The 112345-nt window shown below is 56.2% G+C and carries 110 protein-coding genes, 5 tRNA genes, 3 rRNA genes, 1 other RNA gene and 1 pseudogene (2 of these 120 cut by a window edge); 43 read left to right on the top strand and 77 right to left on the bottom strand.

What is annotated here, in order from left to right; translation table 11 throughout:
• The 9 genes from ltrA (ACU6TU_RS01630) to ACU6TU_RS01590 all read right to left on the bottom strand — a co-directional run.
• Positions 1-158, bottom strand: partial view of a group II intron reverse transcriptase/maturase gene (gene ltrA, locus ACU6TU_RS01630; RefSeq protein ID WP_447141143.1) — the beginning only. 1231 nt of this gene lie to the left of the window's left edge; the window shows 158 of its 1389 coding nt (coding positions 1-158); the start codon lies at positions 156-158; its stop codon lies beyond the left edge, outside the window.
• Between the two features lie 536 nt (positions 159-694).
• Positions 695-2083 (bottom strand): group II intron reverse transcriptase/maturase, encoded by a 1389-nt coding sequence (ltrA, locus tag ACU6TU_RS01625; protein ID WP_447141143.1) that lies wholly within the window; start codon positions 2081-2083, stop codon positions 695-697.
• Positions 2084-2619: 536 nt separating this feature from the next.
• Positions 2620-2695, bottom strand: a tRNA-Thr gene (locus ACU6TU_RS01620).
• 32 nt (positions 2696-2727) lie between these two features.
• Positions 2728-2802: transfer RNA gene (locus ACU6TU_RS01615), tRNA-Gln, on the bottom strand.
• Positions 2803-2807: 5 nt separating this feature from the next.
• Positions 2808-2883: transfer RNA gene (locus tag ACU6TU_RS01610), tRNA-Phe, on the bottom strand.
• 164 nt (positions 2884-3047) lie between these two features.
• Positions 3048-3323, bottom strand: coding sequence for an oxidative damage protection protein (locus tag ACU6TU_RS01605; RefSeq protein WP_447142863.1), 276 nt, complete (start codon positions 3321-3323; stop codon positions 3048-3050).
• A gap of 64 nt (positions 3324-3387) precedes the next feature.
• Positions 3388-4539: an A/G-specific adenine glycosylase gene (mutY, locus tag ACU6TU_RS01600; RefSeq protein WP_447142862.1), complete on the bottom strand. Its 1152-nt coding sequence runs from the start codon at positions 4537-4539 to the stop codon at positions 3388-3390.
• Positions 4540-4571: 32 nt separating this feature from the next.
• A complete protein-coding gene (locus ACU6TU_RS01595) occupies positions 4572-6911 on the bottom strand; it encodes an AsmA family protein (RefSeq protein WP_447142861.1) in 2340 nt (779 codons plus the stop codon).
• Positions 6912-7057: 146 nt separating this feature from the next.
• The gene (locus ACU6TU_RS01590) at positions 7058-7525 is read right to left on the bottom strand and encodes a GNAT family N-acetyltransferase (protein WP_447142860.1); all 468 of its coding nucleotides are present in this window, start codon (positions 7523-7525) and stop codon (positions 7058-7060) included.
• A 259-nt stretch (positions 7526-7784) separates the two neighbouring features.
• On the opposite strand from ACU6TU_RS01590, the gene hisB reads away from it, so the two are divergent.
• From hisB to hisF, 4 genes are all read left to right on the top strand, one after another.
• A complete protein-coding gene (gene hisB / locus ACU6TU_RS01585) occupies positions 7785-8378 on the top strand; it encodes an imidazoleglycerol-phosphate dehydratase HisB (RefSeq protein WP_447142859.1) in 594 nt (197 codons plus the stop codon).
• Positions 8379-8387: 9 nt separating this feature from the next.
• The gene (gene hisH / locus ACU6TU_RS01580; protein WP_447142858.1) at positions 8388-9029 is read left to right on the top strand and encodes an imidazole glycerol phosphate synthase subunit HisH; all 642 of its coding nucleotides are present in this window, start codon (positions 8388-8390) and stop codon (positions 9027-9029) included.
• Positions 9030-9118: 89 nt separating this feature from the next.
• The gene (hisA, locus tag ACU6TU_RS01575) at positions 9119-9880 is read left to right on the top strand and encodes a 1-(5-phosphoribosyl)-5-[(5-phosphoribosylamino)methylideneamino]imidazole-4-carboxamide isomerase (protein WP_447142857.1); all 762 of its coding nucleotides are present in this window, start codon (positions 9119-9121) and stop codon (positions 9878-9880) included.
• Positions 9877-10650, top strand: a complete 774-nt coding sequence (hisF, locus tag ACU6TU_RS01570) for an imidazole glycerol phosphate synthase subunit HisF (protein WP_447142856.1) — start codon at positions 9877-9879, stop codon at positions 10648-10650. Before hisA ends, hisF begins: the two co-directional genes overlap by 4 nt.
• A 27-nt stretch (positions 10651-10677) precedes the next feature.
• Here the strand turns inward: hisF and ACU6TU_RS01565 are convergent, their stop codons facing one another.
• Positions 10678-11271 carry a YjaG family protein gene (locus ACU6TU_RS01565; protein ID WP_447142855.1) on the bottom strand — a complete coding sequence of 198 codons (594 nt, stop codon included), beginning with the start codon at positions 11269-11271 and terminating at the stop codon, positions 10678-10680.
• A 200-nt stretch (positions 11272-11471) separates the two neighbouring features.
• Between ACU6TU_RS01565 and ACU6TU_RS01560 the strand changes: the two genes are divergently transcribed.
• Positions 11472-12152, top strand: coding sequence for a type 1 glutamine amidotransferase (locus ACU6TU_RS01560; RefSeq protein WP_447142854.1), 681 nt, complete (start codon positions 11472-11474; stop codon positions 12150-12152).
• Here the strand turns inward: ACU6TU_RS01560 and mnmH are convergent.
• The 4 genes from mnmH to ACU6TU_RS01540 all read right to left on the bottom strand — a co-directional run bounded on the left by mnmH (position 12098) and on the right by ACU6TU_RS01540 (position 16340).
• Positions 12098-13285, bottom strand: coding sequence for a tRNA 2-selenouridine(34) synthase MnmH (gene mnmH, locus ACU6TU_RS01555; protein ID WP_447142853.1), 1188 nt, complete (start codon positions 13283-13285; stop codon positions 12098-12100). The two genes, ACU6TU_RS01560 and mnmH, sit on opposite strands and share 55 nt — an antisense overlap.
• Positions 13282-14319, bottom strand: coding sequence for a selenide, water dikinase SelD (gene selD / locus ACU6TU_RS01550; protein WP_447142852.1), 1038 nt, complete (start codon positions 14317-14319; stop codon positions 13282-13284). Before selD ends, mnmH begins: the two co-directional genes overlap by 4 nt.
• A gap of 59 nt (positions 14320-14378) precedes the next feature.
• Complete coding sequence (gene radA, locus ACU6TU_RS01545) at positions 14379-15761, bottom strand: DNA repair protein RadA (protein ID WP_447142851.1); 1383 nt, start codon at positions 15759-15761, stop codon at positions 14379-14381.
• Positions 15762-15890: 129 nt separating this feature from the next.
• Entirely contained in the window at positions 15891-16340 is a 450-nt protein-coding gene (locus ACU6TU_RS01540) for a copper resistance protein NlpE N-terminal domain-containing protein (RefSeq protein ID WP_447142850.1), read from the bottom strand.
• A gap of 209 nt (positions 16341-16549) precedes the next feature.
• Between ACU6TU_RS01540 and hisC the strand changes: the two genes are divergently transcribed.
• Positions 16550-17608 (top strand): histidinol-phosphate transaminase, encoded by a 1059-nt coding sequence (hisC, locus tag ACU6TU_RS01535; RefSeq protein ID WP_447142849.1) that lies wholly within the window; start codon positions 16550-16552, stop codon positions 17606-17608.
• A gap of 71 nt (positions 17609-17679) precedes the next feature.
• On the opposite strand, the gene ACU6TU_RS01530 is transcribed toward hisC, so the two are convergent.
• Positions 17680-18567, bottom strand: a complete 888-nt coding sequence (locus ACU6TU_RS01530; RefSeq protein ID WP_447142848.1) for a LysR substrate-binding domain-containing protein — start codon at positions 18565-18567, stop codon at positions 17680-17682.
• Between the two features lie 111 nt (positions 18568-18678).
• Between ACU6TU_RS01530 and ACU6TU_RS01525 the strand changes: the two genes are divergently transcribed.
• A complete protein-coding gene (locus ACU6TU_RS01525; protein ID WP_447142847.1) occupies positions 18679-19551 on the top strand; it encodes a DMT family transporter in 873 nt (290 codons plus the stop codon).
• Between the two features lie 53 nt (positions 19552-19604).
• Here the strand turns inward: ACU6TU_RS01525 and ACU6TU_RS01520 are convergent, their stop codons facing one another.
• Positions 19605-20519 (bottom strand): GNAT family N-acetyltransferase, encoded by a 915-nt coding sequence (locus ACU6TU_RS01520; RefSeq protein WP_447142846.1) that lies wholly within the window; start codon positions 20517-20519, stop codon positions 19605-19607.
• 94 nt (positions 20520-20613) lie between these two features.
• Here ACU6TU_RS01520 and ACU6TU_RS01515 point away from each other — a divergent pair, with 94 nt between their 5' ends.
• A complete protein-coding gene (locus ACU6TU_RS01515) occupies positions 20614-21564 on the top strand; it encodes a tetratricopeptide repeat protein (protein WP_447142845.1) in 951 nt (316 codons plus the stop codon).
• A 38-nt stretch (positions 21565-21602) separates the two neighbouring features.
• Here ACU6TU_RS01515 and ACU6TU_RS01510 read toward each other — a convergent pair whose 3' ends face one another.
• Positions 21603-23000, bottom strand: coding sequence for an aminotransferase-like domain-containing protein (locus tag ACU6TU_RS01510; protein WP_447142844.1), 1398 nt, complete (start codon positions 22998-23000; stop codon positions 21603-21605).
• Positions 23001-23098: 98 nt separating this feature from the next.
• On the opposite strand from ACU6TU_RS01510, the gene ACU6TU_RS01505 reads away from it, so the two are divergent.
• Positions 23099-23704, top strand: coding sequence for a LysE family translocator (locus tag ACU6TU_RS01505; protein ID WP_447142843.1), 606 nt, complete (start codon positions 23099-23101; stop codon positions 23702-23704).
• Positions 23705-23729: 25 nt separating this feature from the next.
• Here the strand turns inward: ACU6TU_RS01505 and ACU6TU_RS01500 are convergent, their stop codons facing one another.
• Entirely contained in the window at positions 23730-24893 is a 1164-nt protein-coding gene (locus ACU6TU_RS01500) for a MalY/PatB family protein (RefSeq protein WP_447142842.1), read from the bottom strand.
• Positions 24894-24945: 52 nt separating this feature from the next.
• Here ACU6TU_RS01500 and ACU6TU_RS01495 point away from each other — a divergent pair, with 52 nt between their 5' ends.
• Complete coding sequence (locus ACU6TU_RS01495) at positions 24946-25425, top strand: hypothetical protein (RefSeq protein WP_447142841.1); 480 nt, start codon at positions 24946-24948, stop codon at positions 25423-25425.
• Positions 25426-25459: 34 nt separating this feature from the next.
• Here the strand turns inward: ACU6TU_RS01495 and ACU6TU_RS01490 are convergent, their stop codons facing one another.
• Positions 25460-25801, bottom strand: a complete 342-nt coding sequence (locus ACU6TU_RS01490) for a hypothetical protein (RefSeq protein WP_447142840.1) — start codon at positions 25799-25801, stop codon at positions 25460-25462.
• A 74-nt stretch (positions 25802-25875) separates the two neighbouring features.
• Between ACU6TU_RS01490 and ACU6TU_RS01485 the strand changes: the two genes are divergently transcribed.
• The 5 genes from ACU6TU_RS01485 (at position 25876) to ACU6TU_RS01465 (ending at position 28623) form a co-directional block, all read left to right on the top strand.
• Entirely contained in the window at positions 25876-26688 is an 813-nt protein-coding gene (locus ACU6TU_RS01485) for a hypothetical protein (RefSeq protein WP_447142839.1), read from the top strand.
• 78 nt (positions 26689-26766) lie between these two features.
• Positions 26767-27168, top strand: a complete 402-nt coding sequence (locus ACU6TU_RS01480) for an acyl-CoA thioesterase (protein ID WP_447142838.1) — start codon at positions 26767-26769, stop codon at positions 27166-27168.
• Between the two features lie 37 nt (positions 27169-27205).
• Positions 27206-27505: a hypothetical protein gene (locus tag ACU6TU_RS01475; protein ID WP_447142837.1), complete on the top strand. Its 300-nt coding sequence runs from the start codon at positions 27206-27208 to the stop codon at positions 27503-27505.
• 30 nt (positions 27506-27535) lie between these two features.
• Entirely contained in the window at positions 27536-28057 is a 522-nt protein-coding gene (locus ACU6TU_RS01470) for a DUF501 domain-containing protein (RefSeq protein ID WP_447142836.1), read from the top strand.
• Positions 28058-28080: 23 nt separating this feature from the next.
• Positions 28081-28623: an LOG family protein gene (locus ACU6TU_RS01465; RefSeq protein WP_447142835.1), complete on the top strand. Its 543-nt coding sequence runs from the start codon at positions 28081-28083 to the stop codon at positions 28621-28623.
• A gap of 13 nt (positions 28624-28636) precedes the next feature.
• On the opposite strand, the gene ACU6TU_RS01460 is transcribed toward ACU6TU_RS01465, so the two are convergent.
• The 3 genes from ACU6TU_RS01460 to ACU6TU_RS01450 all read right to left on the bottom strand — a co-directional run bounded on the left by ACU6TU_RS01460 (position 28637) and on the right by ACU6TU_RS01450 (position 30006).
• The gene (locus ACU6TU_RS01460; RefSeq protein ID WP_447142834.1) at positions 28637-29149 is read right to left on the bottom strand and encodes a hypothetical protein; all 513 of its coding nucleotides are present in this window, start codon (positions 29147-29149) and stop codon (positions 28637-28639) included.
• A 95-nt stretch (positions 29150-29244) separates the two neighbouring features.
• Entirely contained in the window at positions 29245-29733 is a 489-nt protein-coding gene (locus ACU6TU_RS01455; RefSeq protein WP_447142833.1) for a tetratricopeptide repeat protein, read from the bottom strand.
• A gap of 45 nt (positions 29734-29778) precedes the next feature.
• Entirely contained in the window at positions 29779-30006 is a 228-nt protein-coding gene (locus tag ACU6TU_RS01450; protein ID WP_447142832.1) for a hypothetical protein, read from the bottom strand.
• A gap of 49 nt (positions 30007-30055) precedes the next feature.
• Here ACU6TU_RS01450 and ACU6TU_RS01445 point away from each other — a divergent pair, with 49 nt between their 5' ends.
• Both ACU6TU_RS01445 and yaaA read left to right on the top strand, forming a co-directional pair.
• A complete protein-coding gene (locus tag ACU6TU_RS01445; protein WP_447142831.1) occupies positions 30056-31087 on the top strand; it encodes an NADP(H)-dependent aldo-keto reductase in 1032 nt (343 codons plus the stop codon).
• A gap of 115 nt (positions 31088-31202) precedes the next feature.
• Complete coding sequence (gene yaaA / locus ACU6TU_RS01440) at positions 31203-31988, top strand: peroxide stress protein YaaA (RefSeq protein WP_447142830.1); 786 nt, start codon at positions 31203-31205, stop codon at positions 31986-31988.
• Positions 31989-32022: 34 nt separating this feature from the next.
• On the opposite strand, the gene ACU6TU_RS01435 is transcribed toward yaaA, so the two are convergent.
• The 8 genes from ACU6TU_RS01435 to ilvC all read right to left on the bottom strand — a co-directional run bounded on the left by ACU6TU_RS01435 (position 32023) and on the right by ilvC (position 40678).
• On the bottom strand, positions 32023-32598 hold the full coding sequence (locus ACU6TU_RS01435; protein WP_447142829.1) for an isochorismatase family protein: 576 nt from the start codon (positions 32596-32598) through the stop codon (positions 32023-32025).
• Positions 32599-32714: 116 nt separating this feature from the next.
• Positions 32715-32830, bottom strand: a 5S ribosomal RNA gene (gene rrf, locus ACU6TU_RS01430).
• Between the two features lie 165 nt (positions 32831-32995).
• A 23S ribosomal RNA gene (locus ACU6TU_RS01425) occupies positions 32996-35886 on the bottom strand.
• A 279-nt stretch (positions 35887-36165) separates the two neighbouring features.
• Positions 36166-36241: transfer RNA gene (locus ACU6TU_RS01420), tRNA-Ala, on the bottom strand.
• 126 nt (positions 36242-36367) lie between these two features.
• A tRNA-Ile gene (locus tag ACU6TU_RS01415) sits at positions 36368-36444 on the bottom strand.
• Between the two features lie 142 nt (positions 36445-36586).
• Positions 36587-38119: ribosomal RNA gene (locus ACU6TU_RS01410) — 16S ribosomal RNA — on the bottom strand.
• Together the 16S, 23S and 5S rRNA genes with 2 tRNA genes alongside form the textbook arrangement of a ribosomal RNA operon.
• Positions 38120-38578: 459 nt before the next feature.
• Positions 38579-39508, bottom strand: a complete 930-nt coding sequence (gene pssA, locus ACU6TU_RS01405; RefSeq protein ID WP_447142828.1) for a CDP-diacylglycerol--serine O-phosphatidyltransferase — start codon at positions 39506-39508, stop codon at positions 38579-38581.
• A gap of 153 nt (positions 39509-39661) precedes the next feature.
• The gene (ilvC, locus tag ACU6TU_RS01400) at positions 39662-40678 is read right to left on the bottom strand and encodes a ketol-acid reductoisomerase (RefSeq protein ID WP_447142827.1); all 1017 of its coding nucleotides are present in this window, start codon (positions 40676-40678) and stop codon (positions 39662-39664) included.
• Between the two features lie 195 nt (positions 40679-40873).
• Here ilvC and ilvY point away from each other — a divergent pair, with 195 nt between their 5' ends.
• The gene (gene ilvY / locus ACU6TU_RS01395; protein ID WP_447142826.1) at positions 40874-41767 is read left to right on the top strand and encodes an HTH-type transcriptional activator IlvY; all 894 of its coding nucleotides are present in this window, start codon (positions 40874-40876) and stop codon (positions 41765-41767) included.
• Positions 41768-41856: 89 nt separating this feature from the next.
• Here ilvY and fur read toward each other — a convergent pair whose 3' ends face one another.
• Complete coding sequence (gene fur, locus ACU6TU_RS01390; protein ID WP_447142825.1) at positions 41857-42324, bottom strand: ferric iron uptake transcriptional regulator; 468 nt, start codon at positions 42322-42324, stop codon at positions 41857-41859.
• 72 nt (positions 42325-42396) lie between these two features.
• Between fur and ACU6TU_RS01385 the strand changes: the two genes are divergently transcribed.
• Positions 42397-42816 carry an outer membrane protein assembly factor BamE gene (locus ACU6TU_RS01385; protein WP_447142824.1) on the top strand — a complete coding sequence of 140 codons (420 nt, stop codon included), beginning with the start codon at positions 42397-42399 and terminating at the stop codon, positions 42814-42816.
• A gap of 94 nt (positions 42817-42910) precedes the next feature.
• On the opposite strand, the gene ACU6TU_RS01380 is transcribed toward ACU6TU_RS01385, so the two are convergent.
• Positions 42911-43228, bottom strand: coding sequence for an RnfH family protein (locus ACU6TU_RS01380; protein WP_447144159.1), 318 nt, complete (start codon positions 43226-43228; stop codon positions 42911-42913).
• On the bottom strand, positions 43218-43652 hold the full coding sequence (locus ACU6TU_RS01375; RefSeq protein ID WP_447142823.1) for a type II toxin-antitoxin system RatA family toxin: 435 nt from the start codon (positions 43650-43652) through the stop codon (positions 43218-43220). Before ACU6TU_RS01375 ends, ACU6TU_RS01380 begins: the two co-directional genes overlap by 11 nt.
• Positions 43653-43773: 121 nt before the next feature.
• Here ACU6TU_RS01375 and smpB point away from each other — a divergent pair, with 121 nt between their 5' ends.
• The 3 genes from smpB (at position 43774) to ACU6TU_RS01360 (ending at position 46203) form a co-directional block, all read left to right on the top strand.
• Entirely contained in the window at positions 43774-44268 is a 495-nt protein-coding gene (gene smpB, locus ACU6TU_RS01370; RefSeq protein WP_447142822.1) for an SsrA-binding protein SmpB, read from the top strand.
• Between the two features lie 60 nt (positions 44269-44328).
• Positions 44329-44708, top strand: a transfer-messenger RNA (tmRNA) gene (gene ssrA, locus ACU6TU_RS01365).
• A 241-nt stretch (positions 44709-44949) separates the two neighbouring features.
• Positions 44950-46203, top strand: coding sequence for a DEAD/DEAH box helicase (locus ACU6TU_RS01360; protein ID WP_447142821.1), 1254 nt, complete (start codon positions 44950-44952; stop codon positions 46201-46203).
• A 29-nt stretch (positions 46204-46232) separates the two neighbouring features.
• Here ACU6TU_RS01360 and alkB read toward each other — a convergent pair whose 3' ends face one another.
• Both alkB and ACU6TU_RS01350 read right to left on the bottom strand, forming a co-directional pair.
• Positions 46233-46883, bottom strand: coding sequence for a DNA oxidative demethylase AlkB (alkB, locus tag ACU6TU_RS01355; protein WP_447142820.1), 651 nt, complete (start codon positions 46881-46883; stop codon positions 46233-46235).
• A gap of 13 nt (positions 46884-46896) precedes the next feature.
• A complete protein-coding gene (locus ACU6TU_RS01350; RefSeq protein WP_447142819.1) occupies positions 46897-47250 on the bottom strand; it encodes a hypothetical protein in 354 nt (117 codons plus the stop codon).
• A 189-nt stretch (positions 47251-47439) separates the two neighbouring features.
• Between ACU6TU_RS01350 and ACU6TU_RS01345 the strand changes: the two genes are divergently transcribed.
• The gene (locus ACU6TU_RS01345; protein WP_447142818.1) at positions 47440-48654 is read left to right on the top strand and encodes an MFS transporter; all 1215 of its coding nucleotides are present in this window, start codon (positions 47440-47442) and stop codon (positions 48652-48654) included.
• Here ACU6TU_RS01345 and ACU6TU_RS01340 read toward each other — a convergent pair.
• The 6 genes from ACU6TU_RS01340 to ACU6TU_RS01315 are packed head-to-tail and all read right to left on the bottom strand — an operon-like array spanning position 48651 to position 53757.
• Positions 48651-49352: an extensin-like domain-containing protein gene (locus ACU6TU_RS01340; protein ID WP_447142817.1), complete on the bottom strand. Its 702-nt coding sequence runs from the start codon at positions 49350-49352 to the stop codon at positions 48651-48653. The genes ACU6TU_RS01345 and ACU6TU_RS01340 overlap by 4 nt on opposite strands.
• Before the next feature lie 29 nt (positions 49353-49381).
• Positions 49382-50074: a polysaccharide deacetylase family protein gene (locus ACU6TU_RS01335; protein WP_447142816.1), complete on the bottom strand. Its 693-nt coding sequence runs from the start codon at positions 50072-50074 to the stop codon at positions 49382-49384.
• A complete protein-coding gene (locus ACU6TU_RS01330; RefSeq protein ID WP_447142815.1) occupies positions 50071-51204 on the bottom strand; it encodes a glycosyltransferase in 1134 nt (377 codons plus the stop codon). Before ACU6TU_RS01330 ends, ACU6TU_RS01335 begins: the two co-directional genes overlap by 4 nt.
• Positions 51201-52379 carry a sulfotransferase gene (locus ACU6TU_RS01325; protein ID WP_447142814.1) on the bottom strand — a complete coding sequence of 393 codons (1179 nt, stop codon included), beginning with the start codon at positions 52377-52379 and terminating at the stop codon, positions 51201-51203. The genes ACU6TU_RS01330 and ACU6TU_RS01325 overlap by 4 nt, the downstream gene beginning before the upstream one ends.
• On the bottom strand, positions 52376-52837 hold the full coding sequence (locus ACU6TU_RS01320; RefSeq protein ID WP_447142813.1) for a GtrA family protein: 462 nt from the start codon (positions 52835-52837) through the stop codon (positions 52376-52378). The genes ACU6TU_RS01325 and ACU6TU_RS01320 overlap by 4 nt, the downstream gene beginning before the upstream one ends.
• A complete protein-coding gene (locus ACU6TU_RS01315) occupies positions 52834-53757 on the bottom strand; it encodes a homocysteine S-methyltransferase family protein (RefSeq protein WP_447142812.1) in 924 nt (307 codons plus the stop codon). Before ACU6TU_RS01315 ends, ACU6TU_RS01320 begins: the two co-directional genes overlap by 4 nt.
• A gap of 168 nt (positions 53758-53925) precedes the next feature.
• Here ACU6TU_RS01315 and ACU6TU_RS01310 point away from each other — a divergent pair, with 168 nt between their 5' ends.
• Complete coding sequence (locus tag ACU6TU_RS01310; RefSeq protein WP_447142811.1) at positions 53926-55533, top strand: gamma-glutamyltransferase family protein; 1608 nt, start codon at positions 53926-53928, stop codon at positions 55531-55533.
• Positions 55534-55560: 27 nt separating this feature from the next.
• Here the strand turns inward: ACU6TU_RS01310 and ACU6TU_RS01305 are convergent.
• A pseudogene (locus tag ACU6TU_RS01305) lies at positions 55561-55735 on the bottom strand (IS30 family transposase); the annotation flags it as partial.
• A 114-nt stretch (positions 55736-55849) separates the two neighbouring features.
• On the opposite strand from ACU6TU_RS01305, the gene ACU6TU_RS01300 reads away from it, so the two are divergent.
• The gene (locus ACU6TU_RS01300; RefSeq protein ID WP_447142810.1) at positions 55850-56824 is read left to right on the top strand and encodes an Rpn family recombination-promoting nuclease/putative transposase; all 975 of its coding nucleotides are present in this window, start codon (positions 55850-55852) and stop codon (positions 56822-56824) included.
• Positions 56825-56989: 165 nt separating this feature from the next.
• Here ACU6TU_RS01300 and ACU6TU_RS01295 read toward each other — a convergent pair whose 3' ends face one another.
• From ACU6TU_RS01295 to ACU6TU_RS01280, 4 genes are read right to left on the bottom strand one after another with little or no spacing between them, the layout of a single operon-like run.
• Positions 56990-57523, bottom strand: a complete 534-nt coding sequence (locus ACU6TU_RS01295; RefSeq protein WP_447142809.1) for a winged helix DNA-binding protein — start codon at positions 57521-57523, stop codon at positions 56990-56992.
• A gap of 29 nt (positions 57524-57552) precedes the next feature.
• Entirely contained in the window at positions 57553-58848 is a 1296-nt protein-coding gene (locus tag ACU6TU_RS01290) for a TRAP transporter large permease (RefSeq protein WP_447142808.1), read from the bottom strand.
• Positions 58849-58864: 16 nt separating this feature from the next.
• Positions 58865-59416 (bottom strand): TRAP transporter small permease, encoded by a 552-nt coding sequence (locus ACU6TU_RS01285; protein ID WP_447142807.1) that lies wholly within the window; start codon positions 59414-59416, stop codon positions 58865-58867.
• 57 nt (positions 59417-59473) lie between these two features.
• Complete coding sequence (locus ACU6TU_RS01280) at positions 59474-60478, bottom strand: TRAP transporter substrate-binding protein (protein WP_447142806.1); 1005 nt, start codon at positions 60476-60478, stop codon at positions 59474-59476.
• Between the two features lie 298 nt (positions 60479-60776).
• Between ACU6TU_RS01280 and ACU6TU_RS01275 the strand changes: the two genes are divergently transcribed.
• The 10 genes from ACU6TU_RS01275 to ACU6TU_RS01230 all read left to right on the top strand — a co-directional run bounded on the left by ACU6TU_RS01275 (position 60777) and on the right by ACU6TU_RS01230 (position 69837).
• Entirely contained in the window at positions 60777-61691 is a 915-nt protein-coding gene (locus ACU6TU_RS01275; RefSeq protein WP_447142805.1) for a LysR family transcriptional regulator, read from the top strand.
• Between the two features lie 93 nt (positions 61692-61784).
• Positions 61785-62624, top strand: a complete 840-nt coding sequence (locus tag ACU6TU_RS01270; protein WP_447142804.1) for a putative hydro-lyase — start codon at positions 61785-61787, stop codon at positions 62622-62624.
• Between the two features lie 142 nt (positions 62625-62766).
• Positions 62767-63831: a TRAP transporter substrate-binding protein gene (locus tag ACU6TU_RS01265; protein ID WP_447142803.1), complete on the top strand. Its 1065-nt coding sequence runs from the start codon at positions 62767-62769 to the stop codon at positions 63829-63831.
• Positions 63832-63923: 92 nt separating this feature from the next.
• Positions 63924-64520 (top strand): TRAP transporter small permease subunit, encoded by a 597-nt coding sequence (locus ACU6TU_RS01260; protein ID WP_447142802.1) that lies wholly within the window; start codon positions 63924-63926, stop codon positions 64518-64520.
• Positions 64517-65800, top strand: a complete 1284-nt coding sequence (locus ACU6TU_RS01255; protein ID WP_447142801.1) for a TRAP transporter large permease — start codon at positions 64517-64519, stop codon at positions 65798-65800. Before ACU6TU_RS01260 ends, ACU6TU_RS01255 begins: the two co-directional genes overlap by 4 nt.
• Before the next feature lie 25 nt (positions 65801-65825).
• On the top strand, positions 65826-66503 hold the full coding sequence (locus ACU6TU_RS01250) for a DUF2848 domain-containing protein (RefSeq protein WP_447142800.1): 678 nt from the start codon (positions 65826-65828) through the stop codon (positions 66501-66503).
• A 67-nt stretch (positions 66504-66570) separates the two neighbouring features.
• Positions 66571-67368 (top strand): hypothetical protein, encoded by a 798-nt coding sequence (locus ACU6TU_RS01245; RefSeq protein WP_447142799.1) that lies wholly within the window; start codon positions 66571-66573, stop codon positions 67366-67368.
• Between the two features lie 23 nt (positions 67369-67391).
• Positions 67392-68135, top strand: coding sequence for a 5-oxoprolinase subunit PxpA (locus tag ACU6TU_RS01240; RefSeq protein ID WP_447142798.1), 744 nt, complete (start codon positions 67392-67394; stop codon positions 68133-68135).
• A complete protein-coding gene (gene pxpB, locus ACU6TU_RS01235) occupies positions 68132-68872 on the top strand; it encodes a 5-oxoprolinase subunit PxpB (protein WP_447142797.1) in 741 nt (246 codons plus the stop codon). Before ACU6TU_RS01240 ends, pxpB begins: the two co-directional genes overlap by 4 nt.
• A complete protein-coding gene (locus ACU6TU_RS01230) occupies positions 68872-69837 on the top strand; it encodes a 5-oxoprolinase subunit C family protein (protein WP_447142796.1) in 966 nt (321 codons plus the stop codon). Before pxpB ends, ACU6TU_RS01230 begins: the two co-directional genes overlap by 1 nt.
• An 18-nt stretch (positions 69838-69855) precedes the next feature.
• Here the strand turns inward: ACU6TU_RS01230 and ACU6TU_RS01225 are convergent, their stop codons facing one another.
• The 9 genes from ACU6TU_RS01225 to amaB all read right to left on the bottom strand — a co-directional run bounded on the left by ACU6TU_RS01225 (position 69856) and on the right by amaB (position 82518).
• Positions 69856-70491 carry a sarcosine oxidase subunit gamma gene (locus tag ACU6TU_RS01225; protein WP_447142795.1) on the bottom strand — a complete coding sequence of 212 codons (636 nt, stop codon included), beginning with the start codon at positions 70489-70491 and terminating at the stop codon, positions 69856-69858.
• Positions 70484-73531: a sarcosine oxidase subunit alpha gene (locus tag ACU6TU_RS01220; protein WP_447142794.1), complete on the bottom strand. Its 3048-nt coding sequence runs from the start codon at positions 73529-73531 to the stop codon at positions 70484-70486. The genes ACU6TU_RS01225 and ACU6TU_RS01220 overlap by 8 nt, the downstream gene beginning before the upstream one ends.
• The gene (locus ACU6TU_RS01215; RefSeq protein WP_447142793.1) at positions 73528-73845 is read right to left on the bottom strand and encodes a sarcosine oxidase subunit delta; all 318 of its coding nucleotides are present in this window, start codon (positions 73843-73845) and stop codon (positions 73528-73530) included. Before ACU6TU_RS01215 ends, ACU6TU_RS01220 begins: the two co-directional genes overlap by 4 nt.
• A gap of 25 nt (positions 73846-73870) precedes the next feature.
• Positions 73871-75121: a sarcosine oxidase subunit beta family protein gene (locus ACU6TU_RS01210; protein WP_447142792.1), complete on the bottom strand. Its 1251-nt coding sequence runs from the start codon at positions 75119-75121 to the stop codon at positions 73871-73873.
• A 219-nt stretch (positions 75122-75340) separates the two neighbouring features.
• Entirely contained in the window at positions 75341-76381 is a 1041-nt protein-coding gene (locus ACU6TU_RS01205; RefSeq protein WP_447142791.1) for a GlxA family transcriptional regulator, read from the bottom strand.
• A gap of 49 nt (positions 76382-76430) precedes the next feature.
• Positions 76431-77678: an NAD(P)/FAD-dependent oxidoreductase gene (locus ACU6TU_RS01200; RefSeq protein WP_447142790.1), complete on the bottom strand. Its 1248-nt coding sequence runs from the start codon at positions 77676-77678 to the stop codon at positions 76431-76433.
• A gap of 110 nt (positions 77679-77788) precedes the next feature.
• The gene (nhaC, locus tag ACU6TU_RS01195) at positions 77789-79324 is read right to left on the bottom strand and encodes a Na+/H+ antiporter NhaC (protein WP_447142789.1); all 1536 of its coding nucleotides are present in this window, start codon (positions 79322-79324) and stop codon (positions 77789-77791) included.
• Between the two features lie 320 nt (positions 79325-79644).
• The gene (gene amaA, locus ACU6TU_RS01190) at positions 79645-80925 is read right to left on the bottom strand and encodes an L-pipecolate oxidase (protein ID WP_447142788.1); all 1281 of its coding nucleotides are present in this window, start codon (positions 80923-80925) and stop codon (positions 79645-79647) included.
• Positions 80926-81024: 99 nt separating this feature from the next.
• On the bottom strand, positions 81025-82518 hold the full coding sequence (gene amaB / locus ACU6TU_RS01185) for an L-piperidine-6-carboxylate dehydrogenase (RefSeq protein WP_447142787.1): 1494 nt from the start codon (positions 82516-82518) through the stop codon (positions 81025-81027).
• Between the two features lie 124 nt (positions 82519-82642).
• Between amaB and ACU6TU_RS01180 the strand changes: the two genes are divergently transcribed.
• Both ACU6TU_RS01180 and ACU6TU_RS01175 read left to right on the top strand, forming a co-directional pair.
• Positions 82643-83575 carry a LysR family transcriptional regulator gene (locus ACU6TU_RS01180; RefSeq protein ID WP_447142786.1) on the top strand — a complete coding sequence of 311 codons (933 nt, stop codon included), beginning with the start codon at positions 82643-82645 and terminating at the stop codon, positions 83573-83575.
• A gap of 191 nt (positions 83576-83766) precedes the next feature.
• Complete coding sequence (locus ACU6TU_RS01175) at positions 83767-84072, top strand: hypothetical protein (RefSeq protein ID WP_447142785.1); 306 nt, start codon at positions 83767-83769, stop codon at positions 84070-84072.
• A gap of 106 nt (positions 84073-84178) precedes the next feature.
• On the opposite strand, the gene ACU6TU_RS01170 is transcribed toward ACU6TU_RS01175, so the two are convergent.
• From ACU6TU_RS01170 to ACU6TU_RS01150, 5 genes are all read right to left on the bottom strand, one after another.
• Positions 84179-84754 (bottom strand): YqhA family protein, encoded by a 576-nt coding sequence (locus ACU6TU_RS01170; protein ID WP_447142784.1) that lies wholly within the window; start codon positions 84752-84754, stop codon positions 84179-84181.
• Between the two features lie 40 nt (positions 84755-84794).
• Complete coding sequence (locus ACU6TU_RS01165) at positions 84795-85382, bottom strand: exopolysaccharide biosynthesis protein (RefSeq protein ID WP_447142783.1); 588 nt, start codon at positions 85380-85382, stop codon at positions 84795-84797.
• 30 nt (positions 85383-85412) lie between these two features.
• Positions 85413-86420, bottom strand: coding sequence for a nucleoid-associated protein (locus ACU6TU_RS01160; protein WP_447142782.1), 1008 nt, complete (start codon positions 86418-86420; stop codon positions 85413-85415).
• A gap of 88 nt (positions 86421-86508) precedes the next feature.
• Positions 86509-87270, bottom strand: a complete 762-nt coding sequence (locus ACU6TU_RS01155; RefSeq protein ID WP_447142781.1) for an ABC transporter permease — start codon at positions 87268-87270, stop codon at positions 86509-86511.
• Complete coding sequence (locus tag ACU6TU_RS01150; protein WP_447142780.1) at positions 87267-88235, bottom strand: ABC transporter ATP-binding protein; 969 nt, start codon at positions 88233-88235, stop codon at positions 87267-87269. The genes ACU6TU_RS01155 and ACU6TU_RS01150 overlap by 4 nt, the downstream gene beginning before the upstream one ends.
• 327 nt (positions 88236-88562) lie before the next feature.
• Between ACU6TU_RS01150 and ACU6TU_RS01145 the strand changes: the two genes are divergently transcribed.
• Entirely contained in the window at positions 88563-89522 is a 960-nt protein-coding gene (locus ACU6TU_RS01145; RefSeq protein WP_447142779.1) for an exopolyphosphatase, read from the top strand.
• A 17-nt stretch (positions 89523-89539) separates the two neighbouring features.
• On the opposite strand, the gene ACU6TU_RS01140 is transcribed toward ACU6TU_RS01145, so the two are convergent.
• From ACU6TU_RS01140 to ACU6TU_RS01090, 11 genes are all read right to left on the bottom strand, one after another.
• The gene (locus ACU6TU_RS01140; RefSeq protein WP_447142778.1) at positions 89540-90766 is read right to left on the bottom strand and encodes a molybdopterin molybdotransferase MoeA; all 1227 of its coding nucleotides are present in this window, start codon (positions 90764-90766) and stop codon (positions 89540-89542) included.
• A complete protein-coding gene (moaB, locus tag ACU6TU_RS01135) occupies positions 90759-91277 on the bottom strand; it encodes a molybdenum cofactor biosynthesis protein B (RefSeq protein WP_447142777.1) in 519 nt (172 codons plus the stop codon). The genes ACU6TU_RS01140 and moaB overlap by 8 nt, the downstream gene beginning before the upstream one ends.
• Positions 91278-91281: 4 nt before the next feature.
• Positions 91282-91608 carry a DUF1244 domain-containing protein gene (locus ACU6TU_RS01130; RefSeq protein ID WP_447142776.1) on the bottom strand — a complete coding sequence of 109 codons (327 nt, stop codon included), beginning with the start codon at positions 91606-91608 and terminating at the stop codon, positions 91282-91284.
• Between the two features lie 119 nt (positions 91609-91727).
• Positions 91728-92798 (bottom strand): formate dehydrogenase subunit gamma, encoded by a 1071-nt coding sequence (locus ACU6TU_RS01125; RefSeq protein WP_447142775.1) that lies wholly within the window; start codon positions 92796-92798, stop codon positions 91728-91730.
• A gap of 11 nt (positions 92799-92809) precedes the next feature.
• Positions 92810-93424 carry a formate dehydrogenase FDH3 subunit beta gene (fdh3B, locus tag ACU6TU_RS01120; RefSeq protein WP_100821976.1) on the bottom strand — a complete coding sequence of 205 codons (615 nt, stop codon included), beginning with the start codon at positions 93422-93424 and terminating at the stop codon, positions 92810-92812.
• Positions 93425-93485: 61 nt separating this feature from the next.
• Entirely contained in the window at positions 93486-96338 is a 2853-nt protein-coding gene (locus ACU6TU_RS01115; protein WP_447142774.1) for a formate dehydrogenase subunit alpha, read from the bottom strand.
• A gap of 23 nt (positions 96339-96361) precedes the next feature.
• Positions 96362-96592, bottom strand: a complete 231-nt coding sequence (locus ACU6TU_RS01110) for a twin-arginine translocation signal domain-containing protein (RefSeq protein ID WP_447142773.1) — start codon at positions 96590-96592, stop codon at positions 96362-96364.
• A gap of 170 nt (positions 96593-96762) precedes the next feature.
• Positions 96763-97407 (bottom strand): TorD/DmsD family molecular chaperone, encoded by a 645-nt coding sequence (locus tag ACU6TU_RS01105; protein ID WP_447142772.1) that lies wholly within the window; start codon positions 97405-97407, stop codon positions 96763-96765.
• A 3-nt stretch (positions 97408-97410) separates the two neighbouring features.
• The gene (locus tag ACU6TU_RS01100; RefSeq protein WP_447142771.1) at positions 97411-99162 is read right to left on the bottom strand and encodes a 4Fe-4S binding protein; all 1752 of its coding nucleotides are present in this window, start codon (positions 99160-99162) and stop codon (positions 97411-97413) included.
• Positions 99163-99316: 154 nt separating this feature from the next.
• Entirely contained in the window at positions 99317-99940 is a 624-nt protein-coding gene (locus ACU6TU_RS01095) for a DUF3306 domain-containing protein (RefSeq protein WP_447142770.1), read from the bottom strand.
• Positions 99937-100515 (bottom strand): DUF3305 domain-containing protein, encoded by a 579-nt coding sequence (locus ACU6TU_RS01090; protein ID WP_447142769.1) that lies wholly within the window; start codon positions 100513-100515, stop codon positions 99937-99939. The genes ACU6TU_RS01095 and ACU6TU_RS01090 overlap by 4 nt, the downstream gene beginning before the upstream one ends.
• A 72-nt stretch (positions 100516-100587) precedes the next feature.
• Between ACU6TU_RS01090 and ACU6TU_RS01085 the strand changes: the two genes are divergently transcribed.
• From ACU6TU_RS01085 to ACU6TU_RS01065, 5 genes are read left to right on the top strand one after another with little or no spacing between them, the layout of a single operon-like run.
• Entirely contained in the window at positions 100588-101463 is an 876-nt protein-coding gene (locus ACU6TU_RS01085; RefSeq protein ID WP_447142768.1) for a formate dehydrogenase accessory sulfurtransferase FdhD, read from the top strand.
• Positions 101460-102074, top strand: coding sequence for a molybdenum cofactor guanylyltransferase MobA (mobA, locus tag ACU6TU_RS01080; protein ID WP_447142767.1), 615 nt, complete (start codon positions 101460-101462; stop codon positions 102072-102074). The genes ACU6TU_RS01085 and mobA overlap by 4 nt, the downstream gene beginning before the upstream one ends.
• Positions 102071-103345 carry a molybdopterin molybdotransferase MoeA gene (moeA, locus tag ACU6TU_RS01075; RefSeq protein WP_447142766.1) on the top strand — a complete coding sequence of 425 codons (1275 nt, stop codon included), beginning with the start codon at positions 102071-102073 and terminating at the stop codon, positions 103343-103345. Before mobA ends, moeA begins: the two co-directional genes overlap by 4 nt.
• Positions 103342-104334: a GTP 3',8-cyclase MoaA gene (gene moaA / locus ACU6TU_RS01070; RefSeq protein ID WP_447142765.1), complete on the top strand. Its 993-nt coding sequence runs from the start codon at positions 103342-103344 to the stop codon at positions 104332-104334. Before moeA ends, moaA begins: the two co-directional genes overlap by 4 nt.
• 7 nt (positions 104335-104341) lie before the next feature.
• Complete coding sequence (locus tag ACU6TU_RS01065) at positions 104342-105358, top strand: CobW family GTP-binding protein (protein ID WP_447142764.1); 1017 nt, start codon at positions 104342-104344, stop codon at positions 105356-105358.
• A gap of 84 nt (positions 105359-105442) precedes the next feature.
• On the opposite strand, the gene ACU6TU_RS01060 is transcribed toward ACU6TU_RS01065, so the two are convergent.
• The 6 genes from ACU6TU_RS01060 to ACU6TU_RS01035 form a co-directional block, all read right to left on the bottom strand.
• Entirely contained in the window at positions 105443-106903 is a 1461-nt protein-coding gene (locus ACU6TU_RS01060; protein WP_447142763.1) for an aldehyde dehydrogenase family protein, read from the bottom strand.
• Positions 106904-108556: a 5-guanidino-2-oxopentanoate decarboxylase gene (locus ACU6TU_RS01055; RefSeq protein WP_447142762.1), complete on the bottom strand. Its 1653-nt coding sequence runs from the start codon at positions 108554-108556 to the stop codon at positions 106904-106906.
• Positions 108557-108566: 10 nt separating this feature from the next.
• On the bottom strand, positions 108567-109949 hold the full coding sequence (locus tag ACU6TU_RS01050) for a YjiH family protein (protein ID WP_447142761.1): 1383 nt from the start codon (positions 109947-109949) through the stop codon (positions 108567-108569).
• Positions 109950-110083: 134 nt separating this feature from the next.
• A complete protein-coding gene (speB, locus tag ACU6TU_RS01045) occupies positions 110084-111034 on the bottom strand; it encodes an agmatinase (protein ID WP_447142760.1) in 951 nt (316 codons plus the stop codon).
• A 327-nt stretch (positions 111035-111361) separates the two neighbouring features.
• Positions 111362-112096, bottom strand: a complete 735-nt coding sequence (locus ACU6TU_RS01040; protein WP_447142759.1) for an MBL fold metallo-hydrolase — start codon at positions 112094-112096, stop codon at positions 111362-111364.
• Positions 112093-112345, bottom strand: partial view of a purine-cytosine permease family protein gene (locus ACU6TU_RS01035; protein ID WP_447142758.1) — the 3' portion only. Its footprint extends 1058 nt past the window's final position; only the last 253 of its 1311 coding nucleotides appear in the window; its start codon lies beyond the right edge, outside the window; the stop codon is at positions 112093-112095. Before ACU6TU_RS01035 ends, ACU6TU_RS01040 begins: the two co-directional genes overlap by 4 nt.

Genomic DNA, 112345 nt, shown 5'->3' with positions numbered 1-112345 from the left:
TTGTCCGGGTCAACGACCCGTTCCATGAGCGAGGCTGACTCCGCTTTCGTCCACGATAGCGACGCCGGGTTCGTCTCGACGCTCACCGGCTGGGACTCGGGGTACTGCCCCTGCCCCTCTGGGTGAGTGACGGTATTAGCGTCGGTTTCTGTCTTCATGATCGATCCTCGAGACGTTATCGCCTACTCGCGGTTCTTCATGTTCGGCCCTTGGTGCCGCGGTGAACCGGCACTTACTATGGCCTCTGCTGACATCTAGTGGCCCATCCCGTCGCCTCTCGGCGCCGGTAGCACCGTGGCAGACCACCAGATCTCCCAGGGTAAGACGCGCGACCTTCCCGCTTATGCCTGTCGGATATACGTCATGGCGTTCCGTGCAAGTACCGGGCTTTGATGAGTATGGCCATCTCACCCCGCCATGCCGCCTCGTATCCGCTTCCTGTTCGTCAGGCCAGCGTTTTGCCTCGGGCTGCCTTCAGATCCCCCCTCGCGGGAGACACCCTTGCCATCGGCTAGCACTTCCCCTTGCCGGGCGTGCAGGGGACTTTCACCCCCAAGTCATCCTGAGGCACCACCCTCAGGAATAGCGCCAGTCAAGGCGCTGCGCGCCATGCCTGGCGCACATCGAGTAGGAAGGGGAGTTGCCTCCCCTGTCCTCTCACACCACCGGGCATACGGTTCCGTACCACGGCGGTTCATGAAGAACGGTTAAGCCATCTTACTGTATCGAGTATCGAAATCAGGCCCTGATCGTAGAACCATTTCCTCGGCAGGGCCTGATTCATGTGCGAAGCACCGGCGTTCCACCAAGGGCCTCGCCCGTTGCCCGCCGATTTCCAAGCCCGGGACGCATCCAGTCCTAGTCCTCGGAGTTTCCGCCGTCGGGTCGCCGAGCGCTTCCATTGCCGCCAGATTAGGCCGCGTAAGCGGCGGCGTATCCATTGATCCAGCGCTTCCAATGGGCGTTTCACATCAACAAGGCTGAAGTAGTTGGCCCATCCTCGCAGGACTGGCCCCAACCCTTCGATTACCCGTTGGATGTTACGCCCCCTGCCACGCTTCAGGATCTCGCGGACACGCTGCATTAGGCGCTGCAAGCTGGCTTTGACCAGCGTCAGCTTCGGCCGCTTGTGCCGGGTCAGCGTGTAGCCCAGATAGCCACATTTCCATGGTCGATCCACCGTACTTTTCATGCGATTGACCGTCAGCCGAAGTGAGCTCTCGAGATACTCACTCAAGCTGTCCATGACACGCTCGCCTGCCCGCCGACTTTTGACGTACACCTGGACGTCATCGGCGTAGCGGCAGAAGCGATGGCCTCGGCGTTCCAGCTCCTTGTCCATGTCATCCAGCAGGATGTTCGCCATGAGTGGGCTAAGTGGCCCACCTTGGGGCGTCCCCAACCGTCGTGGCATGGGCAAGCCGTCCTGGAGCATGCCCGCTTCCAGATAGCGACGAATCAGGCGCAGCACGCGTTTGTCGTCAACGCGCCGCGCGACTCGTGCCATCAGCAGGTCGTGGTTGACTCGGTCGAAGAAGGCTTCCAGATCAAGGTCGACTACCCAGCGGTGGCCGGCGGTGACATGGGCCTTCATGGCTGAGACGGCCTGCTTGGCGCTGCGCTTGGGGCGGTAGCCGTAACTCGACGCTGAGAACGCTGGGTCGAAGATCGGCATGAGCACCTGGGACAGCGCTTGCTGGATTAGGCGGTCGGTCACCGTGGGAATACCGAGCTGCCGCGTCCCACCCTTGGGCTTGGGGATCGTGGCGGCTCGGACCGGGCTAGGGTGATACTCGTCAGCCAACAACCGCTCGCGCAGCGTTGGCCAGTACTGCTTTAGATGGCCCGCTAACTGATGCACCGTCATGCCATCGACACCCGGTGCGCCTTTGTTAGCCACCACCCGACGGTAAGCTCGTTGCATGTTGTCCGGGTCAACGACCCGTTCCATGAGCGAGGCTGACTCCGCTTTCGTCCACGATAGCGACGCCGGGTTCGTCTCGACGCTCACCGGCTGGGACTCGGGGTACTGCCCCTGCCCCTCTGGGTGAGTGACGGTATTAGCGTCGGTTTCTGTCTTCATGATCGATCCTCGAGACGTTATCGCCTACTCGCGGTTCTTCATGTTCGGCCCTTGGTGCCGCGGTGAACCGGCACTTACTATGGCCTCTGCTGACATCTAGTGGCCCATCCCGTCGCCTCTCGGCGCCGGTAGCACCGTGGCAGACCACCAGATCTCCCAGGGTAAGACGCGCGACCTTCCCGCTTATGCCTGTCGGATATACGTCATGGCGTTCCGTGCAAGTACCGGGCTTTGATGAGTATGGCCATCTCACCCCGCCATGCCGCCTCGTATCCGCTTCCTGTTCGTCAGGCCAGCGTTTTGCCTCGGGCTGCCTTCAGATCCCCCCTCGCGGGAGACACCCTTGCCATCGGCTAGCACTTCCCCTTGCCGGGCGTGCAGGGGACTTTCACCCCCAAGTCATCCTGAGGCACCACCCTCAGGAATAGCGCCAGTCAAGGCGCTGCGCGCCATGCCTGGCGCACCATACAAAAAAGCCGCCCCTTGAGGACGGCTTTTTCTGAATCTGTAACGTTTTGATTTTAAACCATTTTAAATGGTGCCGACACCAGGAGTCGAACCCGGGACCTACTGATTACAAGTCAGTTGCTCTACCAACTGAGCTATGTCGGCTTCAAACGCATACTAAACAATCGTGTTGGCAATGGCTGGGGTACCAGGATTCGAACCTGGGAATGCCGCTACCAAAAAGCGGTGCCTTACCACTTGGCGATACCCCAACGTTTGGTGGCCAGAGACGGAATCGAACCGCCGACACGGGGATTTTCAATCCCCTGCTCTACCAACTGAGCTATCTGGCCGCTGCCAACGGTGCGTATTAAACTAAAACTTCCGTGTTTCGTCAACACCTTTATGAAACTTTCTGGTTTCACCTAAAAAACTACTAGGTGGCATACGCAATACGCACCTACTGATTACAAGTCAGTAGGTGCGTCAGAAGGGCCGCAAGGCAGCCCAGGAGACGCTAGGCCTTGCTGGGCGGCACATAACCTTCGGCCTGATCGGTTTCCTGATTATCCAGGAAAAGCTCCATCTGGGCCATCAGATAGGCCCGTGCGTCCGGGTCGAGCATGTTGAGGTGCTTTTCGTTGATCAGGCGCGTCTGTAGTGCTTGCCATTCCTCCCAGGCCTGTTTGGAGACGCTGGCCTGAATCTCCTGACCCTGCTTACCGGGCAGCGGTGGAAAGGGTAAGGCTTCAAGTTCTTGCTGGTATTTGCGGCAGAAAACCGTGTTGCTCATTGTGCTCTCCTGATGGAATCATTCATCGTCAGTCTGCCGACGATGCTGCAAGTGGTTGGCCAGCCTACGCGTGGCCAGGTACATTCGCCAGTTGAAAGGGGGTACTTTGCGCGTGTGCTTGCGCCAGCAGCTTTTTAACCGGTGCGGCAAGGCCAAGTGCGGGTGGGTCAGCCAGGTCGTACCAGAGGCCGCTTTCCCGCACGCCGTTGAGGGCCTCGCATGTTACCGGCTGGGGCGTTATTTCCAGCCTGAAGTGGCTGAAGGTATGGGTAAATGCCGGATAAGCCGATTGGCGTTGGATGGCTTTTGCATTGTCTTCCAGCCAGTCATTGAGGGCCTGCTGGGTATCAAACTGAGGCAGGCTCCATAAACCACCCCACAGGCCGCTGGGGGGACGCTGTTCCAGCCAGACACGGCCTTCACGGTCCTGCAGGATCAGCATCAGCGTCTGCTGGGTTGGCAGGGCTTTCTTGGGTTTGGATTGCGGGTAGCCTTGAACATTATCTTCAGCAAAGGCTAGGCATACATCCGAGAAAGGGCATTGGGAACAGGCTGGCTGGCCACGTTTGCATAGGGTGGCGCCAAAATCCATCATCGCCTGGGTGTAATCAGCCACGCGGGCTTCAGGGGTGTAATACTCGGCCAGCGACCAGAGCTTGCGCTCTACGGCTGGCTTGCCGGGCCAGCCGCTGATGGCGTGCAAACGCGTTAACGAGCGCTTGACGTTGCCATCGAGAATCACCGCCCGCTGCCCCGTGCTTTGGGCGATTATCGCCCCCGCCGTTGAACGGCCGATGCCTGGCAATGCCATCAGGGCTTCAAGACCGCTCTCAAGATCGTTTTCAAGACCCTCAACCGGCAGCTGGGCATTGTGTTGCGCAGCCACAAGCTGTGCAGTTTTGTGCAGATTGCGGGCGCGGGCGTAATACCCAAGGCCTGTCCATAAATGCAGCACGTCATCCTGCGGGGCATCTGCCAGTGCCTGCAGGGTCGGAAAACGTGCCATAAAACGCTCGAAGTAATCGATCACTGTGGTGACCTGGGTCTGTTGGAGCATGATCTCCGACACCCAGACACGATACGGGGTACGTGGCGATTGCCAGGGCAGGTCGTGGCGCCCGAATCGGTCAAACCACGTTAACAGGCGCTGCTGAAATTCATCTGGCGCCAGACGCGGCGCCAGCGTGTTCTCCCGTGCAGGCGTACTTTCCGCCATTCATTGTCTCCCGACGCGTCAGAATCAATACCTTATTCAAACAGCTTTCTGATGCCATCACGCAGTTTCTGGGTCGCCCCTTCACCCAACTGTTCGTTAATCTGCTCAAGAGAACCTTCCAGTTGTTTTTCAAGCTGCTCTTCCACGTTTTCACCTACCTGACGCTCAACTTCACTACGCAGCATATCGGCCAGATTCGACTCAAGCGCCTCACGATCAAAGCGGCACCATTCACTACGTTCATCGCTGATGTGACCTTCACAACGTAGCGGCAGCGTTAAGCTTGCAAGACGTGGATTAACCTCGCAGGCAGCATCAGCCGTGTTAACCAGACTGACACCCGCCTGGGTATAAAACTGCTGGGTGCCTAAGTCAAAGTCCCCTTCACCGCGGATTTCGATACCTGGCAGAGCAATAAGCAGATTATCAGTGGAGACAACGCCGTTGGTGATTACCAGGTTTGCATCGGCGCGTTCAAAGGGAGAATCGGCTTGCCATTCACGGATGGTTTCTTCTTCCTGCAAGGCAGCCACCAGGGTGCAGATCTCACGCGAGACGTTGACATCAAAAATCGCACCGTTGACCAGCGATGTCGCCAATTCACCATTGAGATTACGCACCAACTCATTGTAAGCATTGCCGCGAGTGGTGAGGTTGCCATCAATTTCCAGCTGACCGCGTAGCGGTGCATTTTCGTTACCCTGCGCTTCAAGCAGTGCAGCAACATTCACCTGTTCAACGCGTGGCGCCAATGACCAGGACATGACCGGTTCACGGCTATCAAGCTCACCAGTTGCGCTCAGCCTGCCATCATAAAATCCAGCTTCAAAGCCTTCCAGTTGATGTAGGCCATTCTCACCGCGAATGCGCAGCTGCGGTTCTTCAAAGGTCAGGCCCATCAGCTGAAAGCGCCCCAACTGCAGTGAACCGTCAACATCCAGTGTGCTTAACCAGGCCTGGGGCAACAGGGCGGTACCTTCTGCGAAGGCTTTGCGTAACAGACCGCCGCCACTGGACCGTGCGGCCACTTTTGCAGGCAGGTAACGATCCAGGTCAAGGATATCGCCCTGCAGATCAAACGCCAGCTGAGTGCCGTCTAACGCCGCAGAAAGCTCACCGGTAAACGTCGTGTCATCCAGTACCAGAGAGAGGCTGGTCAGAGCCAGTTGTGATAGGTCTCCTTCCACAGGGCTGGTCAAGGCGACGTCACGCATGGCGCTTTCAAAAGCGGTGTCAATCTCGGTGCCGGCACGTTCTAACCAGGCGCGTAAATTAAACGGCGATGCCGTGATCTGGCCTCGGTACTGAGGGGCGTCCAGCAGCTGTTCAACGTTGAGGTGGCCACGCATACGCAGGCCGTCCGGGCCAGTCAGCTCCCACTGTTTGAGTGACGCTGTCTGCGCTTCCCAATCACTGGCAAGTTCAAAATTTAATGCCATTGCCAACCCGGCATCCCACTTTTCAGGATTACGGAAATTGGCTTCCAGCACGCCCTGGTTGATCGTCAGGCGTTTATCTGACAACTGGGTTTCTACCAGAGGAGCAGAAAGGTTAAACGTCTGCGGCTCCCCCTCCATGGAAAACCAGTTACGCGTCGTCAGCTTGACGTTTTCCAGCGTGAACTGATGGGCAGCCAGCGCCAGCTTGATACGGGTGTCGAGGTTGAATTCGCTACGCGCATTTGGCTCGCGCTCAAGCATTTGCGCATCCAGGCTGTTGTGACGGTCCAGCGTGAACATCGCCTTCATGGGAAACGAGGTCACGGGGTTGACGTTGCTGCCGGAGATATTCAGTTTGTGTGCATGCCAGGACTGCCCCGTTAGACGATCTCGATAGCGAATATCGCCTTCTTTCACCTCTACGCTTGCGATATTGAGCACCACAGACAGACTTCCTGCATCGGCATGTGGCCCAGCGCTTGCGGGTGCCAGTACGGCTTCGGCTTTTTCGCTCCCTTCGGAAAGGCGTTCAAGCAATACCCCCCAGTTACCCTCCCCTTGTGCGTCACGCTCAAGGTTAAGGCGCAGACCGTTGATGGTCAGGCCATCCACCGCGATATCGCCGCGTAGCAAGGGGCCAAACGCCACACTTACCTCGGCGCTTGAAACAGCGGCAAAGGGATTGTTTTCTTCATTTTGCTCAGGCAACCAGGCACGCGCTTTTTCAACCCGCATACCAATACGCGGGTAAAAAGACCAGGTCAAAGGCCCTTCCAGCGACAGATTAAGACCGGTCTGCTCTTCCACCACGGCTGTCAGGCGCGGCTTGAAATCTTCCGGGTCAAGAAAGGTAGTGACGTAAACCACCGCGGCAACGGCCACCACGGCCAGGATTCCGACAGCAGAAAGTAAGATACGAAATAGCTGTTTCATTACCCTGTTTCCTTATGGGTTTGATCATCAGGGCGATCATCATGGCAATGGCACTGAAGCGCATGGGTAGAGATGACTAGTGAAATAAAGCCAGTCAAAAATAGCGAGTCAAAAAAAGCCAGTGAAAAATAGCTAATGAGAGACCGCTATAGCGATAATTCGACGTAATCACTAGTGGCAGGTGCTCCCGGTATATTGGTTGAAGTTTCTACCGGACGATACCCCAACTTGGACACCAGCATGCGGTCGGCCAACGGTAATGAGGTCGTTTCAATCCGCAGGGTGGTATGCTGCGTTCTGGCCCATTCCGCCAGCAATGCCATCAGCCGCGACCCGACACCACGGCGGCGGGTCGTTTTGCGAACACATAAGTCCGATAGCCACCAGGCGCCGTCTTCACCTTCTACCATGGCGACAGCGCCAAGCAGACGGTCGTTGAAATGCGCGCAACCAAAGCAATGTTGCGATGCCAGATGCTGCTGGATAAAGGCTTCAACCGTTTCGGCAGGTATCCGCTCTTGCGGCGCATCCTGATAGACGCGCATCAGATCCAGCTGAACCTGATCATGGGCTTCCCAATGGGCCTGATCAACAATCTGTAGTGTCACCGGCATGCTGGAGTTCCTCTTGGCCTTGGCAATGTCGTTGCGCTTGTCACGGCAAACAGTCGACATTTCTCGACATTGTCAGTGTGCGCATTCGTCATTATGAGTGTTCATCATTATGAGCATTGTAGCGGATGGGCAGGCCGATTCACTATAATAGCCACTTTGCTTATAGTTCTACCCGTTTTATCCGCGAGCCGACTCTTTTATCAAACACGATAGAACAGCAGCGGCACCGCCCAACATGCGCTCCGGCGCAGGAGAAGTTATGTCAGCGCGTACTGCCACGGTCAGCCGTGACACCAAGGAAACGCAGATTAAGGTCAGCATCAACCTGGATGGCGAAGGACAGCTGAACTGTGAAACCGGCATCCCCTTTCTTGACCACATGCTGGATCAGGTAGCTCGTCATGGCATGATTGACCTGGACATCAACGCTCAGGGTGACCTGCACATTGATGATCACCATACAATGGAAGACTTGGGCATTACCCTGGGCCAGGCGTTTCATGAAGCCATTGGTGATAAGCGGGGCATTTACCGTTATGGCCACGCTTACGTGCCGCTGGATGAATCATTATCGCGTGTTGTGGTCGATTTTTCCGGTCGTCCGGGGCTATATATGGATGTTAACTTCACCCGCGATACCATTGGCCGGTTGGACACCCAGTTATTCTCGGAGTTCTTCCAGGGGTTTGTGAATCACGCCCGCGTGACGCTGCACATCGACAATCTCAAAGGGTTAAACGCGCATCATCAGGCCGAAACCATCTTCAAAGCGTTTGGCCGAGCATTGCGTATGGCCGTATCCGAAGATCCGCGAATGGCGGGCCAGATGCCATCCACCAAAGGGTGTTTATAAGGAGCTTTTATGACTATTGCCGTCATCGATTATGGGATGGGCAACCTGCACTCCGTGGCCAAGGCATTGGAGCACGTGACCCATGAGAACGTTGTGATCACCCGTGATCCACGCCGCATTCTGGGCGCAACACGCCTGGTGCTACCCGGCCAGGGTGCCATTCGTGACTGCATTGGCGAACTTGAGCGCACCGAGCTGCGCGGGCAGGTAGAAGAGATACTCGCGCGTCAGGGTAAACCTCTGCTGGGCATCTGTGTTGGCCAGCAAATGCTGCTCGAACACAGCGAAGAAAACGATGGCATTAATTGCCTGGGCGTTTTCAAAGGCAATGTGCGACGTTTCCCCGCTGATATGCGCGATGCCCACGATCAGCGCCTGAAAGTGCCGCACATGGGCTGGAACCTGGTTGATCAACATCATGACCACCCACTGTGGAAAGGCATCGACAATCAGGAGCACTTCTATTTCGTGCATAGCTTTTATGTGGACGCAAGCGATGATGCCGAGGTGTTTGGCACCACTCAGTACGGCAAAGTCAGCGCGCATGTGGCGATTGGCCGGGAGTCGACATTCGCGGTGCAGTTCCACCCTGAAAAAAGCTCCCGTTCGGGCTTACGTTTGCTGGAAAACTTTGTCAACTGGACGCCCTGAGCGCTTCCGCGACGCTCTGTTTGCGACGTGCTATTTGCGAAGTGCTATCCGCGACGCCCTATTCTGCGACGCTCTATAAGGAAAATACCATGTTAGTCATTCCCGCGATCGATCTGAAAGACGGCCAATGTGTACGCCTCAAACAGGGCCGTATGGACGATGCCACTTCCTATGGCGATGACCCGGTGGCCATGGCTGCCCGCTGGGTGGAAGCCGGTGCACGGCGTCTTCATCTGGTCGACCTTAACGGCGCGTTTGAAGGCAAGCCGGTTAATGGTGATGCGGTCACCGCCATTGCTCGTGCCTATCCTGACCTGCCGATTCAGATTGGCGGTGGTATTCGCAGTGCTGAGACGATTGAGCATTATCTGGCGGCGGGTGTGTCATATGTGATTATTGGCACCAAGGCGGTTAAAGAACCCGCCTTTGTGGGTGAGATGTGCCGTGCGTTTCCAGGCCACGTGATTGTGGGGCTGGATGCCAAAAACGGCTATGTCGCAACTGACGGCTGGGCCGAAGTATCCACCCTGAAAGCCACGGATCTGGCCAAGCGTTTTGCCGATGATGGCGTGTCATCGATTGTTTACACCGACATTGCCCGCGACGGCATGATGCAGGGTGTCAATGTGGAAGCTACCGCCGCATTGGCCCGTGACGGCGGTTTACCGGTGATCGCCTCTGGGGGCGTTACCAATCTGGACGATATCAAGGCGCTCTGCGAGGTGTCTGATAGCGGCATTCTGGGGGCCATTACCGGTCGCGCCATCTATGAAGGCAGCCTGGACGTCGCTGAAGCTCAAACGCTAAGCGATCAACTTACCGGAGAACGCAATAAAGGAGGCCAGGCATGAGTCTCGCCAAGCGTATTATTCCCTGCCTTGACGTTGATAACGGGCGCGTGGTCAAGGGGGTTAATTTTATTGGCATCCGTGATGCTGGCGACCCCGTGGAAATTGCCCAGCGCTACAATCAGCAAGGGGCTGATGAAATCACTTTCCTGGATATTACTGCCAGCCACGAAGACCGCGACACGACGGTGGAAATGGTCGAGCGGATTGCCGGTGAAGTCTTTATTCCCTTGACTGTCGGTGGCGGCATTCGCACCTGCGACGATATTCGCACCATGCTCAATGCCGGGGCGGATAAAATCTCCATCAACACTGCCGCCGTCAACAACCCGGATTTTGTGCGCGAAGCCGCCGGGCGTTTCGGCAGTCAATGCATCGTGGTCGCCATCGACGCCAAGAAGGTATCCGAAGAAGGCCAAACGCCGCGCTGGGAAATTTTCACTCATGGTGGGCGCCGCCCCACTGGGCTTGATGCCGTTGAGTGGGCAAAAAAGATGGTTGAGTACGGTGCAGGCGAGCTGTTGCTGACCAGCATGGACCGCGACGGCACCAAAATCGGTTTCGACCTTGGCGTTACCCATGCCATTGCCGAAGCGGTCAGCGTGCCGGTAATCGCCTCAGGCGGTGTCGGGAATCTGGATCACCTGGTCGATGGCGTCATCAAGGGCGGTGCCGATGCAGTGCTGGCGGCCAGCATCTTCCATTTCGGTGAATACACCATTCCAGAAGCCAAGCGTTACATGGCCGAACGCGGTATTGAAATGCGCCTGTAGGCCTGCCAACCATTATAATTCGGGGCATTACTCGCCCAGTGATAGCCCCAGGTTACTGATGCCTTCATTGCGCCCAAGCTGGCGCAGTTCCTTGATGGCGGCGGCATCCAGCGGTTGAGAGGCCGCTTCAAGCACCGCATCCTGAAAGTTGTTTTCGTCTTCGGTGAGCGGATGGTCGCGAATCAGCAGGGCCAGTTTCTGGGCGTCTTCTTCGCCTTCGGTCAATTCGATAAACGCGCGCACGCCTGCGCGTGAGGTGCGGCTAACATCCAGCACGGCTTCCGGCGCTTCGCCCTGGAAAGTATCAAGAATCGAGGATATCGCCACCACCGTATCCAGTGCGCGACGGGCGCCGAAACTGTCATCGTCGGCAGGAGGCTCACATTCGGCCAGCTTTTCCGCCTGGCGGGCAAAATCGATGTTGGCCCCTCGTACACTGAGCTGCTCCCAAACCAGGTTAAGCACCGCACGCAGCGTATGCAGGTCGCCGGCGCCGGTGGTTTGCGCATACAGCGCATAGTTTGGCATCAAGCGTTCGCACAACGCCGCCATAAAGGCCTGTTGGGCGAACAGCGGCAGCTGCTGAAGTTGCTGGTAAAAGCCTGGCGGTTTGGTGGCCATAAAACAATCCTGATAAAACGAACTTGATAAAGCACACCCGACAAACGTCATCAGGTGGCGGCAAAGACATTGATTTCAGCGCATTTTTCATGCGACGCTAAGAACGCTAAGGTGGGTGACAGGCACCGCATGCGCTATTGCTCCCACTGTCGCGAGACGGCAGTGACCCTGTTATGCGTTCGGCTGGCAAGGAGATTACCATGCATATTCATCTGCTACAGCACGGCGCTGATCACGGCCCAGCGCGGATTACCGATTGGCTGACCAGTATGGGCCACAGTTTCACCGTCTTTCACCTGTATGACGGTGAGCTGGCTCCGCGTCCTGGCGACTGTGATGCGCTGATCGTGCTTGATGGGCCGGAAACGCTGCTCAGCGAACCACCTGCCTGGTACAAGGCAGAAGACAAGTTGATCCAGCGTCTGGTGGATAGCCAGAAACCCGTGCTGGGCATTGGCCTTGGCGCCCACTATATTGCCAGCGTACTGGGGGCGATCAGTGCCCCGGGCACCTATCCGGAAACCGGTTGGCATCCCATCACGCTAGCAGACGACAGTCCATTTGATCTTCCCGAGCGGTTCGAGGCCTTCATGTGGCACCGTCAGGTATTCAGCTTACCCGAGTATGCGCTACCGCTTGGCGGAAGCCCTGCGGCACCGCTGCAAGGGTTTGCCTGGGATGCCGGCCGGGTCATGGGGCTTTTGTGTCATCTCGAGGTCACGTCTTCAAGCGCAACCGACCTGATGAAGCATCTCCCTGTGCCACCGGGGCGGGAGGATTATTCGCAAAATGCCGACGATATTTTTGCCAAGCCCGCCCGCTTTGTTCATCTCGCGCCGTTACTCGACCGGTTGCTGAGCCAATGGCTGCGCAGTACCTGACTCTTAGCCTGACACTCAGCCTCTTGCCACTCAAACAGCGGATGTTGAAGCTGCCACTGCTGAACGGCGGACAGGCAGCTTTCCCAGTCGCCCACGTGCAACTCCGTGACGCCAGCATCCTGCTGGCGTTGCAGATGATAACGGTAAAGCGGGTCATAGTACTCGGTTAGAAGCGGTGCCAGCCAGGCTTCATGGGCCTGGCGGTCGCCCTGTTCATGGGCGGCAAACGCCAGCGCCTGCATGCGTTGCAGCCGTTGCAGACGTGCATTGCCCAGGCGTTTTTCAAGCCTGATAAGAGCGTTACCTAACTGCTGCTGCATGCGCTGCCAGCCTTCTTCCGGCCCGAGGCGCGCGGCATAGGTTTGCTCCAGATCGATAATATAATCCTTAACCAGCTGATCCAGACGCCAGTCCAGCGGCATTTCAATGCGAATACGCGGGGCCTTGAGCATGGCTTGCCAGAACGCCATCGGCACATTCACATTGCCGATCTGGCGCGATTCATCTTCCACCACCAGCGGCCCTTTCAGGCTCAGCAGACGTTGGGCAAGCGCATGTTCAAAATCAATCTGAGACGGCGGCGGCTCAGGCGAGCGGCCAAAGGCCGACCCTTTATGACGCGCCATGGCCTCCAGGTCCACACCGCTATCCAGCTGGTTAATCAGCACGGTCTTGGCGCAACCGGTCAACCCGCCGAGGATAACCATCGGCTGTTCAGCGGCGCGCTCGACGTGGGCCATCAACTGCTGACGCATGACTTTCCAGCCGCCCTGGATACGCGGGCGCATTACGCCAGCCTCGGCCAGCCACTGCTGAGCGGTTTGTGAACGTAGCCCGCCGCGAAAACAGTAAATCACCGCTTCAGGGTGTTGCGCGACAAAGGCTCGCCAGGCATCGATACGCTGCGCCTTAAGCGCCCCACTGACGAGCCTTTCCCCCAGCGCAATGGCCGCTGCCTGGCCCTTTTTCTTATAGGCAATACCGACCTGATGACGCTCATCGTCGTCCATCAGCGGCAGATTGACGGCACCCGGCAGCGCCCCCTGGGCAAACTCGACGGGCGCCCGAACGTCAATCAAGGGGCACCCGTCACGAATCAGCGCCGTATCCGCGTCAATCATCGGCAAGCTCACCCGACCACCTCAATCAATGCCGGGCCATTCTGTGCGGACAAAGCGCCAAAAGAGACCAGCTCAAGGCCGTGATGGCGGCCAATGCGTTCGACATCATCCTGCCAGGCCGGGTCGACGGCCAGCAGCAGGCCTCCAGAAGTCTGCGGGTCACACAGCCACTGCCAGTGGGAATCATCCATGGCAGGCAGCGCCTCGCCCAGCGCCTGACGATTGCGCTCGGTGCCGCCGGGAACTGCACCCTGGCGGCGATAGCTTTCCGCCTCAGCCAAGCGTGGCAGTTTTCGAAAATCGATTTTTGCCTTGACGCCGCTGGCGCTGCACATCTCGGCCAAATGCCCCGCCAGACCGAAGCCGGTGACGTCAGTCATGGCATTCACGCCGCTGACCGCCGCCAGGTCAACGCCAATACGGTTGGAGGCCAGCATGGTTTCACGCGCCAGGTTTTCATGCCCCGGTTTGACCAGGCCACGCTTCTCGGCAGTCGTCAGCATGCCCACGCCAAGCGGCTTGGTGAGGTATAAAAGGTCACCGGGCTTGGCACCGCTATTAAGCTTAAGCTGATCCAGCGCAACCAGACCATTAACGGCCAGACCGAAAATCGGCTCTGGTGCGTCAATCGAATGGCCACCTGCCAGCGCAACCCCCAACTCGCGGCATACCGCTTGAGCGCCCGCCAGCACATCCCCTGCCACGTCCGCCGATAGCTTATCCAGCGGCCAGCCAAGAATCCCCAATGCCATGACCGGCGTCCCCCCCATGGCAAAGACATCACTGATGGCGTTGGTGGCTGCAATACGCCCAAAATCAAAGGGGTCGTCTACAATCGGCATGAAGAAATCGGTGGTGGCAATCATTCCACGACCATCGCCGAGGTCATAAACGGCGGCGTCTTCACGCCCCTGATTACCGACAATCAAGCGCTCGCCACCCGCCGGTGGCCCGGCCTTGGCAAGGATGCTATCCAGCACATCGGGGGCAATCTTGCAGCCGCAGCCCGCACCATGGCTGTATTGCGTCAGGCGAATGCTATTCATGGCGTTGTCTCCGATGATGTGAATAGATAAATCTCGAGTCTATCTCAGGAAAGCGCTGATTACAGGGCATCAAGGGCATCCGAAAGCTTATCGACCGCAATCACTTCCATGCCTTGGGGCGTCTTTTTGGGGGCGTTGGCGCGCGGGACGATGGCCCGCGTAAAACCGTGTTTGGCGGCTTCGGTGATTCGCTCCTGACCACTGGGCACGGGGCGAATTTCACCGGATAACCCCACTTCACCGAATACCACCAATTCTTTGGGCAAGGCTCGATTCTGCAGGCTTGACACCACCGCCAGTAATACCGCGAGATCAGCGCTGGTTTCCAGCACCTTGACGCCCCCGACCACGTTGAGAAACACGTCCTGATCGCCGGTAAAAAGCCCCCCGTGGCGGTTAAGCACCGCCAACAGCATGGCCAGACGATTCGGGTCGAGCCCCACGGCTACGCGGCGCGGGTTGCCCAGCGCTGACTCATCCACCAGCGCTTGCACTTCCACCAGTATCGGGCGCGTGCCTTCCCAAACCACCATCACCAGGCTGCCGGGCGCCTGCTCCTCCTGGCGGGAGAGAAAAATCGCACTGGGGTTTTTCACCTCCTTGAGCCCTTGCTCCAGCATGGCGAAAACCCCCAGTTCATTGACTGCCCCGAAGCGGTTTTTCTGCCCGCGCAGGGTACGAAAGCGTGAGTCCGCTCCGCCCTCCAGCAGCAGCGAGGCGTCAATCATGTGCTCCAGCACCTTGGGGCCGGCCAGGCTACCATCCTTGGTGACATGCCCTACCAGCAGAAGCACGGTGTTGCTGTGTTTGGCGAAGCGTGTCAATGCCGCCGCTGACTCGCGCACCTGCGCCACGCCGCCAGGGGCCGAGCTGATATCTTCCAGGTGCATGGTCTGGATAGAATCGATAATCAGAATTTCAGGGGTTTCCCGCTCGGCAACCGCCAGAATCGTTTCGATGCTGGTTTCAGCAAGCATTTTTAGCCCCTGGGTAGGCAACTGCAGCCGGTGAGCGCGCATCGCAACCTGCGACAGGGATTCCTCCCCGGTGACATACAGTACGCGCCGCTGCTGGGCCAGCTTACAGGCCGTCTGCAACAGCAGTGTGGACTTACCTGCCCCTGGATGGCCCCCTAAAAGCACCGCCGAACCCGGCACCAGCCCGCCCCCTAATACACGGTCAAACTCGTTGAACGTCGAGCTCAGGCGTGGCACCTCACTTAAATCGACACTGCCAAGGTCAACCACCTCTCGGGATAAGGCACCTGCATATCCTCCGCGAGCCGGACTGCCGGACGTGGCACTGGCAGCGCCGGGGCGAGCCGGAGCAAGACGCACTTCGCTGAGGGTATTCCATTCCTGGCAGCTGCTGCATTGCCCCTGCCACTTACGATACTCAGCTCCGCACTCCGTGCAGACAAAGGCGCTTTTGGCTTTAGCCACTGGCGTGCTCCCGGGATTCCATCGTATTAATCAGGTGGCCCGTTTTGCGGGCTGAAACATATAAAAGGCGGCCGAGGCCGCCTTTTTCTTTTTCTTTCAATGCGTTAACAACGCCTGCCTGATACCGGCTTATTGGCGCTGAAGACGCAGGCGTTCGCTGTTTTCAAAGCGACGGCGCTCAGGATCGATCAGTTCAAGCGTCTGCGGGTCAATGCGCAGGAAGTAATATGTCTGACCTTCACCATCCGGCGTCAGCTCGTAAACCGTCGCATCCGGGTTGGAAGGCGTGCCCGTCAGCACTTCCCAGTTACCTGCATAATTTTCAGCAGGTGGGTTCTGCGGGTGATTGCGGTAGGTCGCACTGAGTGTGAAAGTGCGCGCTTCCGGCGCCTGCATTTCTTCACCTTTCAGCAGAACGTCCAGATCAATACCATCGCAGTTGCGGCACGGCAAGCTGCCCATATAATTGACTTCAGTGGGTTCATAGCCCCCAGTGCTCTGATCCATCGGCCCTTGTGACGCACAGCCGGCAAGCAAGGCCAGCATGGCCGTACCGACGAATAAATTTTTAAGCGGCATGATTCTCTCCTTGGGTTTCCATGCTTGGTTTAACGTGTGAATGCGTGCGCTCAAAGCAAGCGCAATGCGAGTCAACTCTATTCAGCGCATAAGACAGCATAACCGCTACAAGGTGCAACGCCCACCCCAAACCATAACAATGCTTGCGCTTTAAGTAACGTCAAGCGACCATGAAGACTATCGATTTTTTTGCCAGCCAGGAAATCCCAATGAGCCAATTGTGGAGCCCTGCCGTTCAATCGCTGACGCCTTACGTACCGGGTGAACAACCGGCTGAGCGGCTTATCAAGCTAAACACCAATGAAAACCCTTACCCACCCGCGCCCGGTGTTGGCAAGGTGTTGAGAGAGTTCTCGACGGATCATTTGCGCCTCTATCCGGACCCGGCATCAATGGCGTTGCGTACGTCACTGGCGCGCGTATATGGCGTTGATGTGCATCAGGTGTTCGTGGGAAACGGTTCGGATGAAGTACTGGCGTTCGCTTTTCAGGCGTTTTTCTGCCACGGCGCGCCCCTGGATGTCCCCTCGATCACTTACAGTTTCTACCCTGTCTACGCCAACCTTTATGGCATCGAATTGCGCCAGCACCCGCTGACGCCAGAGTGGGAAGTCGACCTTGATGCCTTGAGCCAGCCACAACCGCGCAGCGGCGTGATTTTCGCCAATCCTAACGCACCCACCGGCCATGCCCATTCGCTTGAGGCATTGGAGACGTTGCTCAGTAAAGTGACGGACCGCGTGGTGCTCGTCGATGAAGCGTATGTGGATTTTGGTGCCGAAAGTGCGGTGACGCTGATTGAGCGTTACCCTAACCTGCTGGTGACCGGTACTTTTTCCAAGTCACGCAGCCTGGCGGGGCTTCGTCTGGGCTACGCCATGGGGTCGCCTGAGCTGATCGACGGCTTGCAGCGCGTCAAGGATTCCTTCAATTCTTACCCGGTCGACAGCCTGGCCAGCGCCGTGGGCATTGCCGCACTGGAAGATGACGAGCATTTTGAGGCGTGTCGCGAGCACGTCATCACTACCCGCGAGCGCACCCGCCAGCGTCTTGAAACAATGGGGTTTGAGGTTCTCCCCTCTAACGCCAACTTTGTGCTTGCTCAACACCCGGATCACGATGGCGCGCAGCTGTTTGCGGGGCTGCGTGAACGCGGCATTCTAGTGCGTCATTTCAATAAAGCGGGGCTAAGCAACTTTCTGCGCATTACCATCGGTACTGACGATGAAATGGACTCACTGATCGAGGCGCTGGAGGCGCTGGTGTAAGCCGTTGTCGGCATTACACCCCCGGCCACATCAGGCTTTATACGAAAAGTCAGCGAGCGCAGGCAGTTTTCTTACAACGTCTGGCTGGCCGCCAGGTCGCCCCTGTCGGCCAGCTGTTCGTGTATCAGTTCAGCCAGACGCCGCGCCGGTTCTGAGGGACGATGCGGCGCCCGATGTAGCGCCAGCTCGATCGATGGCAGTGGCGGCAAACCACTGCTTTCATCCAGCGGCTTCAGGCTGGGTGTCAGCATGCTGCGCGTTACCACAACAATCGCCAACCCCGCCATGGCGATAGGCGCCAGCCCTGTCATCGACTGACTGGTATAAGCAACCCGCCAACGCCGGCCCGCGCTTTGCAAAGCCTGTTCCGCCACTTCCCGAAAAACATCTGCCCCACGGGTATAAAGCGCCAGCGGCAAGGGGTCACTCAACAGCGGTTGGTAGCTCAAACCGACCGCCCAGAGCAGCGGTTCGCGGCGAATTACTTCTCCGCCTGGCGAGTTGCGCTGGCGAGTGACTAGCGCCAAATCCAGATCCCCCTCTCGCACCCGCTCGACCAGATCGGAACTCACACCACAGATCACTTCCAGCCCGACCCCGGGATAAAGCTGGTTAAAATAGGAAAACACCGACGGCAGCAGCGACGCATAATCTTCCGGAATCCCCAGCTTCAGCTCGCCACTTACCTGGCGTGCCTGCATGTCCTGCCAGGTTTCATCATTTAGGGCCAATAGCCGCCTTGCATGAGTAAGTAAGCGCTCACCTTCAGCGGTAAAACGTACCTGTCGTCCTTCGCGCTCGTGCAGGCGCATCTCCAGCTGCGCTTCCAACCGCTTCAACTGCATGCTGATAGTCGACTGGCTGAAGGCCAATCGCCGGGACGCTGCTGTAATACTGCCAGTGTCGGCAATCGCAACAAGGGTCCGCAGCAGGGTGAGATCAAAGGTTCTGGCTCGCATACATCACAATTCTTGATGGTTTATATCAATAATGATCGTTTTTGTGATGAATGACTAGCCATTATGCTCAGCGCATTGCTTCAGAGCCTTCATTCACCCAAGGAGAGACACATGCAACTCACGCGCAGTATTGGGCTATATCCCATCAGCATTTCGGCCGCCATTCTGGCGATCGCACTATGGGCAACGGCACCGCTGCTGGCCGAACAGGCGCGTAGTGCCTCTCCACTCAGCCTGACCACGCTGACCTTGCTGGCCGGTGCGCTGGCGACACTGCCTCTCGGCAGTAAGACGCCTCGCCAGAACACCGGCCTGGGCTGGCGAATCAGTGTATGGCTGGGCGTGCCGTTGTTGATTCTTGGGGCGGTCAGCAGTTACTTCATCGGCATGCGCCAGGCGCCCGCGTCAGAAGCCGCCTTGATCACTTACACCTGGCCGGTGCTGTTCGTGCTGTTAAGCCAATGGGCGGCGCTGGGAAAAATCAGGCTGAAAAGCCTCAGCGGCGCCTTGATTGCTTTCGCAGGGGCGGCACTGCTGATGCTACCGGAGCAGGGTGTTGCCTTTGATAACGCTTCACTGAATGGCTACGGCTTTGCGCTAATGGCCGCTCTCTGCTGGGCGCTTTATTCATGGGTGGGTCAGGCGTCACCGGTCGTTCTGACCCCACATCTGCCGCGCTTACTGTTTATTGCCAGCCTGTTAAGCGCCATTGCCACCTGGGTGCTGGAAGGACGCCTGACATTACCCAGCGATAACGCGCTGTGGGCAGGTATTGCGCTAGGACTGGGCCCTTTCGGCATTGCCATGGTGGCGTGGGATAAGGCATTGCGCGGCGGGCCAAGCAGCACCATTGGCAGCCTGGCTTACGGCGTCCCGATTCTCGCCGCTGGCTTGCTGGTACTCACCGGCGCAACGCCGTTGGAATGGAATCTACCCATCGCCGGGCTTCTGGTGGTTAGCGGCTGTCTGCAGGCCAGCCGTTAAACAGCTGCCACAGGAAGGCATCTCGGCGACAGGCCTCACACGTTTTGCAGGTTTCATGACAAGTACGTCCAGGCATAAATATCTTCCTGGTGGTAACAGTGAAACCCTTCGCGTTCATACAGCTGCCTGGCGGGTGTATTAGTGGCATCCACCGTTAACATCACCCGTTCTGCGCCGGTTTTTTCTGCATAGCGCAAGGCCGCTTGCAGAATATCGCGCCCCAGCCCTTGCCCTCGCATGCTGGGCACCAGCCCCATCAGCATGACCTCTATACCCTTATGTGCCGAGCGAGGGGCCATCAACAATGCTCCCACCGGCGCATCAGGCTGGCTGGCGTGATGAAGACTGAACCAATGCCGATCGCCTTCGGGTGACTGGCGATAAAAGCCTTCCAGCAACCCCTTCGAGCCCAGCGCCTGACAGACCAGCGGGCTATCCAGCGACTCCACCTGAACCTGTTTGATCAGTGACAGCGCGGCGAGCTCGCCCAGTTCACACCAGGGTCGCAGGGTCAGTTCAGTGGGCTTGGCCGGAGGAGTCTGAACCGACATCGTCAGGTAGTGCAGAGGGGAAATAAGCTGCATGCCAGCCGTTTTCAAAGGCAGTGCCTGAGCCTGTTGCTCTGGCGTCACCAGGGTATGGCATAAGCGTATCGCGTGCGCATCCACCCAGGCACGGGCGGCCTGCAACAGGGCTTGCGTTATTGCATCATCACCCTGCGGCTGCCATAGCTGCGCCATACTCCCCGGAAACGGCTGTACCCAGACGGCCCTCATGGAAGAAGGGTCTGCGTGGCACAGCAACCCGCTCCAATCCGGCGAAGGCTGCTGAGTAAATGCCTGAACCGCAGACGCCAGCGCCTGTCGGCCTGCCCTATTTTGAGCCGCCGCTAAGGACAACAGTGCCTCTTGGCGATGTTGTGCCGGGCATTCCAGCAGCTGATCCTGCCACTCCTCACGATTGTTCACCCACCCTCCCGTTGTGATTTTTCTTGCGATACCTTGAATCCTGCCGTCTGTGCCTGCATATCCTAGCTAAATTCCCCTTTATCAGAGTGCTGACATGTCAATCATTGATCCACGTACCGGTGAGACGTTAACCGCGCCTATCACACCAGACGATACCGATAACACCTCGTCTTCGACGGCGGCGCAAGGCGTTCGTCGTGAAGACGTTATCATTGATGTGGATGCCAGCAATATCCAGCAGGTGCTGGAAGCCTCCATGCAGGTACCGGTGCTGCTTGATTGCTGGGCAACCTGGTGCCAACCCTGTAAGAACCTGATGCCAATTCTCGAAAAACTGGCGTTGGAATACGGTGGCGCTTTTATCCTCGCCAAACTGGATATCGAAGCCAATCCGGAAATCGCAGGCCAGCTCGGCGTGCGCTCCGTGCCGGATGTCAAACTCGTCAGCCAAGGCGGCCTGGTGGATAGCTTCCAGGGTGCGCTGCCGGAAAAAGACATCCGCGAATGGTTAGGGCGTTACTTCCAGGCCCCGGAAGATGCCCCCGCCACGCCTGAGGAACTGGCCGAAGAGGCACTGAAAGCAGGCGATGCGGCCACCGCTCGCGAACATTACCAGGCCCTGACGTCCGAGTACCCAGAGCATTATGCCTATCAGGTGGGGCTTGCCAAGGCGCTGGTTGCCGAAGGCCGTGGCGATGAGGCGCGCAGCGTACTGGACAACCTGCCGCCGGAAGAGCGTGACGCGGCGCCAGCGCGCGGCGTTCGCGCCAGTATCGAGTTCGCCGAACAAGCGTTATCCCATGAAGAGATTGCCGCGCTGGAAGGGCGTGACGATAGCGAAGCTCGCTTCCAGCGGGCGTTACGTCAGGTCGCTGATGGCGATTATGAGCAGGGGCTGGAAGGCTTGCTGGCCCTGATGAAAAGCGACCGCAGCTACAGCGACGATGCCGCACGTAAAACCCTGCTGCAGGTATTTGATGCGCTGGGTGCCGAGCATCCGTTGACGGTCACCTATCGACGCAAACTGTTCGCGCTGCTGTATTGATTCACGGCCTAGACAGTAACGATTAAAGCCGTCAGGATTCACAGCGTGGGGCTGGCAACCGGCCCCGCCTCAAGACAACGGCGCACAATCAGCAACCCACGCCGCAGAGTTTCCTGATCACGGGCAGCCCCCAGGCATAAGCGAATTGCCTGGGGAGCGTGTGCGTTGCCGACGCAGAAAGGCTCGGCACTGGTCACCAGTAAGCCTTGGGTCTTCAGCTGCTCGCTGAAAGCCACGGCCCGGAAGCCTTCAGGAAGCATCAGCCACAGGTTACTTCCGCCGTCTTTTGAACGCAGAGTAAACCCCGCCAATAATGTCCTCGCCAGCGCCTGTCGCGCCTTCAGTTCTTCGCTTTGCCAGGCAAGCAGTTCCCGCATGGCGTTCTGCGTGACCCAATGGCAAGCCACATCCACCAACAGCGGCGGCACCATCCAGTTCTGGGCACGCAGAGCCTGGGTTAAACGCTCGAGCAGAGACGGCGGCGCTCGCAGCACGCCAATGCGCAACCCTCCCGCCAAGACTTTGGCCGTACTGAACACGAATAGAGTGCGTTCAGGTGCCAAATGGTAGAGTGGCGTCAAGCGCTGTTCCGCCGACAGATACTGGACCGCGTCTTCCAATAGCCAGAAATCGTATTCCCGAGCGAGCGCAATAATGGCTTCGCGGCGTTCAAGACTCAACGTCACACCGGTCGGATTGTTTTGATCCGGTGTCAGATACACCAGACGTGGCGGCTGACGCTCACACTGGGCTTTTAGCGCTTCAATACTCATGCCTTCATCATCGAAGGGAATACCTACCAGTTTGAGATGTAATTGCCGCACGGCACTCATCAAGCCTGGATAGGTCAGCGCATCGGCTGCGACTAATTCCCCCGGCCGCAGTAATCCCTGCAAACTAAGCTGTACGCCGTGCTGCCCTCCCTGAGTGATCAGGAGGTCATCGGCCGACAACGGGAAACCCAGCGTTGCCATCCACTCACTGATGATCTGGCGCTGCGCGGAACTCCCTTGAGCTGACTGGTAGCTTACACAGCGTTCCAGCGCATCAGAGGATTGGCTGATCGCGGCCAAGGCCGATGCCAACCCCTGCTGACGCAATGGGTGAGGGGGCGGAAGACTGAGACTTAAATCAATTTGCCCCTCTTCACTTACGCTGGCGACATGCGGCATTTGAAATACCCTGGTGTCACGATGCCCCATCACATAGGTGCCGCTTCCTACGCGTGCCGTAACCCAGCCATGCCGCTCAGCTTCCGCGTAACCACGTGTCACCGTTCCAATGGTGACGCCCAATGCATCCGCCAGTCGTCGCTGCGGGGGAAGCTTTTCGTCGGGCTGCAGATGGCCTGCGTTAATGGCATCACCAATCGCTGCGGCAATCGCCCGATAGCGAGGCCCCGTATAGGCTGACAGTTCAGGAACCCAGATTGTCATGGTGACAATAAAACCTTTGACGTAAATTTTAACCCTATTATGCTGACAAAACGCCTGAATTGCAGCCTAAAATCACATAATTGTATGGGTACAAAAAAATGATCAGTCAATGGGTACTTCTTGGCCCCGCCGCGCTTTACATGATGTCGATGACACTGACACCCGGCCCTAATAATCTGATGCTGACCGCCTCGGGGGCTAACTTTGGCTTTCGGCGCACCCTACCGCACCTGCTCGGTATCGTGGGTGGCTGTTTTTTGCTGTTTGCCGGTATCGCCATGGGCCTGGGCGTTCTGTTCGAGAAGCATCCCAGCCTTCAACTGGCACTGCGCTGGGCAGGCAGCGCCTATCTGCTTTACTTGGCCTGGAAAATTGCCACCGCACCACCACCCGACCTGAACACTGACGTGACTCGCCGCCCGCTGACCTTCTGGCAGGCCGCGCTGTTTCAGTTTGCCAACCCCAAGGCATGGGTGATGGGGCTGGCGCTGATCGCAGGCTTTCTTCCTCCCGACGGAAATGCCTGGTTCAATGCGCTGCTGCTGGTCGGATTTGCCGAGCTGGTTGCCCTGCCCTGCTGTGCGTTATGGGCTGCCTTTGGCAGCGTCATCGGTCAGAAAATTCGTACTGACCGCGCCTGGCGACGTTTCAACATCACCATGGGCGCACTGACGGCAGCCTGTGTATGGATGATTCTGAGCTGATACTTCTGGGTTCAGCGGCTCTCTTTTACCGTCTTAACACTTGATCCATCCGCTTGAGCGCTTCTTCAAGCTGCGTCGCCGTGGTGCCAAAATTCAGCCGCACAAAGCCTGGTTGGCCAAAATCGGCGCCGTTGGAAAGCGCGACACCGGCTTTCTTGAGCAAGGTTTCGTGGGGGGCATCACCCAAACCTGCCTGACGCATATCCAGCCAGGCAAGATAGGTGGATTGCGGCGCATGAAACTGCACACCCGGCCAGTTCTCCACGTATTCGCTGATGGTCTGGCGGTGACCGCGCAGCACGTCCAGCAGCGCCTGGCGCCAGGGATCACCGTCCCGGTAGGCCGCCTCCGCCGCCGCCAGCCCCATCACATTGCCATCCGGCAGCAAACCTTTGATGGATTTGGCAAAACGCTCGCGCAGGGCGGGGTTAGGAGTCACCGCACAGGCAGCGGTTAATCCGGCCAGATTGAATGTCTTTGACGGTGCCCAAAGCGTGATGGTGCGATGCGCGAGTTCCGGGAAGGCGGCCGCCAATGGCTGGTGCAGGGCGCCTTCGTCAAGCAGTAAATCGCAGTGCAGCTCATCGGAAACCACATATAAATCATGGTGTTCCACCAACACCGCCAATCCTGCGAGTTCGTCGTGACGCCAGACTCGACCGGTCGGGTTATGCGGCTGACACCACAGCAGTAGACGCGTTTTTGGTGTAATAGCGGCTTCCAGCGCTATAAGGTCAAGCTGCCAATCATCACCCTCATCACTTGGCGGCGCCATGGCGGCTTGCTGTGCTACCCTGCCGGTACGCTCGGCCACCGCCAGAAAGGGGGGATAGATCGGTGTAATCGTCAACACGCCGTCACCGGGCTCCGTCAGAGCCAGACTCGCCAGATGCAACGCTGGCACGACGCCAGGCAGCCATTGCTGCCATTCCGGCTGAATCTGCCAGCCGTAATGGGTGGCACTCCAGGCACATAACGCGTCTTTCAGGCTATCCGGCACTAGCCCGTAGCCGTAGACACCATGGTCAACACGCTGTCTGAGCGCCTCCACCACAACGGGCGGGGCGGCAAAATCCATATCGGCCACCCAGAGCGGCAATACATCTTCGCCATAGCGGTGCCATTTTTGGGAACGCCAGCCACCGGCAGGGTGGCGTCGCTCGACGGGCGTGGCAAAATCGAACATCATCGTCTGTCCTTGTCGTTCAAAAACGCGTTTATTAAAGAGAGCCTTTATCAGCATGCCGCAAGATAATGACCAACAACAGAGTACATCGGCAAGTCACGCTCCCCAGCGCGATTTTTATGCGCTGGTACGCAGCGGAATGCCGGCGTTACTCCGCCAGTGGCTGTCACTCGGCCAGGCCGACCATGACCGCCTCGCCCTGATACTCGCGGAAACCGCACGCGTGGCAAAACTGGGCGCACCCGACAAAACCCCTGACGGCAACACGTTCGAAGCCTGGTGCCAGGCGTCGAGTGGCGAGAACATTCCCCTCTGGGCGCCACGTACTGCGGTATTCCTGCTCAACCAGATGCCCGCCAGGCCAACCCCTGACAGTGAAGCAGAGGCCTGTGCCTGGGCCTATTGCTGGTTGCGCAACCGTACGTTTGAAAGTGCCGACGATGCTTTCAAGGCCCTGCCTGCTCATCTGCAGGCCCCATTGGAAATACCGCTTCAGGCCGCCTGGCAGGATCAGCAAGGGCTGCGTCTGGTGTGAACAAGGGCTACGCCTGGCGTGAACAAAATAGCTATTAACGCTTGCGCCGCCGGGCTTTGGGTTTGAAACCAACAGGCTTACTGGCCAGCCATTCAACAAACGTATGAATGTCGGCATCGTGACGTAAAGCGTCAATGCTATTCAAACAGTCCGCCAGTTCGCGCTCACTGTAAAGTCGGTGAATATGCTTGTGGCATGGCCGACACAGCCAAGCGATGGCCGTCAAGCGCTCTTCCCGGGAATAACGTTTGCGGTAACGGGGCTTGTTGTGCAGCGCACGCGGTATCAAGTGATGTTTGGTTAATGCTTCCGTTCGCCCACATAGCTCACAACCTTCCGGGGCTGGCGGCGGCGCAAAAGGAAGAGAAGAAGGCATATGACGTGTCCTCATCGACATGATGGCCAACAACACCTGGCGGCAATATCATTTTAATGTACCAAGGATAAACGATGGCAGACGTTCCTCTGATCTGGCAACTTGGCAAACTGTTGATATCGATCGGGTTAGTTCTCGGGCTTGGCATGGTGGCGGTACGTGCCAGCCCTCGCGTGGCGGGATTATTGGCAGGGTATCCGCTAGGTACCGCTCTGGCACTGTTTTTTATCGGCCTGGAGATCTCGCCCGCTTTTGCCACACAGAGTGCTGTTCATACCCTGGCAGGGTTCACCGCTACGCTGGCCCTGGGCGGTGGCTATCTCGTCTGTGGTCGTCAGGATGGCATAAAAGGCGTTGCGATGGGCTGCCTGGGCGGTTTGAGTGCCTGGATTGTCGTCGGTTGGCTGCTATCGCATATTGCCTTCACGCGCGTGAGTGGAACACTGGTCACCTTAGTGGCCATTGGTGTGTTTACCTGGTTATATCGTCGTGTTCCAGAAACTCGCGTTAACGCCAGCGACACGCTGTCATGGTCAGCTCTGGGCATTCGTGCTGGGCTTGCAACCTTGATGATTTTTGTGATTACGGCCATGGCTCACTGGGTGCCCGCTGCCTGGGCTGGCACACTGGCCGCCTTTCCGGTCACCATGCTGCCTTTTCTGATGATTCTGCATGGCAGTTATGGCGCCGCACCGGCAGCGACAGTGATCAAGCACTATCCAATGGGGCTTGGTGCGTTACTCAGCTATACCCTATGTGTATCTCTGACCTATACCGCCTGGGGTCTGGTCGCTGGCACCTTGGCGGGGTTTACTGTCGCTACTTTGTGGCTATTGGGCTGGATGCGCTGGCAACAGTGGTGGCAGGCACGACGTTCTGCGACTTGACCAAGCGTTTGCTTGGGTGAATGATTAATCAGGCTTAACAGAACGTTTGCCATTATGAACCCACCACAGGACACCATCATGTTTACACGAACGATTGAACCGGCTTTTTACGATACCGACGCCCTGGGACACATCAACAATACCCGTTTACCGGCCTGGTTCGAGCTCGCGCGCAACGATATTTTCAAACTTTTCACGCCGGACCTGTCTCCCCAGAAGTGGCGTTTGATCATGGCCCGTATGGAAGTTGATTATCGCGCTGAACTCTTCTATGGCCACGATATCGAAATTCGTACTTATCTGACCCGTCTGGGCAATAGCTCCTTTACCGTCACCCAGGAAGCACGCCAACTTGGGAAACTCGCTAACCTAGGTCATACAGTATTGCTACAATATGACCATCAGGCCAAAAAAGCCGTCCCGATCGAAGGCCAACTCCGTCAGGCACTGGAAGCTCACCTTCAGGATGCGCCGGAATAAGCATTTCTATCATCGGACGCCAACCGAGAGCCGCCTTATGGCAATCCGCTACAATCTGTGGATAGATCCCGATAACAAGGCACAGCATAACGCTGTTGAAGCTGACCTTGAGCACTATTTTATTGAGCGCTTTGCGGATTATCCTCATATCCGCTTGTCCGGCGCGGACCCGTACGATTACGATGCGCCGTTCAACCGTTTATACGAAGCCCTGATCGCTCGCGGCGCGGAATACTGCGAGCGTACCTGGTGTTATGTCCCTACTCCGGAGCAACTGAACCGGTGCTTTTTCCGAGCCGTAGGCAAATCCAACAAATTTGTTCAGGACGATCGCTGACCGTCCATTCAGGAGCATAAAAACACTGCCATGATCATTCGCACCGATCATGCTCCCAGTGAGCATGAACTTGAGATTATTGCCCAACAGCTTGGCCGCGCCCCACGCGGAATTGAGGCGGTTGCAGCCACGGATGGCAAAGGTACGCCACTTGTTTTACGCATGGCGCCCATTGTCGACGGCAAACCTTTTCCTACCCTGTATTGGCTCTGCTCAGAACGCCTTAAAGTCGCTATATCACATCTTGAGGCAGCGGGGGCCATCAAACTGCTAGAGCAGGATCTTCAGGCGGATGCTGACTTCCTGGCAGCCTATCATCAGAGTCATCGCGACTATGTCGCTGAGCGCTGGCAACATATGACAGAGGATCAAAAAGCCGATGTGGCGCAACGTGGCTACGAGTCGGTGCTAACGGAACGCGGCGTCGGTGGCATTACCAACTGGGATCAGGTGCGCTGCCTGCACACACAATATGCCCACCACCTGGGTCGCTATAATGTGATTGGCCAATGGATGGATACCACGCACCAGATTGATCGTTGCCTTGACTAGCGACGGTGAGAGAAGGAAAAGACATGTCACGAATCTGTGTTTATCTCGGTTCAAGAGCAGGCAGCAGCCCTGTCTTTCAGGAGGCCGCTACACAGCTAGGTAACCAGCTCGCTGAACGCGGGCATACGTTGGTTTACGGAGGAGCCAGAATTGGCTTGATGGGAGAATTGGCCAATGCCACGCTGAATGCCGGTGGCAAAGCCATCGGCGTAATGCCGGATCATCTGGTGGAGCGGGAACAGGCACACTACGGTTTGACGGAGCTGATTCGTGTTCGTGATATGCACGAACGCAAGGCAACCATGGCTTCCCAGGCTGACGGTTTTATCGCCTTGCCCGGCGGCATCGGGACGCTTGAGGAGCTGTTCGAGATATGGACCTGGGGTTACCTTGGTCTGCACGACAAGCCTATCGGCTTACTCAATATCAATGACTTCTATACGCCGCTACTGAGTTTTCTCGACAATACCGTTGATCAGGGTTTTCTGGGGACGACAACACGCGAGATGCTGCTTGACGCTGAAACACCGCTCACCCTGCTGGAAGCCATCGAAGCGCAGCTTTAAACCGGCAGGAGCACTATGAAGCGCGCCCTTGAACAAGGGCGCGAGTACGCTCATACGTCAATTGCAATAACCGCGCATCGTCACCGGCACGATGGCGTTGAATGCCTTGATTCGCAATGATCGCTTCCTTGGTGTCACTCCATAAGGCGAGCTGTTCTTCACTAAGCAGAATGCGCAGGGCCTCCAGCCGGAAGCCCGGTATGATGCCCGCGTGATGAAACAATAGTGACAGCCAAGTGTTATCGTAACCCCAGCTGTCACTGTAAGCTTTACCCAGCGCGCTCAACTCATCATTGATCCATAGCGCCACCTGGCGCACCGGGTACCCTTCACGCTGCAACCGCTGACGTGAAATCCCATGCAGTAATTCCGCTTTGGGATCCCAATGCGTCCATTCCTCCAGAGGCTGAATAAGGAATGCGCAGCTGCTTCCGTCGGTGCGGGCAATCCCCACCTCGATCGGGTAGCTACCGCGCCCGAACCCGGACGCTTCTATATCCAATAATGTCGGTAGCGTCTCGGACACGGACTTCCCCATCTACACACAACAACAGTGACATAACGCCAACAATCCGGCGGAGGTTTACGGTCAACTAGCCATGCTAATGACCAGGATATCTGTCAGGATACCTGATGGTTTGCACACTGATCCGCCAGGTTTTGCCAGAATGCCGATTGTTCAGCATCCACAGCTAACCCTAGCTGACCCTGACGGTATGCATGAGCAAGACGCTCTGCCGCCAGAAAGTGCCCCGCTTCTGCCGCTCTGGCGTACCAGGTCACTGCATACTCATCACGGCGCGGATACTGCGCACAGCCGTGTTCATAAATTTGTGCGACCTGATATTGCGCTTTAATATCACCGGCATGGGCGGCCTCCACCACGTAACGAGCGCCACGTGCTTTATCCTGCGGCGACGAGCTACGGTGAAACAGCATATGTCCATAAACAGATAACGCATCCGGGTGCCCCGCTTCGGCACAACGCTTCATCAAGCGCAGCGTCAGACGCTGGGTGCGCGGCGAATGTGGCAGTAACCAGCGAGTATGAAACAGCCGGTCAGCAACTCGGTATTCAAGCCGAGTAAACAAAGATGATGCCTGTGGCATGGCAGACCACCTTGCCTGTTGAGTTAACCTCGGAAAGGATGCCAATCAATCGACCAACGGGCAACCTGACCACGCGAAAAACCAGCCAATGCCGGTGTGCCAGCAAATGGGCTGGCAAGCATACGCCTGCCAGCGCAAGGACTCAACCCCAGGAATTTGCTGCCTTGCCAGCGCCTCGTTAACATGCCAATAGAAAGTGTCGGAAACTATCTGAAACGCCAGCAGAATAAGCGTAATGCCACGCGACTGAGCAAGGCAAGTTTCCTTTTCCACGTAATGATTTTGGCCCCATATTTGTTCCACTGTTCGTTAGGAGAAAACAATGCAGACACGCCCCCTTGGTAAAACCGGCATGGAGGTTAGCCGTTTATGCTTAGGTACAATGACCTTCGGTGAACAGAACACGGAAGCTGAAGCTCACGAACAACTGGATCGCGCTGTCGCTTTCGGTATTAACTTCATTGATACTGCTGAAATGTACCCAGTACCTCCCCAGGCAAACACTCAAGGGCTGACTGAGCGTTACATCGGCAGTTGGCTTAAACAGCGCAGCACCCGCGATGATGTCATTATTGCCAGTAAAGTGACCGGACCAGGGCTTGATCATATTCGCGGCGGCCCACGTCTGACACGCAAGCATATCCATCAGGCCATTGATGCTAGCCTGGAACGTCTGAATACCGACTATATCGATCTTTATCAACTTCACTGGCCTGAACGCAAAACCAATTTCTTCGGTAAGCTGGGCTACACCCATCACGAAGACGAAAACGCTACCCCGCTGGAAGAAACCTTGAGCGCGCTTAAAGAGCTGGTAGACGCCGGCAAGATACGCGCTATTGGTCTCTCCAACGACACGCCGTGGGGCGTCATGAAGTCTCTCGAGCTGGCTGACCGACTCGATCTCCCAAGAGTTGCCTCTGTGCAAAACCCCTATAACCTGCTCAACCGTACCTTTGAAGTCGGGCTGGCGGAAATCGCACACCGTGAAGACGTTGGGCTGCTGGCTTATTCACCGCTTGGGTTTGGCGTACTGTCGGGTAAATACTTACATGGTGCTCGACCACCGAAGGGGCGCCTGACACTCTTCGAGCGTTTCAGCCGCTATACGTCATCAGAAGCTGAAACTGCTACCCAGGCCTATGTCGAACTTGCCCAGCAACATGGGTTAGACCCAGCGCAGATGGCACTGGCATTCGTCAATACACGAAGCTTTCTGACCAGCAATATAATCGGCGCAACCACAATGGAGCAACTGGAAAGTAACCTGGCAAGTGAAAGCTTGAAACTTGATGATGAGGTGTTGGACGCCATCGACCGTATTCACCATCAAATGCCCAATCCCTGCCCCTGATAGACCAGACTATCAACCTGATAGCCTCGGCTTGACGTCGGGGCTTGATATACTCGCATGGACTGTCCAACCGATAACTCCCCCTCGGACTCCATCCCAGACACAGGAACACGTCATGCTCAGTGTAATATCACCGGCCAAAACCCTCGATTTTGAAACACCAGCAACCACAGACCAGGTAACTCAGCCCAGTTTTCTAGAGCACAGCCAGGCACTGATTGATATTCTTCGCGATTACTCTCCTCAACAACTTAGCGAGCTCATGGGCATCAGCGACAAACTTGCTGGCTTGAATGCAGCGCGCTTTTCCCAGTGGCAACCTCCCTTTGATCTGGAGAATGCCAAGCCAGCAGCGCAGGCGTTTCAGGGAGATGTCTACACAGGGCTTGAGGCTAATACGTTCAACGAGCAGGAAAATGCGTTTGCTCAACAACACCTGCGAATACTGTCAGGTCTTTATGGTTTGCTAAAACCCTTGGATCTGATTCAGCCCTACCGTCTGGAAATGGGCACCAAGCTGCCAAACCCGGCAGGCAAGGATCTTTACACCTATTGGAAACCCACGCTAACCGCTGCGTTAAACAACGCCATCGCGGAAAGCGGCTCTCAGGTGCTGGTGAATCTTGCGTCCAATGAGTATTTCAAGGCTATTGATGCTAAATCGCTGGATGCTCAAATCATTACACCCGTTTTCAAGGATGAGAAAAACGGCAAGATCAAAATTATCAGCTTTTATGCAAAAAAAGCACGTGGCCTGATGAGCGCCTGGATCATTCGCGAAAAACTGAATACACCGGATGAATTAAAGGCGTTTGATGTGGCAGGCTACCGGTTTGACGCGGCCTCTTCGGAGGGGAATACGTTCGTTTTCATCCGTCGTGAGGCCGATCGTCCCAGCTAATCGACAGTCTTATAAGGGGGCACGTCGCAACATATTAATTGAATGGTACAGGGCGTGCTGAACGTGGTTTTAAAAACTGCTGATGTGCCTGCCTGAACTCAGCGGTATCGCAACGATACAGCCACTCATAGGCCACCATATCAGCCGTGACGGCTTCTGCACCGTTAGCACAAGCCCGCTGCCTGGCCAGTTTAGCTTCTTTGCGACGACGACTGGCCGTTGCTTCCGTCAACCAGAACACTTCATAGCCTGCGTCCAGCAGCCCTAACGCCGTCTGCATGACACAGATGTGAGCTTCGGTACCGCAAAGCACAATCTGCGTTTTGCCTGATTCGGCTAAAGCCTGATGGAAATCAGCCTCTTCCATCACGCTGAAATGCACTTTTTGCCAGACCTGATACTCGCCAAGACGTTCCAGTAAAGAGGGGGCGCTGCCACCCAGTTTTTCGGGATTCTGCTCGGTCAACCACACAGGTATTTTCAGAAGGTTAGCCAATCCTCCCAGCCAACTGGCTTCTTCAACCGCCTGAAAGCCTCCCTTGATGACCGGTAACAGACCTGCCTGAAAGTCGACCATCAACAACAGACTTTTTTCTCGTTGTATGCGCATGCACTCACCTTAGGTGGTCATATTAAGTCAATGATCAGCATAAGCGGTGATGATTTTTGACTCCACCCCAAAAACAAAAAACCCAGCCGGATGGCTGGGTTTTTTGCGGTATAAGTGCCTGACGATGACCTACTCTCGCATGGGGAGACCCCACACTACCATCGGCGCTAAGCGGTTTCACTGCTGAGTTCGGCAAGGGATCAGGTGGTTCCCGCTCGCTATGGTCGTCAGGCGTAACTGGTCTATATCAAGCTGATGCGCAGGCTATTGATGACCTGCGCTGTACGTGTTCTTAAATTGTCCGCGCTTTTACTTATGCACTGTGATCGTCTCTTGCGTATCCGGCTTTGCTCTTTCGAGCATCGTTATCACTGCGACCAGACCCCTTGGGTGTTATAGGGTCAAGCCTCACGGGCTATTAGTACACGTTAGCTCAACGCCTTGCAGCGCTTCCACACCGTGCCTATCAACCAGCTGGTCTCGCTGGGCCCTTCAGGAGGCTCTAGGCCTCAGGGATGTCTCATCTTGAAGGGGGCTTCCCGCTTAGATGCTTTCAGCGGTTATCCCGTCCGCACTTAGCTACCCGGCAATGCCACTGGCGTGACAACCGGAACACCAGAGGTGCGTCCACTCCGGTCCTCTCGTACTAGGAGCAGCCCTTCTCAAACATCCAACGCCCACGGCAGATAGGGACCGAACTGTCTCACGACGTTCTAAACCCAGCTCGCGTACCACTTTAAATGGCGAACAGCCATACCCTTGGGACCGACTTCAGCCCCAGGATGTGATGAGCCGACATCGAGGTGCCAAACACCGCCGTCGATGTGAACTCTTGGGCGGTATCAGCCTGTTATCCCCGGAGTACCTTTTATCCGTTGAGCGATGGCCCTTCCATACAGAACCACCGGATCACTAGAACCTGCTTTCGCACCTGCTCGACGTGTCTGTCTCGCAGTCAAGCACCCTTATGCTCTTGCACTCATTGCACGATGTCCGACCGTGCTGAGGGTACCTTCGTGCTCCTCCGTTACTCTTTGGGAGGAGACCGCCCCAGTCAAACTACCCACCACACACTGTCCTCGATCCGGATAACGGACCTGAGTGAGAACGCCAATGATGCCAGGCTGGTATTTCAAGGTTGGCTCCGCCCGAACTGGCGTCCGGGTTTCCAAGCCTCCCAGCTATCCTACACAGGCAACATCAGCGTCCAGTGTGAAGCTATAGTAAAGGTTCACGGGGTCTTTCCGTCTAGCCGCGGGTACACCGCATCTTCACGGCGATTTCAATTTCACTGAGTCTCGGGTGGAGACAGCGTGGCCATCATTACGCCATTCGTGCAGGTCGGAACTTACCCGACAAGGAATTTCGCTACCTTAGGACCGTTATAGTTACGGCCGCCGTTTACCGGGGCTTCGATCAAGAGCTTCTCCGAAGATAACACCATCACTTAACCTTCCGGCACCGGGCAGGCGTCACACCCTATACGTCCGCTTGCGCGTTAGCAGAGTGCTGTGTTTTTACTAAACAGTTGCAGCCACCTGGTATCTTCGACCGGTTCGGGCTAGGAGAGCAAGTCTCTTCACCCTACGCCGGCGTGCCTTCTCCCGAAGTTACGGCACCATTTTGCCTAGTTCCTTCACCCGAGTTCTCTCAAGCGCCTTGGGATTCTCTCCCTGACCACCTGTGTCGGTTTGGGGTACGGTCGCACATGATCTGAAGCTTAGAGGCTTTTCCTGGAAGCGTGGCATCAATGACTTCCTGACCGTGGTCAGTTCGTTTCGTGTCTCGGCCTTGAAGTCTCCCGGATTTACCTGGGACACAAGCCTACTCACTTTCACCAGGACAACCAACGCCTGGCTCACCTAGCCTTCTCCGTCCCCCCATCGCAATCATGTCCGGTACGGGAATATTGACCCGTTTCCCATCGACTACGCCTTTCGGCCTCGCCTTAGGGGCCGACTCACTCTGCTCCGATTAGCGTCGAACAGAAACCCTTGGTCTTCCGGCGAGGGCGTTTTTCACGCCCTTTATCGTTACTCATGTCAGCATTCGCACTCGTGATACCTCCAGCAGACTTCTCAATCCACCTTCATTGGCTTACACGACGCTCCTCTACCGCTCATCCAGAGGATGAACCCGTAGCTTCGGTACCTGATTTAGCCCCGTTACATCTTCCGCGCAGGCCGACTCGACTAGTGAGCTATTACGCTTTCTTTAAAGGATGGCTGCTTCTAAGCCAACCTCCTAGCTGTCTGAGCCTTCCCACATCGTTTCCCACTTAATCAGGATTTCGGGACCTTAGCTGACGGTCTGGGTTGTTTCCCTTTTCACAACGGACGTTAGCACCCGCTGTGTGTCTCCCACGCGTCACTCACCGGTATTCGGAGTTTGCCTCGGGTTGGTAAGTCGGGATGACCCCCTAGCCGAAACAGTGCTCTACCCCCGGTGGTGCTACATGAGGCGCTACCTAAATAGCTTTCGAGGAGAACCAGCTATCTCCGAGCTTGATTAGCCTTTCACTCCGATCCACAAGTCATCCAAATCTTTTTCAACAGATCCTGGTTCGGGCCTCCAATTGATGTTACTCAATCTTCACCCTGCTCATGGATAGATCGCTCGGTTTCGGGTCTATACCCTGCGACTGGTGCGCCCAGTTAAGACTCGCTTTCGCTACGGCTCCCCTATACGGTTAACCTCGCCACAGAATATAAGTCGCTGACCCATTATACAAAAGGTACGCCGTCACGGAACAAGTCCGCTCCGACTGCTTGTACGCACACGGTTTCAGGGTCTATTTCACTCCCCTCTCCGGGGTTCTTTTCGCCTTTCCCTCACGGTACTGGTTCACTATCGGTCAGCCAGGAGTATTTAGCCTTGGAGGATGGTCCCCCCGTCTTCAGTCAAGGTTTCTCGTGCCCCGACCTACTCGATTTCACATGATCAGATTTTCGACTACGGGGCTATCACCCGCTATGGCCGCGCTTCCCAGCGCATTCGCCTAATCAGTCACATGCTTAAGGGCTGGTCCCCGTTCGCTCGCCGCTACTAGGGGAATCTCGGTTGATTTCTTTTCCTCAGGGTACTTAGATGTTTCAGTTCCCCTGGTTCGCCTCCTGTCACCTATGGATTCAGTGCAGGATACTCATCTTGTGATGAGTGGGTTTCCCCATTCAGAAATGCCCGGGTCACAGGTTGTTTGCCACCTCGCCGAGCCTTATCGCAGGCTTCCACGTCTTTCATCGCCTCTGGCTGCCTAGGCATCCACCGTGTGCGCTTCATTGCTTGACCCTATAACCCGAAGGAGTCTGGGGTTCGCAATGACAACGATTGCCGGATACGCTTGAGACGTATCACATAACAATTTATTACGTACATGGTTCTTTCACGTTCGTGATCTACAACAGCGTCATAAAGACGGTGATGGATCGCGTTCTTAAAAGAACCTTATCAGCTTGATATATTGTTAAAGAGCGACTGTTCGATGAACAGTGATAAGACAACACATCTTGGATGCTTCGGCTTATCAATGGTCACAAAACAACAAACGGTGATTAATGCTACAAAAGATGGTGGAGCCAAGCGGGATCGAACCGCTGACCTCCTGCGTGCAAGGCAGGCGCTCTCCCAGCTGAGCTATGGCCCCATTTTACAGACTTACCGACGTAAATGGTGGGTCTGGGCAGACTTGAACTGCCGACCTCACCCTTCTCTTTATTCAACGTCAGAGGGTGCGCTCTAACCAACTGAGCTATCTGGCCATCAAGGCAAATGGTGGGTCTGGGCAGACTTGAACTGCCGACCTCACCCTTATCAGGGGTGCGCTCTAACCAACTGAGCTACAGACCCATTTGCATGGTAGCGCCTAGCCAATCGATCTAAAGACCCACTCACTGATGTCAATATCAGAGAAAGTAGTGCTTTTCCGTTTGCTCTATTACTTGATCAGGTAATTCATTGTGAGCGCTTACCGCGAGGAGGATGCATCGTTTAAGGAGGTGATCCAGCCGCAGGTTCCCCTACGGCTACCTTGTTACGACTTCACCCCAGTCATGAACCACACCGTGGTGATCGCCCTCTTGCGTTAGGCTAACCACTTCTGGTGCAGTCCACTCCCATGGTGTGACGGGCGGTGTGTACAAGGCCCGGGAACGTATTCACCGTGACATTCTGATTCACGATTACTAGCGATTCCGACTTCACGGAGTCGAGTTGCAGACTCCGATCCGGACTGAGACCGGCTTTAAGGGATTCGCTCACTCTCGCGAGTTGGCAACCCTTTGTACCGGCCATTGTAGCACGTGTGTAGCCCTACTCGTAAGGGCCATGATGACTTGACGTCGTCCCCACCTTCCTCCGGTTTGTCACCGGCAGTCTCCTTAGAGTTCCCACCTTTACGTGCTGGCAAATAAGGACAAGGGTTGCGCTCGTTACGGGACTTAACCCAACATTTCACAACACGAGCTGACGACAGCCATGCAGCACCTGTCTTACAGTTCCCGAAGGCACACCAGAATCTCTTCCGGCTTCTGTAGATGTCAAGAGTAGGTAAGGTTCTTCGCGTTGCATCGAATTAAACCACATGCTCCACCGCTTGTGCGGGCCCCCGTCAATTCATTTGAGTTTTAACCTTGCGGCCGTACTCCCCAGGCGGTCGACTTATCGCGTTAACTTCGCCACAAAGTGCGCTAGGCACCCAACGGCTGGTCGACATCGTTTACGGCGTGGACTACCAGGGTATCTAATCCTGTTTGCTACCCACGCTTTCGCACCTCAGTGTCAGTGTCAGTCCAGAAGGCCGCCTTCGCCACTGGTATTCCTCCCGATCTCTACGCATTTCACCGCTACACCGGGAATTCTACCTTCCTCTCCTGCACTCTAGCTTGACAGTTCCGGATGCCGTTCCCAGGTTGAGCCCGGGGCTTTCACAACCGGCTTATCAAGCCACCTACGCGCGCTTTACGCCCAGTAATTCCGATTAACGCTTGCACCCTCCGTATTACCGCGGCTGCTGGCACGGAGTTAGCCGGTGCTTCTTCTGCGAGTGATGTCTTTCCTGCCGGGTATTAACCGACAGGCGTTCTTCCTCGCTGAAAGTGCTTTACAACCCGAGGGCCTTCTTCACACACGCGGCATGGCTGGATCAGGGTTGCCCCCATTGTCCAATATTCCCCACTGCTGCCTCCCGTAGGAGTTCGGGCCGTGTCTCAGTCCCGATGTGGCTGATCATCCTCTCAGACCAGCTACGGATCGTCGCCTTGGTGAGCCATTACCTCACCAACCAGCTAATCCGGCATAGGCTCATCCGATAGCGGGAGCCAAAGCCCCCTTTCTCCCGTAGGACGTATGCGGTATTAGCCTGAGTTTCCCCAGGTTATCCCCCACTACCGGGTAGATTCCTATGCATTACTCACCCGTCCGCCGCTCGTCAGCATCTAGCAAGCTAGATCTGTTACCGCTCGACTTGCATGTGTTAGGCCTGCCGCCAGCGTTCAATCTGAGCCATGATCAAACTCTTCAGTTTAAAATCATTGTGATTCTTACTTGTCACTCTAAAGCAACAAAAGCGAATCAAACTTGGCTCAAGGTTCAAACGAATTCATTTCAATTTACATTGTCATGACCGCTTGCCTTGATATTTGGTGATTTATCACCCTCATCGGCAAGCGCCCACATGAATTACCTGATCAAATTTTTAAAGAGCATCCGCGAGGTGGTTATTAAACCGTGCCATTCGATGACCTGAATGACTTGCCTCAGCGAGGAAGACATATTCTACGCATTCCTGTGTGTTTGTCAATGACTGATTTCGATTTCAGCGGGAGAAGAAAACGCAATGACTATTCGCCAACTTCTTGACAAACCGAAGGTTTTCACCTTCAACTTTCTTTTTAACACCGCGGACAACGCTGTGCGTCCCCTGCAGCGGATGCGTACTTTACGGTTTCGCCGCAGAGGATGCAAGGGGTTTTGTAAAAAAAGCTCAGCTTCCTGGCTTCACCTTGCGCATGACCGCCAAAACAGGACCAGAACCTACATAGACACCAAACAACAAAAGGAGCATGACCGACGGCTCAACTGAAATCATTACAAAACCCAACACCACTGCCAGGAGAACAACGAAAGGCACTGGCTTTTTAAAATCCAGGTCTTTAAAGCTGTAATAACGGATATTACTCACCATGAGAACACCTGCCGCCGCCACCACAAACAACATCAGTAACTTGAAGCCTAATGCGTCCGCATCAAAACTATGGAAGGTCCACACACTAGCAGCCACAAAGGCAGCAGCGGACGGGCTTGGCAAGCCGATAAACCACTTCTTATCTACACTACCAATCTGCACATTAAAGCGCGCCAGGCGCAGTGCGGCACAAGCCACATAAAGAAATGCCACGACCCAGCCTGTTTTGCCGATATCTTGTAAGATCCAGGTAAAGGCTACTAATGCAGGCGCCATACCGAACGAGATCATGTCAGCAAGGCTATCGTACTCTGCACCAAACTCGCTTTGCGTATTGGTCATACGGGCAACGCGACCATCAAGGCCATCGAGCACCATGGCGATAAAAATCGCCACCGCTGCTGAGGTAAATTCACCGTTGATACCCGCCACCACCGCGAAAAACCCAGAGAACAACGCAGACGTGGTAAACAGATTGGGCAGTAAGTAAATGCCTTTACGACGAACTTTCTTCCCGTCCTCAACTGCTTCTTCAACTACTTCTGTTTCGCGCAAAAAAACGGCAGCAAGATCTTCATTGCTAACCCCTTGATTGCCAACGTTGTCATGGCTTGCATTTTCGTGACTAGCGCTATCTTGTTCCGCGCCACCACCTTCCGGCTTCAGGCCGTCTGGAGACCCTGAATGGGGGGGCTGTTTACGCTCTTGATCGCGAGCATCCTGAGTCATAAATATTATCCGTTTGAAGTGAAGTCACAAGAACAGTGATCTCTTTTTATTCTACACGGTGAGGCCAACTCATCCAGCAAACAACACCAAACGCCTCGGGGCGCGACAATGCGCGCCCCGAGGCTATAACTATTGCACTAGCAAGCTAACCGCTTAGTTTTTGGACTTATCAACCAGTTGGTTTGCGGCAATCCAGGGCATCATTCCGCGCAGCTTGGCACCGACCAGCTCAATATCGTGCTCAGCATTCAGACGACGGCGCGCCGTCATGGACGGGTAGTTGCTATTACCTTCATTGATGAACATTTTTGCGTATTCACCCGTTTGAATACGCTTCAGCGCATTACGCATGGCAGCGCGGGACTGCTCATTGATCACCTCAGTACCAGTCACATACTCACCATATTCCGCATTATTGGAAATGGAGTAGTTCATGTTGGCAATGCCGCCTTCGTACATCAGGTCAACAATCAGCTTAAGCTCGTGCAGACACTCGAAGTAAGCCATCTCCGGCGCGTAGCCCGCTTCCGTCAGGGTTTCGAAGCCCGCCTTCACCAGTTCAACGGCGCCACCACACAGAACTGCCTGCTCACCGAACAGGTCTGTTTCTGTTTCATCTCTGAAAGTTGTTTCGATGATACCGCTACGCCCGCCGCCAACACCTGCCGCATAAGAGAGTGCCAGCTCTTTAGCGTTGCCAGAAGCATCTTGGTGGATCGCAATCAAATCAGGAATACCACCACCTTTGACAAACTCAGAGCGCACGGTATGACCCGGCGCTTTGGGCGCGATCATGATGACGTCAAGGTCCTTACGTGGCTCAATCTGGTTATAGTGAATGTTAAAACCATGAGCAAAGGCCAGAGTAGCGCCTTCTTTTAAATTTGGCTCTACTTCCTGTTCGTAGATGGCTTTCTGATTCTCATCCGGCGCCAAGATCATGACAACGTCAGCAGTTTTACACGCCTCAGGCACGCTTGCGACTTTCAAGCCGGCTGCTTCTGCTTTTGCTGCAGACGAAGAGCCCTTGCGCAGCGCAACAGTCACATCGACGCCTGACTCTTTCAGGTTATTGGCGTGAGCGTGGCCTTGTGAGCCATAACCAACAATGGTGACTTTCTTGGCTTGAATGAGGGACAAGTCGCAGTCTTTATCGTAATAAACGTGCATGGCGGAGCTCCAGAAATAAAGTTGATCAATCATGTAGAGAGTTAGTGTCAGCGTTGACAGCCACCCGTGCCATCTTGTGTAGCACTGGGATAAGCATTGAGGGCAACTCTACGCCACCGCCACCGTTGCGTAAAACGCTATATTTGCAACATACTATTTCAAATTATGAAAGACTATCGCAGACACAGAGATTTTATGGATTTTCGCCTGTTAAAGCATGTCGTGACACTCGCCGAGACGCTCCACTTTGGTCGTGCCAGCGAGCTTTGTCATATCAGCCCGTCGACTCTCAGCCGCTCTATCCAGCAGGTTGAGGCCGAACTGGGCACGCAGCTTTTTGAACGAGACAACCGCCACGTCACCCTCACTGCTCAAGGTCTGGCATTTCAACATTACGCAAAAGAAACCCTGGAAGAATGGGCGGCGCAAAAAAGAATTCTCGCCACAACGACGGAACAACTGCAGGGCGAAATCAGTATTTACTGCTCAGTCACAGCGAGTTACAGCTTTCTTTATGAACTGCTGAGCGATGTTCGCACGCGACACCCTGGCATTGAACTAAAACTGCACACCGGCGATCCCGCCAATGCTATGACAAGAGTGCTGGATGGCATTGATGATATGGCAATCACACCACGCCCTCGCATTCCTCCCAACGCACTGGCATTCAAGTCACTGACTCGATCTCCGCTGCTGTTTATTGCCCCTAAAGAGGCCCATGAGTGGCAACCCAGCCAACCAGAAAGCTCAACCGCCAAACAATGGCAGCACGTACCGATGATCCTTTCTGAAGCGGGGCTTTCACGGGAATATACCAATACCTGGTTTAAAGCCATGGGTATTGCACCACGTATTTATGCACAGGTCGCTGGGCACGAAGCCATTGTCAGTATGGTAGGACTGGGGTTCGGGGTAGGAGTAGTGCCAAAAATAGTGCTGGATAACAGCCCGCTGGCCGAGCGTGTTCAGGTACTCAACGTCAAGCCTGAATTACCCCACTACGATGTTGGGCTCTGCACACTTAACCGACGCTTGAACAATCCCATTATTGATGCGTTATGGGCAACCGTTACAGGACATCATCTATGATGCCACTGATGCCGACTTACAAAACGCAATATCGGCATTCAGTCGCAAAAAGCGCTACCAGTGATTAACTTAACGCTTGCTCAAGCAGATTAACGTTTGTTAATACCGTGCTTGGGAATAACGCTATTATCGGGGCGTGAGGCTTTTGAACCCTTGGGACGCACATACAGAACCAGTGCGTGGTCCACGAGTTCATAACCGTGCTCCTCAGCAATTTCCTGCTGCCGACGCTCAATGATTTCATCAACAAATTCAATGATCTCACCACTATCAAGACACACCATATGGTCATGATGATCTTCCTGGGTCAGCTCAAATACGGCGTGACCACCATCAAAATTATGGCGGATCACCAGCCCTGCTGATTCAAACTGCGTAAGCACGCGGTAAACAGTTGCCAGACCAACATCTTCGCCCGCATCAATCAGTGTCTTGTACACTTCTTCAGCGCTCAAATGATGCTGACCCGTAGCATTTTCAAGGATTTGCAGAATCTTTACGCGCGGCAAGGTGACTTTCAACCCCGCTTTACGCAGTTCATGGTTTTGATCGGCCATGGTTGCTCTTCGCAGTTACAGGTTAGGTCGGTTATCATCGACCAAAACCACGATAGTGAAGATCAGGATCAAATGCAAAAATTAACTCGAATTATCGCAATCTCCGCCGCACTCACCGTCATGGGTGGCTGTGTTTATAAACGAGATATTCCACAAGGCAATCTGGTCGACCAGGCCATGGTGGACCAGCTGCAGCCAGGGATGTCACAACAACAGGTTGTCTCAGTGATGGGCCGCCCATTGTTGGAAGCCCCCTTCGATGCCAGCGAGTGGGACTATGTGTTCCAGCTCGATAAAGCTTACGGAGACGTTGAGACACGTCGTGTCACTCTGACCTTCAGCCCACAGGGTCGACTGGCCAACATCGACACTGAAGGCGAGCTGAGCCGTTCACTGCCTTTTGATGGCGACACGGAGCTCGGGCCCGCCAATGAAGGTCCAGAGGCCTTCCAGGCACAGCCTCTGGACCTTCGCGTAGGCACGCCAGACTAAAATAAACTGGTTGCTGAGAGCTTTCAGGCTCGTAAAAAAACCGAGCCTGAAAACCTGCAAGCTGTTAGCGCTTGTCAACGAAAAAGAGCGGCAATTACTGTTGCTGCTGTTTTTGTGCGCGCGCCAAGCGGGCGGCTTTAGGATCAATTTTCAGCGGGCGATATACCTCTACCCGCTCGCCATCACACAAAATATGCTGTGAAGGTGCCTTTAAAGCTTTGCCAAATATTCCCAGCGTCGCTTGATCAAACACGTCCGCCGTAACTTCTGGAAACAGACCAGGCAAATCTGCCTTTAACACCGCGTCAGCAGCCGTTGTTCCCTGCGGGACTTCAAGCGCCACAATGCGTTGTTTTAATGGCAAGGCAAACGCTACTTCGACGTACAGCAGATCCGTCACATCATCGGCCATATAATTGATCGGCACGCTTGGTAAAGGAATCCACCAGTTGCCCCGCAATTTGCTGGAACAACTTACCAAACGCCATACCTAGCAAGCGGTTAGCAAATTCGAACTCCATTTCCAGGCTGACTTTGCAGGCGCCCTCTCCCATCGGTATAAACAACCATCGCCCTTTAAGGTGCTTGAAAGGACCTTTCACCAGAGACATTTCAATGCGCTCAGGCGCAAAGAGGTCATTTCGCGTTGTAATGGTTTGCTCAATGCCTGCACGACCCAACGTCATTTCACCGATCAGGTGTTCCTCGTCATGCTCGACCAATCGCGCATGACGACACCCAGGCAAAAACTCGGGGTAACGTTCAAAATCATTGACTAAATCAAACATTTTCTGAGGTGTGTGCCGCACTAAAGCGGAACGATTCACGGTTGGCATTGACCTCTCCGCTGACTTCACAGTGCCCAAGGCGTATCATAGGTAATAATCGTAATACATAAATGGTATCACGCCTCTCTGCCAAGCGAAGAGGCAACTGACAGATCAATGATGAGGTTTCATGGCCACAAAGAAAGGGAAAACGCAGAAAGGCCCCGGCAGTAGCGTCATCGCCCAAAACAAAAAGGCTCGTTTTGAATATCATATCGAGGAAACCTTCGAGGCTGGATTGGCGTTGTCGGGATGGGAAGTCAAAAGCATGCGCGCTGGCAAGGCACAGCTGACGGACACCTATATTCTTGTGCGCAACGGAGAAGCCTGGTTGCTGGGCAGCCACATTACGCCGCTCAACACAACCAGCACCCACGAACTTGCTGACCCGACGCGAACACGTAAACTACTGTTACATCGCAAAGAAATTGCCAAAATCTTTTCCAGAACGCAGGACAAAGGGCACACCTGTGTACCCTTGAAACTGTATTGGAAACGTAATCTGGTGAAGTGCGAACTCGCGCTTGTTACCGGCAAAAAACTGCATGATAAGCGCGCTACCGAAAAAGACCGCGACTGGAATCGTCAGAAAGGACGTATCATGCGCGAACACAACAAAGCATAGCTAGACAAAAACACAGCTGGTCAGCGCTGATTTTATGCGCTACGATATGGGGTCAAGTAAGGGGGCGACATGGTCTCGACGCTGATGACAAACCCTGCGGTGCATGCCGAGAGCGTGGTGTATCTCGTAAATCCAACATCACGAATAATAGTCGCAAACGACGAAAACTACGCTCAGGGCGCGCTGGCAGCTTAAACACTGCTAGCTTCTTGTCCGGCTCCAAGGTGATGTGCCTATTCATCGCTGAGGAGATACGAGCTAAAAATGATAGGACCGCGGTTGGTGGTGTCTTCTCATCAATCGTTAAACTTTAGAAGGCTCGCGTAGCTGGATCCTGATCGTCGGAGCCAGTCGCGTTAAAGCAAAAGACGAAATCTAAGCATGTAGAGCCAATGGGCGAGTGTCGGCGGACGCGGGTTCAATTCCCGCCGCCTCCACCACCTTATTAAGCAAATCAAGCACCTGCGGGTGCTTTTTTTGTTGACGTTTTCAATATGTCAGCCAAAGAGCACTGTCAACGATACTTTTAACCCTGTTTTATCAATAGTGAATGACCGTCGCAGCGTCGGCCTTTATCTGACAGATTCGCTGCCGCGATGACATCCCCTCGCTTTCGAATATATTACGCCCAGTAACGACGCTATCCTACGGCGATGCCTGCTGGGCGTTTGCGGAGAACGAATGAGCTTTTCTGATCTTGGTTTGCACGACGATTTACTACGCGCGGTGACCGCGCAGGGCTACACACAGCCCACTCCTATTCAACAAAAGGCGATTCCTGTTGTTCTGGAAGGCCGTGACATGCTGGCCAGCGCACAGACCGGTACCGGAAAAACCGCAGGTTTTACGCTGCCGATGCTACAGCGGCTATCCGCTGGCAAGCCTCCCGGAAAACGCCAGGTCCGGGCATTGGTGCTGACACCAACCCGTGAACTCGCCGCCCAGGTAGGCGAAAGCGTTACTTTGTACGGCCAGCACCTTTCCCTGCGTTCGCATATTATTTTTGGTGGCGTTGGTCAACAGCCGCAGGTCAATGCGCTTAAAGCGGGACTTGACGTACTGGTGGCCACGCCCGGCAGGCTGCTCGATTTACATCAGCAGGGCCACGTTGATCTGTCTGCTGTCGAAATTCTGGTGCTTGATGAAGCTGACCGCATGCTGGACATGGGATTTATCCATGACATCAAACGGCTACTGCGTCTTATACCCAAACAGCGCCAGAACCTGCTGTTTTCTGCCACTTTCTCCAATGAGATTCAGGCACTGGCTCAGCAGCTACTCAATAACCCAGCTCTCATTGAAGTCGCACCGCGCAACACCACGGCCGAGAAGATCAAGCAAACGATTTACCGCGTTGACCGCGATCAGAAACGTCAGCTGCTCGCTCATCTGATTCAGCAGTACGGCTGGTTTCAGGTGCTTGTTTTTACACGCACCAAGCATGGCGCCAACCGTTTGGCAGAGCAGCTTTCCAAACAGGATATCCCGGCAATGGCCATCCATGGCAATAAAAGCCAGGGAGCCAGAACGCGCGCATTGGGCGCGTTTAAAAGTGGCGATTTACAGGTATTGGTGGCAACCGATATTGCCGCTCGCGGGCTGGATATTAACGAACTGCCCCATGTGGTTAATTATGACTTGCCCAATGTGGCCGAAGACTACGTGCACCGTATTGGCCGGACAGGGCGCGCCGGTAGCGATGGAGAAGCGGTGTCTCTGGTGTGTGTCGATGAGCACGGTTTGTTAAGCGGGATAGAACGCTTGATCAAGCAGGATCTACCCAAGCGCATTGAACCCGGCTTTGAGCCTGACCCTAACGCCAGGCCTGAGCCCATCGAAAACGGTCGCCGTGGTCAGCGTCAGCAGCCTCGCGCTAAACGCAAACCAGAGGGGCAGCCCGCGAAAACTGGCGGGGAACGCCGTCGCCGCCGCTAACCCCGGCAGCAAAAACAGCTTTCGGCGGGTTAACGTGCCCGCCGGAACGTCAGGTTATAGCGATAAATCCCCGTCAAAGGGTGGTGATTGGCTTTAAGGGTCAAGACGCCATGGTAGCGCAATCGAGCGGGGCCACCCCACACCACCACATCGCCATGCTCCAGAGGCACTCGCTGCGGTGGATGGCTGCGCTGCATGCCACCGAATTGAAACGTCGCTGGCGTGCCCAGCGACACGGAAACAATTGGCTGGTCAAAATCCGTTTCGTTCCTGTCCTGATGCAGTCCCATCTTGGCACCCGTTGAATAGCGGTTCACCAGGCAAGCGTCGGGGTCAAAGCCTGCATACCCAGCCTTTGCAGCCGCCTGAACGGCCAGAGTGCGCATGACATCAGGCATGGCAGGCCAGCGCATGGTATCAAGCGGGTCCTGCTGTTGATAACGATAGCCACGCGCATCCGTCACCCACCCCCATTCGCCGCAGCACGTCATGGCAACCGACATGGTATGCCCTCCCGGCGTCTTCATCTGCCGAAACGGTGCCTGGTTCGCCACCTGCTCAATACCTTGCATCAGCGCTTCATCGCAAGCACTGGCCCAGCGGCGTAACACAACCGCTCCCTCGCAGAGGGGCTCAACCCAGGGCGTCGGTGGCGATTGTTCAAAGAGATCCATGGTCATGAGAATGTCACCATTAGGTTTGCATCGCCGCCCTGACGGCCAAAGCCTGTTCGAACTCCTTGCGATAGGCAGCATCATGCATTGCCGGGTCTTCCGGGAAACGGCCAAGCGCCACCGCCTTTTCGAAGAAGCCCGGTCGCGGCAAGTCACCACGTCGGCTGACCACCAGGGCAGCTATCAAAGGACGGCTTGCCTCGACATCTTCGTGCATCATGGTTTCCAGCGCGCCGGCGACCTGCTGTATGGTACCCGGCGGTCTCAGTTGCATGGCATTTGCCGCCTCCCGGTAGGTGGTTGGCACAGCACTTTCAGGCAGCGCGAGTAACCATGCCCGAAGGCGTTTCTCCAGAGATGTTTCATCGTTCATCTGGCCGCTCCTTTGGTTTGTCAGCCCGTCAAGCGCCCTGCTGGAGGCGCTCAGGCACATAGTAACGCGGATACTGACCACTATCTTTTTTAGCGTCGTACATTTCTACTTTCGTTTAATCCTGCGATCATTTACCGCTATTACCGACCTCTTTATTGAGCGGGTGCAAAATGTGCCTGGGGAGAAAATATGCAGGAGACGTCACCTGGGCTTGCACGCAACCCACGGATAACAGAGTTCGTATTAGCACTGGGTGGATTTGGCATCGGCACCAGCGAATTCGTCATTATGGGACTCATGAACCGTGTCGCGGAAGATCTTGCCGTGACAGTGCCACAAGTGGGTTATGCGATCAGCAGTTATGCGCTTGGCGTGGTGGTCGGCGCACCGCTGATTTCAGCCTTTGCCGCGCGGGTACCCAAGCGGGCATTACTGATTGTTCTTATGCTGGTATTTGCCGTGGGTAATATTGCCAGCGCCATGGCGCCGGGGTTCTGGTCGTTTGTAGGACTGCGCTTTATTGCTGGACTGCCTCATGGCGCCTACTTTGGTATCGCTGCGCTGGTGGCTGCTGGCGCGGTACCCGTTGATCAGCGGGCGCGGGCCATTTCCAGGGTGATGATGGGCTTAACGCTGGCAATCTTGATTGGGGCGCCGCTAGGTACCTGGACGGGCAACCTGTTTGGCTGGCAAATCGCGTTTGCGGCGGTGGGAGGCATTGCCCTGCTGACAGCATTACTGATTCGTCTGCATGTCCCCGTGCAGCCATTTGATACGCAAGCAAGCCCACTGCGCGAGCTTTCGGCATTGGTAAAGCAGCGCGTACTGGTCACCGTGGCGATTGCCTGTATCGGCTGCGGCGGCATGTTTTCCATATTCAGTTACGTCATGCCTACGCTCACCCAGCAGGCGGGCATGAGCGAAGCGCTGGGGCCGTTAGTGCTGGTGATTTTTGGCCTGGGCTCTATTGCGGGCAACTTAATCGGTGGCCGTGCGGCGGACAAGAACCTGATGCGTGCGATTCCGGCCATCCTGGTTTGGTGTGCGGTCATTCAGGGACTTTTCTATTTTGCGGCCAATAACGTTTGGACGGGGCTGTTATTTGTCGGCCTGGTCGGCACCAGCATGGCACTGGCACCTGCGTTGCAGACACGCTTCATGGATGTAGCAGAAGATGCGCAAACCATGGCGGCGTCACTTAACCATGCGGCCTTTAACGGAGCCAATGCGCTGGGAGCCTGGTTAGCTGGGCTGGTGATTAGTGCTGGCTTCAGCTGGTCGAGCACCGGTTTGGTCGGTACGGGGTTAGCGCTCTGCGGATTAGTGATCTTTTTCTGGGGACGCTGGCTGGAGAAACGGGGCGCGAATGACGCCGAACGCTATCTGCATCAGCGCATCAATTAACGACAAAGTCTGAAGCTGCGCATGCCCATATGGAAGTGATCGGCATGGGCAGCGTTGTAATCAGGCCCTAGCACATTCCCAAACGTATCACAGGCCCCGTCTCTGGCTGCCCTTAAAAACGCGCCAGCCTTGGCGTCATCATCCCAGTGATCGAGCAGCGTAATACGCTGGCCATTTTCCAATTGAAATCCCACCACATCAAAGGCTTCGGCGGTGGCGTGCTCGCTGCGTCTGCCGGCTTCACGGCCATACACGTTGCGACAGGCAAAACTGCCGACGTGATCCACCTGGGCGACCTTGCTGCCCATGATTTCCTGAGCGGCGGGCTGAAGCGCGTGGCGCTCGAACATGACCCAAGCCAGTGCCATAGGGCAGGTGGCCACAAAGCTTTGGTTAAAACGCACGCTGCTGGATTGCATGCGCACAATATTGGTGAGCGGACAGCTTGCGGTTGGTGAGTAGTCAGCTAACGAGGTGTAGCGAAGTTCAGCATCCGGTACGGTGTCCAGCGCTGCCAGACATTCCTCCCGGTCGTCGCTTAGCCGCTTGAGCTTAAGCTGGGTGACAGGCGTCAGCGGATCGTCAATGTAAAGCGGTGCCCAAGGATTCCAATGGCGAGGAATCTCGATCCACTCTTTTTGAAGCGCAATGCCCATGCCCAGCGCGATGAGAAGCACAATAAAAAAGAGGCGGCGCATTCGGAACTCCTTACCGGGCGAATAAAGTGCTAGGCACGGCTGTCCATCCGGCTCGAGTTCCAGTCACCCGCCATAAACGCCATCAGATCATCGGCGAGTTTCAGGTCACCATCATGGGGATGGATACCGATCCGCAAAGGCCTATGCTGGCGTTTCGCCTGCCTGGCCTGAAAACGGTTCCATACACGCAGAAAATTAGCCCGTAGGCGGGTGTCGGCTTCGAACCCGACCAGTGGCAAAGCATCAAGCTGCCCGGAAGCGGTATCAAGTATGCCCCGCGTGACCTCAATCCGGCGGTAAGGCAAGGCTTGCCAGCGTGACCGTGGCAACGTTCCCAACGCCCATGCCGGTGGCACATAGCTGGTTGGCGCCGGCAGGCCTTGCTGCGTGAACCAGGCGGCGCTGCGGCACATCAGCGCCACAATGCCATCGGCATCCAACGCCAGATGCTCGGCGACATCCCGTGAAATCAAGGCGGAATGCAGGCGATGCCGGATACCTCGTACGTGTTTCGCTCGATGATGCCAGCCGTGAGCCGCCAGCTCGATCCCCTCGGCCGACCAAGCGGCCAGCTGGCGAATATCTTCAGCTGTCCAGTTTCGCCCAGGCACGACCAGCAGCGTAATGGCGCGATGGCCATTTTCCTGCAGTTGACCGATGAGCCAACGCACCCGATCGAGGGTCTCGGGCATGACATCATGAATGCTGATCAGTGCGTTCACTGGCGGCCTCCGTGGGCGTGACGACAGAGCACGCTCAACCATTGCTCCACGGTCTGCTGATTCAGCGTCAGCGCTGCCTCACGGGCCAGCACTGCCTGCTCCTGCCAACGCTCGGCAGGCCACTCGGCAAGCGTATCCAGCACGCTGGCAACGGTTTCGTCGTGGCGCAGCGGAATCAGCACATCGGCAAGCTGTGACCAGTCGTGAATACCGGCATTTTCGGAGACCAGCGCCGGTCGCCCGCGTGACAAGGCTTCCAGCGCAATGGAGCCAAAGGTTTCCATGTGTGAAGGCAGCACCAACAGGCTGGATTGATCGATTAACTGGCGCAGGTCGTTGCGACTCAACCAACCACGATAGTCCAGGTTGGCCAGTTCGCTCGCCGCCTGTTCGACGGTTTTGCGCAGCGGGCCATCGCCGCCCATGACGAAGTGGATCTCGGGATGGCAGCGAACCGCATCAATGAAGGCATCGATATTCTTTTCTGCGGCCAACCGTCCGGCATAACAGACCTGTTTCAGGCTGCCCGGCGGGGGCACCGGCGGCGTGTGCAGAAAACCGGGCTCCAACGGCGTTCCCATCACATCGACCTGTGGCGCACCCAGGGATTTCACCGACGCTGCAAGCTCGCTGTTATTAACCAGCACGGTAGCACTGCGGCGGCTGATAAAACGGTTAACGCCCTGAAGAAACCCGTTGATAACACGCTTTTTTACAGGCCCCCAGTACATGTCTGCGAGGCCTTCAAAATCCGTATGGTAAGCAGAAATAAAGCCACAGCCGTGGCGACGTGCCAGCCACAGACCCAGCATGCCAAAAGGCCCAGGCGTAACGCTCACGATGATATTTGGCCGCAGTGCCGCCAGCTGACGGTGAACCCGCCATAGATTCGGCACTACCAACCGCTGCGTTGCGTCGCCGGGCAACGGGGCGGAAAGAAAATCCCAGCGCCCACGCGGCTTTGGCTGGATGGTTTCTGCAGCCGCCACGTGCCGTTGCAGATGCGCCAGTAGATCGTGGTAATAAGCCCCTGTCCCGTTGCGCTCGGATAATGAATCGGAAAAAATGGCAACACGTAGCTGTCCAGCATTCAGGTGGGATGCATTGGTAGGGTTGGAAGTTTCGTTCACGTATTTATCCGCATCCGGTGTGGAAGATCCATCAGGCGATGGTAAGGAGGCTGCAGGCGTTGCTCAAGCTCAGAGATCGGCAGCGCCAGGCCATGGGCATTATGTTGATGCTGGCTGCGTGAACGCTTGGGTAAAGAGGCCAGATAGTCGGTTAATGCGTCGCTGACGGGAAGGTCCAGTTGACGAAGCGCCGCTGGAATAACGACACCCGGATCAGACCCCAAATCTTCCATATCCAGGACGACGGCCCGCGCGATGGGCCACTCAGCAAGTATCACCGCCATATGCGCCAGCGTTTCAGCAAACTGCTCGGCAAACAGCTGCTGAAAAGGTTCTTCCCGTACGGCAGTACCGAACAGGGTGTGGGCACTGTCAATCGAGCTGATCTGTGAACTCAACGCGGCCAGCGGTTCACGGGTGCAGATGATAAAACCAGCATCCGGAAACTGGTCGTGAAGACCAGCCAGCCAACTGCCAAATGCCGCGTTTTTGGATAGCAACCGCCGCTGCCCGCCATCGGCGTAAAGGTGGCGCTGCAGACACCCGTGATAGAAATCCAGCAGCCGTTGGCGGCGCTTTTCTGGCATTTTCCTGTCCAGGTGACCAAGCTGCTGCAGGCCTAATGCGCTGGGAAAAGCCAGCAACAGGATAAAACAGCCCGCCGCTGGCAGCAGCGCTAAATAGTCTTCCTCTGCCGCTTCCAGGCCGACTTCATGGATATCCTCCAGCCCGCCTGCCAGCCGCTGCGTCAGGGCATTCAGGCTGCGCTTCCCCACTCCGCCCAGCCGATGGTCAAGCCAGGCAACGCCACGGATGATCCGACGCTGGATAATAGAAGGCGCAAGCAATGCCTCCCAGGTAGTCAGGGTCGTATAGCGTTCGTTATCAATGGCAAGCGTACGATGCAGAAACGTGGTACCGCTTCTGGGGATGCCGGTGATGAACAGAGGACGTTCAATAACGACGTTACGGTATTTCGGAAAGAGAATGTCATCCAGCAGCAGACAAACCGCATGGATGCATTGGACCAACAAAAAGACCGGCATTCCCAGTAACAGCACAGCGGCTCGCTTAGGCGTCATGGGAGCCAGAGGATCTCGCCAGGTTAATAGCGAGCGCAGCCACCAGGCCACATGAAGGCCGAGCCCTTCCATGAGGGTGAGAAAATGCGTCATGGTTCCTGAAAGACCAGCTTATGGGAAAAAAAGTAATTAAAGCTCATTCCTACCATGCCACCCAACCAGACCCCCAGAAGCGGGAGCCAGAACGTCGCTTCGGGCTTGAAACCAATTTGCACCCCAAATGCGACCGTCAGGGCAAAAATGGCGTAGTTGAGCAGCCCCCCCACCGCAAAGACGGAATAAAAGCGCGCCAGATCGGCCATCAGGTTACGGAAACGCCGCTGATGCTGAAACGTGAAATGGCGATTCAGAAAATAACCGGCGGTCATGGCCAGAAAGTACGACACGACGCGAGACAGATACACGTTGGTCTCATAGCCTTCATGCAGCCCGTATAACGTGCCGATATCAATCAAGGCAATGCTACAGGCCACCATGGCAAAACGCACAAAGGTGGCCAGTTTACTATTTGACTGTAAAAAACGTATCGACTGTAAAAAGCGTGTGTTCATGAACCTATTTTAACTAGCTCGTCACCGGATACCAGCTGATATTTCTCACCGGTCAACCGCTCGGCCAGTGCCGCAATGTGCGCGGGGCCTACTTCGCAGCAGCCGCCGATTAGCGTGGCACCTTGCTCTATCCAGCCTAAAGCAATCTCAGCGTAAGCGTCAGGGCCAAGATCTTTTCGCGAGGTTAACTTATCCACGGTACCCCCCGGTTGCAGCGCTGCCGCCGAGGTAAAACCATTGGCGTAACCGCCGAACGGCACGCCCAGGCCCGTCAGCTCACGCATTGCCGTGGTGACCGCTTCAGGCACCGAGCAGTTCACCAGCACCGCTTGCGCGCCAGCCTCAACCACTGCTTGAGCCGCCCCCAGCAGGGGTTCTCCGGAGCGCAACCGGGTACCGTCACCGTCGTCGACAGAGAAGGCCACCCACACAGGTAGCTGGCTTTCCACCGCCGCCTGAGTGGCTGCCACTGCCTCACGGGTCAGCGACATGGTTTCACACAAAAACAGCTCAACACCGCCTTGCTGCGCTGCGACCAGGCGGCGGTAAGCACGCTGGCAGGTAGCGTCATCCGGCACGCTTTCAGAATGATAGCTGGCGACCAGCGGCGGTAAACAACCGGCAATGCTAACCTCGCGCCCGCTTTCTTCCCGCGCCTGATGAGCCGCCTCCAGGGCAGCGGCATGCAGCGTTTCAAACATGGCAGGGTCGCCGTCACGCGCCAGACGCTGCGGCGTTGCGCTGTAATTATTGAGCTTGATCACCCGAGCACCTGCTTCGATGTAATCACGGTGCGCCGCCACCACCAGATGAGGCTCATCAAGCATGACCTGCGCCGACCATAGCGGTGTCACAGGTCGGTGGCTGCGTTTTTTGAGTTCCTGGCCCATTCCACCATCGAGCAGCACTATATTTCTCACTTGCGTGTTTTCCTTTTCCGTGGACATTGTGTCGCTATCTTGTTGAGGCTTAACGGTGTAACGTTTTCCGCAGTCAATAACGTGGGGAGATAAACTGACCTACCTTTCGATTGCCGAGATTACAAGATTCCCTTTAGTGTCGCGATGACTTTTAAGAAGGATTCCCCCGTGCACTCTGATCCTCATTATTACCCGAGCGCCTCACGTCGAATGGTCACCTTTGGCCAACACGGCATGGTTGCCACCTCCCAGTCGCTGGCAGCGCAGGTCGGCACCGATATTCTCAAGTGCGGTGGCAACGCCATTGATGCGGCCATTGCGACCGCCGCTGCCCTGACAGTGGTTGAACCCACCTCCAATGGCATCGGAAGCGATGCGTTTGCGATTGTCTGGGTCAATGGCGAGCTTTATGGGCTCAACGCCAGTGGCCCGGCACCAGAAGCCATCTCCCGTGACGACGTGGAAGCACTGGGTCATCGCGAAATGCCCGCCCACGGGCTGATACCCGTCACGGTTCCCGGCGCCCCTGCCGCCTGGGCGGCGCTATCGCAACGCTTTGGTAAACTGGATTTTGCCGCCCTTCTCGCCCCTGCCATTCGCCTGGCGGAGCAGGGTTTTGCCGTATCGCCGGTGGTCAGCCAGCTTTGGCAACAGGCGGAAGAGCGCTACCGCCAGTACGATTCGCCTGAGTTTGCCCACTGGTTTACCCACTTTACGCCACAGGGCCATGCCCCACAGCCAGGGGAAACCTGGCGTTCAGCGGAGCTGGCACACACCCTGCAACGCATCGCCGAGACCCAGGCTGAAGCCTTCTATCGCGGTGAACTGGCCGATGACATTGATGCCTTTTCACGCCAGCACGGAGGTTTCCTGCGTAAGGAAGACCTCGCCGCCTTTACGCCGGAATGGGTCAATCCCATCAGCGTACGCTACCGGGATCACGATATCTGGGAAATTCCGCCCAATGGCAGCGGCATGATCGCCCTGCAGGCGCTGGGCATGCTGGAGGCTCTGGGCGAAGCCCCTCGTGACCCGTTAGATACGCTGCATCAACGTATCGAGGCCACCAAACTGGCCTACACGGATGGGCTGCATTACATCACAGAGCCTGGCGCCATGGCGGCGAGTGTGGAACAGATGCTCGCCCCTGACTATCTGCAACGCCGCGCCGACCTGATTGGCCAGCAGGCACTGACGCCACGCCACGGCAACCCTATCAAGGGCGGCACCGTGTATCTGGCGACGGCAGACGCTGAGGGCAATATGGTGTCGTTTATCCAGAGCAATTTCGACGGCTTCGGTTCCGGCATGGTCGTACCGGGAACAGGCATCAGCCTGCAGAATCGTGGCTGGTCATTTTCATTAAATCCGGACGACGCCAACGTGCTGGCCCCCGGCAAGCGCCCCTATCACACCATTATCCCCGGCTTCATCACCCGGAATAATCAAGCGGTAGGGCCTTTCGGCGTCATGGGTGGGTTCATGCAGCCGCAAGGGCATGTCCAGGTAGTGACCGCCATGCTGGACGACCAGCTCAACCCCCAAGCGGCGCTGGACAGCCCGCGCTGGAAATGGACACAGGGCAAGACCGTCGAGGTCGAACCGGGTTTCCCCGACCACCTGGCACAAGCGCTCTCCCGGCGTGGGCATCATATCGTCAAATGCAGCGATGGCCTGACCTTCGGGCGCGGCCAGATCATACTGCGCGCCCCAAACAGCGGCGTGTTGCAAGGCGGTACGGAACCCCGTGCCGATGGTGCGGTGTTGGCGGTGTGAAGCTAATGGCGCGACAAGCGAATAGAGTTATTTACCAAGCGAGCGTTTAATCGCACGGGATCCAACACCTAGGAACACCTGAGCCGGTGTTCGATAGCCGAGGCGCTTTCTAGGCCGGTCTTTTTAACTTGCTGACCACTCGTCGCACCTCAGCATCTGTGATTTGTTGGAAGTCCTTTCCCTTAGGAAAAATCTGTGTAACGCAGGAGCTCTCGGGAGCTTAGATTGCAGGCACCTTCGGCCTGGGAGTCACCCAGCGCTGATCACCATTCAGGGTTATACTGGGCTGACACGGATACGTCAGCAGGGAATCGCCATGCCAAGCCACCACCACGATACTGGCTATAAGGAACTCTTCAGCCACCCGGAGTTTGTGCAGCAATTGATGGAAGGCTTTGCCCCACCGAAGATTGCCGGGCTAATGGATTTCACTACCCTCGAGAAACAAAACGGCCACTACATCACACCCTTGTTCGAGGAAAAAATTGAAGACGTGGTGTGGTCAGTAGAGGTCACCTGGGAAGGCATCACGCAGCGGGCGTTTCTGTATATCTTACTGGAGTTTCAGTCGTCGGTTGACCGCACCATGCCCATTCGGCTGATGCACTACGTGGCCTGCTTCTACAGCGAACTGCTCAAGCAGAAAAAAGTCACCCCCAGCCAGGGCCTGCCGCCGGTTTTTCCGGTGGTGCTCTACAACGGCTTGCCACCCTGGACAGCCCCGCTGGACATCTACGACATGGTGCAGCCGGAACCGCCAAGCTTTCTGCAGGCCTACCAACCGCATCTGCGCTATTACCTCATCGACGAAGGGCGTTATACTAACGAAGAACTCGGGTTACGCCAGACACCGCTCAGTGGCGTGTTCGGCGTAGAAAACGCCGGCGAAAGTTGGGAAACGCTACAAGCAGCCGTGGATCGGGTGGTGGCGATTCTACAGGCCGACCCAGATAAACAGCGTATTGACAAGATCATTACGCGCTGGCTAAAACGGCACTTGGCCTGGTTGGGCTCAGAGGTGAACCTGGCACAGCTGGATAGCTTGATGGAGGACAAAGACATGTTGGCAGAGAATTTAGAGAACCTGGTCAAAAAAGAACGTTTGGAAGGTCGGCAGGAGGGGCGTTTGACTGAAGCACAAGACGTGCTGCGCACCCAGCTTGGCTTGAAATTTGGCGATGTGCCTGACTGGGTAGAAGCCCAGCTGATGCAAGCTGACCACGAGCAACTGCAACAGTGGATGCGTGACGTGCTGTTTGCCGACCACCTGGATAGCATGTTCACACGCTAACCTGCCCTTATAGGCGATGCTGATCTTACCCAGCAACAGTGGACACCTCAAGAATGTAATACGCTACGATGAGGTGAGCCATGGGCAGGTCGACGACATGAGGGTGTTAAAAAGTCGGTGTCACTTAGAACCGCGTACCGACAGCGCGGTGCTGGCAGTGTGAGGTTACAAAGATGCGGCCGACCTGGCCGCCTGATCGTAGAGGCCGGACATGGCACGCAGCAGTCCGGCAAGCCGATGCATTTCTTCGCGTTCAACGCCCATGGACGCCAGTGAATCCACCAGGCAGGTTTCACGGATTCTGGCGTATTCACTGCAGGCTTCCCGTCCGGTTTCCGTGGTTTGAAAGAATGTCTCCTTGCCCTGCTTGGTGCCGCTCACCAGTTTCAGCCGCGCCAGTTTCTTGAGGGCATAGGTCACGGTGTGGGTATCTTCCACATTGAGCACCAGACAGATATCTGCCTGACGTTTGGCTCGTTCCCGATGGTTAACACTGTGAAGCACCAGAATATCCAGCGCGTTTAACTCTGAGTAGCCTGTTGCGGTCATGCAGCGCACCATCCAGCGGTCGAAGGCATGACCTGCAATGATCAGGCCAAACTCGAACTCGGAGAGTTCCTGGCTACTGCGTGACAAATGCTCGGATGAGACAATCGGCCCATAAACGCTGCGTGCAGGCGAGGCGCTTTCGTGATCCATGGTGTGGCGTTCTCCGTGTTAAGGGGCAATCAGTTATTCATCACTTGCGGTAGCCAGGTAACAATACCGGGGAAAAGGCTGATCAGCACCACACCCAGCATCATCAGGAAAAAGAACGGCATGGCAGCCCAAGCGATGTACAGGATATTGCGCCCTGTCATCCCCTGCAGCACGAACAGATTAAACCCCACCGGCGGTGTAATCTGCGACATTTCTACCACAATGACCAGATAGATGCCGAACCATATCAAATCAATGTTAGCGGCTTCTACCATCGGCAGCATGATAGAGGTGGTCAGCACCACCACTGAGATGCCGTCCAGAAAGCAGCCCAGTACGATAAAGAACAGCGTCAATGCCGCCAGTAGCATCCAGGGTGATAAATCCATGCCTCCAATCCAGGCGGCAAGGTCGCTGGGCAGCCCCGTAAAGCCCATGGCAACGGTCAGAAATGAGGCCCCAGCCAGAATAAAGGCAATCATGGTCGACGTGCGCACAGCACCCAACAAGGCATCACGGAACACGCTGACGTCCATATTGCCCTGAACACGCGCCAGAATCAGCGACAGCACCACACCGACGGCGGCGGCCTCAGTAGGTGATGCAAGCCCTGTGTAGATAGAACCGATGACGCCAATAATCAGCGCCAGCATAGGCACCAAACGGCGTGCGCGGCGCAGCTTTTCGTTCAGTGGTAACCCGCTTTCCGCTGGTGGTATACGGTCAGGATAGCGCCAGGCCCAGATCATCAGGTATAGCGCAAACAGTGAAATCAGCATCAGGCCCGGCAAAATACCGGCCATAAACAGGCGCGCAATGGACTGGTCCGTCGCCACCCCGAATACAATCAGGATAATCGAAGGCGGAATGAGCAGCCCAAGCGTTGCTGAACCCGCCAGGGTGCCGATGACAAGACGCTCGTCATAGCCACGCCCAGTCAACTCGGGAATGGTCATTTTGCCCATGGTGGCACAGGTTGCTGCCGATGAACCTGAAACAGCCGCAAACAAGCCACAACCCACCACGTTGGTGTGCAGCAATCGACCGGGGATACGCTGCATCCAGGGAGCAAGGCCAGTGAACATGTCATCGGCGAGCCGCGAACGAAACAGGATTTCACCCATCCAGATAAACATCGGCAAGGCGGTAAGTTCCCAGCTGTAGCTCGACCCCCAGATATTGGAAGCCATCACGGCGCCTACCGGTACAGACGTAAAGTAGGTCAGCCCTATCCAGCCAAGACCCAGTAGCGAAAATGCCACCCAGACACCACTGCTCAACAACAGCAACAGCGCGCCAAAGAGTACGATCATCATTACTAACATGGTTATTCTCCCAGGCTTACTCTTGCCCGCTGTCGTCAATCGTAAAGTGGTGGGGGGAGCGGACAGCCATTATCAGCGTCTGAAAAAGGCTTTCGAGCAGTGCCAGGCAGAACAGCACAGCGCCTGCCAGCATGGCGGATTGGGGAATCCATAATGGAATGCGCAGCAAACCATAGGAAGTTTCGTTAAAGGCAATACTGTCTGCCAGCAGCCAGTAAAGATGCCAAGCAAGGTAAGTACATAACAGCAGCGCAACGCTCAGGCAAAAAACCTCAACCCAGGCGCGTATCGCCGCTGGCAAGCGGCTAATCAGCAGGGTGACCCGGATATGGCCACCGTTTATGAAGGTATAAGCCAGGCCCAAAAAACTCGCCCCGACCAGCAAGAAACCGGAAATATCCGCCAGGCCAGGTATCGCCAGGCCAATTCGATCGCCGCCAACGGCCACGGCCAAACGGTCGATGATGCGACCCAGAATCTGTGCCGTGATCAAAAGGCAGATCAAGCTCAAGCAAGTAGCCGCCAGGTAGCCGCCCAGATGATAAAGCGGACGAAGTCGATAGGTCATGATGAGCGTTCCGACAAGTAGAACGCCCCGACTAGTGCTGGCCGAGGCGTGTAATGGTTATTTTCGGGCGCTTTCATAGGCCTCGAGGATGGATTGACCTTGCTCACCCGCGCGCTCGACCCACTCGGCTTTCATGGTGTCGCCCACACTCCGCAGCGTTTGGGCTAACGCATCATTGGGTTCGCTGACGTCAATACCGTTTTCCTCCAACACCGCAATCGCCTCGTCAGTTTCCTGACGGCTCATCTCCCAGCCGCGCTGTTCCGCTTGAGTCGCCGCTTCTAGCACGGCTTTCTGGCTAGCTTCATCCAGGCGCGAAAAGGCGCTCTCACTGACAATCACCATATTCTTGGGCAGCCACAGCTGGGCATGGTTGAAGTGGCTTAAGTAATCCCAGGCTTTGGTATCTGCGCCGGTTGCCGGCGACGTAATCATCGCTTCAACACGCCCCGTACTGAAGGCGGTAGGAATGTCCGGCACTTCTACTTGCGTAGGGACGGCCCCCGTCAACTGGGCAATCCGTTCACTGGACGTGTTGTAGGCACGCATGCTGAGGTTTTTCAGATCATCTCCTGACTCAAGGGCCTGATTGGTGTAGATACCCTGTGGCGGCCAGGGTACTGAAAACAGCAGGCGCAGCCCCTGGCCTTCCAGTTCCTCGGAAATGATATCGCGTGAGGCTTCCCACAGCGTCCAGGCATCGTCATAACCGGTCGCCAGATAAGGCACTGAGTCGACTTCATAAATCGGGTTTTCGTTGGCAAGGCGCGACATGATGAGCTCCCCCATCGGCACGATACCACGGCGCACTGAGTTCTTGATTTCGGCATGACCGATCAGGGAACCATTGGAGTGCACGGTAATATCCAGCTCACCATCGGTCGCTTCGCGGACATCATCGGCAAACTCACGAATATTCACCGTATGAAAAGTCCGGTCACCATAAGGTGTGGGCATGTCCCATTCGGTGGCAGCGCTGGCGTTGGTACTTATTGCCGCCAGACCGCAGGCCAGGCTTGCCGTTGTGACAAGAGACGTTAAGCGAAATGAGCGAAGTGTCATGATGAGATCCTCATACTAGAAATTATTGTTAGCTCGGCAGATTCAAGCGTCTACGCCATTTGAGTGTAGACGTTCTACCCTGATAGGAGACTAGGTATTCTTTAACGACTCCGCCAACGGAACACAGACCAAAAGGACGATGCTTTAACCATAAAACGTTGATAAATTGTTAGAGCTTTACCAACACAAACGTCCAGGAGCGTTAAAACGTTATGGAGGATAAGCTTAGCGCCATCAGCGACCACTCTAGTAAGGTTGACAACACTGAAGAACAGCCGATTCCACTAGGTGAGTTACGATGAATATCCGAACATTGGAAACCTTTGTGTGGATTGCCCGACTGGGCAGTTTTCGTGCCGCAGCCCATCGGGTTTACGCCTCACAGCCTTCTCTCTCGGCACGCATTGCAGGGTTGGAAGATCAGCTCGGGGTAGAGCTGTTTGACCGCTCTGGCAGGCAGGTAACGTTAACCGCAAAGGGGCGGGAGTTTCTCGTTTATGCTGAGAAGATGCTGAGCCTGCACGGTGAAATGCTTCAGACCATTGCCCAGACATCTGCTATTCAGGGCACTATCCGTCTGGCGGTTTCCGAGACCATTGCTCACACTTGGCTTCCTCAGTTAATTGAAAAAGTCAGTGAAGCCTATCCTGCCATTAATCTTGAGTTGGACGTCGATATTTCCGTCAATCTCACAGAGAAACTAAAAAACCATCAGATCGACATCGCTTTCCTGATGGGCGTTGTCAACCAACCAGGCATCGTCAACCTTCCACTGTGTAAATACTCACTTATATGGGTCGCCAGCCCCAAACTCGATTTGCCTACCACACGACTTTCACTGGAAGAGCTGGCTTGTTGGCCAATCATTACCTATCCACGGCAAAGCGAGCCTTACATTGCGATCCGCTCATTGGTCGATCCCATGCATCATTCGACGCGTGTGCATTCAAGCTCATCACTCTCCACTATTATTCGAATGACGGTGGATGGAATAGGTGTCAGCGCACTCCCTCGGGAAATTCTCGAGCAAGAATTAAAGGGCGGTCTTTTACGTCCCTTTGAAGTCGCCGGTCAGGTGCCAGATCTTGAATTCACTGCCGCTTACCACGCTAATTCCGGCATTAAAGTCGTTGACGCCATCGCAGAGCTGGCCATTTTAAGCGCTCAAGAGCACGTTCAACCGCCCTATTACATGTCGCCAAAAATAGACTGATCAGCTTTTTCAATCAAAACTGATCTTAAATTTCGATTTGTATTGATCAGAGTATCTGCCTTAAATGTAAGAAAAATAATTCAAGGCGGCACAATGTCACATACTTCCGAAAAGACACAGACTCAAAATGCTTCACCTGCTGGCGCACTGAATGCCAGCTCATCTCCCGAGGAAGTTCGTCTGGCAGCAAGGGAAGCTCACCTGACCGGCCCCACTTCGGGCCTTGCCAGCGGTTTTGTTCAGGTCAACCTGGTGATATTGCCAGCCGCACAGGCAGCTGGCTTTCTGCGCTTCTGTCAGGCTAACCCCAAGCCCTGCCCAGTGCTCGCTGTCAGCGAACCTGGCGAGCGCAGCTGCGATATTCTGGGCAGCAACCTGGATATCGCCCGGGATGTACCCGCTTATCAGATATTCAGGGAAGGCAAAAACAGCGGCACCGCATCCGATGTAGTGGACGAATGGCGGGACGACCTGGTGACTTTCGCACTTGGCTGCTCTTTTACCTTTGAACACGCCCTGATAAATGCCGGGCTCAATGTCCGACATATCGATGAGCAACGCAACGTGCCGATGTTCAACACCTCGGTTGCTCTTAAGACAGCTGGCGGTTTCGGCGGCAACCTGGTCGTTTCGATGCGCCCGTTTCTTGCAGCGGATGCCATTCGTGCCGTGCAGATCACAACGCGTTTCCCCCACGTACACGGCTCACCGGTTCACCTGGGTAATCCCGCCTTGATCGGCATACAGGATCTCAGCGCGCCGGATTATGGCGATGCAGTCACCCTGAAAGAAGACGAACTCCCTGTTTTCTGGGCCTGCGGTGTGACACCACACAAGGTACTGATGGACGCAGGTATCGAGTTCGCTATTACCCACCGTCCTGGGCATATGCTGGTGACAGATATCCCGGACAGTCATCTGGCACTTTTCTGACCTAGCTCTATCTTGTAAGGAGCTTTCTCAAAACGTTTTCGCAAGACTGCCTTTGGAAAGAAAAGGCAAACAGCTAAAACCGCAGCACAACGTTAACAAGCGCTGCAAAAAGATGTTCATTCATGATGTAGAGGAAACACCGATGATTAAAACAAAATACCTTCTCCCGACCTCCCTGCTGAGCATGGCCATAGCAGCCACCCCGGCGATTGCCCAGGATCTCGATAGCACCAACATTGCCTACGTCGGCAGTTGGAGCAGTCTGTCGCTGTACCGCAATTTCGAAAAACCCTTCTGGGAAGAACATCTTAGTGAAGCTTCCAATGGCCAGATCACCAGTGACGTCACTACCTTCGACCAGATGGGCCTGGGTGGCGGCGAAGTCTACCGGCTGATGTCACGGGATGTGATCGAGGTGACCTCTACCGTTGCGGATTATGCTGTCGAAGACGCGCCTGAGCTGGAAGGCCTGGATATGCCGATGATAGCGCCGGACGTTGAAACCGCCCGTGAAATTTCGCAAGCCTATCGTCCTGTGCTGGAAGATATCTTCAGCGAACGCTATGACGGTGCCAAACTCCTTGCGGTTGTCCCCTATCCGTCACAAATGGTGTTCTGCAATGCCGACATTGACGGTCTGACCGACCTCGCCGGTATGAAAATTCGCGCCAGTGGCCGTACCACCGCTGAATTCCTCGAAGCCCTGGGCGCAGAAGGCATTACCCTTAACTTCAGCGAAGTACCTGGCGCGCTGCAACGCGGCGTTATCGATTGCGCTGTCACGGGGTCACTCTCAGGCTATAGCTCTGGCTGGCATGAGGTCTCCACTCATCTTTACCCGCTCCCGGTTGGCGGCTGGGATCACGTCATCACAGCCATGAACGGCGACAAGTGGAACTCGCTTTCCGAAACCACTCAGGAATGGCTACTCAATGAAATCGCTGAGAACTATGAGCAGCCTGTCTGGGAAAGTGCGGTTGAAGAAACCCGTGAAGGTATTGCCTGCCTGACTGGCCAAGGTGAGTGTGGCCGTGGTGATGCGGGTGACATGGTCCTGGTTGAAGCGACCGATGACGACTTTGTGCAAGCCTCTCGCCACCTGGAAGAAACCCTGCTACCCAACTGGGCTGAGCGGGTCGACCAGCAGTGGGTAGATCGTTGGAACGAGACCATTGGCGCCGTAACAGGCCTGAGCGCTTCCAAATAAGCGCTTAGCACTTCATCTGGTATTTCCATTAAACAGGCTCCGCCAATGGCAGCCGGGCTGTTTAGCAGCCCGGCCACGCTCTGGAGAAAGATATGTTTCAACGGGTTAACTCTATCCTGGACCGGTTACTGGCGGGAATCCAGGTCGGCTCGCTATGGCTGGCCCGCACCGGTGGCGTGCTCATTCTGCTAACGGTGGCACTGGTTACCATTGAAGTGCTCAGCCGCCAGCTGACCGGACGCTCTGCCGTCCATGCCACTGAACTCACCGGCTATATCATGGCAATCAGTGCCAGCTGGTCGTTTGCCTACACGCTGATGAGCAAGGCACATATCCGCATTGATGCCCTTTATCTGAATTTTTCCATGAAGGTGCGCGGCGTGCTTGACCTGGTGGCCATGATGGCCATGGCCATCTTCTGCCTTTTGATGGTGGGCGCCGTCTTTGATGTGCTTACACATTCCTACAGCGCTGGCTCAACGGCCAATACTCCACTCGGCACACCGCTGTGGATACCTCAAGCCCTGTGGTTTGGAGGCCTTACCTGGTTCTGTTTTGCCGTTTGCGTGATGTGCCTGCGTGTATTTTTCGGGCTTCTCAGTGGAGATGACCAAGGCGTACAGCAACTTGCCGGTAGCCCGACACTCGACGAACAAATCGAAGATGAAAACAAGGACGCTCGCTCATGATCATCACCGCGCTGCTGATTTTATTGGCTTTACTACTGCTGAGCGTTCCTGTTGCCGCGACTCTGGTAGCTCTGGCATTGCTTCTCGCAGAACTGTTTTCCCCCTTCCCGCTGATTAACGCCATGGGGGATGTGTTGTGGTCCGCGTCTGACAGTTTTCTGCTGATCGCCATTCCTCTGTTTATTCTGTTGGGTGAAATCCTGGTCCGCACGGGTATTGCACGGGGCACCTATCAGGCGCTTGAAAGCTGGCTTTCCTGGTTACCGGGCGGGTTACTTCACGCCAACATCGGTACCGCCACCCTGTTTTCTGCCACGTCAGGTTCCAGTGTTGCCACCGCCGCTACTATTGGTACAGTTGCTTTGCCTCAAGGCAAGGAAATGGGCTATGACCCCAAGCTTTTTACCGGCTCAATTGCCGCAGGCGGTACCCTGGGCATTATGATCCCACCCTCCATTAACCTGATCGTTTATGGTTTTTTAACTGAAACGTCGATTCCCCAACTGTTTGCAGCAGGCCTGGTTCCCGGTTTACTGCTGGCCTTGATGTTTATTATCGGCACAGCACTGATCTGTATCTGGAAGCCCGCTCTGGGAGGCCCCAGTGTTTCTCATTCGTGGAGCCAGCGCTTTTATGGCCTGAAACATTTAGTTCCCGTACTTATCCTGTTTGCCATCGTGGTGGGCTCCATATATACCGGGGTCGCAACCCCGACCGAAGCCGCTTCACTCGGCGTACTCGGCGCTTTGATGATTGCTGCCTTTATGCGCAAACTATCCTGGCGGGTCATCATTGATGCCCTTGATGGCACCATGAAAACGACCGGCATGATTCTGCTGATTATCATTGCCTCTTACTTTCTTAATTTCGTACTTGCCTCCAGCGGCGTCACTCGTGAGATAACGGGCTTTCTCGAAACGGCGGGACTGGGACCTTATTCAACCCTGATGCTGGCGATCATGATTTACATCATCCTCGGCTTCTTTATCGAAACTCTGTCGCTGATGGTTATCACGATTCCTATCGTGGCCCCTATCATTATCGGCATGGGGTTTGACCCGGTATGGCTGGGCATTCTGATCATACTGCTCATTGAGATGGCGCTGATCACACCACCCGTCGGGCTGAATCTTTATGTAGTCCAGGGAGTTCGTGAAGGCGGCGCCTTCAGCGATGTCATGAAAGGTGCCCTGCCGTATGTCGGCATCATGTTCCTGATGGCGATATTGCTGGTGCTTTTCCCGCAGATTGCCCTGCTGCTTCCCAATCTGATGAACTAATCACCCAACTGGCCGGAGCGATGATATGACAGTGTTTCAACTCGCAGATAGCACAGAAACCATAGAGGTCGATGTGCAGCAACTGATCATTGCTGGCTGGGCTGGCCGTATCCAGTCCGCCATTGATGAGCATATCGAAGAACTGAAAGAAATTGGCGTGACACCTCCCTCAAGTACACCAGTGTTCTACCGTGTTGCCGCCAATCAGTTAGCCACAGCATCGGAAGTACAGGTGTTGGGCGAGGCATCAAGCGGCGAAGTGGAGGTGGTGCTGATAGGCTCTCACAATGGCACCCTGGTGGGCATTGGCTCTGACCACACGGACCGTGAGGCTGAAGCCTGGTCAGTGGCGCACTCCAAGCAGGTATGCGTCAAGCCGGTGAGCCATCAGGTCTGGCGACTCGACAGCGTCATTGACCATTGGGATGAACTGCAGATGACGGCCTACATCACTAACGATGGCAAGGAAGACATCTATCAGCAAGGCCCATTGACCGGACTGCTTCATCCTATTGAGCTGCTGAAACGCTTTGGATATGACAGCCCACAGCTTGCCCCTGGTCAGGTCATGCTGTGCGGCACGCTGCCGGTGATCGGCGAACTGCGTCCTGCTGAGCAATTTCGTATGGTACTGCACGACCCTGTGCGTCAACGGGAACTGGAGCACACCTATCGCATCCACACGCTACCGGTGATGACATGAACAGAAAGGCTTCATTGGCACAACGGTATCCGGCGGTTCTTTTTAACGCCACTCCGCTGTGTCTCTCATGCTGAGCATCCTGGTCATCAAACTGATCGCCACCGCCCTGGTGGTGATTCTGGTATCCGTTGCCGTTGGCAAACTGGGGCCCAGGCTAGGTGGCATCATTGCCGGAACACCGATTGTTCTGGGGCCTGGCTACTTTTTCATGCTTCAGGACTGGCCCGCTGACTTTATTGCCTCTGCAGCGCTGGCAACCCTGCATGCCCTGATGGCCACGCTGCTATTCAGCCTGTGCTTTGTGCTTACTGCCAAACGTTTTAGCGGCGTTATGAGCCTGGGGTTGGCAACACTCTGCTGGATACCCGCAGCTTATCTTTTCACCTATTTACCCGGCGGCGTCACACTGGCTGTATTGGGCTACCTCGGTTTGCTGTGGGTGGCCGATACCATCCGCCGGGCGCTGGCGCTTCAACACCTTGCCGTTGCCACCACCTCCGGCTGGATGGATCTTATTCTACGCGGCCTGCTGGCTGGCATACTGGTCAGTATTGCCACGACACTTGCCGCCTACTCAGGTCCTGACTTGTCGGGATTACTGATAGGCTTCCCTGTGGGCCTTTTGACCATTGGCTGGACCCTTTACGACCGCTATGGTGCAGATGTCGCCAGGGCGACCATTGCAGCCGCACAAAGAGGCATGCTCAGCCTCGTTGCTTTTGCTGCGACCACAGCCCTGACAGTGGGCCAACTACCGCCCATGGCCGTCTTTTTCTGCGCTCTTGGCGCGTCACTGGCTGTCAGCGCCAGCCTGTTTCTTGTCAGCCAATGGCGTATGCACCAAAAAATGGCCTTGTCTGATTAAATTACCATCCACAAGGGGGATGCATGCGAACCTTACAACTCAATGCCGATATGGGCGAAAGCTTCGGGTCCTGGGTGATGGGCCTGGACCATGAGGTCATGCCTTACATTGATCTGGCCAATATTGCCTGTGGCTTTCATGCCTCCGACCCGGATGTCATGCGGCGTACCGTGCGCATGGCCGTCGAGCATGACGTGAAAGTGGGCGCTCACCCCGCCTACCCGGATCTGGTCGGTTTCGGGCGACGCAGCATGGCCTGCTCGGCGGCGGAGATCGAGAACCTGGTGCTGTATCAGATTGGTGCGCTGGCGGCGGTTTGCCGGGCAGAAGGTACAGCTCTGCACTATGTCAAACCCCACGGTGCCCTGTACAACGATATGGCACGCTCCGAGGAGATTTTTAGCGCAGTCGCTAAGGCAGTCGTGGCGTTTGACCCCTCACTTCCGCTGATGACGCTGGCAACCCGCGACACGTCACGCCTACGCCAGCTGGCCGAAGCACAAGGCGTTAGCCTGTGGTTTGAAGCTTTTGCTGACCGTGGCTACGATGCGGATGGCCACCTGATGTCGCGCCGCCTGCCCAATGCCGTTCATCATGACCCGGAGATCATCATCGAACAGGCACGGCGGATTGCCATGAGCGAAGCGCTGACCGCCAGCGATGGCAGCGCTTTGATACTGAGTGCCGATGCGCTGTGTGTGCATGGCGATAACGCCGAATCGGTGGCCTCGGTCCGCCGAATTCGCCAGATGCTGGAAACGCTATGAAGATTAGCCCTTTACCCCGCCTGGAGCGCGCCGGTCTTGATGGCTGGATGGTACGGCTGTTTGACACCATTGATGAGCACAATCTGCCCTGGCTCACCGCCTTGACGCACGACTGTGAGGCTGCCTTCGGCTCGGCCCTTGTCGACCTAGTGCCGTCCTACACCACCCTGCTGGTCGTGTTTGATCCTGAACAACTGACGCCTGCCGCCGCCCGGCAAACCCTCGCGCAATTGCTCACTACCTTAAGCCCGAAAGAAAGCGGCGTTGAAGGCAGCCTGCATGACATTCCCACCTGGTATGACGCCAGCGTCGGGCCGGATGTTGAACGTGTGGCAGAGCTCTCCGGCTTGACCGCTGAACAAGTGGTCGAACGCCATGTTCAGCAGGAATACCGCGTCTTCGCCCTGGGCTTTGCACCGGGGTTTGCCTTTATGGGGTTGCTTGACCCCGCGCTTCACTGCCCTCGCCTGGACACGCCACGCCAGCGGGTACCGGCAGGCAGCGTGGCCATTGCAGGCCAACAGACCGCCGCCTACCCTAGCGTAACGCCCGGCGGCTGGAACCTGATCGGGCGAACCTCCGTCAGGCTTTTTGACCGCCAGCGCGATGGATTCAGCCTGCTCAAAGTGGGTGACCGCGTGCGTTTTGTCAGCATCGACCAAACCGCTTTTGAAGCCGAAGGCGGTGATACCTCACCGCTCAAGGCGATAACCACGAAACAGGAGGCCCACCGCTGATGAAGTCACTCATTGAAAAAGGCCTGGACGGCCTGCGTGTGACCCGCGCCGGGCCCTTGGCACTTTTACAGGATGCTGGCCGATTCGGCGTTCGCCACCTGGGGGTCACCCAGGGCGGGCCTGCCGACCTTCACGCCTGGGCCTGGGCCAACCGCCTGGCTGGCAACCCCTGGGGCACCAGTGCACTGGAGGTTACGTTTGGTGGCCTGGAACTGGTTGCTGAACGGGTCATGACGCTGGCTATCACCGGTGCCGACCTGGGCGCACGGCATAACCAACAGCCTGCCCCATGCTGGCGCTCATTCCAGGTTACCCCGGGCGATACCCTCACCTTCGCGGCCCCGACAAACGGTCTGCGCGCTTACCTGGCAGTGGCAGGTGGATTTTATGGTGAGGCCGTCTTAGGCAGCACGGCTTGCGTGGTACGCGAGCAGCTGGGCGGCATCGACGGCCAGGGCAAAACCTTACGCCAGGGCGACCGTTTGATGCTGCAGAAGGCACCACGCCATTCGGGCGAGGCACAGGTAACGCCGTCATCGGAGATCATTGACTATACGGCGGAAGCCACCCTTGATTGTCTGCCCGGCGCCCAGATTGCGGCGTTTAGCGGCAAAAGCGTATTTGATGCCTTCAACGCCGACTGGCAGGTGGATCAACGCACTGACCGTATGGGTGTTCGACTGCTGGGGCCGACGCTGCGTTGCCGCATCGACTCCATGGTCTCGGAAGGGATTTCACTGGGGGCTATTCAGGTGCCACCGGATGGCCAGCCGATAGTGCTGCTCAACGATCGTCAGACGATTGGCGGCTACCCGAGGCTTGGCAACCTAACACCGCTTGCTGCGTCACGACTGGCGCAATGCCAGCCGGGGCAGAAAGTACGCCTGCGAGCAGTGGATGCCGATGAGGCGCAACACCAGCATCGGCAATTCCTGAACATTTTCAAAAGCAAAGACAAAAGCTAACGTTGTCTCGCCGTTGGCTTATTTGACGATTCCAATGGCGTATTCATCACCGGCATCAAGCAGCCAGCGGTAGACGTAATCTGCAAAACTGCGGCGTACCACCAGTTCCCAGCGGTGCTCACTGGGCCGACGCAGGATAACCGTCGCCTTGGCGAACACCGTGGTGACGCCCTTGCCTACCGGGAAATGCTCTGGGGTAACGTCATAGATGACGCTTTTCATCAAAAGCTCACGCGCTGCGTCACCATCCAGTTCAAGCAACGTTTGGCCGCCACTGACTTCGGTGATGGCAAAGTGAGCACCGCCCAATTCCTCACGCAAGCGGGTTTCCAGCTCGAAGGCTTCACCGTCGGGGACAATCAGTAGCCATTCATCTGGCGACAGCCACTGAAGGGAACGTTCGCCGCTGGCATCATGGGCCAAGCCCGAGGGCTTAGTCGGCATCTCGATGCCGGTGACGGTTTTCACTGCCTCCCCCAGCACGGCAGCACTGCCGCGCAGGATCAGGTGGCCCAGGAAGGCGCGTTCACGCATATCCACGCGGCTGGCAGGCGTTGCCGCAGGGGCCGGGCGATGCTGCAGGCTGAAGGCCAGCGGCGATTCGATCGCGATAGCGCTGTCGGTTCGGGTATCGAAGGTAGCGATATCAGACATGCTGGCGCTCTCCCTTGGGGTCATAGAAAATCGGGCTGACGATTTCAGCTTCGTGGACCTGGCCATCCACCATGGGCAGGAAGACACTCTCTCCCATCTTGTTATGCCCGCCCTTCACCACGGCTAACGCAAAGCCACTATTCAGCGTCGGACTGTAATAACTGGAGGTCACATGCCCGACCATCGGCATCGGAATCGCGTGCTGCGGGTCGAGGACGATCTGGGCACCTTCTTCCAGCACCACACTTGGGTCCTTGGGTTTCAGGCCAACCAGCTGCTTGCGACCTTCGCGGCGGGTATCCGACCGCGTCAATGCCCGTTTGCCGATCCAGGAATAAGGTTTGTCGTAACCGATACACCATTGCATACCGAGGTCTTCCGGCGTTACCGAGCCGTCCGTGTCCTGGCCAACAATGATAAAGCCTTTTTCAGCGCGCAGAACGTGCATGGTTTCGGTGCCATAAGGCGTCAGGCCGTATTTATCACCGTGTTCGAACAGCGTTTTCCAGACGTACATGGCGTAGTGCGCCTGAACGTTGATTTCGTAACTCAGCTCGCCGGTAAAGGAAATCCGGTAAATACGCGCGGGCACACCGGCAACCTTCCCGGCACGCCAATCCATGAATTTGAAGCTCTCCCGATCAAGGTCAATGTCGGTCAGTTCACTCACCAGCTTGCGCGCTTCAGGCCCGGTCACCGTCATGGTCGCCCAATGGTCGGTCACAGAAGTGAAGTAGACCTCAAGCTCCGGCCATTCGGTCTGATGCCAGAGTTCCAGCCACTCCAGAATGGCGGCCGCACCGCCCGTCGTCGTGGTCATCAGGAAGTGGTTTTCGCCCAGGCAGCTGGTCACACCATCGTCGGTTACCATGCCATCGTCTTTACACATCAGGCCGTAACGGCACTTACCCACCGCCAGTTTGGCCCATTTGTTGGTGTACATGCGGCTGATGAATTCACGCGCATCCGGGCCCTGAATATCAATCTTGCCCAGAGTGGACGCATCCAGAATGCCGACTTTTTCACGCACGGCACGACATTCCCGCTGGACAGCATCATGCATGCTCTCCAGCTGACCGTTAACCTTGTGTGGATAATACCAGGGGCGTTTCCACTGGCCGACATCCTCAAACTCAGCGCCACGCGCCACGTGCCAGGCATGCATGGCCGTATAGCGCTCGGGGTCGAAAAGCTCGCCACAGTGGCGCCCGACAATGGCACCGAAACTGACCGGCGTGTAATTGGGGCGGAAGACGGTGGTGCCGACCTCAGGGATTGAGCGCTTAAGACAGCGCGCCGCAATCGCCATGCCATTGATGTTACCCAGCTTGCCCTGGTCGGTACCAAAGCCCATGGCCGTGTAACGCTTGACGTGCTCGATAGACTCGAAGCCTTCACGGGTTGCCAGTTCAATGGCGGCGGCGGTTACGTCATTCTGCAGATCCACAAACTGCTTGGGTGCCCGCAACGTGGAGGCTTCATGAGGAATCTGATAGACCCCCTGAGCGTCGCCTTTGCGGATTTCCACGCTGGCAGGCAGGTTGACATCAGCGGCGCTAAAGCCACGCGCTGCGGCGGCTTCGGCGCCGGTTTTCGCGCCTTCGGCCAGCACGCTAGCCAGCGTATAAGTTCCGTTGGCACTCCCACAGGCATGAACACCTTCTACCAGCCCCGGCACAAAGCCGAGCAGATCATCGCGCCAGGTGGGCCGCGCACCGGTGTGAGATGCCAGGTGAATCACCGGGCTAAAACCGCCAGAGCTGGCAATGGTGTCACACGCCAGCTCTTCAACCGCACCGGATACGCAGAAACGCGCCAGATCGATTTTCGCGACCCGCGCGCCTGTCACGCGATTCGCGCCCTTGGCTTCGATCACACCGCTACCGGTGATAATGCGGATGCCTTGCGCCCGCGCCGCCTCGACCCATTCGCCCTCGGGGTTCTCGCGGCTATCGGCAATCGCCACTACGTCATGGCCTGCCGCCTTCCAGTCCAGTGCGGCGCGATAGCCATCATCATTGCTGGTCGACAGCACCAGCGTTTTACCCGGCACCACGCCGTAACGGCGAATATAAGTAGAAACGGCACCCGCCACCAGGTTGCCCGGCACATCATTATTGGCGTAAACCAGTGGCCGCTCATGAGCGCCGGTGGCCAACACCACCTGCCCGGCACGCACCCGGTGCAGCCGAGCCCGCGCCTGACGAAGGCCATTCACGCGTGATGCCGTTTCGCCCAGGTGGTCGGTGCGCTGTTCATGCAGGGTCACAAAATGATGATCGTGATAGCCATTGGCTGTCGTGCGGGCCAATAAAGTGACGTTATCCAGGCCTGCCAGCTCTTCCAGCACACCGGCAGCCCAGTCAGCGGCTGGCTGGCCGTCCAGGGTTTCGTGGCTGGCCAACAGCGAGCCGCCCATTTCGTCCTGTTCATCGGCAAGTATGACCCGCGCGCCGCTACGGGCAGCCGCCACTGCCGCCGTCAACCCTGCAGGGCCAGCGCCAATGACCAGCACGTCGCAATGCTGATGCATATGATCGTAAATATCCGCATCCGGCTCCATCGGGCTACGCCCCAGGCCAGCCGCTTTACGGATGTATTTTTCATAGGTCAACCACAGCGAGGCCGGTGCCATAAAGGTCTTGTAGTAGAAGCCCGGCGGCATGAACCGGCCGCCCAGCTTACCCATCATCCCCATCAGGTCGCGCTGTACATTCGGCCAGCCATTGGTGCTGCGTGCCGTCAGGCCATCGTACAAAGGCTGCTGAGTGGCGCGCACATTAGGCACCTGCCCCGCCTCCGTTGCACCCAGCTGGACAATCGCATTCGGCTCTTCAGCGCCAGCCGCCACGATGCCCCGCGGACGCGAGTATTTGAAGCTGCGGTTAACGATATCCACGCCGTTGGCCAGTAGCGCTGACGCCAGGGTATCGCCCGGATGCCCGGTATAGGTTTTGCCATTGAAGGTAAAGGTCAGCGTCTGCGTACGGTCAATGCGGCCGCCTTCGGCCAAGCGCTGCGGCTGATTTACGTGGTTCATGAGCGCACGCCTCCCGGGTTCTGAGCGGTGTCTTCCGAGGTCACGGAAGGCTTTTCGCCCATCTTGTAGGTTTCTAGAATCTTGTAGCTCACCGTATGGCGAGTGACGTTGAAGAATTTCCGACAGCCAACCGCATGTACCCACATTTCGTGGTGAATACCTCGGGGGTTGTCGCGGAAAAACAGGTAATCGCCCCATTCTTCATCGCTACAGGCTTCCGGCTCTTCAGGGCGCAGAATATGTGCCTGGCCCTTGGGATGAAATTCCTCTTCCTCACGGTGCTCTTCGCAGTAAGGGCAATAGATGTAAAGCATGTCGCTCTCTCCTTAGTACGTGAGCTCAGTGCGCGACGCCGGCAGCGCCATGTTCGTCAATCAGCGCACCGCTGTGGAAGCGGTCAATCGAAAACGGCTTGGCAATCGGGTGCATCTCGCCTTTGGCCAGACTGGCCGCAAACACATGCCCGGAACCTGGCGTTGCCTTGAAACCGCCGGTCCCCCAGCCGCAGTTGAAATACAGCCCTTTGACGGGAGTTTTGGACAGAATCGGGCAGGCATCCGGGCAGGTATCAACGACACCGCCCCATTGGCGGTTCATACGCACGCGGGAGAAAATCGGGAACATTTCGACAATTGCCTGCAGGGTGTGCTCTACCGTCGGGTAGCTGCCGCGCTGACCATAACCGTTATAGCCATCAATCCCGGCGCCGATCACCAGGTCACCTTTATCCGACTGGCTGATGTAGCCATGCACATGGTTAGACATCACCACGGTATCCAGCACCGGCTTGAGCGGTTCAGACACCAGCGCCTGCAGCGGGTGTGATTCCAGCGGCAGTCTGAAGCCCGCCATTCCCGCCAGCACGCCGGAGTTACCGGCGGCCACACAGCCCACGGTTTTGGCTTCGATATCGCCACGGTTAGTGTGTACGCCGTATACCTGGCCATCACGAATCTTGAAGCCGGTGACTTCTGTCTGCTGAAGAATATCCACCCCCAGCGCATCGGCACCCCGGGCATAGCCCCAGGCAACGGCATCGTGGCGGGCAACCCCGGCACGCGGCTGCCAGGAGGCGCCCATCACCGGGTAGCGGGCGTTTTTAGAGCAATCCATGATCGGCACCAGTGCCTGTACGCCCTGGGCATCCAGCACTTCGCCATCAATGCCGTTCAGACGGTTGGCATTCACCCGACGTTGAATATCGCGCATATCCTGCAGCGTATGCCCGACGTTAAGCACGCCACGCTGAGAAAACATGACGTTATAGTTGAGATCCTGGGAAAGCCCTTCCCACAACCTCATCGAATGCTCATAAAGATAGGCAGACTCGTCCCATAAGTAATTGGAACGCACGATGGTGGTGTTACGCGCGGTGTTACCCCCGCCCAGCCAACCTTTTTCAATAACGGCCACATTCGTGACCCCAAATTCCTTGGCCAGATAGTAGGCCGTCGCCAGACCATGACCGCCACCGCCAATAATAATGACGTCATAGGCCGGTTTAGGGGTTGGGTTGCGCCACTGGCGCTGCCAGTTTTCGTGATGGCTGAGCGCATGCTTAACCAGCCCGAAGCCAGAATAGCGTTGCATGGAAGGCTCCTGAATGCGTCAGGCTTTCTGCGGGCAATTCATCCCACCCCGGCAGCCCTACGTCATTATTATTGGTGAACGATGATGGATTAGGGAATTTGCTGTTATTGAATTAAAGGCTATTACGCTGCCCACTAATTGAACAAATGCGACAAAACACATGAATATTTCAAATAGAAAGCGCTTCAGGCTAATGCTAGAAAAAGCGGGAACGGGGCATTAAAGCGCGGGCTTGCCGTCGACATACAGAAAGAAGGGGTCAACCTGATGGCCATTCGGCAGGGTTGCGTTTTTGCGCAGCATGGAAGGCGAAGCACCAAAACACTCGCGAAACTGGCGGGAAAAATGCGCGGTGTCGGCAAAGCCGCAGCGAGCACCAATTTCGGTCACGCTTTTGCCCGTGTAATTCAGTAGCCACAAGCCATAGCGTAACCGCAGCTCACGGGAAAACTGCTGTGGGCTAACCCCTAACGTCGCCTTGAATCGCCGCTCCAGATTGCGCCGTGACGTACCAACCCGTTCCGCCAGTGCTTCAATGTTGATCACCTGACCAAGATGCTGCTCCAGCACTGTGACGGCACGCCGCACAATGCGGTCTTCCACTTTACCAAACACCACCGGCTGGGGTTGCGGTGAAGCACCCTCGCGGGCCTCGTCGAGCAGCATGATATGCAGGCTTTTCATCGCCCACGCCTTGCCGATGTGGCGCTCGATCAGCAACGCCGCCAGATCCGCTGCCGCCGCTCCACCGGCACAGGTAATGCGATCACCGTCATCAATGAACAGGCGGTCTGCCACCGGGTCAGCGTTAGGAAAGCGCTTGGTCATTTCATGATAGTGGTACCAGCTGACACAACAGCGGCGGCCTTGCATTAACCCGGCCTGAATCAGCGCAAATACGCCGGTACACAGGCCAACCAGCGGCACACCTGCTTGAGCCGCTTTACGTAAATACGCACTGGTAGCCGTTTCCAATGGCGCGGAGCCTTCCTGCACGCCGCCAATCACCACCAGATAGTCAAAACTATCCGGTGACTGAAACGGCTGGCATGCTGAGATAACCGCGCCACAACTGGAGGTCACCGGCTCGCCGTCAGGCGTCAGAAAGACCCATTGAGCACGCAGCGGGCGGCTGCGGTCGCCTTCATCCGCCGCCAGCCGCAGGCAGTCCACAAACGCGGCAAACGGCAGCAATGTAAAGCGGTGCAGCAACACGATACCCACCGAAAGGGAAGGTGCATTATTCGCCACTCCGCTCATTGAATTACCATGCCTGACTCACTCCTGAAGTCGTTAAAAACGTAAGGCGTTAAAAACGTGAGGCACTAAAAGGCGTCAGATTAACATCGCCGGTTTTTCCTGACAGCAAATCCGCCACGCACTTACCTGTTGTTGCCCCAACGGTTAAACCCAGCTGGCCATGACCAAATGCCATGACAACGTTTTCCAGTGCCGGTGAGCGGTCAATCACCGGCTTGGTATCCGGCAGAAAGGGCCGCCAGCCAGCACCGAACTCCATGCCTTCGGTGTTCAACCCTGGCAGGATTCCCTTGGCTTTTTCGAGAATAAATTCAGCGCGCTTAAAGTTTGGCTCGGCGTTCTCACTGGCAAACTCAATGGTACCGCCGATCTGCAAACCACGCTCCATGGGAACCATACCAAAGCCACCGTCCGCATAAAAACTGGCATGGGTCAGCTCAACCTCAGGGTTGGGCAGCACGACCTGATAACCGCCCACTTTGATCAATGGCACCTTGACGCCCAGGGTTTTAAAAAACGCCTTGCTGCCATTACCGGCAGCAACCACCACCTCTTCAGCGGGATACCTGTCACCGCTTTCAAGCGTGACACCAACCGCACGGCTGCCCTGGGTTTCGATGCGTGCAACGCTGTCCTGGACAAGCTCACCGCCCTGGGCAACAAAGCTTTTGGCCAGTTCAGCCATAAAGGTTTCGGTATCGCACACCGTACGCCAGTCGGAAAGCAGCAATCCGTGTGAAAAGCGCCCAGCCAGGGCCGGTTCCAGTTCAGCGATCTGCTCGGCATCGAGCACTTCGGAGGCAAACCCCAGCGAACGTCGCAGCTCGACATATGTCTGTTCATGCGCCAGCCCCGCCGCATCATCAAACAGCTCCAGGGTAGGATGCTGACCAATCAGGTCGTCACGTTGGCAGTTGGCCAGTAGCGGGGCGTAATCCTGATAGGCACGACTTGTCAGGGTTGCCAGCTCATGGGCAATGGTGTTGATGCGAGAGCGCCTTGCATGGGTAATAAACCGCAGCATCCAGGGCAGCAGCCCCGGTAACGCAGAGGGCCTCAGGGCCAGCGGCCCTTTATGGTCCAGCAGCCAGCCGGGCACTTTTTTTATAATATCGGGTTTGGACTGAGGGATAATTTCACTAACAGCAATCTGGCCGCAACTCCACTTGGCCGTACTATCCCCAGGCATGGCAGGCTCAATCAGAGTGACTGCTTTGCCTTCTTTCTGTAGATACAGCGCACAACAAATCCCGACAATTCCACCACCAATCACTACCGTTGGGCGGCTTATGGTCATTATGTCTCTCCAGGTTCATTGTTGACAGCGAAAGCCACAAAAACAAACACCCCGCCTGATACAGGTCGGGGTGTCATCTTACGTATCAGATGCTGTCTTGCGAGTGTCTATCAGCTCGCGGTAGATGGCTTGTGCGTAGAGCTGGTTACCGCGGCGTCAGCAGCAGCTCCCAGCGCTTCGGAAGAGGCAATATGCTCCCCCTGCTCTTCCCACTTAGCGCGCTCTTCATCGGTCGCCTTGGGCGAGAACCAACCCGTTTGCGCATAAAGGATACCGATCAAAGGCGATAACCAGCAGGCAAACGCCAGCGGAATATACAGCAGGTTCTCGACGCTACCACCCCCAATACCAAGGCCTAACACGCTGATCACGAAAGCACCGCCTGCGTTCCAGGGAATCAGCGGCGACATCAGGGTACCGCCTTCCTCAATACCACGCGACAGGTTCAGGGTCGAATAACCCAGCCCGCGGTAGGTCGGTGCGTACATACGGCCCGGCAGTGCCACGGAGAGGTAGGGGTCGCCTGCGACAAGGTTCGTCGCAAAAGACGTCAGGATAGCAGAGGTCTGAACGCCAGAAAATGACTTCACCTTGGCCATGATCGCCATGATGATGGTTTCCAGACAGCCGGTTTTCTCCAGCGCCCCACCAAAACCCAGTGCGATCAGGATCAAGGAGATGGTCCACATCATTGACTGAATGCCACCACGGTTGAGCAGGCTATCCATTTCGGCAACGCCGGTTTCAATGGAATAGCCATAGTTGGCATAGGTCACGATGTCATGCAAGCCAACGCCTTGTGTCACCATGGCCGTAACAGCACCGGCCAACACACCAGCAAACAGCGAGGGAATCGGCGGCATTTTCTTCACAGCCAGAACAATAACCAGTAACGCCGGCAACAGCAGCCACGGAGAGATAGTAAAGTTTGCGTTAAGTGATGCGGTAATGGCTTCAATGCTCTCAAACGATGCGCCCTGATCATCAATCATGGTATAGCCCACGACCAGATAGATCACTAGCGCAATCAGCATGGCAGGGACGGTGGTCGGCATCATGTTTTTGATATGCGAGAACACATCGTTGCCGGTTACCGCTGATGCCAGATTGGTGGTATCGGAAAGTGGTGAAATCTTATCACCAAAGAAAGCACCGGAAACAACGGCACCCGCTGTCCAGTAAATCGGGATTTCAAACCCGGCACCAATGCCGACAAGCGCCAAGCCTACCGTGCCCACGGTGCCCCAGGAAGTCCCCAGAGAAACCGAAACCACCGCACAGATCAACATGGCCGCCGCAAGGAAAATAGCGGGAGACAGTATCAACAGACCATAATAGATCAGGCTGGGTACCGTACCACTGGCAATCCACACGCCAATGATCATACCCACCAGGATCAATACTGATACCGACGGAAGCGATACGTTGATAACGTGAAAGGCGCCATCCTCAATGCGTTTCCAGCGGAAGCCAAGCTTGATGCCGACCAACGAGGTAATTGCCAGACCGATGGCCAAAGGGATATGCGGCGTAAAGTCGCCAAAATAGAAAATCTGTATAGCAAGGACAATCAATGTCAGCACGACGGGCGTTAGCGCTAGCCCGAGACCGGGTTTTTGACGAACCTTTTTTGGTTTCTCTTCCATCTTGTAAACCTCGTTATTATTGAACGTTTGATGGTTTCTCAGCGGTGATGTGCCTGTGTTGCAACAGATCAGCTAGATCATTAAGGACACTGAATCACAGAAACACACTTCAGGGGCTGTTGCTTGTTTTATCCGTGACTTTCCTCAACTGACAATAAACGGCGCTTAAAAAATAATCTTGCCTTTAAACGTCGCGTTTAAATCCCCATATTAAGAGAATACGATTGTAGCGATGCATTCACGTGTCGATTCCACGGGTTTTTGTGTTTGATCCGGGGAAATAAGGCATCGCCCCTGCTCTATCGGTTTAAAGCACGCCTTTAGATTAACACTCTCAGGCACTGCCCAGAGTGGTACAACGTAAACCCTCCTTCATAAGCTTTGCTCCAAAGCGGCCTGGCTTTGATGGGTTTCGGGGGCTTGAGCGATAGTGGTAACAAACTGTCATCGCCATGAATCAGGTAATGCGCGAAGCCCTTGCCAACCACCGTTCCCGTCGTAATACCTCTACCATTATAGCCCGCTGCGGCGAGTATGCCTGTGGCAGGCTGAAATAGCCGCAAGGTATGGTCAGGTGTGAACGCAATACGACCTGACCAGGTGTATTCCCACGTAACATTACCCAATTGTGGAAAGTAATGACGCTGAATACGGTCTGCCCAGAAACGCACATAGCTCTGCGGTCGACCGTCACCTTTGCCCAGGCTACCCAATACCAGGCGCCCCTCAGCATCTCTGCGCATGCTGCTCAACACCAGGCGAGTATCCCAGGCACCTTGATGCTCAGGCAGTATCTCGTCAGCTGCCGCTTGCGTCAGAGGTTCTGATGCCACTTGAAAGAAATGCCCCGGGAAAAATTTGTCGCGCACCTGGTTCCATTCATCTTCACTATACGCATTGGTCGCCAACACCACGTCAGGGGCGGTAATATTCCCTTGCGGTGTGTCTACCCGCCATTGTTCGCCCACCCGCTCCAGGGAAAGCGCTGGTGTTTCCGTATAGAGTGTTGCTCCGAGGTTTTGTGCCACTGCCGCCAGCCCACGCGTGTAAGCTGCCGGGTTGATGGTACCTGCGCGGCCATCCCATAACGCACGGCGAATGCGCGTCGTACCGATTTTCTGCTGGCAGGCTTCATCTTCAACAAGCTCCACGGGAGCACCGCGACGTTGCAACTGCTCGGCTCGCCGAGCCAGCTCTTTTTCACCGCCCGCATTATGGGCCAGATGAAAAGTACCGGTGCGAGTCGTCTGACAATCAATGGCAAAGCGCTCAATCAATGCAAACACCTCACCCGGCGCATTCCCCAGGATGGCATTGGCACGCTCGCCCTCTTCCTCACCCAGGGCTTTGACGATATCGTCAGGCGGTATCCATAACCCTGCATTGACCAGTCCCACACTCTTGCCTGAGCCACCGTTGGGAATATCACCACTGTCAATCAAGGTGGCTTTTACGCCCGCCTCGGCTAAATGCAGCGCCGTGGAAAGCCCGGTAATGCCTCCCCCGATAATCACCACATCCGTTTGCTGCTCCCCTTCAAGCGGACCAAGATCAAGACTGGGCAAAGGCGATATGACATGCCACAAGCATTGCTCTTTCATGCTTATCTCCTGCAGCATTTCTGCTGAGGGGGTATCTTCCTCAGCAGAAAAAGCATCACCGCAACTGTCCCGTTTGTCAGAGCAGTTGCGGCTTGCCGATTAATCGAACTTGATGCCCTGGGCGAGCGGCAGTTCGCGAGAGTAGTTTACGGTATTGGTCTGACGACGCATGTAGCTTTTCCATACGTCCGAGCCGGATTCGCGACCGCCGCCGGTTTCTTTCTCGCCACCGAAAGCACCGCCGATCTCGGCACCGCTTGGGCCGATATTGACGTTGGCGATGCCACAGTCACTGCCGGTATCGGAAATAAAGGCTTCTGCTTCACGCACATCGGTGGTGAAAATGCATGATGAAAGCCCTTGAGGCACATCGTTTTGCAGTGCGAGTGCCTGATCAAAGTCCTGGTAACTCATCACGTACAGGATAGGCGCGAAGGTTTCCTGCTTGACCAGAGCATTCTGGCTGTCCATTTCGACAATCGCGGGTGACACGTAATAACCCTGAGGATACTGTTCAGCATGCTGGCGCTCTCCACCGAACACGTTCGCCCCTTGATCACGGGCCTCGCTCAGCACGCTTTGCATCTGATTGAAGGCATCCTCATCAATCAAGGGACCAACCAGATTACCCTTCATCGGGTCACCGATGCTGACATTGGCATAGGCCTTCTTGACCCGCTCGACCACCTCATCCCGCACGGATTCATGCACGATCAGACGGCGTAGCGTCGTACAGCGCTGGCCTGCTGTGCCTACGGCTGAAAACAGAATGGCACGAACCGCCATGTCCAGGTCTGCACTCGGTCCAACAATCATGGCGTTGTTACCGCCAAGCTCCAGAATGCTGCGACCAAAACGGGCTGCCACACGCGGTCCCACTTCGCGGCCCATGCGAGTGCTGCCTGTCGCGCTAATCAACGGAACACGGGGATCATCGACCAGCGCTTCGCCTGCGTCACGGTCACCCACGATGACCTGGCTCAGGTAGTCAGGGGCATCATCGCCAAACTCCGCAATGGCGTTGTCCAGCAGCGCCTGGCAAGCCAGGGCACACAGCGGGGTTTTTTCCGAAGGTTTCCATAGCAGGCTATCGCCGCATACCAGGGCTAGGGCGGCATTCCACGCCCATGGAGCGACCGGAAAGTTAAAGGCCGTAATCAAGCCTATGGGGCCAAGCGGATGCCAGCTTTCCCGCATATGGTGGCCAGGGCGCTCGGATGCGATCGTTAACCCGAACAGCTGACGCGACTGCCCTACTGCCAGATCACAGATGTCGATCATTTCCTGAACTTCACCCAGCCCTTCCTGGTAGATTTTGCCGCATTCCAGGGTCACCAGGCTGCCCAGATCTTCCTTATGTTCGCGCAACTGTTCGGCAAACAGACGAACAAGCTCGCCACGCCGTGGCGCGGGCACCTGACGCCACTGCTCAAAAGCGGCCTGCGCACGCTCAATCCGTGTATTGACCTGTTCAGCACTCTCCATCGTCACATGGCCAAGCGGCTGGCCATCGGTGGGGCTTGCCACCGCATAATCTCCGTTCTGATACATCTCGGCCTTAACGCCCATGCGCTGCATAATGGTGTCGATCATGATGTCTCCTTTGATTGTCATTGACGTGTCTGAATACCCAGACAGTATTGACAGGAGAATTGACGCACCTCAAACGAGGTTTTATAACGACATCATTCTATTTTTTCTTATAAGGCGAAAGTATATGAGTTGGCGGCACTTACCTACGCTCACGTCCATGCAGTGCTTTGAGGCATCGGCGCGACATCTCAGCTTTACGCGTGCCGCTGAAGAACTCAGCCTGACGCAGAGCGCGGTCAGCAAACAGGTAGCCCAACTGGAGGTCGTGCTTGAGCACCCCTTGTTCCGGCGGGTGCGCAAGCGGTTGCAGGTCACCCCGGAAGGCTCTCTTTACCTGACGGAGGTGCGTAAAATTCTCGCCCAGGTAGAAATGTCGACCCGCTATATGCAGTCTTACGGTGGGCAAAGCGAAGTGCTCAACGTGACAACCCTACCCACCTTCGGCGCACGCTGGCTGATTCCACGCCTGAACGGCTTTCGTTTTAGCCATCCAGGCGTTTATCTCAATATCAGTAATCGGGTGGACCCCTTTGATCTCGAAGAAGAGCACATTGATGTGGCCTTTTTCTTTGGCCATGGTGTCTGGCCAAAAGCGGAGTGCATCAAGTTGCTGGATGAAACGATGGTGCCTGTGTGTGCGCCCAGCCTGGTTCCACAAGCGGGCATCCAGGACCCCATGGAACTGAGCCAGCTGGTATTACTGCAGAGTACGACGCGCCCGGAAGCCTGGCATGACTGGTTTGCTGCCCAGCACTGCTACACCCGGCATAGCTATCACGGTCCACGTTTTGATACGTTTTACATGGCATTGACGGCCGCACGCGCAGGCTGCGGCGTTGCCTTAGTGCCACGTTTTCTGGCTCAGGAAGAACTCGATGCCGGCCAGCTCACCATTCCCTGGCCGTATGCGTTTACCAGCCGCGGCGCCTACTATCTTGCCTACCCGGAATACAAAGGCGAAGTTGCCAAGGTAAAAGGGTTTGTTGAATGGATACTGGGACACATCGACCCCACCTCCACCCAGACAGAAGACTCTGAGCCCGCGGAAAAATCATAACTTTATGGAATGAAGTCGTTAAATTTCGCCAGTAGCAAACAGAGGGAGGCGACTTGCTGGCTCCTTGGCCAGGATCTTGGCTAACGCCTTGGCTAAGACTTTGGTATAAATTCGACCTTGGTATTATATCAAATATGTTTTATACTGCGCTGCAACAAGCCCTTTCTGGAGCTTCTTGACGGAGACCTTTTATGACTCCTAATACATCAACAGCAGCGCATCTCCAACGCAGCCTGCGTCAATGCCTCGCCACGGCAGCGGAGCTGCTCTACCATCACGGCCATGTGCTGGAAACCATTACTCTTTCGCATCGCGGGTTAACACGCCGAGATCTGGCCACGCTGAACAAGCAGTCAACCGAATGGGCGACCTGCCAGAAGGTATTGATTGCCAGCGAAGCAGCGGTTTATAACGAATACGACCATTTCGTGCTGACAGCCATGGGCCGCGAGCTTATGTTCGATATGTTTGGTGAGGGCGCTGCGGACTGCGCCTGACGATGCCCGATAAGATGCTGATTTACAAAAAACGCCACCGCTTATACAAGCGGTGGCGTTTTTTTGTAGGGATACCGTTGCGTTAGTGGTGATGTCTTTTCTCGGGCTATTCACTCTTGTGGCCAAGACTCATCAGATAGAGCGCTCCTGCCAGCGCCAACACCGAAAGTGCCAGATAAATCGCATCCAGAGGCGTTGCAAAACGAATATCCACCACAGCGCGGAAAAATTCGATAATCACCGCCAGAATAACCACGCGAGCAATCTTGTCTTTCAGATGATCCAATGAAGCCACGTTGAACGGATGCTGTAGATTACTGATTTCGGCCTTATCGATACGTGACACGAATAGCCGGTAGATGCCCAGCGAAAAAATCAGCAGCACGATCGCAATCAGATAAATATCCACGGCAACAACCACATCCGGCACCAGAGTATCGTGAATATTTGTCTCACTGCCCAACAAATAGTAACTCACGGTCCCAGCGACAATTTTGAAAATATCGATTGTTCCCACTGCAAACAGCACGACCGACCCCAGCAGACTAGGGATGACCGCCAGCATCACCAGAAACCGCGAGTTCCATAGCAGGTTTTCAACGCGTCGCTCCCAGGGATGCTGTTGGTCAGGGGTCTTGGGCAAAGGCTTTTCCCCTCGCTGTTCCGGCTCATGATTCGTCATTATAGGCTCCGCTCCATCAGTTGAACGACACGCTTACTTTTTAAAAAACATTGACCGCAACCAGCACAAAGGTTGCCAGAGTGAGGACCATACCCGCCAGCACCCAACGCCCATCGCGAGCGACCAGCCCTAGCCCCAGCAAGGTTAGCGCAAGCCCCGCGCCGTTGGCCGAAAATGGAATAAACTCCATGGGCGGCATGGCCAGCGCAATAATGAGCGCGGTTACCGCCGTTAATCGGCTACCCTGTTTGCCCGTCAGCCACCGCCAGCGAACGCGTAACCAGCGATCAATCCAGCGGGCGGGGTTTCTGGCGTACTGCAACGCCTTGATAAACTTGGCCCGCGACAGCTGGCGCTTTAACAGCCAATGCGGCAACCAGATGTGCCGACGCCCTGCCAGCAGCTGTCCGCCGGTCAACAGTAAAATAGCAGCCATCAGTGTTGGCACCCCGGGTATGTCACCCACCAAAGGGGCCAGGGTGATGAGCCCGGCCGCCAGCAGTAGCGGGCCGAACGTGCGCAAACCAACCACTTGAAAGACATCATCAACACTGACGTAAGCTTTCTGCGGCGCCACCTGCTCCATTATATCAATCAAATCGGTCAGACTTGAGACGGAGTGAGTCATCATTGCTTACCTTTTCTGTCCGATTCGACGTTAGTCACGCTCTTTCAGCTGCTCCTTGAGCTGTTTGGGCACCTGTTTGATAATTAACCGGTCAGAGGCTTCGTCATACTCGATGCTGTTGCCCAACAGATGGGAATCAAAGCTGATCGACACGCCGCCAGCACGGCCGGTAAAACGGCGGAACTGGTTAAGCGTACGCTTATCAGGGGGAATTTCTTCGGCTAACCCGTAATCTGAATGGCGGATATGCTCATAAAAGGCCTTGGGCTGGCGCTCATCCACCACGGCAGACAGTTCGTCCAGCGCCATGGTTTCACCACGGCGTAGCTGATCCGTCGCGTAACCTACCAGCGCATCGGTTTTTTCACGGCTGGCGTCTTCGTCAAAGGCTTCTTTTTCGACGTAGTCGCTGAATGCCTTGAGCAGCGCGCGGGTTTCCTGCGGCGCATCCACGCCCTCACTGACACCCAGCCATTGCGCTACCACCTCGGCTACCTTCTGGCCACCTCGCTCCTTCAGAAACGACACATATTGGGTCTGTTCTTCGCCCTGCTGCCATTGGGTCAGGTTAATGCGTGCCGCCAACGTCAGCTGGCGGGTATTCAATTGCGCTGCCGGAATGGCGTGGTGGGCTGAGTCAAGTCCAATGCCCTCACGCTGATGCACCAATGCCACCAGAAACGTCTCGGTGTCACCCTGCTGCTGGTGAGCAAACAGCAGGTAGCCTGCCACTGAAAGGTGCTCGGCCAGCGCATTGGCCAACTGTTCGGTCAGGGCCTGTGTGAACGTGGCAAAATCATCTGCCTCGCTCAGATAGCGACTCAACGCAGAGGCAAACACAGCATTCTCGGCGTCAAGGTCTGCGCTGAAACGCCCCCAACCTTTGGGCTTGGTGTTATAGGTATCATTCAGTGCGCCCGCCAACGCCTCCATTACCTCGCTGCCCGGTGGGTGGGAAGCGCTCGCCGGGGTCACGTTCAGGCGGGCACCCTCAAGGGCGGGTTCCAGGCGATGAACAATACTTTGCAATAATGGCATGGCGATCAGGGTGTCCTTAAAACGGTTTTACGGGGTCTTCATCACGTTGGCTGACAACGTTTTCAACAGTGGCGCGGCACAAAGCGACTCAGGGTTTCAGGCGATATCCCGTGCGGAAAATCCACGCTATGGTTGCCAGGCAGCCCACCAGAAAGACAAAGATCATGATCACGCTGGCCACGATACTCACGTCACTGATGCCATAAAAGCTCCAGCGGAAACCGCTGACCAGATAGACCACCGGATTCAGCAGGGTCACGCCCTGCCAGAAAGGCGGCAGCATATCAATCGAGTAGAAGCTCCCGCCCAGAAAGGTCAGCGGGGTTATCACTAAAAGCGGCACCAGTTGCAGCTTGTCAAAACCATCTGCCCAGATACCGATAATAAACCCCAGCATGCTGAAGGTCAGTGCAGTCAGCACCAGAAACGTCAGCATCCACACAGGGTGAGCAACTTCCAGCGGCACAAAGAAGTTCGAGGTCAACAGTATGATGATCCCTAACAGCACCGATTTCGACGCTGCCGCTCCCACGTAGCCAATGACAATTTCCAGATAGGAAATAGGCGCCGACAGGAGCTCATAAATGCTGCCGGAAAACTTGGGAAAGAAAATCCCGAACGAGGCGTTGGAGACACTCTGGGTCAGCAACATCAACATGATAAGACCCGGCACGATAAAGGCGCCGTAACTGATACCCCCGATTTCCTCAATGCGTGAGCCAATGGCGGCGCCAAACACCACAAAATACAGTGAGGTAGAGATCACCGGCGACACAATACTCTGCAGCAGCGTTCGGCGGGTACGAGCCATTTCCGCCATATAGATGGCACGGACAGGATAAAGATTCATGCGCGCTCCTTGACCAGATCAACAAAAATATCTTCCAGCGAGCTTTGCCGGGTGTGCAAATCCTTGACGCCGATATCCGCCGTCTCCAGGGCACGCAACAAGGTTGAAATACCGCTGCTGTCACGCTGTTTGGCGGAACTTTCGTAGGTATACACCAGCTCATCGCCGGCTTCGCTAAGCGTCAGCTCGAACGCTGCCAGCGAATCAGGAATTGTCTCAATGGGTTCAAACAACTGCAGGGTTAACTGTTTACGGCCAAGCTTTTCAATCAGGGCATTTTTTTCTTCAACCAGGACGATTTCGCCGTTATTGATGACCCCGATCCGGTCAGCCATCTCTTCGGCTTCCTCGATATAGTGAGTGGTCAAAATGATCGTCACGCCCTGATCGCGCAGCTCGCGTACCACTTCCCACATATCGCGGCGCAGCGCCACATCGACGCCCGCCGTTGGCTCATCCAGAAACAGAATACGCGGCTCGTGGGAGAGCGCCTTGGCAATCAGCACGCGGCGTTTCATACCGCCCGACAGCGTCATCAAGCGGTTATTGCGTTTATCCCACAGCGTCAACGCCTTGAGCACTTTCTCGATATGGTCCGGGTTGGGCGGCTTGCCGAATAACCCCCGGCTGAAGCTGACGGTGTTCCACACGGTTTCAAATGCCTCGTTGGTTAACTCCTGAGGCACCAGCCCGATTCGCTCACGGGCATCGCGGTAATTTTTAACGTTATCAAAACCGTCCACCCACACCGTGCCTTGGGTGGGCGACGCCAGGCCACACACCACGCTGATCAGCGTGGTTTTACCGGCACCATTCGGCCCGAGCAGCGCAAAAATCTCGCCCCGTTCGATACTCAGATTAACCTGACGTAATGCCTGGAAACGTCCAGCACCGCTCTTATCAACAGCGCTTTTATCAACATAGCTTTTATCGAGGCCTTCAATGCGAATGATCGGGTCGCTCACTGCCTACTCCTTGCTGTTGAAAAATAGACGAGGTTGCTGGACCCATTGTCTGCCACAGAACCAGCACGTCGCTCACTTGCTCATTGTACTGGACGCAGGGGCGTTCCCCTATGCGCCAAGGGCTGGTATCTTCCATCTATCCGATATTAACATTATTTAATCATATGCCTGACGGGTGCTCTCTGCGGCCTGATTAACCATGAAGACGCCGCGCCTGGCTGGCAGTTTCAATGCTTTCATCTGGTCAAACCGATTCCACACACTTTTTAAACTCATCACATACTTTTTAAACTCACCACACACTTATCAAACCCATAAGGAACAACGATGGCTTCTTCTGATTCCCCTCAAACCTATTCCCCTCAAACCTATCGCCTGGTCACCCGCAGCGATTTCGACGGCCTGGTTTGCGGCGCCCTGCTGACTCACCTTAATCTGATCGACGATATCAAGTTTGTGCACCCCAAGGATATGCAGGATGGGATCATCGAGATCACTGATCGCGATATCACCACCAACCTGCCTTACGTGCCCGGCTGCCATCTGGCATTTGATCACCACCTGAGTGAGACAGTGCGTAACAGCGAGCGCGCCGACAACCATATTATTGACCCCGATGCCCCGTCAGCGGCACGGGTAGTGTTTGAATACTACGGCGGTTTTGACGCGTTTCCAGCGCGCTGGGAAGACATGATGGCCGCCGTGGATAAAGGCGATGCCGCTCAGTTCAACAAAGAGGAGATTCTCAACCCACAGGGTTGGGTGCTGCTGAACTTCATCATGGATGCACGCACTGGCCTTGGCCGCTTCCGTGACTTCAGAATTTCCAACTATCAGTTGATGATGAAGCTGATTGACTACTGCCGCGAACATTCGATTGATGACATTCTGGCACTCGACGATGTACGCGAACGCGTTGACCTTTACCGCGACCATGAAGACAAGGCCAAAGAACAGATTCAGCGCTGCGCCAATGTTCACGGCAACCTTGTCGTGCTCGATCTGCGCAATGAAGAGACCATCTATGCCACCAACCGCTTTGTGATTTACGCCCTCTACCCCGCGTGCAATATTTCCATTCACGTGATGTGGGGACTCAAACAGCAGAACACTGTCCTGGCGATCGGCAAATCCATCCTCGACCGTTCCAGCAACACCAATGTCGGCGAGCTATGCCTTGAATACGCCGGCGGTGGCCACTTAAACGCCGGCACCTGCCAGATCGATAACGACAAGGCAGAAGACACACTCAACGCCATTATAAAGCGCATCAACGCTGACGGTTGATGATAAAACAGCCAACGTTACCCCGTGTTGGCCAGCCAAAGGCATGTCACGGTGTCTCCTGCGTTCACCTGGGTGTGCGGGGGGATAACCGTCAGCGCATCAGCGTCAACGCAGGAGGACAGCACGCCGGAGTTCTGGTCGTCGAAAGCCTCGGCAGTCACGCCGGAAGGCGTGAACGCCAGGCGTACTCGCATATAATGCTGACGTGGGCCGGTTGAGGTAGCAAAACCTGAGCGGGCGGTGATTTCCGGCAGCTGTTGTAATGCCGGGCAAGCCAGCAACGCGCCCATCAAGGGGCGCAGAAACAGCCAGGCCCCTACATAGCTGGATACCGGGTTACCCGGCAAACCAACAAAGCGTGCTACTCCCTGTGAATTCGCTGAACCCTGTGAATGAGAAATCTGCCCCAGCGCCAGCGGTTTGCCAGGGCGAATGGCCAGTTTCCAGATGTCCAGCTGGCCCAACGATTCCAGCGCGGCTTTCACATGATCTTCTTCACCGACGCTGACACCACCCGTGCTGACAACCACATCTGCCTGTGCGGCGGCTTGCTGTAGCCTGTCACACGTGCTTGCAAAATCATCCGGCACGCTGACAAGGCTCACCACCTCAGCACCGAAGTTTTCCAGCAGGCGTTTCAGCATCGGGCGATTGGAGTTGTATAGCTGACCAGCCTGAAGCGGCGTACCGGGGTCGATAATTTCATCGCCCGTGGATAAAAGCGCCACCCGCGGGCGGCGAACCACGCTGACGGCTGACACCCCTTGCCCGGCCAGATGCCCAAGCGCGGCAGCTTCCAGCCGCGTACCGGCGCGCAGCAGCGTCTGCCCAGCGCGCACGTCGCGCCCACGGCGGCGGATATTGTCGCCAATAGGAATATCCGCAGGCAGCATGGCGCGCTCGCCTTGTAGGGAAACCCGTTCCTGCATCACCACGCAATCAGCCCCGGGCGGAATCTCACCGCCGGTAAAAATGCGCGCACAGGTGCCCGGCATCAGCGGCGTCACGGAAGACCCGGCAGCGACCCGCTGACTGACCAGCAGCGGCTGCCCGGCTTCGGCCGCCCGCAACGCATAACCATCCATGGCGCTATTGTCGAAAGGCGGCACGTCAAGCTGCGCCTTGATATCCGTCGCCAGCACTCGTCCGGCGGCATCCGATAAGGCAATCTCTTCGCTTTCAAGCGGGCTGACATTCTTCAGCAGTGCGGCTATGGCCGTTTCAATACGTGCCAGCTCAGCCATGTTGCCCTCGCTCGGGGATGACAAGGTTGGCGAAGTTGCAGGGCTTGTGGCGGCTATCAAGCTGCTCCGCCAGAATGCCATCCCAGCCGGTGCGGCAGGCGCCCGTTGAACCGGGCAGACAGAAAATCACAGTGGCATTCGCCAACCCGCCCAGGCAGCGGCTCTGGATGGTCGAGCTGCCGATTTCATCGCCACTCAGCTGACGAAAGCGTTCACCAAAGCCTTCAATGCGTTTATCGAACAGCACGGACAACGCTTCCGGCGTGGAGTCGCGACCGGTAAAGCCGGTGCCGCCGGTGGAAATCACCACCTGCACCTCAGGGTCGGCGATCCAGGCAGATACCACGGCGCGTATCTGGTAAACATCATCCACTACGATGCGTTTCTCCACCAGGCGATGCCCAGCATCCGTCAAGCGCTGCACCAGTGCCTGGCCTGAGCGGTCGGTTTCATCGGTGCGTGTATCGGATACCGTCAACACCGCTACCTTAAGTGCCACCATGGCCTCCATCGGCTTACTCCTCGGCTTTTTTCTGTGCTTGTCGAGCATCCAGAGCGGCCAGTTGCTCAGGGGTCGCCTTGCCCTGGTAATGGGTTTTCCATTCACCGTACGGCATGCCGTAGACATACTCACGAGCGGCTTCGTAATCCAGCGTTTCGCCATGTTCGTCTGCCGCCGTCACCAGCCATTTCGACAGACAGTTACGGCAGAAATCAGCCAGAATCATCAGGTCGATGTTTTGGACATCCTTGTTATCGTCCAGATGTTTTAACAGACGACGAAACGCAGCCGCTTCAAGTTCTGTGCGCTTGGCGGGGTCTAACTCATTAAACGTGGACATTCTCGCTCCTTTTCTCGATCTGGGTTTACCCGCTGTTTGCTTAGCGATTATTTACTTATCTGCAGCATAACAAAAGACACCGCCCGAAGGCGGTGTCGTAAAGCAATTAAGCAGACAGATTAACCGGGTTTGGTCGCGGAGGCATCACCACTGTTGCTGGCGTTTTTCTGCGCCGCCACTTCGTCTTCTGTCAGAGCCTGATCCTTCACTTCCTCATACCAGAGGTTGTGATGCTCTTTGGCCCAGGTTTCATCAACATAGCCGGTCGTCATGCCTTCCAGGGAGCCAGCGGTACCGAGAGTACCGATGTAGATATGACCCAGTGCAACGGCCGTCAGACCCAACGCGCCTACCGCATGGACAATATTGGCCCATTGCATGGTGTCACGGCTCTGGCCGTAGTTGGGAAAGTCCAGCACAAAGCCGCTTGCCACTACCAGCAATCCCACCGTGGCCAGCAGCCAGTACCAGGCTTTCTCACCACCATTGGCAAAGCCGGCATCCGGATGGCCTTTACCCACCATGCCACCGCCCATTTTGAACCACTCCAGGTCATGCTTTTTGGGGAGATTATCCTTCAGCAACTTCAATAGCAGCACAACCAGCAGAATACCGAACACCGGCCCGAGATAGTTGTGCAGTATCTTGGAACCAGAAATCATGCTGGCCCAGAAGGCATCACCAAACAGCGAGCGGAACACGAACTTGCCATAAAGCAGGTTCAGGCCGGTTAGTGCCAGTACGATAAACAGCGAGGCAACCGTCCAGTGCAGTGAGCGCATAAACAACGACCAGCGAAACAGCTTGCGCCCCGTTGGTGATTCATCCAGCTCTTTACGCCCCACCACGAGGTAAAACAGCGTGATCACGCCCGCCATACCCAATATCACGATCAGCCCGTAGGGCGACACCCAGCGATTACGCCACTGGCGCCAGGTTTCACCGCTTGAGTTGATCAGATTGTAGTTGCTGTCAAAGCGCGAGTCGCGAAAATTGGCGTCAGTTTCACCGCTGCGCACCTGACGCCATTGGTCGGCGTCAATGCCTGGCGCAGCCGTGACCATTTCGCTTTCCGACGTGGATTGGCCCGAGGTAGATTGGGCACTGGCCAGCGAGACCATGCCAAGGCCTGCCACCAGCACAAGCGCCAGACACAGCCAACGCCACAAGCCCGTATTGATCAGGTTCATGACAAGCCTCCTTACCCTTTACGGGCAGCATCATAGGCGAGGTTGTCAGCACTGGCCTGTGGGTTGCCTGACCAGGCACCATCCGGATGGCCGCGCTGCACTACACGCTGACGGAAGATATCGGCCACTTCCTGGGCATCACCTGCCAGCAGCGCCTTGGTCGAACACATTTCCGCACACAGCGGCAGCTTGCCTTCTGCAATACGATTCGCGCCGTACTTCTCGTACTCTTCTTCTTTGGTTTCCGCAGGACCACCGGCACAGAAGGTACATTTATCCATTTTGCCACGCTCGCCAAACGCATTCTGCTGCGGGAACTGCGGCGCACCGAAGGGGCAGGCGTACAGGCAATAGCCGCAGCCAATGCACAGGTCTTTATCGTGCAGGACGATGCCATCGTCGGTTTTGTAGAAGCAGTCGGTCGGGCAGACCGCCATGCAGGGTGCATCGTCGCAATGCATGCAGGCGACCGAGATCGACATTTCATCGGCCTCGCCATCATTTAACGTCACTACCCGGCGGCGCTGAATGCCCCATTCAACTTCGTTGGCATTTTTACAGGCGGTGACACAGCCGTTGCATTCGATGCAGCGTTCGGCGTCACACATAAATTTCATTTGGGCCATGATGTTTCTCCTCACACGGTGCAAAATGGCGTTTGCACCGCTTGGCTATCAGGTCAGGGTGTCAAGCGCGCTCAAGGCGACACAGGGTGCATTTGGTTTCCTGCATTTGTGTCACGGTGTCGTAGCCATAGGTCGTGGCGGTGTTAACCGCCTCGCCCAGCACATAAGGCGCTGAGCCTTCGGGGTAACGGTCATGCAGGCTTTCGCCCTGGAACATGCCACCGAAGTGGAACGGCATGAACACGACTTCACGCGCCACACGCGGCGTTACCAGCGCTTTCACCTTGACGCGCCCGCCTTCGGCGCCTTCTACCCAGACCATATCCCCATCACGAATGCCGTGATCGTTGGCCAGCGCCGGGTTGATTTCGACAAACATCTCCTGCTGTAGCTCAGCAAGCCATGACATGGAGCGGGTTTCTTCACCACCGCCTTCATATTCCACCAGACGGCCTGAGGTCAGAATGATCGGGTAGCGATCGCTGTTGTCGTTTTCCTGAATAGTGCGATATAGCGTAGGCAGACGGTAATGCGAGGCCACGTCGTCCCAGGTCGGGTAGTCCTCGACCAGATCGCGGCGGCTGGTATACAGCGGCTCGCGGTGTTTGGGAATCGGGTCAGGGAAGGTCCACACATTACAACGCGCCTTGGCGTTACCAAAGGGCGCACAGCCATGGGCAATTGCCACCCGCTGAATACCGCCAGAAAGATCGGTCTTCCAGTTCTTGCCTTCTGCTGCGGTTTTTTCTGCCGCCGTCAGGTCATCCCACCAGCCCAGATCCTTGAGCATCTGAGCGGTAAATTCGGGGTAACCATCTTCAATCTCAGAACCGGCACTGAAGGAGCCATCCGCAAGAATGTTCTCGCCATCACGCTCGACCCCGTAACGCGCCCGGAAGGTCAGGCCGCCTTCGGCCACTGGCTTGCTGGTGTCATACAGGATTGGTGTTCCCGGGTGCCCCATCTCGGCGGTGCCCCAGCATGGCCAGGGCAGGCCATAGTAATCGCCATCCGCCGGTCCACCTTCGGCTTTAAGGTCGCGGAAACTGAAGGTATGCCAGTTTTTCTGGTGTTCCTTGAGGCGCTCCGGGCTCTGGCCGGTGTAGCCGACGGTCCACATGCCCGCATTGAATTCACGGGTAATATCTTCAATCACCGGGCGGTTGTTCTCGACGCGAATGTTCTTGAACAGTTCATTGGCAAAGCCGAGTTTCTGGGAGAGCAGATACATGATTTCGTGGTCGGGCTTGGATTCAAACATCGGCTCGATCACTTGGTCACGCCACTGAATGGAACGGTTAGTGGCCGTCACGCTGCCCGTGGTTTCAAACTGAGTCGCGGCAGGCAGCAGATAAACGCCGTCGGTGCGGTCGTGCATGACACCAGCAACTGTCGGGTAGGGGTCGACAATGACCATCATTTCCAGCTGCTTCATTGCCTGCTGCATTTCCACACCGCGGGTTTGCGAATTCACCGCGTGGCCCCAGTAGAACATGGCCTTCAGCTTGGAACGCTGGGAAATGTTTTCGTCTTCTTCCAGCACGCCGTCAATCCAGCGCGATACAGTAATACCGCTGGAGTGCATCGGTTTGCCATCGACGTACTCGGTATCATCGAAGCGGCTCTGCAGCCATTCGTAGTCAAGATCCCACACGCCAGCCCAGTGCCGCCAGGCACCCTCTGCCAGGCCGTAATAGCCGGGCAGCGAATGCGACATCAAACCAAGGTCAGTGGCACCCTGAACGTTGTCGTGACCACGGAAGATGTTGGTACCACCACCCGATTTACCCATGTTACCCAGCGCCAGCTCAAGAATGCAGTAGGCACGAGTATTGTTGTTGCCCGTAGTGTGCTGGGTACCGCCCATGCACCAGACGATACAGCCTGGGCGGTTGTCCGCCAGCCGCTTGGCCGTATCAAACATGGCCGCTTCGGGAACGCCGGTAATGCGCTCGACTTCTGAAGGCGTAAAGTTGGCAACTTCAGCGCGTACTTCATCCATTGCATAGACACGCTGATCAATGAATTCGCGGTCTTCCCAGCCATTTTCAAAAATGTGCCATAACAGACCCCAGATAAACGCCACGTCCGACCCTGGGCGAATACGGACATAGCTGTCCGCCTTCGCGGCTGTCCGCGTAAAACGCGGGTCAACCACGATGATATCGGCGTGACTGCGCTCCTTGGCCAGCAGAATGTGCTGCATGGCCACCGGGTGCGCTTCACTCGGGTTGGAGCCGATAAACATGATCGACTTGGAATTCTGGATATCGTTGAGCGAGTTGGTCATCGCTCCGTAACCCCAGGTATTCGCTACACCGGCAACGGTGGTGGAGTGACAGATACGCGCCTGATGGTCAGTATTGTTGGTGCCCGCCAGCGCGGCGAACTTGCGCATCAGATACGCCTGCTCGTTGTTGAACTTGGCAGACCCCAGCCAATAGATGCTGTCGGGGCTGTACTGTTCAGACAGCTCTAGCACTTTATTGCCGATTTCTTCGATGGCGTCATCCCAGCTCAGACGCTGCCATTCGCCATCGACCAGCTTCATCGGATATTTCAGACGGCGGGTTGAATGGCCGTGCTGGCGCAAGGCAGCGCCCTTGGCACAGTGAGCACCACGGTTGATCGGGTGGTCGAAAGCTGGCTCCTGTTTGGTCCAGATACCTTCCTGTACTTCGGCATAAACTCCACAGCCCACCGAACAGTGCGAGCAGATGGTGCGTTTGGTTTCCACGGGGGAATCAAGCACCGGTGTTTTGTCGGCCGCTTGAGTGCGCTGCATCATCGGCGCGCCCATAAAGCCGGCCGCCGCGATACCGCCAGTGGCAGCACCGCTGCGCTTCAGGAACTGGCGACGGCTGATGCCCAGGCCGTTAGCCTTTGATGTGGTGGATTTGCGAGTTAAACGCATGGCAGTTCTCCTGGCATTGGCCGTCAATCACGCAACGTCGCGTAGAAGGCGCGAATATGGTCGGTTTCACGATAATTGAGCGATGCTTCATCGCGCTTGGCAGGGACATCGTCTGCATTCGCTAACGTGACATGGCCAACCGCCGCCGCGGCACCAGCGGCGGCAGTGCCCAATCCAATGGTTTTCATAAACCGTCGACGATCAGGGTTGTGCGAACTGCCATCTGTTGAGCTAACAGGGTGTGACGTGGACATGGGGCTATCCTCTCTTGCTTGTCAGGTCGTCTTGTCAGGTTGTCTTGCCAGGCAGCAAAGAACGCGTCCTGCGTCGTTGGGGCCGAATCCTGACGTTTGATGTTTTAATTTTTCGTGATTTAATTTTAGTCGATGCTGCGGTTTTTTCAGTGGCGTCTTTATGGCGGATCTTACGGCGGTGGTGTCATCATTTTTACTGGCGTTTGGCTAACGGCGTCCTGCAACCGTGCCGCTTCGTTCTCCATAAACGCATTGCCTAATTCACCCAGTGCGGCGTAAAAATCACTATCTACCTTGGCTAAATCAGCGAAGCAGTGGGATGCCCAGGGCGCCAGGTGCTGAAAGAAGAAGCGCGATTGACGCGGCATGGCGGCGTCAGTCACCAGCATCGCCATGACTTCACACATCGCCGCCAGATGATCTTCCGGTTCATGTGTCTGAGCACTGCGTTCAAACCCCAGGGCCCTCAGGTCGCGGCGCAGCTCTACAAGCGCGGCTTCCATCAGTTCACCCTGGCGATACCAGGAAGCATAAGGCGTGACGTCCCCCTGAATGACGCCGACCAGATGGCGAAAATGAGCACGCTCAAGCGTTGACGGCGTCGCCAGGGAGGCGGCCTGTGACAATGCCTGCCAGGCCGACGTCAAACGGCTGCCGTCAGCATCCGTCTCCAGCCCGCCCAGCCAATCAAGCAGCTCGGCATCTGGCGCCTGGCGCAGCAGACCGGCCAGCAGCGTATAAATATCAGCACGCAGCGCGTCTTCATCATTCAGACTGCCTGTTGTCGCCTCGGCGGCGTTAACCACATTACTCATTTTTCATACCTTCAATTGCGCATCAGGGTCGCGGGCCATGGTCTGCCAGACATCTTTCACACGGCAGTCCTCGCACATTTCCAGGCGCGCCATGGCATCACCGGCAAAATAAGGATGGTCTGCCAACTTCTGTTTGATCGCGGCCACCGTACTCACCGTGGCAAACGGCTTGCCGCAGTTGATACATTCGAACGCCGCTTCTTCATGACAGATCTGCCGCTCGGTACGCTCTGGCGCTGCCAGAAAGCCCGGCACCAGGGTGATCGCATTCTCCGGGCAGGCGTCAGCACATAGCCCGCATTGCACACAGTCGGCTTCCAGAAAACTCAACGCAGGCCGGTCACCGCCCGCTTTCAAGGCTGGCGTCGGGCAGTTGCTGACACAGGCCATGCACAGGGTGCAGGCGTCACTGTCCACATCCAGGGCCCCATAAGGAGCACCTGCGGGTACCGGCTGGCGCTCCGACGCAGGCTCACCAAGTTCAGCCAGGCGTGCCAGCACCTGATTGAAGCGCGCCCGCTTTTGCGGTGCGTCAAGCGTCAACGGCTGCTCCGTCAGCGGTAGCCGTACGGGCAATGCATCACGCGCAGAATTGTCATCCGAGGTGATTGCCTGAACGCGTGCGCCGTCCAGCCCGAGCGATTCCAGCAAAACGTGCGCCTGCGCCAGCTGTGCTTCAAGCGATGACGACAGGCGCTCGGGCATATTGGCATGATATTGAACCCGAATTTCCGCGGCACCGGCTGCAAGCCCGGTGAGCCACTGGTCATGGCCCGCCGCACCCAGCTCTTCCAGCGGAATATCCAGCACGTGGTTAGCCACACTCGCGCCCGCCTGACGTTCCGCTTCCAGCGTGTCATGGGTGATAAAACGCAGCACCGGATGCGTGCCGCCTGCCTCGCGGTAAGCACTCAGCCAGCTCGACAGCGTGTCCTGCTGACGGCGGGTTTCAGGCAGACGAAACTCAATCGCCCCCGTCGGGCAGGCACTCGTACAGCTGCCCACGCCCTGGCATAGAAAGGGGTCAATCTCGATACGCGATTCAATCCGCCCCTTATGACTGCTGATGGCATCCGCGGGGCACACGTCCAGACAGCGGGTACAGCCGACATTGCCACTCGATGAGTGGGCACACAGGTCGCTGTTGACCTGAAAATAGCGCGGCTTATCGAACTCCCCCGTTAGCGCGGCAAACTCCGCCAACGCTTCCTGATGGGTTTCTGCAGTCTGCCAGTCAAGCCGCACATAGCCAGGCGGCGAAAGCTCCGTTGTCAGGCAGGAACTTGAATTGAGATCAAGGATCAGGTCAAAGGTGTCGCGCTCGATCAGGGCGCGCGCCAGATCCAGCTCCAGCGGCTCATCGTCACGGATGACAACGTTGAAAGCGCCGAGATGACCGCTGATATTCAGCTGTTCCACCTGAGCACGGGTTAATGCCTGCGTCGTCAGCGACGCGGTCGCTGCGAGCAGCTCGCTGTCGTCCTGCTCCCGCGACTCTCCCTCGGTGGCAGAGGTCAACAGCAAGGTGATGGAGGCAAGCCCACCCTCTGTTTTAGCGTGGGCGTTGGCCATCAACAGACGCGCGGCTTGGCGCACGTCTCGTTCGCTGCCCATTACCAATGCGTGGCCACGACTATGATAGGTGACGTTGGCAGGGGTCAGGTTCGCCGGCCAGGAGACGCGTTGACGTACCGCCTCTTTAGCCTGGGCATTACGCTGGTCGTCAAAAGACGCCAGTGGGATTGGCTGATTCATGCATTCTCACGGTCAGGTGCTTTTATTATTTTGATTAATTTTTTTAGTTTAATTTGCGGGCTTCACTTGGGCTAGCCGACTAAAGCCGTTTATTACATCTTTCTTATCCTATGACGGCAGCATTGTTTTTGCCAACTTTCGGCCATCCGGTGAATCAACGCTCATCCGGCGTAGACTCCGCATCGTCTTTCGAGCTGTTGACTGATGATGAGGAAGGCGGGTTTTCGTCGACCAAAGTGGCATCAGCGTCTTCCGGCGGATGACGATCATTCGGAGTATCGTTGGGCTCTTCCAGCGTCTCGTCCAGCCTCTCTTCCAGCTTGTGCGTCCACTGACGGACTTTATCGGCCATTTCTGCCGCCATGGGTTTCAGCTGGGCTTTGAAGTCCTGGTCATAATCGTTGAGGCCATCACGCACGTTGTAGTCGCCGGTTGACCATAGCCGACGCAGCGCCTTGCGCCTCAGCGCACCGCTGACTCCCGGCGACATAAACGCACTGAAGTCGCTGCCTTCTTCAAGGGTGTCAGGGTCGGGCAGCGTAGCATCCAGGCTGCCCGGTTCCAGTCTGTCCGGTTCCAGTCTACCAGGTTCTGGGCTGTCCGGCTCAGGCGGCGGCGATGGGGCATCAGTGCCACTTTCGGTGACAGACGCCTCATCGAGATCCTCCGTGAGCGCCTGTTCGGCGTGGGCCTGATTCGCGTCTTCGCCATCCAGCGGTGGCTCATCATCTACCGGCAGGCCGCGTTTGGCCCGTGACCAGCGCTCAAAACGACTCATGACAATGGCTCCTGCGTGTTTCCCGTTGCATTGGCCTGGCCCGCATCACCCTGGGTCGGCAATTCACGTCCTCGCCCAGCGCCTTTGCGCTTTTTCTTGCGCACTTCCGGGGGCGCTTCGCCGTGGCGGGCAAGATAACCCTCTATCCACACCTGAATGGCCATCGGCATCGGCGCTTCAAGTACCTGCTGTTCGCCATCCATCCACCCGGCGGCCACGTCCTGGCTGGCCGTGATGACCTCCGGGGCAGGCACCTCTCCGCTGAAGCCCGCCCGCACAAACAGTTGCGGGGTCGCCGAGGTCAGGTTGAAGCGGTAAGCCGCGCGCTCCGTCATACTGAGCTGCAACCACACCACACTCGGCCCCTGCTCACCGGGCGCCAGCTCCCCAATGCGCCACTGGCGAATGCTGAACCTGCCGACGCGCTTTTGCTCTTCTACCAGCATGATGCTTAACGGGCGTTGGTTATCGTGCATCTGGGTATCTCTCGACATGGGATGATAAAAGGGGCTAGACAAGTAAGCCTGCACAGCGCCATCATCGTCAAGATGGGTAATGCCGACAGTTTTACTCAACTATAAAACATCAACTGTTGAAATTCCTTGCACCACAAAAATCCTGTATTTACCTGCCACAAGGAGCGGCATATGCCTGATATCGCATTGAGCCATGCCCGACTACCCGCCACGACGCAAGTCAAGGTGGTGGATGCGTTTGGTGATACCCGCGAACAGGCAATCGCTGCCGAGCGAGCGCTGACGATTTACCTTAACAAACGCGAAATCGTCACCCTGATGACGCTGGGCGACGACCCAGAAGCACTGGTGGTGGGCTATTTGCGTAATCAGGGCCTGCTACGCGGTGCACAGGATCTGGAGGCCGTTCAGGTCGATTGGGACGTCGAGGCGGCGGTGGTGATTACCCGCCATCTGCCGGACGATCTGGAAGAACGTCTTGGCCAGCGTACCGTGACTACCGGCTGTGGTCAGGGCACGGTATTCGGCAAACTGCTGGATCAGACGGCGCTCACTGCGCTACCCGCCACACAGCTTGCTCAATCAACGCTGTACACGCTGCTTAACAACCTGAACAGTTATAACGAAACCTACAAGAGCGCCGGTGCCGTTCACGGTTGCGCGCTTTGCCAGCAGGATCAGGTACTGGATTTTGTTGAGGATGTTGGCCGCCATAACGCCGTGGATACCCTCGCGGGTCGTCAGTGGCTGCAGGAAGCCGACAGCCATGCCGCCGATATTTTCTACACCACCGGGCGGCTGACGTCGGAAATGGTACTTAAAGTCGCCCAGATGGGCATCAGTATCCTGGTGTCCCGCTCGGGGGTGACGCAAAAAGGTGTTGAGCTGGCCGAACGTTTCGGCGTGATGCTGATTGCCCGCGCCAAAGGCAAACAGTTCCAGGCCATTAACGCAGGCCAGCGCCTGGTGCTGGACGCCATCCCTAACCGGCCACCCAAAGCACGCTCTTCAAAGGACAGCTTTGCTGCCCAGGAACCGACGCCATGATTGCAAAACGGGATATCACCGGGATGATCCTCGCCGGGGGAGAAGGCCGCCGTATGGGGGGATGCGACAAGGGGCTCGAAACCTTCAGCTCCCCCTCCCTGCTTGACGCACCGCTGATTCGCCATGTGACCGAACGCTTGCAAGGCCAGGTCGCTGAGCTGTTGATCAACGCCAACCGCAACCTTGATAGTTACCGCCAATATGCTGACCGCGTGATTGAAGACGCCGAAGGGGGGTTCCAGGGGCCACTGATGGGTATCTACAGCGGCCTGCGTGCCGCGCATACCCCTTGGCTGCTGGTCACCCCGTGTGACTCCCCTGCCCTGCCTTTTGATCTGGTCACACGCATGGTGGCAGGCATCGGTGAGCATGCGATCGGCGTGGCCGATGATGGCGAACGCATGCACCCGGTGGTGGCACTGATTCGCACAGAGTTGGCGGATGACCTGTTAGCCGCTCTGCAGGCGGGCGAACGCAAGATTGACCGCTGGTATGCCCGCCATGCCTGGTGTCGGATCAACATGAGCGACTGCGCCAACGCCTTTGCCAACCTGAACACGCCGGACGATAAAACCCGGCTGGAAGCCGCCTTGCAGCAAGGTAGTCTATGAGTCATTCAAGTGCCCTCTCGTGTTTTGACATGGGCGAACAGATGCTCAGCGTTGATCAGGCACGTAATGCCCTGGCCACGCTGGTAGAAACACCGGTCAGCCACGAATCGGTCGCCTTGTCCAGGGCCCACGGTCGTCGTTTGGCCAGCGCCATTCATGCCCCGATTAATGTGCCACAGAATACCAATGCGGCCATGGACGGCATCGCACTGGCATGGCCCGGGGCTGTCCAAACCTGCTGGCCGCTGGCGGGCCGTGTGTACGCTGGTGAACAGTTTGCAGGGCCGGTGCCAGCTGACACCTGCGTGTGGATTACCACCGGCGCCCCACTACCCGCGGGCACCGATACCGTGATCATGCGTGAGCAGTTGGAAGAAAACGCAAGTGAAGTCACGGTGTTGCAGCCGGAACGGGTACGCCATGGCCAGAATGTGCGCCAGGCCGGGGAAGACATCCGTCAGGGGGAAGTTGCCTTGCCAGCAGGCACGCGCCTGGAGGCCGCCTCACTGGGTTTGATTGCGTCATTAGGCATTGCCGAGGTCAACGTATGGCGACGCCCTCGGGTGGCGATCTTTTCGACCGGCAATGAGGTAACCGCGCCAGGCGAGGCGCTACCCGGCGCCGGGATCTATGACACCAACCGTTTCACCCTGACAGGCCTTTTGCAACAGTATGGGGCCGAGGTGATTGACCTGGGCATTCTGGCCGATGACCAGGCGCTGATTCAGGCAGCGCTTCAGGACGCCGCTAAACACAGCGACCTGGTGCTGACCAGTGGCGGCGTTTCCGTTGGCCAGGCAGACTTTACCCGTGCCGCACTGGAATCCCTGGGGCAACTGGCCTTCTGGCGGGTGGCGATTCGCCCCGGCCGACCACTGGCATGTGGCTGGCTATCCGAAAGGCGTACCCCTCTAGTGGGATTGCCGGGAAACCCTGTGGCCGTTATGGTCACCTTTTTGCAGTTCGTCGTGCCACTACTACAACGCCTGGAAGGGCAGCCCGTGACGCCACCCAACACCTTGCAGGCTATCAGCGATGACGCCCTGCAAAGCCGCACTGGTCGTTGTGATTACGTGCGCGGCATTTACTACAGCGATGCCCAGGGGCATCTCCATGTACGCAGTACCGGCGCCCAGGGGTCAGGAATTCTGACCTCCATGGTAGCCGCCAACTGCCTGATTGAACTGCCCGACCATTGCGCCAGCGCCGCACCTGGCGATGTCGTCAGCCTTCAGCCGCTGACGCTTGAGGCAGGGGAGAACCCTAGATGAACCAACAACTGATTGATGACTTTGGCCGCCGCGTCAGCTACGTCCGCCTGTCGGTCACTGACCGCTGCGACTTTCGCTGTGTCTATTGCATGAGCGAGGAAATGACCTTTCTGCCTCGCGCCCAGGTATTAACCCTGGAAGAAATGAGCATGATTGCCCGTGCGTTTACCGAAATGGGTGTCGAGAAAATCCGCCTGACCGGCGGCGAACCGCTTGTCCGTCGTGGCATTGAGCAATTGGTTGACGAGATTGGCACCCTACCCGGCCTGAATGATTTCACCATGACCACCAACGGCGCCAGCCTGCGTAAGCATGCACAGCGCCTGCGTGACGGCGGCATGCAGCGGCTGAATATCAGCATCGACTCCCTCGACCCCGAACGCTTCAAGCAACTGACCCGCACCGGCGACCTGACCAAGGTGATAGATGGCCTGCGTGCTGCCCAGGAAGCAGGCTTCGAGCGAATCAAACTCAATGCGGTCATCCTCAAAGGGCGTAACGATGACGAGGTACTGGATCTGGTCGAGTTTGCCCGCGATGAAGGCGTGGACATCAGCTTTATTGAAGAAATGCCGCTGGGTGATGTGTCTGACCATAGCCGCGATGAAACCTACTGTTCCAGCGACGAGGTTCAGGCGCTGATTGAAGCCCGCTACCCACTGATACCCACAACAGAAACCACAGCGGGCCCGTCGCGCTATTTCAAGATGGCTGACAGCACCTCACGTATCGGTTTTATCTCGCCCCATAGCCATAACTTCTGCGCCAGCTGCAACCGCGTGCGTGTCACGGTAGAAGGTCGCCTGCTACTCTGCCTGGGCAACGAACATTCCGTGGATCTACGCGCCGTACTGCGCCGCCATCCAGGGGATATGCAGGCGTTAAAAACGGCCATTGTCAACGCGCTACCGCTAAAGCCTGAGCGCCATCATTTCACCACCGACGGCGATGTGCAGGTCGTACGGTTCATGAATATGACAGGGGGCTAACCACCGCATGGCAATTCCGGTGCATATCATCACGGGCTTTCTGGGCAGTGGCAAAACCACGCTTATCCACAGCCTGATTCGAGACAAGCCTGTGGATGAAACCTGGGCAATCCTGGTCAATGAGTTTGGTCAGATCGGCATTGACCAGGCCATGTTCGAACAGCGCGACGATGTCGTCATCAAAGGCCTGCCGGGTGGGTGCCTGTGCTGTCAGCTGGCGTTTGTTCTGCAGGCGGGGCTGGTTAACCTCTTGGCGCGTGCAAAACCGGACCGGGTGATCATTGAGCCTTCGGGGCTGGGCCATCCCGCAGGGCTAATTGACCTGCTGCGCAGCGAGGCTTTTGAAGGCGCTCTGGAAATACGCGATATTATCGCCACGCTAGATCCGCGACGTATGGATGACGCCAAGGCACAGGCGCATGAGACCTTTAAAGACCAGCTGGCCATGGCCGATGCCATTGCTATCACCCAATGTGAACACAGCAGCGCGGAACAGCTTACCCGCGCGCATGCACTGGCAAATGCCCACTGGCCACCGCGCAAATGGATAGAACAAGCGCCTCTGGGAGAACTGCCCATCAGGCGACTACTGGATAGCGATACCCATCAACACACAGCCCATCAGGCGCCAGCTTCTCACCAGCGCCCGGACCTGCCAGCGCAGCTGGAAGGCAGTTTTTTCGATCTGCCGCCCGCCCCCGGCAAGCCACAGCAGGAAAGCGGATCGTCGCTGGGCTATACCAGCCTGGGGCTGCGCTGGCACCCAACCGACCAGTTTGCACTGGACCCGTTTGCCGACGCGCTCACAAACCTGCCCCCCGCCGCACGCATCAAAGGGGTTCTGAACACATCAGACGGCTGGAAACAGTTCAACCGGGCAGGCGGCGCCTTTCAACTGGCAGCTACCGCCTGGCGTCAGGATTCACGCCTGGAAATCATCGTGCCTGATGACACTACGCTGGACGCTGACGCGCTGCTGGAACAGTTGCAGGCCTGTCGACAGGACAGCCTCACGGCTTCCTAAGCTCTTCCTAAGTTCTTTCTAAGCTATCAGGCCATGCCTGTGGAACTACTCGATCTCCGCCCTCCCGGCAGAGTCGAGCCGTCGTTACGCCGGCCCGACGATATGCTTCACTTCCAGATAGGCGCTTAAGCCCCACGGGCCAAGTTCACGGCCAATGCCACTACGCTTGAAGCCGCCCCAGGCGGTTTCAGGCAGCACGAGCTGCTCGCTGTTGTACCAGATAGTGCCGGCTTTTAGCTGACGGCCAATGCGCTTTGCCCGCGCAGGGTCGCCACTGATCACCGTCGCAACTAGCCCATACTCGCTATCGTTGGCGAGCCTAATCGCCTCCTCTTCGCTGGCGACGCTGCGCGCACATAGCACTGGGCCAAAAATCTCTTCCTGCCATAAACGGCTTTCCAGCGGCACATCGCGATAAAGCGTCGGCGCTAAAAAGTAGCCCTGAGCGGGTAGCGTGCGATGGGAAGCATCGCGCACTGGCGTCAGGCCTTCCTGTTCGGCCAGATCCAAATAACGCTTTACTACGTCGCGCTGCTTAGCACTGGTCAGCGGCCCCAAGTCAGTGCCTTCAGCAAGCGGGTCACCCAGGGTGAGCGCATCCATTCGCTCAGCGAGGGCAGCATAAAGGGCTTCTGCCACGTTTTCATGTACCAGTAAACGCGAGGTCGCTGAACAGATTTGCCCGGCGTTGAAGTAAATCCCCGCCATCACCCAGTCAGCGGCTTGGGCGGGGTCAGCATCTTCCATTACCAGAACCGGAGATTTCCCACCTAGCTCTAAAGAGACACTGGCGGTGCGAGCAGCAGCGGCTTGCATAACGATTTCGCCAACGCGATTACTGCCCGTAAAAGAGATTTTATCTACCCCGATATGATTGGATAGCGGAGCACCGATACCCTCGCCGTCGCCATTGAGCAGATTCAGGACACCCGCAGGCAGACCAATCTCCAGCGCTATTTCGGCCAGTACCAGCTCAGGTAGCGGCGTTACCTCTGATGGTTTAAGCACCGCCGTACAACCGGCTGCCAACGCAGGTGCCAGCTTCCAGGCGCTTGTCACCAGCGGAAAATTCCACGGAGCAATCAGGCCGACAACACCGACAGGGTCGTGATACGTGCGCGCTTCAACGCCCTCCATTTCTACACTGACCAATTCGCCCTGGCGGTCATCCAGCGCCCTGGCTTGCCTGGCGTAATAGCGATAACAGGCAATCGCATCATCCAGATCGATACCCGCTTCCACCAGCGGCTTACCGTTGTTGGTAGATGATAGCGTGATAAGCGCGTCTCGACGGGCTTCCAGGGCATCGGCAAAACCCTCCAGATAGTTGGCACGTGCAGCCCCACCCAGTGCTTGCCAGGCAGGCTGTGCCTGCTGAGCGGCCTGAACGGCAGCATCAACATCTGCTGCGTCCCCCGCTGTCACCTGAGCGATACGCGCTTCGCGATAAGGGTTCATGACATCAAGCAGTCGCGTGCCTGCCGAGGCAACCCATTCGTTATTGATGAACTGCTGGTTGATTAACTGCTGGTTAAGTGACTGCATCTAAGTATCCTGGTCGGTAATTCTGCACGTGCGCTGCCACGCAGCCGCATCGATTTCAATCAGTAACGGCCCGCTGGCAGCGCGATTAGATAGCGCGCTGGCAAGCTCGTCAGGGCTCTCTACCCGCACGCCTGGGCAACCAAAGCCTTCCGCCAGGGTAAGAAAGTTGGGCGCTTGAATATCGACGCCCAAACGAGCCACACCGTTGGCATCCATGTAGCGGCGAATTTCTTCGTAGCCTGCGTTGTGCCATAGCACAATCACTACCGGCAAACGCTCTTCTACCGCGGTAGCCAGCTCAGAAAGCGTGAACATCACCCCACCATCACCCACCAGCGCCACCACCGGCAAGTCAGCGCGGGCCAACTGTGCGCCCAGCGCCGCTGGCAGCCCATAGCCCAGCGTGCCGTAGCCGGTAGAGGCATTAAAATATCGCCTTGGCGCTGGTTGGCTGACCAGATGGTTGCCTGCATACACCGGCGCGGTAGAGTCGCCCACCAAAATCGCCTCGGGCAGGGAATCCGCCAGGGTTTTATAGAGCGGCACGAAGTCGCTAAAGTCTGGGTCGTTAACCAGATCCAGCGCGTTCAACGCGGCGGCGGTTCGTTCAACACCCTGGCGCTGCAAGGGTTCGGGATAGTGAGCAAGCAGTAGTTCGAGACTACGCCCGGCATCACCCACCAAACCCAGCGTTGTACGTTGGTTACGCACCAGCTGTTCGGGGTCGAGATCGATACGAATCAATGTGCCATTGAGGTGAAAGCCACCGTCAAACACAACATCATAATCGGTCTCGCCAAGCTCGGTTCCCACCGCCAGAATCACATCGGCATTAGCGGCCAATTCACGCACCGCTGGCAGCGCCGCATTAGCACCCAGATCCAACGGATGGTCGCGGCCCAGCAGCCCTTTGGCGTTGATGGTCGTCACCGTCGGGGCATCAAGCTTTTCTACCAGTGCCCGCGCCGCTTCCGGCGCTGCCACACAGCCGCCACCTAACAGCACTAAGGGCTGCTTCGCGGCTGCTAACAAGCGAGCCGCTTCAGCAAGCCCCTGTGGGTCAGGCGACGGCCGGTAAAGCGTTGGCGCCTGCCAACGGGTCGGCACCTTCACCGGCGCATTGAACAGATCAATGGGAATTTCAATATGCGCAGGGCCTGGGCGCGCGCCCTTAAAGATCGCAAAGGCGCGGGCCAGCACTTCGGGTAGCGTGTTGGCATCCAGCAGCGTGTGGCTAAACCGCGCCACGCCGCTGATCATCTGCTGCTGGCTGGGCAGTTCGTGCAACCGACCCTGGCCTAACCCCAACGTATCCCGACGGCTAACGCTGGAGATCACCAGCATGGGAATAGAGTCTGCCAACGCCTGACCCATGGCGGTAGCAATATTGGTCATTCCCGGGCCAGTGATAATCAGGCAAACCCCAGGCTGGCCGCTGGCGCGGGCATAGCCGTCGGCCATAAACCCCGCGCCCTGTTCATGGCGCGGCGTTATATGTTGCACATTGCTATCTTCCAGCCCACGGTAAAGCTCGACCGTATGCACACCGGGAATACCGAACAGCGCCTGTACGCCATAAGTGTCTCGCAGCAGGCGAATCAGCAGCTCGGCACAGGTCATTGTCTTGTTACTGTTCGTTGCGTTATTGCTCATTCCAGGCCCCTCAGAATACAAAAGTGTGGGCCATAAAGGCGATGATAGGCAGTGTAATGGCGGTGCGAATCAAGAAAACGGCCGCGAGCTCCCAGAATTTGATGGGAATTTTTGACTTAAGCAGCAGCGCACCAATTTCAGACATATACACCAGCTGCGTCATCGACAGGCAGGCGATCACAAAACGGGTCAGCTCACTTTCAATATTCGTCGCGAGTACCGCCGGTAAGAACATATCGGCAAACCCAACCAGTGTGGCGGGCGCTGCGGCTTGCGCTTCAGGAATCCGCAGTAACTCAAGTACCGGCACCACCGGGTAGGAAAGCCAGGTAAACAGCGGGGTAAATTCCGCTAGAATCAGCGCGACCGTGCCAATGGCGAACACCAGAGGCAGCAGTGTCAGGAAGATATCAACCACGTTGAGCAGTGCTAAACGAACCAGCTCTTTCGGCCCTGGCGCATCTGCTGCCCGGCGAGTCGCCTGAAGCAAGCTGTAACGCAACAGCCCGACATTTTCCGTGCGCTCTTCACTTAACTGACAGCCAACCGGCTCGTAGTAATCGTTAGATTTTAGCGATAGCGGGGGAATTCGCGCCACAATAATGGCAGCAATCAACCCAGACACCACGACCGTAAAGTAGAACGGCACAAAGAGATGATTAATATCAACGAAGTTCGTTACCAAAAGACTGAACGCGATGGAGACGACTGAAAAGTTAGTCGCGATAACAGACGCTTCGCGGCCGTTATAGTACCCCTGTTCGTACTGCTGCGAAGTGATCAGCACCCCGACAGTGCCTGACCCCATCCAGGACGCCGTCGCATCGATAGCGCTGCGTCCTGGAAGATTAAAAATCACCCGAAACGGCTTACGTACCATGGTGCCGATGAATTCCATAAAGCCGAATTCAACCAGAAACGGCAGCAGAATCGCTGCGAAGAAGAAAAACGTCAGTAGTACCGGCGCCAGATCATTTAGCATCACGCCGCCAGTAAACGATGCCGTGACAAATTCCGGGCCGACCTGGAAAAACGTCATAATGACAAAAATGCCACCTAATAGACGCATGACTACCCAGATAGCACCCACATCAAACATATCGTGAAAGTGGCCACTTTGCGCCCATCCAGGCTTCGCCACTTTGACATAAAGCGTTATCACCACGGACAGACATAGCACTATCATGGCAATGGCGGGTAGCGCCGCGCTTAGCAGCGACTGCAACCCGTCGGCCATTAGGCCCATACCGATATTGATCGACCCACCTACCTGAAAAGGTACCAGAAACAGCAGGACGCCAATTATTGAGGGAATCAAGAACTTCAGCAAATGCGGCCGATGGATCGGTGCCGACGGGTCGGCTTTATCCAACTTGACTTGGGAGTAAGACATTTCTTTCACCTATTGGAAGAGATTATCAGAGGTGGGCTGGTGGCGTCCGAGAGGAAGCAGTGCTTCCCCTTGGTTTTTTATAATTTGCGCCTTGTTAAGTCGGCGCTTTGAAAAACAGACTCAGTCATCACTGATTAGCTGCGGCGTTTTACGCCCGGCAAAACACACAACATTTCGTACAGCAAAGTGGCACCGATCAGCGCCGTATTGCCGCTCGTGTCATAGGGGGGCGATACTTCTACCAAATCACCGCCGACAATCGTTAGCCCTGCCGCACCACGAACAATTTCCAACGCCTGTGGAGACGTCAGCCCACCCATCTCAACCGTGCCCGTACCGGGGGCGAGCGATGGGTCCAAGGCGTCAATGTCAAAACTGATATAAACCGGGGTATCACCCATCTGTTCGCGCACTTCTTCCATCAAGGGAGCAAGCGAGCGATACCAGCACTCTTCGGCGGGAACAACACGAAACCCTTGATCACGGCACCAGTCAAAATCCTCGGCGGCATAGCCCGTGCCACGCAGGCCAATCTGCACCACTTTGCCGTGGGCTAACAGGCCTTCTTCCTGGGCGCGGCGAAACGGCGTGCCATGGGCGATCGGCTCACCGAACATGTGATCGTTTACATCGGCGTGGGCATCAATATGGATCAAGCCAACGGGACCATGTTTTTTCGCAATAGCACGCAGGACAGGAAGCGTTAGCGTGTGCTCTCCACCCAGTGTTAATGGCACACAGTCATGCGCCAGCACCTCATCATAAAAGGCGGTAATGATGTCGACGCTTTTAGGCAGGTGAAACGTATTGATCGGCACATCACCAATATCCGCGACTTGCAGGCTGTCAAAAGGCGCAGCACGGGTGGCCATGTTATAGGGGCGCAGCATGCGTGATTCATCACGGATCTGGCGGGGGCCAAGACGTGTACCAGGACGGTTGGACGTACCAATATCCATTGGAATACCGATAAACGCAGCATCTAACCCTGCGGCGCTTTCCTGGGTAGGTAAACGCATCATGGTGGCTGGCCCACCAAACCGCGGCATGCTATTTCCGCCGAGCGGTTGGTTAAGTTCAGGCATACAGTTCTCCTTGGAATTGTTAACGCTGTATTGCGTACTGATACTGAATACATTGCATAGAACGTGCCAAGTTCCTGAACGCCGTGGTAATAGGGTTTTCCGCCACCAAAAATGCAAAAATGACTCAAAAAAATATGCGCTTAAGTCAAAAATGAATCATTGATGCAAAAATGAATTAACATTTTATTCAAGGGACAGCCGCCGTGAGCGAGGTCGATCAGTGCGTGCTGAAGACCATTTTTTATGAAAACCATTGTTGATGAACTGCTGTCTGAACGTTTAGTGCTCTACCCATGAATGAGGCTGATAGACACTACCGCAATTCCTTTAAAGCTCGTGTTGGCGAAGCCAGCCATCAATCAGTTGGTTTAGGTGCTGGCCGCTAAAGCTGGGGAAATGGCCACCGTGCACAGTGCGAACGGGCAGCTCACGCAGCCTTCGCATACTGGAGGCATAGTCGGAGAGATTGCTGTGCCATAAGTCTTCAATTAACGGACCATCGTAAATCAAATCACCTGAAATCAGCGTTTGGGTTGCCGATTCCCATAACGCGATACCCCCGGGGGAATGCCCCGGCGTATGAATCACTTCCCACTGGCGGTTACCTAAATCCAGCACCTCACCATCCTCTAATGGGCATACCATCTGAGGTGCAGTAATGCGGTAACGTTTATGGGAGTATGGTGTCGGCGGCAGCGCTTCGAACATATCATCGCTGAGGAACTGGTCTGCCAGGGTACTCGCGTTGTCAGGTGATGAAAGAATACCTGCCTCTGCGGCATGCACATAACAACAGCCGAATTCGTGGGCGCTGCCGATATGATCAAAGTGCGTGTGGCTCGCTACCGCCAGCAGATGATGCTCACTAAGCAGCGCTACGTGTTGACGCAGTGGCACGGCACCCAGGCCAAAGTCCACCACCATACCGCGCTTACTGCCTTTAACATGCCAGATATTGCAGCGATAAAACGGCTTGATCCACGGCTCATCGATCAGGGTAATACCGTCCCCCTTGGGGACGGTGCGATACCACTGCTGTTCGCTAATACGCTGAAGGCTCATACGGTTACTCGCTTCGCAAAGGCGGCCTTACTGACCACAAAATAAAGCGCCCCGGTAATCACGAAAACCGGTAGTGAAGCGCCAAAGTCTAACGGTGCTACCCAATTCCAGTAGTAGGCCAAGATCGCACCTACCGCATAGCTACCCAATGCCAGCCAGTTGAAAGCTGGAAGACTATTTTCAGCCTGAATAAGCTCTGCTGACGTATAGCGCTGACGACCTAGCAGGTAATAATCCACAATCATCAAA

This window comes from Halomonas sp. LS-001, from assembly GCF_052983955.1.
This window is presented reverse-complemented; position numbering and strand designations above follow the sequence as displayed.

Bases quoted from the DNA above. Each gene is read 5' to 3' on its own strand.
- fdh3B (WP_100821976.1), bottom strand. From the start codon at position 93,424: ATGGCCCAAATGAAATTTATGTGTGACGCCGAACGCTGCATCGAATGC.
- ACU6TU_RS01255 (WP_447142801.1), top strand. From the start codon at position 64,517: ATGATCATCACCGCGCTGCTGATTTTATTGGCTTTACTACTGCTGAGC.
- ACU6TU_RS01165 (WP_447142783.1), bottom strand. From the start codon at position 85,382: ATGACTCACTCCGTCTCAAGTCTGACCGATTTGATTGATATAATGGAG.
- alkB (WP_447142820.1), bottom strand. From the start codon at position 46,883: ATGACCATGGATCTCTTTGAACAATCGCCACCGACGCCCTGGGTTGAG.
- fur (WP_447142825.1), bottom strand. From the start codon at position 42,324: ATGGCCGATCAAAACCATGAACTGCGTAAAGCGGGGTTGAAAGTCACC.
- ACU6TU_RS01375 (WP_447142823.1), bottom strand. From the start codon at position 43,652: ATGCCAACCGTGAATCGTTCCGCTTTAGTGCGGCACACACCTCAGAAA.
- ACU6TU_RS01485 (WP_447142839.1), top strand. From the start codon at position 25,876: ATGGCAGACGTTCCTCTGATCTGGCAACTTGGCAAACTGTTGATATCG.
- ACU6TU_RS01265 (WP_447142803.1), top strand. From the start codon at position 62,767: ATGATTAAAACAAAATACCTTCTCCCGACCTCCCTGCTGAGCATGGCC.
- ACU6TU_RS01275 (WP_447142805.1), top strand. From the start codon at position 60,777: ATGAATATCCGAACATTGGAAACCTTTGTGTGGATTGCCCGACTGGGC.
- ACU6TU_RS01125 (WP_447142775.1), bottom strand. From the start codon at position 92,798: ATGAACCTGATCAATACGGGCTTGTGGCGTTGGCTGTGTCTGGCGCTT.
- ACU6TU_RS01290 (WP_447142808.1), bottom strand. From the start codon at position 58,848: ATGTTAGTAATGATGATCGTACTCTTTGGCGCGCTGTTGCTGTTGTTG.
- ACU6TU_RS01295 (WP_447142809.1), bottom strand. From the start codon at position 57,523: ATGGATCACGAAAGCGCCTCGCCTGCACGCAGCGTTTATGGGCCGATT.
- ACU6TU_RS01215 (WP_447142793.1), bottom strand. From the start codon at position 73,845: ATGCTTTACATCTATTGCCCTTACTGCGAAGAGCACCGTGAGGAAGAG.
- ACU6TU_RS01040 (WP_447142759.1), bottom strand. From the start codon at position 112,096: ATGAGCCTTCAGCGTATTAGCGAACAGCAGTGGTATCGCACCGTCCCC.
- ACU6TU_RS01260 (WP_447142802.1), top strand. From the start codon at position 63,924: ATGTTTCAACGGGTTAACTCTATCCTGGACCGGTTACTGGCGGGAATC.
- ACU6TU_RS01525 (WP_447142847.1), top strand. From the start codon at position 18,679: ATGCAACTCACGCGCAGTATTGGGCTATATCCCATCAGCATTTCGGCC.
- ACU6TU_RS01505 (WP_447142843.1), top strand. From the start codon at position 23,099: ATGATCAGTCAATGGGTACTTCTTGGCCCCGCCGCGCTTTACATGATG.
- ACU6TU_RS01565 (WP_447142855.1), bottom strand. From the start codon at position 11,271: ATGGCCACCAAACCGCCAGGCTTTTACCAGCAACTTCAGCAGCTGCCG.
- ACU6TU_RS01490 (WP_447142840.1), bottom strand. From the start codon at position 25,801: ATGCCTTCTTCTCTTCCTTTTGCGCCGCCGCCAGCCCCGGAAGGTTGT.
- nhaC (WP_447142789.1), bottom strand. From the start codon at position 79,324: ATGGAAGAGAAACCAAAAAAGGTTCGTCAAAAACCCGGTCTCGGGCTA.
- ACU6TU_RS01340 (WP_447142817.1), bottom strand. From the start codon at position 49,352: ATGCGCCGCCTCTTTTTTATTGTGCTTCTCATCGCGCTGGGCATGGGC.
- ACU6TU_RS01105 (WP_447142772.1), bottom strand. From the start codon at position 97,407: ATGAGTAATGTGGTTAACGCCGCCGAGGCGACAACAGGCAGTCTGAAT.
- ACU6TU_RS01360 (WP_447142821.1), top strand. From the start codon at position 44,950: ATGAGCTTTTCTGATCTTGGTTTGCACGACGATTTACTACGCGCGGTG.
- hisC (WP_447142849.1), top strand. From the start codon at position 16,550: ATGAGCCAATTGTGGAGCCCTGCCGTTCAATCGCTGACGCCTTACGTA.
- speB (WP_447142760.1), bottom strand. From the start codon at position 111,034: ATGCCTGAACTTAACCAACCGCTCGGCGGAAATAGCATGCCGCGGTTT.
- ACU6TU_RS01050 (WP_447142761.1), bottom strand. From the start codon at position 109,949: ATGTCTTACTCCCAAGTCAAGTTGGATAAAGCCGACCCGTCGGCACCG.
- ACU6TU_RS01060 (WP_447142763.1), bottom strand. From the start codon at position 106,903: ATGCAGTCACTTAACCAGCAGTTAATCAACCAGCAGTTCATCAATAAC.
- ACU6TU_RS01480 (WP_447142838.1), top strand. From the start codon at position 26,767: ATGTTTACACGAACGATTGAACCGGCTTTTTACGATACCGACGCCCTG.
- ACU6TU_RS01155 (WP_447142781.1), bottom strand. From the start codon at position 87,270: ATGAATCTTTATCCTGTCCGTGCCATCTATATGGCGGAAATGGCTCGT.
- ACU6TU_RS01350 (WP_447142819.1), bottom strand. From the start codon at position 47,250: ATGAACGATGAAACATCTCTGGAGAAACGCCTTCGGGCATGGTTACTC.
- ACU6TU_RS01325 (WP_447142814.1), bottom strand. From the start codon at position 52,379: ATGACGCATTTTCTCACCCTCATGGAAGGGCTCGGCCTTCATGTGGCC.
- pxpB (WP_447142797.1), top strand. From the start codon at position 68,132: ATGAAGATTAGCCCTTTACCCCGCCTGGAGCGCGCCGGTCTTGATGGC.
- ACU6TU_RS01285 (WP_447142807.1), bottom strand. From the start codon at position 59,416: ATGACCTATCGACTTCGTCCGCTTTATCATCTGGGCGGCTACCTGGCG.
- yaaA (WP_447142830.1), top strand. From the start codon at position 31,203: ATGCTCAGTGTAATATCACCGGCCAAAACCCTCGATTTTGAAACACCA.
- ACU6TU_RS01495 (WP_447142841.1), top strand. From the start codon at position 24,946: ATGCCGCAAGATAATGACCAACAACAGAGTACATCGGCAAGTCACGCT.
- ACU6TU_RS01560 (WP_447142854.1), top strand. From the start codon at position 11,472: ATGCATATTCATCTGCTACAGCACGGCGCTGATCACGGCCCAGCGCGG.
- ACU6TU_RS01345 (WP_447142818.1), top strand. From the start codon at position 47,440: ATGCAGGAGACGTCACCTGGGCTTGCACGCAACCCACGGATAACAGAG.
- ACU6TU_RS01230 (WP_447142796.1), top strand. From the start codon at position 68,872: ATGAAGTCACTCATTGAAAAAGGCCTGGACGGCCTGCGTGTGACCCGC.
- moaB (WP_447142777.1), bottom strand. From the start codon at position 91,277: ATGGAGGCCATGGTGGCACTTAAGGTAGCGGTGTTGACGGTATCCGAT.
- ACU6TU_RS01270 (WP_447142804.1), top strand. From the start codon at position 61,785: ATGTCACATACTTCCGAAAAGACACAGACTCAAAATGCTTCACCTGCT.
- moaA (WP_447142765.1), top strand. From the start codon at position 103,342: ATGAACCAACAACTGATTGATGACTTTGGCCGCCGCGTCAGCTACGTC.
- ACU6TU_RS01145 (WP_447142779.1), top strand. From the start codon at position 88,563: ATGGCTTCTTCTGATTCCCCTCAAACCTATTCCCCTCAAACCTATCGC.
- ACU6TU_RS01445 (WP_447142831.1), top strand. From the start codon at position 30,056: ATGCAGACACGCCCCCTTGGTAAAACCGGCATGGAGGTTAGCCGTTTA.
- amaB (WP_447142787.1), bottom strand. From the start codon at position 82,518: ATGATCGACACCATTATGCAGCGCATGGGCGTTAAGGCCGAGATGTAT.
- amaA (WP_447142788.1), bottom strand. From the start codon at position 80,925: ATGAAAGAGCAATGCTTGTGGCATGTCATATCGCCTTTGCCCAGTCTT.
- mobA (WP_447142767.1), top strand. From the start codon at position 101,460: ATGATTGCAAAACGGGATATCACCGGGATGATCCTCGCCGGGGGAGAA.
- ACU6TU_RS01435 (WP_447142829.1), bottom strand. From the start codon at position 32,598: ATGCGCATACAACGAGAAAAAAGTCTGTTGTTGATGGTCGACTTTCAG.
- ACU6TU_RS01320 (WP_447142813.1), bottom strand. From the start codon at position 52,837: ATGAACACACGCTTTTTACAGTCGATACGTTTTTTACAGTCAAATAGT.
- pssA (WP_447142828.1), bottom strand. From the start codon at position 39,508: ATGACTCAGGATGCTCGCGATCAAGAGCGTAAACAGCCCCCCCATTCA.
- moeA (WP_447142766.1), top strand. From the start codon at position 102,071: ATGAGTCATTCAAGTGCCCTCTCGTGTTTTGACATGGGCGAACAGATG.
- ACU6TU_RS01200 (WP_447142790.1), bottom strand. From the start codon at position 77,678: ATGACCATAAGCCGCCCAACGGTAGTGATTGGTGGTGGAATTGTCGGG.
- ACU6TU_RS01605 (WP_447142863.1), bottom strand. From the start codon at position 3,323: ATGAGCAACACGGTTTTCTGCCGCAAATACCAGCAAGAACTTGAAGCC.
- selD (WP_447142852.1), bottom strand. From the start codon at position 14,319: ATGAATAGCATTCGCCTGACGCAATACAGCCATGGTGCGGGCTGCGGC.
- ilvY (WP_447142826.1), top strand. From the start codon at position 40,874: ATGGATTTTCGCCTGTTAAAGCATGTCGTGACACTCGCCGAGACGCTC.
- ACU6TU_RS01250 (WP_447142800.1), top strand. From the start codon at position 65,826: ATGACAGTGTTTCAACTCGCAGATAGCACAGAAACCATAGAGGTCGAT.
- smpB (WP_447142822.1), top strand. From the start codon at position 43,774: ATGGCCACAAAGAAAGGGAAAACGCAGAAAGGCCCCGGCAGTAGCGTC.
- ACU6TU_RS01475 (WP_447142837.1), top strand. From the start codon at position 27,206: ATGGCAATCCGCTACAATCTGTGGATAGATCCCGATAACAAGGCACAG.
- ACU6TU_RS01500 (WP_447142842.1), bottom strand. From the start codon at position 24,893: ATGATGTTCGATTTTGCCACGCCCGTCGAGCGACGCCACCCTGCCGGT.
- ACU6TU_RS01220 (WP_447142794.1), bottom strand. From the start codon at position 73,531: ATGAACCACGTAAATCAGCCGCAGCGCTTGGCCGAAGGCGGCCGCATT.
- ACU6TU_RS01140 (WP_447142778.1), bottom strand. From the start codon at position 90,766: ATGGCTGAGCTGGCACGTATTGAAACGGCCATAGCCGCACTGCTGAAG.
- ACU6TU_RS01470 (WP_447142836.1), top strand. From the start codon at position 27,536: ATGATCATTCGCACCGATCATGCTCCCAGTGAGCATGAACTTGAGATT.
- ACU6TU_RS01465 (WP_447142835.1), top strand. From the start codon at position 28,081: ATGTCACGAATCTGTGTTTATCTCGGTTCAAGAGCAGGCAGCAGCCCT.
- ACU6TU_RS01245 (WP_447142799.1), top strand. From the start codon at position 66,571: ATGCTGAGCATCCTGGTCATCAAACTGATCGCCACCGCCCTGGTGGTG.
- ACU6TU_RS01385 (WP_447142824.1), top strand. From the start codon at position 42,397: ATGCAAAAATTAACTCGAATTATCGCAATCTCCGCCGCACTCACCGTC.
- ACU6TU_RS01510 (WP_447142844.1), bottom strand. From the start codon at position 23,000: ATGACAATCTGGGTTCCTGAACTGTCAGCCTATACGGGGCCTCGCTAT.
- ACU6TU_RS01130 (WP_447142776.1), bottom strand. From the start codon at position 91,608: ATGTCCACGTTTAATGAGTTAGACCCCGCCAAGCGCACAGAACTTGAA.
- ACU6TU_RS01100 (WP_447142771.1), bottom strand. From the start codon at position 99,162: ATGAATCAGCCAATCCCACTGGCGTCTTTTGACGACCAGCGTAATGCC.
- ACU6TU_RS01110 (WP_447142773.1), bottom strand. From the start codon at position 96,592: ATGTCCACGTCACACCCTGTTAGCTCAACAGATGGCAGTTCGCACAAC.
- ACU6TU_RS01170 (WP_447142784.1), bottom strand. From the start codon at position 84,754: ATGACGAATCATGAGCCGGAACAGCGAGGGGAAAAGCCTTTGCCCAAG.
- ACU6TU_RS01210 (WP_447142792.1), bottom strand. From the start codon at position 75,121: ATGCAACGCTATTCTGGCTTCGGGCTGGTTAAGCATGCGCTCAGCCAT.
- ACU6TU_RS01065 (WP_447142764.1), top strand. From the start codon at position 104,342: ATGGCAATTCCGGTGCATATCATCACGGGCTTTCTGGGCAGTGGCAAA.
- ACU6TU_RS01380 (WP_447144159.1), bottom strand. From the start codon at position 43,228: ATGGCCGATGATGTGACGGATCTGCTGTACGTCGAAGTAGCGTTTGCC.
- ACU6TU_RS01515 (WP_447142845.1), top strand. From the start codon at position 20,614: ATGTCAATCATTGATCCACGTACCGGTGAGACGTTAACCGCGCCTATC.
- ACU6TU_RS01205 (WP_447142791.1), bottom strand. From the start codon at position 76,381: ATGAGCGGAGTGGCGAATAATGCACCTTCCCTTTCGGTGGGTATCGTG.
- ACU6TU_RS01225 (WP_447142795.1), bottom strand. From the start codon at position 70,491: ATGTCTGATATCGCTACCTTCGATACCCGAACCGACAGCGCTATCGCG.
- ACU6TU_RS01280 (WP_447142806.1), bottom strand. From the start codon at position 60,478: ATGACACTTCGCTCATTTCGCTTAACGTCTCTTGTCACAACGGCAAGC.
- ACU6TU_RS01300 (WP_447142810.1), top strand. From the start codon at position 55,850: ATGCCAAGCCACCACCACGATACTGGCTATAAGGAACTCTTCAGCCAC.
- ACU6TU_RS01085 (WP_447142768.1), top strand. From the start codon at position 100,588: ATGCCTGATATCGCATTGAGCCATGCCCGACTACCCGCCACGACGCAA.
- hisB (WP_447142859.1), top strand. From the start codon at position 7,785: ATGTCAGCGCGTACTGCCACGGTCAGCCGTGACACCAAGGAAACGCAG.
- ACU6TU_RS01540 (WP_447142850.1), bottom strand. From the start codon at position 16,340: ATGCCGCTTAAAAATTTATTCGTCGGTACGGCCATGCTGGCCTTGCTT.
- ACU6TU_RS01055 (WP_447142762.1), bottom strand. From the start codon at position 108,556: ATGAGCAATAACGCAACGAACAGTAACAAGACAATGACCTGTGCCGAG.
- ilvC (WP_447142827.1), bottom strand. From the start codon at position 40,678: ATGCACGTTTATTACGATAAAGACTGCGACTTGTCCCTCATTCAAGCC.
- hisA (WP_447142857.1), top strand. From the start codon at position 9,119: ATGTTAGTCATTCCCGCGATCGATCTGAAAGACGGCCAATGTGTACGC.
- hisH (WP_447142858.1), top strand. From the start codon at position 8,388: ATGACTATTGCCGTCATCGATTATGGGATGGGCAACCTGCACTCCGTG.
- ACU6TU_RS01590 (WP_447142860.1), bottom strand. From the start codon at position 7,525: ATGCCGGTGACACTACAGATTGTTGATCAGGCCCATTGGGAAGCCCAT.
- ACU6TU_RS01530 (WP_447142848.1), bottom strand. From the start codon at position 18,567: ATGCGAGCCAGAACCTTTGATCTCACCCTGCTGCGGACCCTTGTTGCG.
- ACU6TU_RS01115 (WP_447142774.1), bottom strand. From the start codon at position 96,338: ATGCGTTTAACTCGCAAATCCACCACATCAAAGGCTAACGGCCTGGGC.
- ACU6TU_RS01180 (WP_447142786.1), top strand. From the start codon at position 82,643: ATGAGTTGGCGGCACTTACCTACGCTCACGTCCATGCAGTGCTTTGAG.
- ACU6TU_RS01095 (WP_447142770.1), bottom strand. From the start codon at position 99,940: ATGAGTCGTTTTGAGCGCTGGTCACGGGCCAAACGCGGCCTGCCGGTA.
- hisF (WP_447142856.1), top strand. From the start codon at position 9,877: ATGAGTCTCGCCAAGCGTATTATTCCCTGCCTTGACGTTGATAACGGG.
- ltrA (WP_447141143.1), bottom strand. From the start codon at position 2,083: ATGAAGACAGAAACCGACGCTAATACCGTCACTCACCCAGAGGGGCAG.
- ACU6TU_RS01175 (WP_447142785.1), top strand. From the start codon at position 83,767: ATGACTCCTAATACATCAACAGCAGCGCATCTCCAACGCAGCCTGCGT.
- ACU6TU_RS01595 (WP_447142861.1), bottom strand. From the start codon at position 6,911: ATGAAACAGCTATTTCGTATCTTACTTTCTGCTGTCGGAATCCTGGCC.
- ACU6TU_RS01240 (WP_447142798.1), top strand. From the start codon at position 67,392: ATGCGAACCTTACAACTCAATGCCGATATGGGCGAAAGCTTCGGGTCC.
- ACU6TU_RS01455 (WP_447142833.1), bottom strand. From the start codon at position 29,733: ATGCCACAGGCATCATCTTTGTTTACTCGGCTTGAATACCGAGTTGCT.
- mutY (WP_447142862.1), bottom strand. From the start codon at position 4,539: ATGGCGGAAAGTACGCCTGCACGGGAGAACACGCTGGCGCCGCGTCTG.
- ACU6TU_RS01160 (WP_447142782.1), bottom strand. From the start codon at position 86,420: ATGCCATTATTGCAAAGTATTGTTCATCGCCTGGAACCCGCCCTTGAG.